The following is an 85883-nucleotide window of genomic DNA, read 5'->3' on the forward strand; positions in this document are numbered from 1 at the left end:
TCGTAGCCCTTGCGGTGATAGTTACTGCAGCTCTTACGGTGTATGGCGGCGTGGCGCTCTCGCACCGTGCCACAGTGCGGGGTGGCGAGCGCGCGCAGGCCGCCTTTTTGCTCGAAGAAGGGTACGAGGCGCTTTTGTATCTGCGGGATGTACACTTTGCTGATCGGTTGGGCGGCCTTACCGCTAATGGCAGCCAAATATACTGTCTAAATGATATATCTGCTGGCGGATCAATCGGGCTCATGGCTGTCCCTACAGTTGATTTGTGTACTCCGTTCGACGGTTTTACACGATCGGTGACATTTAAAAATGCTTGTCGTGATAATACTAGTCATAATATTATGGGGCAAACTACTACCGTCTCTTGTCCTGTCGGACAAAATTTGGATACTGATACCAAGTACGCACTCATAAAAGTCACTTGGGGTACCAAAAGCGAGCAGGTCGAGGCCTATATTGCAAACCTCTTTTTGAGATGATGGCCAAGCCAATGTACAAACGGGGTGTGGGTTTAGCCGAGCTTGTAATTTATGTCGCGGTGTTCTCTATTATTGTTACGGTTGTAGTCTCCGGCATGATTCAAGAGGCCAAACTTTTACGCCGGGCGCGCGCCGAGCGCGCAGTGGCCACCGCGGCCGAGACTATTTTGGAGCGCATCGTGCGGGAGCTCAGGCTCGCCTGCAGTACCCCGACCCCACTGACAACGCCGAGCAATACTATTTCGCTTGCCACTTTTGCGGATCTTTCTTCGCCGAGTGCCGCGGATTGTACTACAGCTTTATCAACGCGCACAATTAGTCTTTCTGGGCAGGATGTTTTATTGGGTAGCGCGCAGTTAGATCCTTCCGGTATTACAGTTAGCGGCCTTACATTTATAAAGGTGACGACTCCGGTTTCAACGGTTTCGGACGCAATTGCCGTCAAACTGACACTCTCATCTGGAGCCGCAGGCAGCTATCAAGTTACGCGCACATATCACACGACTGCTATAATGAGGGGAAGCTATGATGCCAAAAATCCTAACTAACCGAAAAGGCTTTGCCGCGCTGGCGGTATCCATATATATAGTGGTCATTACAGTAGTGGTGGCGGGCACATTCGGGGCGCTGGCAGTCTCCCAATTGCGTGCGGCCCGCGAGCTTATGCTTGGCAAAAAAAGTTTTGTGACTGCCCAATCGGGGCTCGAAGATATCATCCGCCGCATAAATACGGGAAAAAATTATACTACCGGTCTTGCGTTTCCCACTACCAATGGTGGTAGCGCTAGTTTTGATATACAAAATGCCACAACGCTTACCCCAAGTATCACAGCTAAGGCCAATATTTCCAATCACTTTCGCTCGGTGAAGGTAGTTTTTACCAAAGTGGTTAGCGAGGGCGTCTCTTTTAAGTCAGGCGTACAGGCGGGGTTTCTGGGGGTGTTGATAGAAGATACTAATTTTATTGGTCATACCAGTCCAAGCAAGAGCGGAGGGGATATTTTTTCAAACGGTTCTGTCAGAGATAAAATGGCATATGGCCCCAACGATTTTGTTACGGGTAGCACTACAGTGGCCAGGACTATTGCTCATGACGCCTCCGAACCCCCGCTCTATAGAAGTGAAAATAAGCTTCCCAGTGATTTACCAAACTGCCCAAATATAATACTAAATAACTCCAGTGCGCATCAAGACGCTGCACAAAGTTTTGTAGTGCCTAAAAATGTTACTGCCTATCCGCTTAGCGTAAAGCTTGCTGTAAGGAAGTTCGGCAGTCCCCCTGGAGATATGACCATCAGAGTGGTGCCAAACAACGACAATGGGACCCCCGATCCTGCAGACGATCGACCCAGAGACACGCCAGTTTTTGGGTCCAAGAGTTTTTCGAAAGAACTTTTTGGTACCACTTTTACGCCGCAGGAGTATGTTTTGAGCCCCGCGGCCTTTCCGGTCTACGAGGGAGAAAAGTATTGGATTATATTTGATAATAGTAACTTTTCGGCTTCTGCTTATTACGAACTATGCAAGGGGACCAATATAAATGGTACTGATTCGCAGTTCAAGTATGTTACAAATTATACCGTTGGTTCGGACTGGAGTGCAGATGCCACTAGTGACGCCGCCTTCACTGTATATTTTGGAGATAACGATACCGATGTCTTTGGCAATTTCACCACGATGATCGAAGGTGTGCATGCGGGCGGTAATCTTACGGCCATGACTATTATAAACTCCAAAGCTACCACAACTCTCATAGGGCCGCCTCCGAGCAATTTGCCACAAACACCAAGCAAAATATTTTACGAGAATCTAACCGCGCCCGTGACATCCAGAGGGACGGCCTGCGCCGATGATGTCATTCCCCCCGGCCATGAATGTGTAGATTACTATCCTACAATCCCATCCTTTCCGTATGCCCCCGCGCCAGAGCCCGCGGCCCTTATCACTATTAGCAACTGCGAGTGGCAGGAGTGTGTTAATATATGGAAGGAAACCGCAGCGGATCCAGTAAAATATGCGGGATTACCAATAGCGGACGACTATAATGTTAGCGGAGTCGACGCACTCGAGGGCCCACAGGTGATTAACGGAGCTTTAAATATAAATGGTTCCAATGGATGTGTTTTGACCCTGACTGCAGATGCGGGTTCTTCTCGCATATACCACATTAAAGGTATGAACGGCCTAGGCTTTGGGGGTAATTTTGGCAACAACTGCAAAGTTGTGGTTGACGGTGCAAATGCGGATGGTTCTGGGGCCAGCGCGTTTTTGATATTTGACCATAAAGTATCAGTGGAAAATCGATTCACCTTAGAGGCTACATGTACAGTTGGATGTGACGTCACTAAACCCAAAGGACATATTTATATAATCAGTCTTGAAAAAAAACCCGCGGATAGTTCGGAGCCCCTAGATACTATTAGAATCCAAGACCACGCGACTGGCGGTGTATATTTTGCCCCGTATGGCCAAATTACGATCCAGAATCAGGCCACAGGTGTCGCGGTGAGTGCGGCAGAGGTGCGGCTGCTCGACGGAGCTGAAGTGCACTATGATGATTCGGTGGCGATCGGGGCCTCGCCGGGGACGAGCTATGAGTATATCCCGCAATTTTCCTCATTTTACGAATCGCCGTAAAATTTCTCATCCTTCCAGTACAAAGGCAGCTTTTGTACTTGGGGTGGTTGTGGTAGAATAGAGTCATGGAAAGAAAAATCGTGTTTTCTGTCGGCGAGTACTATCATGTGTATAATCGTGGCGTTGATATCTTTGAGTTATTGTTGTAATATAAATCCATGGTTAATGTTTCAGTAAAAATAAAAAAACGCTCTGGCGAAGTAGCGTTGAAAGAAGTCTTAGAAGAAGTCCAGAAACTTCGTCGGGAGGTTTCCCTCTTTTTTCCGCAAGAGGATATCGGAGGATATGCCAACCAAAAACGCATTCGAGAATCTTTTCTGCGCGCGCAACATAAGTATCCTGTGCGATCTCGCCAATAAATGTTATTGAGACGCAAGATTTCGCAGTGTCTCTTGGCAAATTGCCGCCTAGCATAAGGCGGCTTTTTGCTAGGCAGAAAACACTTTTTCTGGATGATCCTCGCGATCAGCGGCTTCATGTAAAGCTTGTCAAAGGACTTTCATCAGTTTTTTCTTTTCGGGTGACGAGGCGGTATCGTACACTTTTTTATTTTCATGGCGTTCACACAGCAGTCTTTTTCGAAATTGATCACCGTAAGGATATCTATCGATAAATCATAGTACAAAGGCTGCCTTTGTACTTGGGGTGGTTGTGGTAGAATAGAGTCATGGAAAGAAAAATCGTGTTTTCTGTCGGCGAGTACTATCATGTGTATAATCGTGGCGTGGAAAAACGAAGAATTTTTCTCGACAGAAATGACAAAGAACGCTTTCTTCGCCTGCTCTATATAGCAAACAGCGATATACCCGTTGTCTTTCGCCTTAGCCAAAAGAAACCGCTTGCCGATATTCCTGTCGGCAAAAAAGCAGTAGCAATCGGTGCTTATACGCTGATGCCCAATCATATACATTTACTTATCAAAGAGGTTGTAGACGGTGGATTGTCTTTGTTTATGGAAAAACTGATGACAGCGTATGCCAAGTATTTCAACAAGAAATATGATCGCGTCGGATCTCTGTTCCAAAGTAGATTTAAGGCCGAGCATATTGATCGGGATGAATATCTAAAGTATATATATGCCTATATACATCTGAATCCCATAAAACTCATTGAGCCAACCTGGAAGGAAAAGGGTATTGGTGATATGAAGCGTGCAAAAAAATTTCTGGATACATATCGATATTCAAGCTATCAAGACTACGCTGGTCTACATCGGCCGGAGAAGATTATCCTTGCGCCAAAGGGATTTCCCGCGTATTTCGAAGACAGATATGCCTTTGCCGACGCGCATCAAGATTGGTTAGATTTCAAACCAACCACCTAAGGCTGCCTTTGTACTACTTATCTACTTCGAAGGACAGTAAGAGTGGTGTATACTAAAAGCAATGAAGCCGTTTTCCTTCCCGGCCATTGGCGTTGATATATCTGACGAATCGTTTAAATACATGCGATTTGGTATGGAGCAAGGTCGCCGTACGATCGCATTTTTTGGCGATCACGATTTGCCGAGCGGTTTGATTGAAGCAGGAGAGATTCAAGATGTGGCGGGTGTGGCCAAGGTGATTAAAGAGGTTTTGCATCCATATCATCACCACACACCGTACCTTACCTGCTCGTTACCAGAGGAAAAAGGGTTTTTGCGTCTTGTGCGTATGCAAAAATTGCCCGCATCCGAGGTGCGTCAAGCGCTCGAGTTTCAGCTCGAAGAGCATGTCCCGTATCCACCGGGGGATCTCTATTTTGATTACCAGGTTTTGCCGCAGGGGAGCATACCCAAAGCCGATATGCAGGTGGTGGTGACCGCGTATCCCAAGGCACTCATTGAGTCATACATCCAAGTATTTGAGCAGGCCGGATTTATCCCTGTAGTCTTTGAGCTCGAATCGCAGGCAGTCGCGCGCGCAGTATCGCCTCGCGGGAGCGCGGAGGCGATACTGGTGGGTGATATTGGCCGTACGCGCACGACTTTTTCCATCGTCTACCATGGCAATGTCCTTTTTACCTCTACCGTAAAGATGGGCGGACGCGATCTTGACGCGACACTTCGTGATTCGCTCCATGTCACCGAAGCGCAGGCGCGCGAGATCAAAATCGGCCGCGGTATCGATTTTTCTTCCGAAGAAATAATCAAATCAATGTCACCCGCGTTAGCAGTTCTCAAGGCGGAGGCAGAGCGACAGATTCATTTTTGGGAGCGAAGGCGTGAGGAGGGGGAGCCCGCGATCACGACTGCGTATTTGTGCGGAGGCGACGCGCATCTCAAGGGGTTGCCTGAGTTTCTTTCGCGCGATCTTGGTGTGGCAGTCACGCGCGCAAAGATTTGGGAAAATCTTTTTGATCTCACTCACTATGTGCCACCTATGCGCGCGCACGCTACCATGCGGTACGCAACCGCGTTTGGGCTTGCGATGCGCGGTGACGACGATTTATTTTCCGATATACATATATAGATATGAATTTATTGCCCCCGCATTATAAAGCAGGATTGAGGCTTGAGGCGTGGAGGCGATTTTTGGTATTTTTCGGCATCTATATGTCAGTTATCGGTGTGGCTGCAGTAGCCTTATTGCTACCCTCGTATTTCTTTTTACAGTTTCAGATAGATGAGCTCAAATCATTCGAAGAGACTACCAAGGGTTCTCCCGACTATAGAAACACAGAAGATGGCAAAAAAACTGTGAGCAGAGTCGGGCAGCTTCTTACCACTACCAACCAATTTTTTCAAAGTGACGCAAAAGCCACCCCGCTTATCGAAGATATTGTCTCACGCATGCCCATATCGGTATCATTATCAGACTTTTCGTATGCGCGCACAGAAGGAGAGCTCGGGACACTCAAACTCTCTGGTATCGCGGGGCATCGCGATGACTTAACACGATTTGCCGAGATACTTCAGAAAAGTCCCTATGTAAAGGAAAAAATATCAGTACCCGAATCGAGCTATCTACGCGAGCTCAATACTTCGTTTACTCTGTCCTTGGTTATTGGCCCTGCAAACTAATGAGTGGTTTTCGTAAAAACTTTTTTATAACAGTGGGAACGATTATCGTAGCATTCGGTGTGTTGTTTGGCGCATTTTTATACCTTTTCGCAGGTATCATCTCGCCGCTTTCATCTGAGTTTCGTTTGGTGCAGGAAAATATTAAAATCGCGGAAGAACGCATTGCGGATTTCAAGGGCCGCGTCGCGCCCTCACTCGAGCGTGAAGAGGCTGATATGATAAAGATTGAAAAATCATTTTTTGTCTACTCCCCCGATACCGCCAAGGAGTTCATCGTGTTTCTTGAAACCGCCGCCCGCCGCAATAATTTGATAGGTGAGATAGGCAGTCTCCCCCAGGCGATTTCTCCTACCGCATCTATGAATATTACTGGTAGCTTTGACGATATTATTGTTTTTCTACGCGAGATTGAAAATGGGCCGCTTTTACTGGCCATTGATAGCGTAGCACTCCGTGGTACGGGTAAGTCGATCTCGCTTGCCATACAAATGCGTTTACCCGTGCCGCCTCAAAGCTCGCAATAATATTTTTATGGCAATCAACTGGAATATGAATATAGAATCGCTCGGGGCTCTCTTCAAAAAAAGGAAGACATCTTCTCGTGTTTCGGGCGCATTGATACCGGCCACAAAAAAAGTATGGCGTTTTTCTATCATGTTTCTCGCTATTTTCGCAGTACTTGTTGTAGCTTGTGATGCTTATATTTTTTGGGAATATGTTATCAACCAACAGGATGTAGACATTGGCGAGCGAGGTACCGTTGTAGGGATCAACCGCGCGCTTTTTGATAATGTTTCAAACTTAATTGATGAGCGCGCGACGCGTTTTGGACAAGCGAAAACAGTAGAACCGATCAGGAATCCATTTGATAAATAGTTTGTGCCCCGGGAGGGAATCGAACCCCCATCAACGGCTTAGAAGTCCGCTGCACTATCCATTGTGCTACCGGGGCTTACCTCTAGTCTATCCTAGAGTGCTCTCAATTTTTTGTATACCTCGTACGCGGTACGCGCTCCGTTGATGGCGCGGTGTGGCATTGGTTCTTTTTCAATGGCAAGTCGTTTGCATATAGCGGTGAGCTTGATTGAAAAGTCCGGCTCGAGGCGCAATTTTTCATATGCGACGCTGGCGACATCAAGACTGTGATAATCGAGAGGGTTTTTGATACCGTTTTGACGATAGGCCTCCACCAGAAATGTCCAATCATATGGCGTATTCCATGCGGCGAAGAGTGCGCCGCGCGCGAGCGCGCTGTACTCTTCGAGTGCCTCGCGTATCGATATAGCGTCTTTCCATAGTTCGTCACGATATCCCAAAAATACGAGCGACTCGGGGTCGGCACTCTCGGGCCTTTCCATCCGTACTTTTTTATCCATCTCGCCTATAATCTCGAGGGTATCAGCATCAGCGACAACCACACCAAACTCAACGATCTCATGACGCAACGAATCAAGGCCTGACATTTCAAAATCTGTAAATGCTATGTTGCTCATATGCCGATGATTAGTCTGATGATATATTCGCTCACGGTGCTCACGACGGGAGATAAAAAGAAGATAAAGACCAAAAGAAGCACGAAGCCATATTGTTCAAGCAACGCCTCATACCGATGCCAATAGTAGGGAAAGAAGCTAAAGAGTACCTTGGAACCATCGAGCGGGGGGATCGGTACCATGTTGAATACCGCGAGGATCACATTGACCATCGTGATCATAAGGCAAATTTGTAAAAATGCCGACGGTAGCAGGTCGCCACCAAACCGAAAGATGAGCCCAAACGAAAGAGCGAGCAATATGTTTGAGAGTGGGCCCGCGACTCCTACGATAGCCGAGCCCCACTTTTGGTTGCGTAGGTTATACGGGTTATATGGTACGGGTTTGGCCCAGCCGATCATAAAAGGACTCCCCGTCACTACTAATAGAAGGGGAAGTGCGATAGAGCCGATAGGATCGAGGTGCGGCAGGGGGTTAAGTGTGAGGCGGCCGGCATATTGTGCCGTCTTGTCACCCTGCGCGTAGGCAGCAATCCCGTGAGAAACCTCGTGGATGACTACCGACATCACGAGAATGGCTATTTGAAAGAGAATATCTATTGCGTCCATAAGGAGAATATGATATACATAATATGTTTTCCGATGACTTATGGCAACTAAAACTTGTACAATCTGTGGCAAAGGATCAGTGATGGGCGGCAAGCGCAAGCTTCTTCGCGGTCACTACAATCCTGTAAAATGGGAGCGCAAACACCCAAATCTCCAATGGCTTCGCGTAGGTAAGACTCCGCGCGTTTTGGCGTGTACGACCTGCATTCGCAAACGCAAGAGCGCGTAACACGCTTTCCGGAGTGTAGTATACCGGCAGTACGCATGCATGGGGTGCATGTAGACCGGGTTCAATTCCCGGCACTCCGACCATGAAAAAGAAACTTTGGTTTCGGGCAAAAGACTATGGGTGGGGTTGGCAGCCGTCTTCGTGGGAGGGTTGGCTGGTTATCGTTGCATATATCGCTGGCATGTTTTTTATTTTTTCTCGCGTAGATGCGGATTCACATTCAGCGAGTGATACGCTCATCAATTTTATACCGCAGTCGATTATTTTGACTGCAATTCTCATTTGGATTGCCTCGGCATTTGGTGAGCGTCCCGAATGGCGTTGGGCAGGCAAGCGTATACCCGCACGCATAGTGCTTTTTAAATCTGTGATCTTGGTAGTAGTTTTTACCGTTCTCATAGTAGGCGTCATGCTGACGCTCAACTCACTGGGATTGGTAGTTTCAAAATAATATTTATCGAGCTAATTGCATAAAGATACGAGGTAGGGCATAGTATTTATGGAAAAGGAGGAAGGTCATGAGTACCATACCAAAGCCCTTTGAACTCAAGCCAGAGGACATCAGCTATGCGACGACGCCTGATGGTAAGCGCGTACGCGCGACACTCACGCTCATCCGTGATGGGTGTGCGGCTCAAGCATCGGCCGAGCAAGATGATTTAGTGTCTGCTGTGATTGCCGCCGTCAATCGTGCCCTCGAACGCTGGTTTGATGCGGGGCGCGTGAATGCCGCGCCAAATGGCAGTATACTCTCAACACCCGATGGTTGGCTGTGCTGCGCTTTCGCGTATTGCATGGGAGGCCGCCTCGAGAGGGGCGAAGCTACGCATGTGGATGTCGCCAAGGCCGCAGCATTGGCCTATGTCACGGCCGTCAATAAGCTCGTCGCCGTTCTCGGCATCGAGGCGCTTTTCACCTCAGACCCAAAAGCCACCCAATCCGCCTAGAGCAACCCTCTAGGCGATTTTCTTTTTCATTTATCAGTAATATGTTTTAATAGAGGTATGGATAAGATCTTTTTAAGACGGCAAATTATCTCGCTCGGTTTTCTGGTGTTTCCGTGGTTGGTGGTTTTATTTTTGTTTGGTATAAAACCAGGATTTCTCGCCGGCATGTTTTTTATCTCATTTAGTTTTTTTCTTAGTTTGGTTGCATTATTTCGTATTGCGAAAGATTGTTATGCACGACCAAGGCCGCTTTCTTTTGTGTTGCTTATTTTAGCTATCGGTAATGCCAGTTTATTTAGTCTTTGGATATTTGGTTTTTTTGCTTTTTTCGGGCTCAACCCTGCTTAGTTGACTAATTTATAATAACGGGTTATTCTTTCTTCGGAAGTTCGTTTCAATCTTTCACCAACCGAAGAAGGAGATGAAAAATGCACTCGAAGAAAAGTGGCCTCATCACCGTGGCGACGATTTTCGTCACCGTTCTACTTTCTGCAACAGCTGATGCGTATCAGACTATCGCGCACCGCTACATCACCTGCAAGGCGCTCGAGGGCTTGCGTGACCCTTTGCCCGAAGCTCATACGGAGTTTCGTCAGTACGCCCATTGCGACGACTGCACTATCTTCAAAGGGGACTACTGCATTGGTCTTTCTCTTTTACCCCCTGCCCCTTCTCAGTCGCTAATTCACGCCATTCGAACGCCAGAGTGGCAGGAGGTAGAGTTTTGCGGCGGTCTGAATGGACCAACCTATCAACCTCCTGGGCATATTACTATCGCAGAACTAGAGGTTCTATACGACGGCGATGATCTAGTTACGGGGTCGTCAGTTGAAGATGCTTTGAATGCAGTTGATCCACGAAGTAATCTTTTTACGCCAGCCTTCGCCAGTCACTTTTGGGATCCTGATATCTATCACTCTTCATTTGTAGGTGACTTTGATGGAGGGCTAGCTGTCGCCGTTCGACCAATAACCCGTTTTCTCTTCTGCGATTCTGGTATCTCAAATAAGTGTCGTGTTCGTCAGTCTTCGTATCATCGAGCTCAGGCACTTTGGGCGACTGCCGTCTCGCTTTATCGCGAAGGCAAGACCCGAGAGTCGTACTATGCTCTAGGTCGCGTCGCTCATCTACTTGAAGATCTCACGAGTCCTGCGCACGTGCATGGTGATAACCATAATGGGGATAAGAGATCTAGACCATTCTTGCATACTTGCTGTGGAGGCGGTCGTCACCCCGACTCTCGTCCAGACACCCTCGAAACCTACACGGCGAGCAAAGAGGTACTCCAGCGAATGAATCGCAAGAAGATCCGTCCATACAAAGACGAGCAACTTTTGAGTGATGACATTTGGGATTCGCTCGATGCTGACCAAAAAGGGCGTCTCTTCAAACTCTTTTGGTTTACCGCTCAGAAGACACAATACTGGGCGAGCAATGGTGATCAAAATCCAAACGGGCCGCTTCCCGGTGATCAGCAATGTAGCGAGGATATCCCTGATACTTCAACCATCTGCGACGAGTATGCGTTTGGTACGCTCGGCGAGCCGAACATTTACTTCGATAAAGATGGCAATACAGGATTTCTCCCGCTCGATCTCTGGTCAGCAAGCAACTCGCCGCTCACACTTCCGTGCAGAATCAATACTTCACTGCCGGGAGAGCAGAAGCGAATGGCGAAAGCTCTCTTGGGGCACAGCCTTTCCGCCGTCTCCGGTCTGTACCGCCTATTCTGGGATCAGACGCACGATCAAGACGGCGATGGATACGGCGTAGTCACTGACTGCGACGATGCCAATCAGTCGCGCTTTCCCGGCAACGCCGAGATCTGCACTGACCAGTTCGACAACAACTGCGACGGCACGGTCAACGAAAACTGCCCGTCGTTCACCATCACGCACAACCCGTGGAATGGTGACGGGCACCCGCACAACCTTGCCGATATTCAAGTTATTCGATCGGGACTCCTCTCTTCGTTGACAAGGCTTACTATAAATCCGGTGGGTGGATTCAATGAAGATGTGGAATTGCGTCTTGTGGGTGTTGCTCCCGACGAAGAACCGACAGGTCTTCCTGACGGTCTCGATGATGACTCTCTCCCTGATATTGGTGACGGCATACCTGATAGTGCGTATTCTCTCACCAGTCCTCCATGCTTGCCTCAATGTATAGGCGCGCGGTTCGGTGTCGGCGCAGGCATTCCCATCGACACAGTGAGCGCGAGCAACTACTCTATAGACTTCAGGGTAAAGACTCTCCCAGCGTTGCCGGTAGGGCGCTATATGGTCAAAGTTGAGGGCACAGCGGCTACCCCAGATGGCCCCGTGACTGGCTTTACTGAACTCGTGCTTGTGGTCGGTGACAGTACATCAGTACCCTCCTTTACCATCACGCACAATCCCCGACCCGATTCTCACCCGCACCATCTGGCAGACATGACGATGGGTAGCTCTCAGCTCTCCTCCGAAGTCATCATTGGTGTGCAAGGCGTCGACGGGTTCGATGGTATGGTGACATTGACCGTCGTCGGTATGTCTCTCGACTATGAGCCCGTCAGAGTGCCCGATGGCCCCGATAGTAATTCTTTGCCAGACGATCAGGGTGACGGTATTCCCGACGATTCAACCTATAGTACCGCAGTAGCTCAAAAGCTTACGCCCGTATTAGATGGCGTCAACCGCTACTCAATCAATGTTTTGGCGGGGAGTAGTGTCGCGTTCAAGATTAGGAGAGTCAATCTCCCTCCTAATCGATACATGATCAAAATCGTGGGTACCGCGACCGTCGGCAGTGATATCATCACAAATTCCAGTGAGATCTTGGTGGCAGTCGGCGAAGGTACATCCGGCTACATCGAGCAGTAGCTCAACCCGCCTAGAGCAACCCTCTAGGCGATTTTTTTTTGGTGTGGTAACAGCTACACTATATACATGAAATTAAATCTTTCTCGCGGTTCTTCGCCTCTCATTATTGTCGCTCTCACTATTGTCGTAATCATCGTCATCGGTGGGGGGTACTATTATTTTACTCAGTCTCCAAAAGGTGAGATGGCCTGCTCTGCCGAGGCAAAGCTTTGCCCTGACGGTAGTGCCGTGGGCCGCACGGGTCCCAACTGCGAATTTGCCCCGTGTCCCAATGCGGATATGCCAAAAGATGCGTTGCCGCCTCCGGCGAAAGAAACACAACCCATCACTTTCACTGGCACGGTGCTAGCAGGATCAAAGTCACCGCTCATTGATTACAACAAAGCTGATTATGACAAGGCGCTTGCGTCAGACAAATTGGTAGTGTTGTATTTCTATGCAAATTGGTGCCCTATTTGCCGTGTAGAATTCCCTGAAGCACAAAAAGCATTCAATGAACTTAACGATGATCGCGTGGTGGGCTTCCGTATCAACTACGAAGATAGTGATGTCACGCCTGATGAAAAAGTACTCGCGCGCGAGTTCAATATTACCTACCAGCACACCAAGGTGTTGATCAAAAATGGCAAGCGTATTCTTAAAGCGCCCGAGACTTGGAATAAAGATCGTTATCTTTCAAAGATTAAAGAGAATCTCTAAGGTATGAAACCAAAGCGCGATTGGAATATATTTTTCTCGGCAGTATTCTTTGTCCTTGGGTTTTCTCTCGTTTTCTCATTGTTGGGTGTGCTCTTGCAAACAGTTCTCTCAAATCTTGCATATGACGCGCAGATATGGGCACAGCGGATTGGCGGTGCCGTTGTCATTCTTTTCGGTCTGTATCTGACGGGTCTGGTCCGCATTCCGTTTCTTGAACGCGAATACAAAGTAAAAGTGCGCGGGCATTTTCGCTCGCACTTTATTACTTCGTTTTTGTTTGGCGCCGCGTTTGCTGCTGGCTGGACGCCGTGCGTGTCAGCGGCGCTCGGTGCTATCTTGGCGCTTGCGAGTACCAACCCATCGTCAGCATTTGTGTTGCTCTTTGCCTACACGCTCGGCATTGGCATTCCGTTTTTACTCGTCGGGCTTTTTACCACACAAGCGCAAGAGCTTATCGGTCGCGCAGGAAAAAAACTTTTGTATTTCCAATATTTTTTCGGCGCCATACTCATCGCCATCGGCGTTTTGATGTTTGTGGGCGATTTGAGCCGAGTCGCTAACCTCGAGATTTTGACGACCATTCTTCTCAAGTTTGGAGTTGGCACAAGCGCGGGCGATGGCATCATGGCGCTCAGCCCCATCACCTTTGGCATCGCGCTCTTTGCTGGGTTTGCGTCATTTCTGAGTCCGTGCATATTACCTATCGTGCCCGGATTTTTGACATATCTTGCGTCAACCGCAGCAAAAGAAAACGAAACTCATGGATAATACTTTACGCACGAGTATCCTTGTCGTTGTACTCGCACTCATCGGCGGCAGTATTTATTATTTTGAATCGCAAAAAGTAAAACCAAATATTTCGATGCCGGAAAGTACTCAGGCAGATATCGCCCCGCGCGTCGTTGATGCCGATATGTTGCCGCCAGCACCTGGTGAAGGAAAGCCAGCCACTGCACCTGCTGGCATAAAAAAATCGGAGATGTATGGGCTCGCCAAAGAAATCGCCTCACCGTCAGGGTTCGTCAACACCAAACCATTTCGCATTCAGGATTTGATTGGCAAAAAAGTTATCTTAGTAGATTTTTGGACATATTCGTGTATCAACTGTCAGCGTACTCAACCGTATCTCAACGCGTGGTATGACAAATATCACGACCAAGGTCTTGAGATTGTAGGTGTGCATACGCCCGAGTTTGGCTTCGAGAAAATATTGGCAAATGTGGAAAAGGCATCGCGCGATGCGAACATAAAGTATCCGGTAGTGCTCGATAATGATTATGCGACATGGAACGCGTACAAAAATCGTTTTTGGCCGCGCAAATATTTAATCGATATCGATGGCTATATCATCTACGATCATATCGGTGAGGGCGGGTACGCCGAGACCGAAAAGAAGATTCAAACGGCACTCAGCGAGCGCATGGTAGTTTTAAATGAACGAGGGAGTGTTGCTGGCGGTACGGTGACACCTAGCGCTGATACGCCGAGTTTCAATCAGCAAATGTCGCGAGAGACTTATTTTGGCGCGTGGCGCAATACCAACTTTGGCAATGGTACACCGAGCACAGAAGGTGAGAAAACATTTGCGGTACCCGATGCAAAAAATATTGATGCAGAAAAGTTTTATCTTGATGGTGCGTGGCAGATAGCGCGCGAGTATGCGAAAAACACTGAGAAGGGCGCGCGGCTCGTATTTCGATTTCGAGCCAAAGATGTCCATATGGTAGCGGGAGCGCCCAATGGCGCCAAAATCCGTATACTGCAAGATGGTAAGCCAGTCTCGGGAGGGGATGTCAAAAATGGCGAGCTCCAGATCCATGACTCAAAGCGCTACCATCTCATAGAAAATAGCTCATTTGGCGAGCATGTACTCGAGATATATATAGAAGACGCAGGACTTGAGGCCTTTACCTTCACCTTTGGGTAGAAGGAGGGTATTGACATTTTTTAAAAATACTGTAGTATTTACGGCTGTACCGTACCTTCCAAACTCGTCTCGCAGACAGGCCTTTTTTGTTTGGTACGGCGTTTCCCAACCCGCCCACAAAGGGCACAGCGAAAAGGAAAGAGGAATACATGAAGATCAAGCGACTTCTGACCGCAGCGACGCTCGTCGTTGCCATGGCTGTGTTGGCCATGATCGTGCCCGCCAGCGCGTTCGCGCAGGCTGCGGCGCCGTTCGATCACCTCAAGTGCTACAAGATCGGCTTCAAGAAGGGTGAGCTGCAAGTCTCGAATCACGCCTTCGACCCGCTCGTCTTGATCCCGTTCCAGGTGCCCCCGTTCGCCACCGAGGATGGCTGCCGGCTCCTGCCTGCCAAAGCTCCGCGTCCCGCGATGTTCTGCGTTCCCGTCGACAAGAAGCCGAGGCAGGCTCCCGTCGGCACGGACATCAAGAACGATTTCTTCGTGTACAAGATGAAGTGCCCCGAGCAGCCCAACTTCGTGCAGGGCGCGTCCGACCAGTTCGTGCGCGGCAACATGCAGGTCAACCGCAAGACGACCGTGCGCATGTTGCTCGTCCCGGCGTACAAGACCACGACGCCGCCCGATCCTTCATGTCAGCCCACCGCGCCTCACCAGTGCGGCGGCACCTGCCCCGACGCGACCGACATCTGTCGGCCCGATGCCGCGGACATCTGCAGGTGCATCCCGCAGATCTCGATGTCGTGCGGGCTCATCCCCGGCACGAACCAGTGCGGCGGCGATTGCGCCTCCGGACTCTCGTGCAAGCCATCAGCCACGGCGCCCTGCGCCTGCGGCTGACCTAACCTCATCTGCGAGACGAGACCAAGGCCGTGCCCCCAACCCGAATCGTCGGGAAGGGGGCCTTTTTCTTGACACTGCTTCATCTTTTTGTTATTCTCGAGGGTACATTTTTATATGCCAACTATTCAGCAATTGATTCGTCACGGTCGCAAGCGCATCGTCAAAAAAGCGAAGGCGCCCGCTTTGCGTTTTAGCTTTAATACCATCCACAACAAGCGCGTATGGCACAGCTCGCCGTTCAAACGCGGTGTATGTATAAAGGTAACCACCCAGACTCCAAAGAAGCCAAACTCCGCTATCCGTAAAGTAGCGCGAGTTCGTCTTTCGAATGGTATGGAAGTAACTGCGTATATCCCGGGTATCGGCCACAACTTGCAAGAGCACTCAGTGGTCATGGTGCGTGGCGGTCGCGTAAAAGACTTGCCAGGTGTGCGCTATCACATCGTTCGTGGTGTACTCGATGCGTCAGGTGTTGAGACGCGTCGCCAGGCTCGTTCAAAGTACGGATCAAAGCGGCCAAAGGCGAAGGCAAAGGCATAATTACTACTGAATATTTTTTATGCGTAGAAAACGAAATTACAAACGAGATATCATGCCAGATCCAAAATTTGGTGACGAGACACTCGCAAAGTTTATCAACCACCTCATGATTGGTGGCAAAAAATCAACCGCGCGTACATGCATGTACGACGCGCTTGATGAGATCGCAAAAATCCAAAAGACCGAAGATCCTATGGCGGTATTCAACGCAGCGCTTACCAATGTGGGCCCGCAGGTTGAAGTAAAATCTCGCCGCGTTGGTGGCGCAAACTATCAGGTACCCCGTGAAGTTCGCGGTGACCGCCGTATGACGCTCGCGATGCGTTGGATCATCGCCGCATCACGCGCCAAAAAAGGCAAGCCGATCTCAAAGCGTCTTGCTGATGAATTTATGCTTGCATCAAAAAACGAAGGTACCGCCATCAAGAAAAAACTCGACACCCATCGTATGGCAGAAGCCAACAAGGCCTTTGCACACTTCGCGTGGTAAGCTACTGATTGTATGGCACGCGACTATCCTCTCGATCGTATCCGTGATATCGGCATCATTGCTCATATCGACGCCGGCAAGACTACGGTCTCCGAGCGTGTTTTGTTTTACACCGGTGTATCGCACAAGATTGGTGAAGTACACGAAGGTGAAGCGGTCATGGATTGGATGGAGCAAGAACGAGAGCGTGGTATCACAATCACCTCAGCTGCAACTACCTGTTTTTGGCGCCCGACCTATCTTCCGGAAGCGCATAAAAATAAAGATCACGAATATCGTATCAATATCATCGATACTCCAGGCCATGTGGATTTTACCGTCGAGGTTGAGCGCTCACTACGCGTACTCGATGGCGGTGTGGTTGTCTTTGATGGTGTTGCCGGCGTAGAGCCGCAGTCAGAAACGGTGTGGCGTCAGGCAGACAAGTACAAAGTGCCGCGCATGTGTTTCATCAACAAGCTCGATCGCACGGGCGCGTCATTTGAGCGCAGTTTTAACTCGATCATTGAACGACTCACACCAAATGCAGTCGCCGTACAACTTCCTATTGGTTTGGAAGGGGACTTCGCGGGTGTCATCGATCTTTTGCGTATGAAGGCATTTCGTTTTGAGGGTGATCACGGTGACAAAATTGTCACCGAAGAAATCCCCGCGAATCTCAAAGCCGATGCTGATCGGTATCGCCATATCTTGCTCGAAAAGATCGTCGAGACGGATGATGTACTCACCGAACAATATCTCGAAGGCAAAGAAATTTCATTTGATAATTTACAAAAAGCTTTGCGCGCCGCAACCATCGGGTACAAAATCGTACCGGTATTTTGTGGCTCCGCACTCAAAAACAAAGGCGTACAGCTCATGCTTGACGGTGTGGTAGATTATTTGCCAAGCCCACTCGATCGGCCACCGGTAGTGGGCAAAGATCCCAACACCGATGCTGATATCATCCGCGAGACATCTGACGAAGCGCCCTTTTCAGCGCTTGCGTTTAAGTTGCAGACTGATCCCTTTGTAGGTCAGCTGACTTATTTTCGTATCTATTCGGGTGTTATCGAGGCGGGTTCGTATATTTACAACGCGACCAAAGATCAAAAAGAGCGCGTAGGCCGCATCTTGCGCATGCATGCAAACCACCGCGAAGAAGTAAAAGAAATGCACGCAGGCGAGATTGGCGCCATCGTAGGTCTCAAATCAACTACTACCGGTGATACGCTCACCGATCCTGAGCATCCAATAATCTTGGAGCGCATCATATTCCCCGAACCTGTTGTAGACCTCAAGATCGAACCAAAGACCAAAGTAGACCAAGAGCGCATGGGCTTCGCACTCAAGCGCCTTTCCGAAGAAGATCCGACATTCCGCATCAGTAGCAATGGCGAGACCGGCGAGACGATCATCTCGGGTATGGGTGAATTGCACCTCGAGATTCTTGTCGATCGTATGCGCCGCGAGTTTAAGGTTGAGGCCAATGTCGGCAAGCCGCAGGTAGCGTACAAAGAAACCATCCGCAAAAAGGCGGAGGCGGAGGGCAAGTACATCAAGCAATCAGGTGGTCGCGGTCAGTACGGCCATGTGCGCCTTCGCGTTGAACCAAACGAAACCGGCAAAGGTTTTGAATTTATCAACGAGATCAAGGGTGGCGCGATCCCCCAAGAGTTTATCCCCGCTGTACAAAAAGGTATCCGCGAATCACTCGATCGCGGTGTGGTTGCGGGCTTCCCGATTGTGGATGTCAAAGTGGCACTCTACGATGGCTCATACCACGATGTAGACTCAAACGAAGCGGCGTTTAAGATCGCGGGTTCTATGGGCTTCCAAGAGGCCGCCAAGCGCGCCGATCCCGTACTGCTCGAGCCAATCATGAAGGTAGAAGTTATCGTACCCGCAGACTTCATGGGTGAGGTGACGGGCGATATCAACTCAAAGCGCGGACGCATCGAGCGCATGGAAGACCGCCTCAACCTCAAAGTTATCGACGCCAAAGTGCCGCTCTCTGAGATGTTTGGTTATGTGACCAATTTACGATCACGCACCGAAGGACGCGGGTCATATACTATGGAATTCTCTTCATACGAAGAGGTACCAAAAAATGTGTCGGCAGATATTATTGCTGGTAAAAAGTAAATATATATCTGAACAAAAAATGCCTTTCGGGGCATTTGTTTGTTTTGCACAGGAGTCTTGTCAAAATGATTTGCTTTGAGTAGAGTAGAGGAGAAGCACCTCGTACATGGGGACTCACAAGAGTCCCAATGTCGTACGTGGAGACTCACAAAAGTCTCCCCAACATGAAGGAGGTTAGGATGAGGCAGAAGTTCGTCAACTGCCAGCGCAGAGCCGGCCCGATCTAGGCACGACCCCCTCCTCAACAGTCGCTACGGCGACACCCCCCGGCGGAGTCCCTCATGGACTCCGCCGATTTCTTTTTTATTTGATTTTGAGGTATATACTACATACATGGCACACGAACCTGAAGATGCTGGCGCACGCGAGGTAGATGGCGATTTCTTCTTTGCCGAAGAGGTGTTGGCCGAAGATCTCGAGAGGGTAGAGGCCACAGCCGACGACCTTCCATTATAGGGAAAGCCCCAAAGCTCCCTATTTGACAGGGGAGGATATTTTCACTATCATGGGCGTTATCTAATAATTACTCGTTTTAAACGCTTTTTCACTATGGCAACGGAAAAATTTGACCGTTCAAAGCCGCACCTCAATGTGGGAACCATTGGTCATGTCGACCACGGAAAGACCACACTGACGGCGGCAATCCTCCATTGCTTGGCACTCGCCGGAAACAAGGTGCGTGTTGAGGATGTGAGCCAGATTGACAACGCACCCGAGGAGCGGGCGCGTGGTATTACTATTGCACTCCACCACTCAGAGTATGAGTCGGCAAAGCGCCACTACGCGCACATTGATGCACCTGGTCACGCAGATTACATCAAAAACATGATCACCGGTGCCGCCCAGATGGACGGCGCAGTGCTTGTGGTAGCCGCCACTGACGGCCCTATGCCACAGACGCGTGAGCATATCTTGCTCGCAAAACAGGTTGGCGTACCTACGATCATCGTATTTCTCAACAAGTGCGATGCAGTAGACGATCCAGAGCTTATTGATCTCGTCGAACAAGAAATTCGCGAGCTTCTCACCAAGTATGATTACCCAGGTGAAACGACCCCGATCATTCGTGGGTCAGCGCTCAAGGCACTTGAGGGCAAGACTGTTGATGATCCTGCGGTCAAAGCAGTACTTGAGCTTGCAAACCAGCTTGATAACTATATTCCTGAGCCAGTTCGCGACCTCGAAAAGCCATTCTTGATGCCAGTAGAAGATGTGTTCTCTATTGAAGGACGCGGTACTGTCGTCACCGGTAAGATCGAGCGCGGTCAGGTAAAGGTGGGCGAGGAAATTGAAATCATCGGTATCCGCGACACCCAAAAGACGGTCGTCACTGGTATTGAAATGTTCAACAAATCTCTTGACGAAGGTCGGGCAGGCGACAACGCAGGTCTCCTCCTTCGTGGTCTCAAAAAAGAAGATGTTGAGCGCGGTCAGGTTTTGGCGAAGCCAGGATCAGTCACCCCTCACACCGAGTTTGAGGCAGAGGTATATATCCTCACCAAAGAAGAAGGCGGACGCCACACGCCATTTTTCGCGGGCTACAAGCCACAGTTTTACATTCGCACCACTGATGTGACCGGCGAGGTAACCCTTCCACAGGGCACCGAGATGGTTATGCCAGGTGATACGATGAAGTTCCAAGTAAAACTCGTACAGCCGGTAGCTTTAGAAGAAAAACAGCGCTTTGCTATCCGCGAGGGTGGTAAGACTGTCGGTGCTGGTGTTGTTACCAAAATCACCAAGTAATATAATCCTTTACTAGATATCAAATGGCACGAGCAGCAGAAAAAACTCCAACCGCGACCAAGCTCCGCATTCGCATCCGCGCGTATGACAACAAGGTCATCGACGCGTCGGTCAAGCAGATTGTAGAGACCGCGCGCAGGTATGGGGGCGAGATTGTAGGGCCGGTGCCGTTACCGACAGAAATCCGTAAGTACACGGTAAACCGCTCAACCTTCGTGCATAAAAATGCCCGTGAGCAGTTTGAGATGCGAGTGCATAAGCGCATCATCGATATCAAGAACCCAACGCCCAAGATCATCGATGCGCTTACCAACCTCAACCTTCCCGCCGGTGTTGATGTCGAAGTAAAGATGTAAAAAGGGTTCTGCCCTAAACCAAAAACCGCCCTCGGGCGGTTTTTGGTATACTGTAAACATGAGATATATTTTGTCGCCCCATGCAAAGTTGCGCATGAAGGAGCGATCGATACAGCAGAGTCTTCTTGAGGGAACTCTGGCGAATCCAACAAAAGTATTATATGATGCAAGAGGTAGATTAATGTTTAAAAAACTCTATAAAAAGCGGCATACAACGAGACTATTGATAGTTGTTGGTGAAAAAGTAAAAGACACACTGCGCGTTATTACGGTTATAGAAACATCTAAAATTAAGAAATATTTATGAATAAACAACAAGGAAAAATTTCGTACGATCGAGGAAGTAGAGTGCTTTCTCTCGCCGTAGGTAAAGGCAAAAGCGTTGATTCTGATATCAGGGGCAATGTGGTCATTGATGTTGATAAAAAAGGCAATCCGGTACGCGTAGATATCCATAGTTTTAGTTTTGATGCTTTTCGTGCAGGCAAGGGCAAACTAGAACATTTCCTCGGTTCCAAGGCCAGGGTTGTCCAGTTGAGGTAATCTAACTATATTGGCAAGGATTCTGTTCTATCAAAAACCGCCCTCGGGCGGTTTTTGGTTTGAGGTGGTATACTGACAAAAGCATGAATATCTATATAAGGATTATTTTGTGGGGGCTACTTGTTTTTTGGCTGGTCGGTTCTGCTGTCCTATTGCCTAAATTTTATTGCGGAGTTGGGAACGCAGGCAAAGCTGGGTCAGCTGTTTTTAATCAGAGTGATCCAAATTTTCGGCAACACAGTAAGGTGATTTTTGATGACTGCTCGTATCCAGCAGTTTTCAAAATCCTTCTTAAGAGGCGCTTGATTCTAGACTATATGCTCGGTGTTATTGGGTTACCATTAATTCTCATCTCACTTTTTTATGGCGGTCAATTTCTTTATAAGAAAATCTTTCGAAAACAATATGACCACAAATGAATTTACAAAGCCGGAGAATTTGGAAAAGTATTCTTTTCTCTGGTCAGAGGCGCGGCTTTTGGTAGCTGCCGTAGCGTTGTTCGCGGGCGGTATTCCAGCAGTGTATTTATTGCCGATTCCCTACCTATTTGTAGGTTTAGTAAGTACTCTCCTCACGCTCTCGTGGCTTGTTTCGGGCGCGGCATCAGCGTATCTTGGCTGGCGCTGGTATACGGGTGGGCAAAAAGTATTTGGCAAAAAAGATACGCGTGATACTGTCGCTTTTTTTGTCAGCGTAGTGTCAGGTATCAATCTCGGGCTCGTTCCAATTTTAGGCAACAATATTGGTATGAGTATCGCGTGGGGCGGATTTGTCTTTACCGTGACCGCTATTTTATATGTCGTTGCCGCAGTACATCTCTGGATGCGCTGGAACGCGCATGGCAAAAAAGTTTTTTAGAAATAAATCGCATACAAAGAAAATTCCCCAGTCACCGTGATGGTGACTGGGGTTTGCCGTTTGGCATGCTCCGTTATACGCAGAGCTAGTGGGGGAGAGCGTAGGCTCGCACGGTGTCGGTGAGCTCGTTGGGCACGCCCGATGACTTCGGTACGAACGCCATAGCTCCCAGCTTCACCGCCGCCTCGGCGATGCCAGTCATCGTCTCGCGTGAGTAGATGATGATGGGCATCTGGGGGTGTGTCTCGCGCATGCCCGAGACGAGCTGCATGCCGGGCCGAAACCCTCTGCCCGCCACAATCTCGATGACCATGATGTCAGGACGCTCTTCGTTTGCGATGACTCGCGCCTCCGCAAAGCTGTCTGTCTCGAGCAGTACTGCGTCCGGTTCGGCGTCTTTGAGCTTCTTGCGTACGCGTGCCCGATCCTCGGCACTTTCGTCCACGAGTAGTATCTTCATGGGTTGGTACATTCCTCCTTCTAATAATAAAAAATACCCCAAAACCTTTAAAGAGTCAATGTTTTGATGGGTAGACTCGTCCCACTCTGGACAGCTCTTTTTCGTTGTGCTACAAAGGGGTCATGTTTCTCTGGTGATTTCCCCCCAGATAGTGACGGTAAGGCCTAGCCCCGCCGTGCGGGGTGTTTTATTACCTGATGGGAACAGCTCCATAAGCGGGGTATATGAAAAAATTCATCCTCGGTAAAAAGCTCGAAATGAGCCAAATATTCAAAGACGACGGCACAGTAATCCCTGTGACCGTCATTCAAGCTGGCCCCGTCGAGATCTCTCAAGTAAAGGGCAAGGAAAAAGACGGTTATGAGGCAGTACAAGTCCTTTTCGGCAAAACTCGCAAAGAATTTCGTACGGAAGATTCATACGAAAAAGGCGGCAAAATCGATGTTTCGGTTTTTGCGGAAGGGGATTTTGTAAAAGTATCAGGCACCATGAAGGGTCGTGGTTTTCAAGGCGTGGTCAAGCGCCACGGCTTCAAGGGTGCTCCTAAGTCCCACGGTACCAAGCACGCCCACCGCGAGCCGGGTTCAATCGGTGCAGTATGGCCTCAGCGCGTACTCAAGGGTACTCGTATGGGTGGTCGTATGGGTGGTACTCGTATTACCGTAGAAAATCTGATGGTCGCCAAAGTCGATGCTGAGAAAAACTTACTGTATGTACGCGGCGCGGTTCCGGGCGCTCGTGGTACACTCTTGGAAATTTCTGCATAACCTATCATGGAAGCTCCACTCTACAACCAAAAAGGTGATACGGTCGGCAAGATTGCTCTTTCTGATGCTCTTTTCGCTGTTCGTTGGAGCCCAACACTCGTACACGAGACCGTTATCCAGATCCAGGCAAATCGCAGGAAGGCGATCGCTCATGTTAAAGATCGTGGTGAAGTGCGTGGTGGTGGCAAAAAGCCTTGGCGCCAAAAGGGTACGGGGCGAGCCCGACACGGTTCTACTCGCTCACCGTTGTGGGTTGGTGGTGGTGTGACTCACGGTCCATCAAAGGACAAAAATTTTACGACAAAAATAAATAAAAAAGCACGCAGAAAAGCTCTTGCGGCTGCCCTCTCACACAAATTCAAAGACGGCGAGATTATTTTTGTAGACGCGCTCGCAACCGAAAAACCAAAGACCAAAGAGGCAGCAGTATTTCTCAAGGCTTTTGGCAAAGCAATCGGCAAAGAGACTTTCGGTGTAAAAGGTGGCCGTACACTCATCTTGACCGCAAAGTCACAGCCCGAGACTGTTCGCGCGTTTCGCAACTTGCCATTTGTTGAGATCATGGAGGCGCGCAACATAAATGTCGAAGAGGCGCTCTTGCCAAAGTATTTGGTATTTACCAAAGACGCGGTAGCAACGATTGCTCGCTAATCAACTATTATGGCACTCCTCCCCTTTTTAAAGAAAAAAGAAAAAATAGAAAAACATGATCACGAAGGTCATGACCATGATCACGCCGAGCAAAAACCTATGACGCGTTTTGAGGGTGTTGAGCGCGCGGTACTTATCGCTCCGCATGTTACCGAGCGCGCACGCCAGCTCTCTGAAGTCGGTCAGTATGTATTTCGTATTGCTACGACAGCCAACAAACAAGCAGTTCGTAAGGCAGTCGAGCGCGCGTACAAAGTGCATGTTACCGGTGTCCGTATTGTGACTGCGCATGAAAAACCACGCCGCCGTGGGTTGACGGTGGGTGTTAAAAGAGGGTATAAAAAGGCGGTGGTGGCACTCCGCAAAGGCGAGGCCATCGATATTTTTTAATTACTTATGAAATCCTACGCACCTACAACTCCATCACGCAGGCACATGACTGGTATCAACTACCGGGAAGTTTTGACGCACGGTGCGAAGCCTGAAAAGAGTTTGACGCAGGGGCGTAAGCGCCATGTTGGCCGCAACAGCGCGGGCCGTATCACGGTGCGTCACAAGGGTGGTGGTCACAAGCGCGTCTATCGCATTGTTTCTTTTGCGTATGACAAGCGCGACATTCCAGGCCGCGTCGCTTCTATTGAGTATGATCCAAACCGTACCGCATTTATCGCGCTCGTTATCTACCCTGACGGTGAGAAGCGCTATGTACTCGCTGGCCGCGAGATGAAGCAAGGGTCAACTATTTTGTATTCTGAAAAAGCTCCCGTAAAGCCGGGCAACGCGACCGTGCTCTCACGCATGGTGCCGGGCACCTATGTGTACAATATCGAGTTCAAACCGGGTGGTGGCGGTCGCATGATTCGCTCAGCTGGATCGTCAGCCGAGGTTGTAGCGCAGGAAGGCCGTACCACGACTCTGAAAATGCCGTCAAAAGAAGTACGCAAGATATCTTCTGCGGTGTGGGGGACGGTTGGCGCGCTTTCAAATGAAGAGCATATGTTTATCACAATCGGCAAGGCAGGCCGCTCGCGCTGGCTTGGTATTCGCCCGACTGTTCGTGGATCAGCTATGAATCCTGTCGATCACCCGTACGGTGGTGGTGAAGGCGCACAACCGCAAGGTACGCGGCGTCCCAAGAACATGTGGGGTAAGGGTACGCGTGGTGTAAAAACTCGCAACAAGAAGAAGTACTCACAGCAGTTTATTATCAAGCGTCGTCCAACCAAGCAAAACGGTTAATCTGAAATTATGTCACGATCACTCAAAAAAGGACCCTATATCGACGCAAAACTTTTGGCCAAGGTCAAAAAACTTCCCGCGAACGCAAAGGCGACGGTTATTAAAACTTGGGCGCGTTCTTCTCAAATCTCTCCTGAGATGATTGGGAATACATTTGGCGTACATAACGGCAAAGATTTTATCAATGTCACGATTGCCGAAGAAATGGTCGGGCACCGCTTGGGTGAGTTTAGTCCTACACGCAAGTTTACCCGCCATGGCGGTAAGATGCAGAAAGAAATCGAAGCGGCAGCAAAGGTCAAAGAGCAAGATGCCGCAAAAGCTGTCAAAGCTGGTACCGCTACTAAATAATATATATGACCAAAGTTCACGCATATCTCAATTCGCTCCGCATCGCACCCCGCAAGGTGCGCTTGGTTACTGATATGGTCAAAGGTATGGATGTGCGTGTAGCCGAGGTACAACTCCGCTCGCTTCCAAAGCGCGGCGCCGAGCCGATTTTAAAATTGATCCGCAGTGCCGTTGCCAACGCTCGCCACAATGCCAAGGTTGCCGAGGCGATTCCGCTCGTCATCACTGATTTTCGTGTGGATGAAGGTCGTACGCTCAAGCGCTCGATGCCACGCGCGCGTGGACGAGCGTTTCCTATCCGCAAGCGCACGAGTCATATTTCATTAACTCTTGAAGCTCAAGAGCCAATGTCAGGAGGTAAAAAATAATATGGGACATTCAGTACATCCATACGCACATAGAGTTGGGATCCTTCGTGACTGGCGCTCACGCTGGTTTAACACGAAACAATACACTACTTTTTTGAAAGAAGATGTCACACTTCGCGAATGGTTGATGAAAAAACTTCGTGTGCAGATGATTTCTGGTATTGAGATCGAGCGCTCACGCAACGCCATGCAAGTGATTATCCGCACACCCCGCCCCGGTCTTTTGATCGGTCGTGGCGGTGAGGGGATTGAGCGTCTCAAAAAAGATATTCACAAAAAGTTTGCCATTAAAGATTTTCGCATCACGATTGAGGAAGTTCGTAATCCATTTGGTGACGCCGCATCGGTTGCGCGTCTGGTAGCACAAGACCTCGAAAAACGCCTACCGTTTCGTCGCACACTCAAGATAAACATCCAAAAGGTGATGACCTCGGGCGCGGCCAAGGGTATTCGTATCCAAGTCTCGGGCCGTCTTGATGGCTCAGAGATGGGTCGCGTCGAATGGCTTCGTGACGGATCGATTCCGTTGCAGACCATGCGTGCCGATGTAGAATTTGCCAGAGAGCGTGCCATATTGCCATATGGTACCGTCGGCATCAAAGTTTGGCTGTATAAAGGCGAGGTATTTGCCGATGATAAGAAAGGACGCAAGGAGAAATAATTATGTTAGTCCCAAAAAAGGTCAAGCATCGCAAATGGCAAAAGGGGCGCTCTCGCAAGCGCATTGTTGAGACGCGTGGCGTTAAAGTGTCTTTTGGTCAATACGGTCTCAAGGCTGACAGCGCTGCGTGGGTTAACTCGCGCCAGATCGAAGCAGCTCGCAAGGTCCTTACGCGTTGTATGCAAAAGACTGGCAAGCTCTGGATCCGCATTTTCCCTGACAAGCCAATCACGCGTCGCCCTCCGGAAGTAACTATGGGTGGCGGTAAGGGTGCGCCTGACCACTATGTGTTTCCTGTGCGTCCCGGTCGCGTACTCTTTGAGGTAGACGGCATGACCCAAGAGGCGGCACGCGAGGCGATGCGCAAGGCAGGCGCCAAATTACCCGTCAAAACCAAGTTTGTAATCCGCGGGTAAGGAGATATATATGAAAGCAAAAGAATTACGAACAAAGACTGATACTGAACTCCTCGATATTTTGAAGACAACCAATCAAAAGATCGCCGAGTCCACTTTTCACCACCTCCGCGCGCGTTCCAAGAATGTCAAAGAGGTGCGTGAATTAAAGCGAGAACGCGCACGCATTCTCACACTTATGGGAGAGAAAAAATCATGATTACCAAACACATCCAAAAATTAAAAGGTACGGTAGTCTCGGCCAAAATGCAAAAGACCGTGGTTGTTGAGGTTGCGCGTTTGAAAAAACACCCCAAATATCATAAGTTTATGCGTGTCTCAAAGCGCTATAAGGCGCATATTGAGGACAACTCTTTGAAAGAAGGGGACAAGGTCATCTTAATGCCGATTCCTCGTATGTCGCGCGACAAGCGCTGGACAGCGGTAAAGCAAACCACATAAGGAGATTCTATGGTACAACCACGATCACTATTGGTAGTAGCAGATAATACGGGTGCACGCATCATCCGTGTATTTAAGGTGCTCGGTGGTACTCGCAAGCGCTATGCGCGCATCGGCGACATTGTGGTTGCATCAGTACAGATAGCCGAACCCCGCAAACTTCTCAAGAAAAAAGAAATCGTTCGCGCGGTCATCGTGCGCCAACGCGCACCATTACGCCGCAAAGACGGCTCGTACATCCGTTTTGATGACAACGCGGCGGTGGTGATTGACGCAAAGGGCGAGCCACGAGGCGGTCGTATTTTTGGTCCTATCGCGCGCGAGTTGCGTGACCTCGGATACACCAAGATTATTTCACTTGCGGAGGAGGTACTCTAAACATATGAACACGCTCAAACTCAAAAAAGGCGATACTGTCGTCGTCATGAAAGGGAAGGACCATGGTAAAAAAGGCAAGATCCTTCGTACCTTTCCCGATCTCGAAAAAGTAGTTGTCGAAGGTGTCAACGAAAAGATGCGTCATACACGCGCCAAGCGTGGCGGGCAGAAAGGTCAGCGCGTAAAAGTCATCCATCCTGTGTGGGCGGCCAATGTACAAGTACTTTGTCCCGCATGTAGCAAGGTAACGCGCGTAGGTTTTGAATTACACGAAGGCGTAAAGTCGCGTGTATGCAAGAAATGTAAGGCAAGTCTTTCATAGGAGATTATATGAAACGAATTTCAGAAATATACAAAGAAAAAGCAATCGCGGCATTCCAAAAGGAACATGGCGTTAAGAGCGTATTTGCCGTTCCCCGTATTCTTAAAGTGATCGTAAATGCCGGTGTAGGGCGACTCAAAGATGACAAAGAGCGCGAAGACATGGCGCGTTTCTTGGAAATAGTGACCGGCCAGAAACCGCAAAAGCGTCCTGCACGCATTGCTATCGCATCATTCAAGACGCGCGTCGGCTCGCTGGTGGGCTATCGCGTGACACTGCGTGGCAAACGCATGAATGATTTTCTTGACCGTTTTGTAGGCTCAGCGATTCCTCGTATGCGCGACTTTCGCGGTATCCCGCTCTCATGTGTAGACGAGCATGGCAACTTGCATGTGGGTATTCGCGAGCACATCATTTTCCCTGAGATGATCGGTGAGGATGTGCGCCGTATCTACAGCATTCAGGTATCAGTGGTGACCAATGCAGGGTCGAAGCAAAAAGCTGAAACTCTCTTTCGTTTACTCGGGTTCCCGCTTGCTAAAAAGTAATTTTTTCAGTATACTAGAGCGACCTTATATGGCAAAAACATCAGTGCGCGTACGCGCAACACGCAAACCAAAGTTCTCGACGCGACTCGTTCGCCGATGCTTTCGTTGCGGCCGCAAGCGCGGCTATATGCGTGATTTCGATCTTTGCCGTATTTGTTTCCGCGAACTTGCCAACGAAGGCATGCTACCCGGTATTAAAAAATCATCATGGTAAGAGATCCACTTTCAGACTTTTTGGTACGCGTGGCAAACGCGCAAGCCGTTGGCAAAGAATCAACGCTTGTTCCGTATTCAAAATTTTTGTGGGAGGTCTCAAAAATTCTCGAGCAATCTTTCTATATTAAAAAGATCGACCGAAGAGGCAAGCGCGCAAAGCGTTTTATCGAAGTAACTTTGGCATACAATCCAGAAGGTGAGGGTCGCATTGATGGCATGCGCCGTATCTCAAAGCTCTCACGCCGTGTGTATCGTGGTGCCGGCGAGATCCATTCGATTAAACACGGGTATGGTGCACAAATTATCTCAACCTCAAAAGGGTTGATGACTGACAAAGAGGCGCGTAAGGCTCGTGTCGGTGGCGAAGTATTATTTGAAGTTTGGTAACTATTATGAGTCGTATCGGCAAACAACCCGTAGTACTTCCTGAAGGTGTGACCATCGCGGTCAGCGCTGGTTTTGTGGAAGTCAAAGGACCCAAGGGTGCGCTCGGGCGCGCACTTCCTTTTGATATTGGTGTCACCGAAGAAAACAAAATCGTGACGGTCTCGCCATTGCACCAAACGCGCGACGCGCTCAAGCTCTGGGGTACGATGCGCGCGCATATCGCCAATATGGTAAAAGGTGTGACGGTCGGTTACGATATCAAGCTTGAGATTGAAGGTGTAGGATATCGCGCGACGCAAAAAGGTAAAGATGTAGAATTAGCTCTCGGGTTTTCCCACCCCGTTCTTTTTCCGGCACCAGACGGCGTTGATCTCAAAGTTGAGAAAAACACCATTTTGGTGTCAGGTATTTCAAAGGACGCAGTAGGAAAGGCCGCAGCAGAGATTCGTGCGCTCAAGAAGCCGGAGCCTTATAAGGGCAAAGGCATTCGCTACGCGGGCGAAGTCGTGCGCAGAAAAGCGGGTAAGAAGGCATCGACAGGTGCATAATCTATGAAACAGACACCCAAACAACGCATTGCCAATCGCCACCGCCGCGTACGCGCGAAGGTATCAGGAACTGACGCTCGTCCGCGCCTTGCTCTTTCTCGTTCTTCTCGCTATCTTCAGGTGCAGATCATCGACGACAAAAAAGGTCAGACGCTCGTCGGTCTTTCTGACATGGCGATGAAGATCAAAGGCACCAAGCAGGATCGCGCAAAAGCTCTCGGTAAACTTATGGCAGAGAAGGCCAAGGTCAAGGGTATTTCCAAAGTAGTATTTGATCGCGGAGGTTATCAGTATCATGGGCGTGTTCGCGCGTTTGCCGAAGCGGCTCGCGCGGGAGGATTAGAATTTTAATTATATGTCACCACAACCACAACAACGGTCCGGAGGACGACCACCAAACCGACCACGCCGAGAGCGTCCCGTAGAAGAGGGGCATCATCGCCTTATCGATCTTCGTCGTGTAGCGCGTGTTATGAAAGGCGGTCGCCGCTTTAGTTTTCGCGCGACTGTTGTCTACGGTGATAAGCTCGGTCGCGTAGGCGTCGGTGTTGCCAAAGGCAACGATACGGCGAAATCAATCGAGAAGGCACTTCGCGTCGCTCGCGCATCGGTTATTGTCGTACCAATCACCAAATCAAAATCAATTCCATACGAGGTGGAGGCAAAGCTTGGTGCGACGCGGTTGCTTCTCAAACCTGCACGAGAGGGTCGCGGGTTGGTAGCAGGCGGCCCTATCCGGACGGTGCTTGATTTTGCCGGTATTGAGAATGCGAGCGCGAAACTGTTGTCGCGCACGACCAATAAGCTTAACAATGCGCGAGCTGCCATTTTGGCACTCAAACAATTACGACCATATGCAATTACACAGCGTAAAAACGGCTAACCCCCGTAAAAAAGCAGTACGCATCGGACGCGGCGGTAAGCGCGGTAGTTTTTCCGGCCGTGGTATCAAGGGTCAGAAAGCGCGCGCTGGTCGCCGCATTCGCCCTGAGATGCGCGATGTCATCATGAAGATTCCAAAGCGCCGAGGTCACGCCGTGTACTTTATCCCGCGCATGCGGATCTCTATCAAACTTTCAGCTATCGCAAAGAAGTTTGGCAAGGGCGAGACTATCACTCCCAAAGAGCTCTACAAAAGAGATCTTATCAAGCGCATAGGTGGCAAGATTCCCGCTATCAAAATCGTAGGCCCTGGTACTATTTCAGCGTTCACAATTAAAGGCTGCGAAATATCAGCTAATCTTCAAAAATAACTATGGCAAATATGTGGCAGGCACTCAAAGACAAGGATTTACGCAGACGCATCCTCGTCGTGCTCGGATTTTTGGCTTTCTTTCGCTTTCTCGCCATTATTCCTATACCAGCTTTTGATCCACGGATTCGACGCGACCTCTCTGATAGTAACTTTTTAGGTCTTCTCAATATTTTTTCCGGAGGCGCACTCGACAATGTCTCGATTGTGATGCTTGGCGTCGGGCCCTATATCACCGCGTCTATCATCATGCAGCTTTTCACTATGATCTTTCCTTCACTCAAAGAGATGTATCAAGAAGACGGGGAGGCAGGCCGCAAAAGGTTCAATCAGTATTCGCGCCTGCTTGCGGTTCCTCTCGCGTTTCTCCAAGGATACGCGCTTTTGGCGCTTTTGGTACAGCAAAATCAGATTGGTCAGCTGGGTGGTTTTGATTTGTTTACCAATTTGATAGTGGTTACCGGAGGCGCAATCTTTCTTATGTGGATTGGCGAGGTGGTATCCGAATATGGCATCGGCAACGGTATCTCACTTTTGATTTTTGCTGGTATCGTAGCAGGCGTCCCCTCGAGTATTGGGCAGACACTTTTTGCCTATGATGCTTCACAATTACCGACTATCCTCGCGTTTTTGATTGCAGCACCCCTCATCATCGCGGGCACTGTTATCATTACCGAGGCAGAACGACCGATCCCAATCTCGTATACCAAGCGTGTGCGCGGCATGAAGATGTATGGTGGTGTTTCGACCTATCTTCCACTTCGTGTAAACCAAGCTGGCGTAATTCCAATCATTTTCGCGATCTCGATTTTACTTTTCCCGTCACTCATCGGTCAGATGTTTGCATCGTCAAAATATCCGGCGATCGCGAGTGCGGGAGCCACAATCTTGAACATTGCAAGCAATCAATGGATTTATGGGGGCGTGTATTTCTTGCTGGTATTTTTGTTTACTTACTTCTATACATCGGTGACATTTGATCCTGACGCCATTTCTTCAAACTTGCAAAAACAAGGCGGGTTCATTCCCGGCATTCGTCCTGGTCCTTCAACCTCTGACTACCTTCGCAAACTCATTACACGCATCACGCTTGTCGGCGCACTTTTCTTGGGCGCTATCGCGGTTTTGCCGCTCGCCATGCAAACGATCACCGGTACGCAAGCGCTCGCTCTTGGTGGTACCGCGCTCCTCATCGTAGTCTCGGTGGTTATTGAAACCATCAAGCAAGTGCGCGCGCAGATGACTCTTCGAGAATACGACTAGATGCCGTTAAAAACGAGTTCCCATCATTAGTAGAATTCGTTTTTTAAGGGTACTATTGTGATATGAGTAAAGGTGCGGAGCGGGCAATCTTGTTAAGTATAGGCATTCTTGCAACCCTCAGCGTTTCTTTTTGGATGGGGTTGTTCGCTAGTATCATCCCGATTGGCACTTCTTTCGGAATATACTTTGCAAGTAAGGCGTCTCAGTCAAAAGAAAATCCTCAACGAATAAAATATATCGTGCTATTTATTCTTTCCTTGTTATTCATGGTATTGGGCGTAGTGTTCATTGATATGTATATTGATACTAATTTTTTAGGACGCAACTTCCCTTGACAAAAGATTATCTTAAGATAAACTTTGTGTATGAAAACAAATATTGTGGGGTTTAAGGAGTTACGAGAAGATGCTGATAAATACATCGCTCAAGTTCAAAAGGGGCGATCTTTTGTGGTAGTTCGCCGCTCAAAGCCTATTTTTAAAATGGTTCCTGTTGATGAATGGGGCGATGAAGGTGTGTGGGAGACAGTCGCTGATTTCCGCACGCTTCATCCAAAAGGCGTTCCCGCAACCGATGTATTGAGAGTGTTGAAGAAGCTTCGTGGATAAGATTGAAAAGTTTCTACGAAAACTTTCCCAAAAAGAGCGGGAAGTTGTCAATCATATCATCGAAAAAGTGTTATCAAACGATACTCGTGATCTTGATGTAAAGAAACTGAAAGATGAATACAAGCTTTTTCGTGTACGAAAGGGAAATATCCGTATAGTATTTTTTCAAGACGATTCCGTCACGCGCATCGTGTATATTAGGCGTCGTGGCGAGAAGACCTACAATTTGTGAAAATACGAGAGCATGCAATACTAGAGGCATGACCCCGCCCCGCCCTGCTGTTATCATCTTCATCGGCCCGCCGGGAGCTGGCAAAGGCACACAGGCGACACTTTTTTCTGAATCAAAACCCGGATATCGTCATTTTGACACGGGTCGCGCGATTGAGCGCGCGCTCTATGATCCAAGGCGAAAAGATGAACCCGAGATACAGCTCGAGCGTGAACGCTTTGAAAAAGGGCTTCTGACAGGTTCGCATTTCAAGATGCAGATCATTACTGACGGTATCCAAAAAATAGCACACGAAGGATTCGGTATCATTTTGTCAGGATCTCCGCGCACGAGAGACGAGGCGGAATTTATCATCCCATTTTTATCAAATCTCTACGGCGATGGGGCTCTGGTGATCGTGCATATCGATGTGCCGGCAGAAGTTTCCATCAATCGTAATTCACGCCGCCGTGTGTGCAAAAAATGTGGTCAGCCACTCATCTCAAATCCTGAAAATGACGCGATGGATTTTTGCCCCGTGTGCGGAGGCGAACTTATGAAGAGAGTGCTCGACAAAGAAGATATCATAGAAAAGCGTCTTATCGAGTATATGCGTCACACCAAGGAAATTATCCCCTATGCAGTAGCGCTTGGTGTACAGGTTCTTGATGTATCTGGCGAAGGGACGCCCGAAGAGATTTGCGAGCGTGTGCAGAAAAAGATTGCAAGTATCAATACATGAAAATAAAAAATGATGCACAACTCGCGAGTCTTCGAGAAGGTGGTAAGCGCCTTGCCGCGGTTCTTTTAGCCGTGCGTGATCGGGTAGCGCCCGGTGTTACTACTGGTGCGCTTGATTGTCTTGCTGAAGAGTTAATAAAAAAATCAGGAGGGACGCCATCGTTTAAAAACTATCAAACCGAAGGGACAAAGATGAAATACCCCGCGACGCTTTGCGTATCAGTAAACGATGAGGTGGTGCACGGGATTCCGGGCGAGCGGATTTTAGTAGAGGGTGATATTGTAGGTCTTGATATTGGTATGCAGTACGAGGGCATTTTTACTGACACGGCGATTACGGTACCCGTTGGCAATATCTCTGACGACAAAAAGAAATTGATCGAGGTTACTCGCCGCGCCCTCGAGCTTGGTATCGGTGTCGTGCATGATGGCGCGCATATCGGTGACATTGGTGAAGCAGTACAAACCTATGTAGAAGGTGAGGGATTTGGCGTGGTACATGAACTTGTAGGACATGGTGTGGGTGATAAGGTACACGAAGACCCTGAAATCCCCAATTGGGGTGAGCGTGGCACACGCGAAGTTTTATCAGAAGGCATGGTCATCGCGCTCGAACCCATGGTGACTTTGGGTTCGCCAAAAATCAAAGTGAGCAAAGACGGTTGGGTGTGGTCAACACGCGACAAAAAGCCCGCCGCACATTTTGAACACACTATTTTAGTAACCAAAAACGGCGCCGAGATTATCACTATTATTTAGGTGTTTGTGTTACGATTAGATCAATGAAAAGTAGAGTGAGGGGGTCACTTCTTTTTGGGTGCTTCGGTCTTCTGTCCGGGCTGATCTCGTCGGTTGGGCTGGTAGTTTTGAATCTGGATATATTTAAAAGCTTGGATTGGGCAGATCTATATCCTATTTATGTTCCAGGGTTTATATTCGGTATCGTAATGGCGATGCCATTTTTATTATATAAGAGACGATTCAATGCCCGCTCCATCATCCTTTGGATTATTGGTTCCGGGGGTGCATACATGATCGCTTATTGTTCTGTCATTTTGCTTTATTTTGCGGAAATTCCTCTTTCGTTGATTATGTTTTTTATTGCAGGTTGTGTTGGGGCAATGTTCATGTTGACCGCATTCTCATACTGTCTTGTAAAAATAAGACCGATCCCATTTTTATTACTCACTACTCTTGGCGGAGTTCTTGCGCTTTCTTTTTTGACTGATATTCATATTCTTTTCCTAAAAAGTGTCTTCTCCGAATACGGTGTACTTTACATTGTTTGGCAAACAGGGATGGCATCGGCAATTGGCTGGACTATTTGTCCTAGTGAAAATGCTCAAGTAAAAAATGGTTGATCATGACTCGTTTTCTCGGTATTGATTATGGTGGGAAGCGCGTAGGACTCGCGCTTTCTGATGATGCGGGCACGATGGCGTTTCCGCATAAAATCATTGAAAATACCAAGCGGCTCGTAGATGATATTGGTGATTTAGTAAAAAAAGAAGAGATTGCATGCATTGTAGTGGGCTTACCGCGTGCTCTCGGTGATATGCACGATACTGATATGACTGCCACGGTGCGCGCGTTTGCAAAAGATCTCGAATCGCTCGGTTTGCCTGTCGAGCTTGAAGATGAATTTTTGTCGTCGAGTGAGGTAACGCGGCAGGGGGGTACCAAGGGCGCGATTGACGCGTCAGCGGCCGCCATTATCCTCCAAAGCTACTTGGAGCGGCGAAAAAATATGCTACTATAAGGGACATGGAGCCCTATCTTTCAGTTATTATACCCGCATACAACGAAGAAAAACGCATTGGCATTACTCTTGCAGCTATAGAAAAGTGGCTCAAAGCGCAGTCATTTTCTTGGGAGGTTATTATTGCTATTGATGGCGCAAAAGACGGCACTGCTGGTGTGGCACAGACGTTCGCGTTGGGCAAAGACAATGTTCGCGTCATTGATCGTAAGCAAAATCGCGGCAAGGGGTATACGGTGCGCGAGGGGATGCTCGCCGCCCGCGGGCAAGTTCGTCTTTTTACCGACGCTGACAATTCGACCGACATCGGGCATTTTGCCAAGATGAAGCCACTCTTTGATGCCGGCAAAGATATCGTTATCTGCTCGCGTGATGCCAAAGACGCGCCAGGCGCGAGGCAAGCCGTACCCCAACCGTTTGCAAAACGCATGATGGGCGATTTGGGCAATCTCTTTATTCAGATTGTTGCTGTCTATGGCATTTGGGACACCCAGTGCGGGTTTAAGGCATTTAATAAAAAAGCAGCAGAGAAAATTTTTACCGTTTCTAAAATTGACAGGTGGGGGTTTGATATTGAGGCGCTCGCACTTGCGCGGCATTTTAGTTTTTCGATCGCTATTGTTGATGCGTATTGGGTCAATGACACGGCGAGCCATGTAAAACTTTCAGGATACATCGGCGTACTGTGGGAGACGGTCAAGATTCGGTGGGGGCTTATCACGAGACAGTACGACAAATAATCTTTATGAATCAGTCTTCAGAACTCCGGCAAAATCCTGTGAGCGGAGACTGGGTGCTCGTAGCTCCTGGTCGCGCGCATAGACCCAACCAATTCAATCTTGATATTGGCAAACCAACGCCAAAAAAAGATTGTCCCTTTGAAGATCCGCAAAAAGCAGACAATGGCGAACCACTTATATGGTATGGGCAGGACGGTGAGCGCGGGGAGGGATCAATAGCAAAAACATGGGCACTGCAGGTGATCCCCAATAAATATCCGTTGGTTACCAAACATCATGGTATCTGCCCTGTGCCGCCCGGTGAAGGACTTGTACGCAATATGTTAGCGGTCGGTTTTCATGAAGTAGTAATCCCACGCGATCACAATACTTTTTTGGCGGACATGAAACCAGAACAAGCAGAGCTCATGGTGCGCGCGTATCAAGATAGAATCTTGGCGCACAAAGATGAAGACTGTTTGAATTATGTTTTAGTGTTTCATAATCATGGGGCGGCATCGGGCGCATCCATTTGGCATCCGCATTCGCAGATTTTGGCGTTGCCGTTTGTACCACATGATGTGTTGCGGTCAATCGAAGGATCCCGCGCGTGGTTTGAGAAAAAAGCTACCTGCGTGCATTGCGAGATTATTGAAGCAGAAGAAGTTTCCGGCGAGCGCCTCGTGTATCGCAACAACGAGTTCGTGGTGATGACACCCTATGCGCCACACGCGTCTTTCGAGCTTCGCATTTTTCCTCGAGCGCACAATTCACATTTTGAAGAAATAACCGAAGAACAGCGGCTCTATCTTGCCGACGCGCTCACCGCGGCGCTTCGCCGTCTCAAAAAAGTCATCGGCGATGCGTCGTACAATTTTTTTATTCATACCGCTCCTGTCGACAGGCAAGATTATCGTTACTATCACTGGCATGTCGAAATATTTCCCAAGACATCTACACTCGGTGGGGTAGAACATGGCGCTGGCATCCGTGTAGTCGAGGTTTCACCCGAGGCGGCGGCGGAATATTTACGGGCGGCATAATAATATGAAAAAACTCATCGTAGCCAATTGGAAAATGAATCCCGTGGATAAGGGGAGTGTAGTAAGCTATTTTTCACAACTTGCGCGCGCTAAAGCAGCACTCAAGCATACTGATGTAGTGATAGTGCCTCCATTTCCGTATCTTGCACTTACCCCGCGCTCAAATTCTTTTGCGCTTGGCGCGCAGGATATTTTTTGGGAAAAGGACGGTGCGTATACTGGTGAAGTATCAGGTCCGATGCTCAAAAGTCTCGGAGTACAATATGTCATCATCGGTCATTCGGAGCGACGGGCGTTGGGCGAGACTGATGACATGATTGCCAAAAAAATACGCCGCGCGCTCGACACCAAACTTACTCCCATTCTATGTGTCGGTGAAGACGCACGCGATCCAGATGGCATTTTTTTCTCGGTTATTCGCGGGCAGCTTGAGCGAGCGCTCTTGCTTGTAAAGCAAGCGGAGGCGGGGCGTTTGGTGATTGCTTACGAACCTCTGTGGGCGGTGGGCGCGGGACACAAAGCGGCGACTCCTAAAGATGCCGCAGAGGCAGCGCTTTTTATTAAAAAAACGGTAGCCGCACGATTTGGCTCGGCACGCGCCAAATCGCTCCGCGTTTTATACGGCGGGTCTACCTCACCGCAAAATGCCGCGAGTTTTCTTGTCGAGCGTGATATCGCGGGGCTGTTGGTGGGTCGCGAAAGCCTTAACCCCAAATCATTTATAGCGATACTCCAATGCGCCAATACCAATTCGTAGATATACCAAAAAATCTTCGGGGCAAGACGGCACTTGTGCGTGTTGATTTCAACGAGCCGCTCAAGGGTGGCCGTATCAAAGATAGTTTTCGCATCAAGCACACCGTGCCTACTATCAAACTATTGCGGGCACGCGGTGCGCGCATCGTGCTTCTCGCGCACATTGAAGATGAGAAAAAGCATCAGCTTTCATTTAAACCGCTCACGCGTGAGATCGGGCAAATGCTCGGCGCGCCCGTTACTTTTGACGCTTCGTATGATGCAGAAAAGATCCGAATGCTCGCGGAAAAAAATATTGTACTGCTCGAAAATATCCGTTTTCATAAAGGTGAAGAAAAAAATGATCCACAGTTTGCCCGTCTGCTCGCATCATTTGGTGATCTCTATATAAACGAAGGATTCAGTGTCTCTCATCGTGATCATGCGTCAATCGTTGGTGTCCCAACATATCTCGCGTCGTATGCGGGCCCTCTTTTTCGGCGCGAGGTAGAAAAGCTCTCACATGTACTCAACCCCTCAAAACCTTTTTTGGTGATAGTGGGCGGGGCAAAATTTGATACCAAGTTTGCGCTTCTCAAAAAATTTGTACCGCGTGCAGACGCGGTATTTGTTGGCGGCGTGCTTGCCAATACTTTTTTGGCCGCACATGATTTGGAGGTAGGTAAATCTTTGTACGAGAAAAAAGCGTTGAGAGATATTCAAAAGCACTTTTTATTGTCTAAAAAAATCATATTGCCATTTGATGTGCGTTTGGGAGACAAGGGTAGGGTAGAGAGCGCGTTCGAGATCGGTAAAAATGATTGTATCTATGATATTGGCCCCCAGACCATCGCAGTACTTGGGGATATTGTGCGTACCGCCAAAACTATTTTGTGGAACGGCCCGCTAGGTTATTTGGAAGGCGGGCACGATCAGGGAACACGCGACTTGTTACGATTACTTGCGCGCGCAAAGGGCAAAGTTATTATTGGCGGCGGTGATACGCTCGAAGTACTCGACCAGATGCGTATTGGTAAAAGTTTTTTCCATGTTTCTACTGGAGGTGGTGCCATGCTCGACTTTTTGGCCGACGGCACCTTGCCAGGTATTGATGCGCTTCGCAAAAGCAAGGCGCGCGTGGGATAATACTAGTATGTTTCAGACCATTCACCCCAACCGTTGGTTTTTCTGGGCCGTAGTGCTACCTATCATGGTAGCACTCGGTCTTTTGTGGGCGATTACGGATTTTTCTATCAGCCAAGAATATGAGTTTACTGGCGATGAGCTTTTTTATTCACTTCGCGCAAAGCGCAAACACCCAGCACCACAGCAACAAGTTGGCACTGCGCGGACCGAACTCGAATGTACGGATCAGGGTGGTGATTGGGGATTTTTTGGTGATACGATTGTACGCAGGTGCAATGTAAAGACCGCTGATGCGGGAAAAGCGTGCAGCGATTCGGCCGAGTGTCAGGGCGATTGCGCGGCAAGTCTTTCGGTGCGTGACAAAGAGACACTCTCATCAGGGCAAGCTCTATTTATGGAGGGGCAATGCTCTACACAGACTTTAAGTTTGGGGTGCAATTATTTTGTGCGCCAAGGGCAGGTCAAAGGCCTTCTCTGCGTCGATTAATAGTGTAAAATGGATATATGATCTTGCTCAAAACCCTTCATCCCAATCGCTGGTTTCTTTATTTTATTCTTGTCGCATTTGCGATTTTACTCGTTGTCTACTATGCGGCGCAGACATATCTTATAGAAGAAGACACAAGATATTTCGACCAGCCAGTAGGAGTCACCGGTACCACGCCCGCCCACAACGCGGACGATGTTGTCAATACTGCAGGCTGGAAGACTTATCGTAACGAAGAGTATGGGTTTATGTTTAAGTACCCAGAAGCATATGAATTCGAACAAGAAGCCATTGATGATACAAAAGAAGGACTTCCAGTAAAAGGAGTATCAATATTTCTCCAGACTGATGAGAAAACAGTAGGGTATGATTTATCAATGGATATTATTCTTATAACAACGCCAGGGTTTAACCTATTTCAGAAAATAGTTGATGACGAGGTGAATCAAGCCGGTTTTTGGGATCATTGCGATTCAAAAATATTATTAGGCAAAACGGCTTATGATTGTAAGCCGGATTCAGGCCCATTTATTGGAGAACGAGAAGTGCTTTTTCGTCTCGAACAAAATAAAGTTCTTTCTGTCACAATAGATCCAGGCAATGATAGAAGTTCGGAGGTCATTCTCTCCTCCCTCACCTTTTTCGAGCCCAAGAAATAGTGCTATACTGCCCAAATGCGGCATATTGATGGCAACGATTTTAAAGAAAAAAACGGCTACGAGATAGGGGGGCGGTGGTATCCGCGCGTCACAAAAATCCTCGAAGTTAAGTCAAAGCCAGCACTCCAAAACTTTTTCCGCGAGATGGGTTCCTTTGAGGCCGCTGAAGCTGTCAAAGAAAAGTCAGCGCTTGAGGGAACACTCGTGCACGAGACAGTGCAAAAGTTGGCGGTAGGCGAGAAGGTGACTATCCCCAAATCAATAAAGCCAGCGGTCGATAAGTTTCAAGAGTTTTACGAAGAGCGGAAGATTTTTTTCCACCCCGCATATATTGAGCAGCAGGTTTGGTCAGGGCGTCAGCGCTACGCAGGGACTGTTGATGCTCTAGCAGAGATTGATGGCAAGTTTGGTGTACTCGATATCAAAACTTCTACAGGGTTTTATCCTGAATACAATTTGCAGACAGCAGCGTATGTGCAGGCGCTCCAAGAGTATGATGTAAAGCTTGCTCTCAAATTACCACGCCAAATTGAGACGCGATGGATCTTGCGTATCGATCAGCACAAAGTATGTACGCTGTGTGGGTCAAAACTGCGTGAGAAAGGTGGTCGGGCCAAGATTCGCCCCAATGGTAAAAAGACTTGTGAAGAAGATCGGCATGATTGGGGTAAGGTAGAGGGTGTTGTCGAGATGCGCGAGTTCCCATACTATTTCAATGATATGAAAGCGTTTAACGCCGCCAAAACTCTGTGGGAGTGGGAAAACAATTATTGGTTGCGCCAGGTAGGATATTTGTCATAATACAACAATGGAAAGAGTTGTCTATCTCTTACTAGAACTTGGCATTGTAGCGCTGGTGTTTTATTGGCCCCTTTTCTCTCGGCGTTTACGAGACAATATTAGAAGCTCTACAAAAGGTATTAAATCGTTTTATGTTTTTGCGTTGCTTCTTCCCATATTGTTTATTGGTGCCTTAGTATTTCTCCCGCCCGATGGTTACTCAGCCTGTTATCTAGCTCGATTGTCAGAGTGGCAAAAGTGGTCAAATATTTTACATCAGATTAAATATTATATTTACTTTTTACCAGTTATCACCCTTGTACTCGCAGTATTTTTGCTAATTTATACCACGCTGAGGGGTGGTAAAGATGGCAGGCGAGTAGTTGAACATATCATATATATAGTTGCTCTGCTAAGCATATTTTCTTTTTTGACATTTGTTGCCAATGCGAGTTGCGGCCATGATTGTCAGATAAAGAGAACTCTTTCTTCATTACGCACAACTATGGAGCTTTATTACGATAGTCATGGAGCAAAATACCCTATCGTACATGGTAATACTCCAGCAGAAAGATGGGCTGGACTTGAAATTGCCTTAGGTCAAGACTTGCCCGACCATATCTGTTATTCGCAGCATGGAGAACCGAAATTTCAGTATGATTACAAGGGGAGAGAAAATCCTTCACAGTGGGTTGCTTCGGGGTTTCTCAAGAATCCATTTGAAAGATCTAGTAGCGGTGAGCTACTTAACCAATGGTGTGTTGACTCCGAGGGTTTTTCGCGCCCTATTGTTGGCAAGGAGATAAAGGGTTTCAATTGTCCAAATTAGATATATGAGTAACAAAAAAATCGTTGTCTACACTGACGGGGGGTCGCGGGGCAATCCGGGGCCGGCGGCACTCGGGGTGGCGTTTGTCGACGAGCGGGGTCAGGTGACCAAGGCATACGGCGAGCCGCTCGGTGTACGGACCAATAACGAAGCTGAATACGAGGCGATTATTTTTGCCTTCAAAAAGGCAAAGCAACTTTTTGGTAAAGACAAAACAAAAACGATGCACATCGAGGTGCGCATGGACTCAGAGCTTGCGTGCCGCCAGCTCTGTCATGAATACAAAGTGGAAAATGAAAACATTATCCCACTCTTTCTCAAGGTATGGAATCTGATGATTGATTTTGGTGAGGTGACTTTCACACATGTGCCACGCGAGAAAAACAAGGACGCTGACCGCATGGTCAACGAAGCACTTGATAGCGGAGTACAAAAATCTTTACTCTAAAATCCTCAAAAGAAAATTTATACTATTTGGTGCGCTTGGTTGGAGAACGGATTTGAAATATATTAATGTACTCCAAAGATCGCTCAAATAGCACAAACATTTCTTTTGCACAATACCTCACATCTCGCGATGTGGCGTTGTGGAGCGCACTCGCGTTTGTGGTAGGTATCGCGTGCGGTTTGCAGGCGTGGGCGCTGCATGCGTTATTTGTACTATTGTCAGTTTTACTTGGCGCCAGTATCACGGGCGCCTTTTTCTCGCGCAAAGTTTTTATCACAGCCGTCGTGTTGGGGTTTTTTCTGTGCGGCGTGGTGCGTGCTGGTGGCAATGCGTATACTTTTTCTTTTTTTACTAGTATCGCGCCGCCACTCGAATACGCGCGTAAGTTATTTGCGAATGGACTCGAAGTAGCCCTGCCCGAACCCGAGGCATCGTACGCCAAAGGTATTTTGTTGGGTGATCGTAGCGACATGCCGTATGAGCTACGCCAAGTATTTCGTAGAACAGGCACTTCGCACCTGACCGCGCTCTCGGGTTATAATGTAACTGTTATCGCCCAGTACCTTGGTACACTTTCGCACGGCGTCGCCGTGCCCGTACTCGGCATTGTCTTTTTTGTTATCGCTACGGGAGCTGCAAGCTCACTCGTACGCGCCGCGATCATGGGTGTGTTGGTATTGATAGTACGCCGCGCGGGGTATCAATATATGGCAGGGCGAGCGCTTTTGTATGCAGTAGTTTTAATGCTTTGGTGGGAGCCCGCGATTTTATTTGGTGATATTGGGTTTCAGCTTTCAGTTGCCGCTACCGCGGGTATTATATTTTTAGTGCCGTACTTTGATACATTGTTTTCGCTTGTGCCAAAAAGATTTGGCGCGCGCGAAGCACTCGCAACCACTATCGCGGCACAAATCACTACATTGCCGCTGATCATTTTTTATTTTGGGTTGCCATCGATAGTCTCGATACCGGCAAATATACTCATCATTATCACGATGCCGCTCGCCATGGCGTTTGCGTTTGTCGGAGGATTGGTCGGCAGTTTTGCTGGTAGTATATCGGCGTTTGTTGGCCTGCCGGCAACTTTTGTGTTGAGGTATCAGCTTTTTATTGTTGAGTGGTTTAGTCAGTTATACTAATACTATGATCAAGCGCTGGAAGATTGTTGTTCTGATAAGTCTTAGTTTTGTGGCGATAGCTATTTGGTATGTTGTTCTTACAAGATCAGACGGTAAGCTCAAAATAGTATTTTTAAATATTGGGCAGGGCGATGCGATTTTTATTGAAACGCCAACAGGTGCGCAGATACTCATTGATGGAGGCGCCGGTTCGCGTGTGTTAGGAGAGCTTGCCGCGGTCATGCCCATCTATGATCGTTCGATCGATGTGGTGATTGCCACACATACTGATGCTGATCATATCGGCGGGCTTACTGAAGTATTGCGAAGATACGATGTCAGTATGGTAATAGAAAACGGCATGACTGCTGATACTAAGATATGGCGCGAGCTCGATGCGCTTATTAAAGACGAGGGCAGCGTGAGGCATATCGCTGTAGCGGGCCAGCGTTTGGTGCTCGGAGGTGGTGCGCATCTTGATATTTTGGGACCCGCTTTCGGCGAACGCGACGAGCCAACATCAAAAGCAAATGATGTCATGATTGTCACACGGCTTGTATATGGCCAGAGTGAAGTATTGCTGACCGGAGATATCGAGCGTGATGATGAGATTCGCCTACTTGCTTCGGGTGTTGATTTGCAAAGCGATGTTTTAAAAGTAGCGCACCACGGTTCAAAAAATTCTTCGACTGATTTATTTTTGCAACGCGTTGCCCCGGATGTTGCTGTCATATCAGTAGGGGAAAGTAATCGGTACGGGCATCCACATAAAGAAGCGCTCGACCGCCTCGCTAAGACAGGCGCTCGCCTACTCCGTACTGATATTAATGGGCGACTCTGTTTTGTTGCGGGTAGCTCCGGGTGGCAAGGATGTTAAGATTTTTTAGCGAGAGGGAAGGAGACGATAAATGTCGATCCTACTCCTTTCATTGATTCAAGTGCGATGCGGCCATCCATAGTCTCTACAATTTGCTTGGTGATCCAAAGGCCAAGGCCGGTACCACCAACGCTTCGTGTCTCCGCCGATTTGACGCGATAAAATTTTTGAAAAAGATTTTGCTGCTCATCAGCTGAAATACCAATACCCGTATCGCGTACGCGTATGACTACTTTTGATCCTTCTTGGGCGACAGTGACGATCACCGATCCCGCAAGAGTATATTTGATAGAATTGCCGACGATGTTAGTGATGACTTGGCGAAAGCGGTCAGGGTCCACCATGGCGCGTATTTTTTCAGGTTTGTCGTAGGTGAGGGTAAGATTCTTTTGTTTGGCACTTGCGCCAAGAGAGGTAACTGTTTGCTCGATGAGTGTCGTAATTTCATTTTCATGGATTTCAAATTTTGTCCGCCCTTGCTCGATGCGGGAGACATCCAAAATATCTTCGATAAGTCGGTTGAGCTGATCAATCGATGTTTGCAAACTTTCTTTGGTCACCGCTCCGTTGTTGTTGGGGTCAGTAAATAAATCAATTTGCCAGCGAAGCGCGGTGACAGGTGTGCGAAGCTCGTGAGAGGCGATTGAGATAAAGTCATCTTTCATCTGATCAAGTTCTTTAAGACGGCGATAGAGTACCGTGTAGTCGACGATGCGCGCGTGACGCGCGAGTAGCAATATGAGTGCAACGATGATGGCTACAAGGAGGAGATAGGCGCGTCTAATATTTTGCGCCGACAATATATCGATATGCTCCATCGAAGTGTTAGTCATAAGATGGCCGAGCACTTGTCCGTTGGTATCTACAATCGCTCGAAACGCGGGGCGGTGGCGAATGCTGTTTTGTAATTCTTCAAATACCAAAGTCTCACTCTGTGCTCCCGCAAGCTCATAGTAGCCCGTATATCGGTCATCAATAGATCCAACCTCACGGGCGTTGTTTGATGCGATGATAGTGTGATCGGGGTAGCGTGTCACGCGAGTTTCTATAAATGATTCGTTTTGGCGGGAAAATTCCGTGATGCGCGTATTGAGAAATTCTGTATCATCCATATGATTGCGCACGAATCCTACAAAGACATCATGCATCGTGCCGATACGATCTTCTTCAAGGCGTTCTTGATTGCGCGCGCTGACCTGGAGAAATTTTTCCGCGGTCCATAAAAACGCGAGGGGGATGACGATAACTAAAAAGAGTGTATAGACAATCTGTGGGTTGTCACGCACAAACGCAGCTCCACGCCCTACAAATCGTGAGAACGGATTGATCATTGCGGTGGTAGTATTGCCTGGGCGCGTCGTCGTCGCACAACGAGTCCAACGACGATAAGTGCTACGCCGATGGTAGCGGCAACAAGCGCCACGATAAATGAAGTTGGATGTTTGCCATAAATACTTGGTTTAGCGCGCGTTGTCTGGGCGACGGCGGGTGTCTTGGTGATGGCGTTTGCTGTTTTAATAAACGGCACCGGATCACTTTTTGCGAGCACTGATCCTTTGCTGTTGGTAATGGTGGCATAGACTTCGTGTTTGCCGTCGGCAAGTTCTTTATCAAAGGTATACGCCCACGCGCCCTCCGCGTTTGTTTTTACGGTAACGACAAAAGGCGTGCTGAAGATATAGAGGGTAACGAGACTATACGGGGGCGCCTGACCAGTTACTATTATTTTATCTATGGTTTGGGCAGGGGTGAGTATGGGTATAATATCGGCGACGACAAGAATCTCCGGTCGCGGCGTACCAGCGTTTTTTGGGCTCTCGTAGGAGATTGAGTTTGCTGTCGCGTTGTTCGGATCGTTGCTCGAGAAAATTTCTACGGCGTCATTGATGCCATCTTTATCCGTGTCTTTGGTATTTGGATTTGTTTGATAGATATTTTTCTCGTCATAGTCTGTAATGCCGTCGCCGTCCGAATCTGGTAGTCGCAAGGTCTCTTGAGGACGGTTATCAATCGCTTCTATGGTTTTTGTAAGTACACTGACATCATCGCGAATGCGGCGCTTGATGGCGTCTTTCTCGGTGTTGGTGAATGGTCGGATGTATTCTGCGGGCGGTTCTTGTTTAGTAGGTGGTACGGGTGTGTGTGTAGGTTGAGCGGGTATTGGTTGTGTTGTCGGAGGGGGTGGTGCTGTGTTTAATATCGTTATCTCGCCAATTTTTGCCCAAAAAGAACTTCCGGCTGATTGTATTTTTGCACCAACACCATACAGACCATTGTCATATTGTTTTGTATCAAGATGAAAACGCCACAGGCTTGGATTTGTAGGAGCTCGTTCTGCTCTTCCGATCATACGACCTTCTCCTTCTGATAGTTTGCCCATAAAAATTTCTACACTATCAATTTCTTCTATGGATAGTGAGATATAGAGTGCGTCGTGCACGACGCCAGTTTGAGAGAGCTCGACAAAAACAGGTCGCGAAGTCGTTGGAGGTGGTGGCAGTGCAATCGTTGGCGGAGGCGGTGTCGTATTGCCTGAAGTGGTTGTCGTTGGAGGTGGCGGTTGAGTGGTCGCATCAGATCCAGGGCCGCTTTGCGTAGCGTTATGTATGATAACGGGCCGTGACACCTCGGCGCCGGTTTGGGTTCGTGCGATGAGCTGGTAGGCGCCATCGGGAGTTTGGGTGGTATCCCATACATATTCCCACCGATTTGGATCGGTAGTAGAGCGAGTAAGCTCTCCGAGTAATATTTGCGGTGGAGCTAAAAAGAGTCTGACTGGTCCAGGTATTGTGGCGAGCGTGATGACGCGTACGGGAACCATGCCGGACAGTTCGCCACCAGATATTTCGAGCAAAGGCCCAGTTCCTGAAGTTTGGGCGAAGGCAAAAAACCATCCACCAAGTCCAATTCCGGTGACGGCAGTGACGATAAAAAATCTTGAAAAAGTGCGCATGTATGCTATGCTTGGACTTACTATATTATTATATACGAATCTATGAAACATCCGAAAGAAGAACGCACCTTTCTCTTGGTAAAACCCGATGGCGTAAAGCGCGGGCTTACCGGTGAGATTATTCGCCGTCTCGAGCAACGCAATCTAAAGATTATCGCCATGCAGATGACTGCTCCCGGTCGCGACAAATTTGATAATCACTATCCGAAGGATCCGGCATGGGTGACGCGTATCGGCGAGAAGACGCTTAATACTTATAAAAAATACGGCTACGATCCCATTAAAGAGCTTGGCACCGAAAAGCCCGAAGAGATTGGCCCTATGGTGCGCGGCTGGCTTCTCGATTTTATGGCATCGGGCCCTGTGGTAAAGATGATTGTTGAGGGTGTACACGCCATCGATATGGTTCGCAAAATCGCTGGCAATACCATGCCATCGAGCGCAGAGATGGGTACGATCCGTGGCGATTTTTCGGTAGACTCTCCAGCGTCTGCAAACCGCGAGAAGCGATCAGTACATAACCTTGTCCATGCATCAGAAACGCCTGAGGAGGCGGCACACGAGATGGCTCTCTGGTTTACACCCAAAGAAATCCACGGATATAAGCGCTCTGAAGAAGATCTTACTTTTTAACGCATGACGATGGCGTCTCGCCTCGGCGTACTCCTGCTATCACTCGTAGCGATTTTAGGATTGCACGCGGCGAGCATCATGCCTGAGTACGATTGGTACAATCAATTTTGGTGGCTTGATTGGATACTGCATTTTGCCGGTGGCGCATGGGTAGCGTCTCTATTTTTAGTAGTGAGGGCAAACACACAGTCACTCACTGTCATAGGTTTTGTTTTTTTTGTCGGCATCGGTTGGGAAGTACTTGAGTATATGTTTAGCGTGCCATTTTTTGGCGTAGGGGAGGCGAGTTTTTCTGATTCGCTCTGGATTCTCGATACACTCATGGATCTTTTCTTTGATGTGAGCGCCGCAGTGCTAGTCGTCATGCTTGCGAATCGGTATACTAAGAGTAATGTTTAAAATTACTTTTTGCGGAGGAGCTCAAGAGGTTACCGGCGCGAACTATCTGATCGAGACAGAAAAGACTCGCGTACTGGTTGATTGTGGTATGTTTCAATGCCCGCGCTTTTGCGCGGCACGCAATGCAAACGAATTTCCCTATGATCCGGCGACTATTGATGCGCTCTTTGTAACCCACGCGCATATCGATCATACCGGGCGCATCCCCAAACTTATTAAATACGGTTTCAAGGGAAAGATTTTTTCAACTCCACCTACAAAAGATTTTGCCAAGCTCATGCTCGAAGATAGTCTTGGCGTGCTTGAGAAAGAGGCGTCGCGCAACGGAGAGAAGACGATTTACGCCATGGAAGATGTTGAAGGCGCGCTCAAGCTCTGGGAGGCCGTGCCATACCACCAGCGTTTTATGGTGGGCGATATCGGCGTTACTTTTTATGAGGCGGGGCATATCTTAGGGTCTCTCATGGTGCTCTTTGAGATTGGTGATAAAAAAATATTATTCACGGGAGACTTGGGTAATACGCCGATGCCGCTTCTCAACCCACCCGAATCAATCGTAGGTGTGAACATGATGGTTATCGAATCTGCCTATGGTGACCGTGTGCACGAAGACAACAGCGAGCGCAAAGTAAAGCTTGAACGAGCGATTGAAGATATCGCAAAGCGCGGCGGCACGCTGATGATTCCTGCGTTCGCGCTTGAACGCACCCAAGAACTTCTCTATGAGTTCAATGATTTGATGGAGCACGGACGCGTGCCGCGCATCCCCGTGTATCTCGACAGCCCACTTGCCATTCGCGCGACTGATGTCTATCGCAAGCACATAAGCTATTTTAGTCCCGACGCCAAAGCGCTCATTAAGGCGGGTGATGATCTTTTTCAATTTCCAGGGCTCCATCGCACGCTTACCACTGATGAATCGAAAGCTATCAATGATGTTCGCGGTCCCAAGGTGATTTTAGCGGGCGCGGGTATGATGACGGGCGGACGCATACTACATCATGCGAAGCGCCACCTCCACGACAAAAATAGTATTATTTTATTTATTGGTTATCAGGGCGCGGGATCTGTCGGGCGGCGCATTATGGACGGTGAGCGGCAGGTGACTATCATGGGTGAGAAGGTTTCGGTACACGCTGAGGTCCGTTCGATCCATGGGTATTCGGCGCACGCTGATACTAATATGCTTTTGGATTTTGTTCAGCAAAATGTAGATACACTTGAGAAAGTATTTGTCGTACAAGGCGAGCCATCGGCCGCACTTTTTCTTTCACAGCGTATTCGTGACTATTTGGGTCTCCATTCGCATGCTCCACGCCTTGGAGAGGTCTTTGAGTTCTGATACCATTTGAGGCATGGATACATCCACACACAATCATCTGAAACTCAAATTTTGTGTGTCAGGAGCGGCAGAAACAGGTCACTGTTCGGAAGACGCTCTCGACAAAGCAAAAGCAATCGGCCGTGAGATAGCACAGAGAGGAGGTATCTTGGTAAACGGTGCCACCACAGGTTTTCCGTACTGGGCAGCCATTGGCGCCAAAGAAGCGGGCGGGGCAACTATCGGTATCTCACCGGCGGCAACCGAAAAAGAGCATCGTGAGGTTTTTGACTTACCGCTCGATTATCTCGATATGATTATCTATACCGGAGCCGGCATGTCGGGGCGCAATTTGCTACTTACGCGCTCGACCGATGCCGTTATCATTGGTTGCGGTCGTATGGGCACACTCAACGAATTTACCATTGCTTTTGAAGACAAAAAACCCATTGGCATCTTGACGGGTACCGGCGGTACAACTGAATTGATTGACGAGGTCATCGCCGAGTCTCACAGAGCAAAAGACAACCCGCTTATTGTGTATTCCGACGATCCTAAAGAACTTATAGACAAGCTTATAGCGCTTCTCAAGCGAGAAAAAGTAAGCACCGTATAGGATTTCTATGTTCCGTACGCTCAAAGCGATCGGACTGCTCGCGGGCATGATTATCGGTGCTGGTATGTTTGCCCTACCGTATACCATTGTGCGTGCGGGTATTGGTTGGTCGCTTGTTCATGCCAGTATTGTCCTGGTGCTGGTTACGCTCACGCACGCGCTGTACGCAGGTGTTATTTTAAAAGACCGCAGACACGCGCGTCTCCCTGGGTACGCGCGCGAGTATCTGGGCGAGAGTGGTTTTTGGATAGCGCTCATTTCACGGTTAGGGGCGTATTGGGGGTTTTTACTCGCGTACGGTATTATCATTGGCGATTTTTTTGCGCACATCATTCCGTTGTCTGAGACAACGCTCGCTATCACTTTTTTTATTCTTGTTTCGCCACTTATTCTTTTTCGCCTCTCGCGCATCGGTACGATCAATTTTGTGCTTACGCTTCCCGAAGTGTTTTTGCCACTCATTTTCTTTTTCATATGGTGGCCGCAGTTTGATTTTTCAGCAGTTTCATTTGGAGGTCATGGCGATTGGTTCCTACCCTACGGCATTTTTCTTTTCGCACTTTCTGGTGCATCAGTGATACCAGAGGTTATTGACACGCTCGGCACCTCGGCGCATAAAAAAATATTTCCCGTGATCATCGCTGGTAGTGTGATTGCGATATTAATTTATGCCGCGTTTAGTTTGACGATTATCGGGCTTGCGGGTGGCGTGCCTTCGCATGATTCACTCTCAGTCCTTGCCGTGAGCATTGGTCACCGTGCGTACATCGTAGGGACATTGCTCGGGCTTCTTGCTGTCATCACTTCATACATAGCACTCGGACTTGAGTTGAAGTATACCTTTGAATATGATCTCGGGCGTTCGTCGTATGTTGCGTGGGCGCTCACCGCATTTATGCCTCTCGCGATATATCTTGCGGGTGTCAGAAGTTTCATTTTACTCATCGATATTATTGGTGCAGTCGGAGTTGGCGTTGAGGGAGTTATTATTGCGCTTCTCGCGCGTCGCGTGCTTGGTACCCAATGGATTATCGCAGGCGGTATTGCACTCGCACTTGCGGCCGGTGCCGCCTTTGAATTGATACGCACTACAGGAGTGCTATGACCAAAAAAGAATTGCTCGCGGACCTCGAGCAAGAAATGATAAAAGATACTACACTCCCGCTACAGGAAGCTCGCTTGGTTTTTGGTGAGGGCAACGAGGACGCCGAGGTTTTATTTATCGGCGAGGCACCCGGTTTTCACGAAGATCGGCTCGGCCGCCCGTTTGTTGGCAGGGGAGGCGAGCTTCTTACTGAATGTATCGGGAGCATCGGTTGGTACCGAGAACAGGTATATATTACAAACATCGTAAAACGCAGACCACCAGAAAATAGAGATCCATTATCTGAAGAGATCGAGGCATACAAACCATATCTCGCGCGTCAGATTGAAATTATAGGCCCGCGCATTATTGTACCGCTCGGCAGGTTTGCTATGAATTATTTTTTGCCTGACGCGAAAATTTCTCGTGACCAAGGAAAAATATTTGTTGTCGGCAAGTACAAGGTGATGCCCATGTTTCATCCGGCGGCGGCGCTGCGCGGTACGACCGTGCTCAATCAATTTAAAGAAACATTTACAAAACTTCCTATGATCGTATCGGGCGAGGTTGAGGTAATAAAACCAGAAGTTACTCAAACAAAAAAATCTTCCGAAGAAGAATCGTCTCAAGTCTCTCTTTTCTAGCCAGCTCAAAAAAGCCTTAAAAATAGAGGGAAAGGGGGGACATTGACATATTAGTTTTTATATAGTATAATGCAGAAAGATCTTTAAATACTTACTTGCGAACTCTGCCACAGCAGAAAGCGCCTTATTCTTAGGACCTTTTCTGCTGTGGCAAAGCCGACAGGCGGTAATGCCAGCCCGTGTTGGGCAACAGCGTTAATCTAACTGGCGAAAACCGAAAAGGAGAAAACGCCATGGACCGTCAGACTGGAAAGCTTATCTCACGTATCGCGGAGAATCTCCCCGACATGTCGTCGGACATCATGCAGGGCTGGATTGAGAACCCGCGGGCACTTCAGAAGTTCCTCGCGAGCCTCAGCCCACCTGAGACATCACCCGAGTTCCAAACCTGGAAGACCATCAAGCTCGGCACGGGCCTTAAGACCGCGGACGATTTCCGTCGAGTACTCCGTGACAGCTGCCGCATCGGCGACGGGGCTTCGGACATTCTCGGCAAGCCCGCCTTCACGGTGTGCGACACCGAGATGGAGCTCGATCTCGTTCGCCCCTCGGTGGCCGAGCTCGGCTTCAAGGATGGCGCCACCTTCAAGGACATCTGCGAGCGGGGTCTCGAGTACGGACTCAAGCTCTGTCCCGCAGAAGTCGGCCCCCAGCTCCGTCTCCAGTACAGGGACCAGCCGTTGGGTGAGTGGCTCATCATCGCCATGAAGGCCATCCGCTACTCGGCCGGCGACCTCAGCGTGTTCAGCGTGGAACGCTATGACAACGGGCTGTGGCTCAGCGGCTACGATGGCAGCCCTGATTACTTTTGGTTCAGCCTCGACCGTTTCGTGTTCGTTCGTCCTCGCAAGTAGTCCTCGGCGCTGGGAGCCTTGGTCTCTGACCTTGGAGCCTTGGTCCTTGGAGAAAATCATCAACGTTGGGAGATAACGCTAAGCTCCAGCCCCATATCTATCGTAGATATGGGGCTCTATTTTTATGCTAAAATAATTCTTGGCAGTAGGTGAATATGCGAGAGACCAAGGTTTCTTGCTACCGAACCCAGTATCCTTGCGCCGAGTGTATCCACGACCATGGTTTTGGGTAGGGTGGTGCATGAGAACTCTCAAAAAATGAAGATACTTGGTATTGCGTGCTAGGGCATTGAAGATGTCGAATACGATACAGCCCCGAGAGTATTCAAGGGGCAGTGGCACAGATGGCGCGCTTTACGTCTCCGCAACTCGGCCGGCAACCTCAACGTGTTCAGCGTGGAACACAATGACAACGGGCTGTGGCTCAACAGCAACAATGGCAACCCTGACAACTTTTGGAACAGCAACAACCGTTTCGTGTTCGTTCGTCCTCGCAACTCTCTTCATTTCTCCCTCGCCTTTGGTAGGGAGTTTTGCTTGCCCTGAGGTTGCTCAAGAGATTTTGTAAGCTGCCCGTTCCATCCTCCGAGCATCTTGCCGATTTCATCTATTTTTACCGAAAGCGCGGTGTATTTTTTGTTATCAAGAGATTTCGTTTCCCACAAAATCATAAGCAGTATCTTGAGCGTATCTGTTTTGCGTATCGCAAGACGAACATAGGGTCTTTTTTCCTCTCGTGCAAGGAAGCTTGCACTTGCAATCGCTTCGATACTTTCTACAAAGAGATTATCGATCCTTTGGCCAAGAGAATGTCGGTGAAGTTTTGGTAACGCTTGGTAGTATTGATACCACAGCAAATATGTATTTTTTAGCTTCTGTAAAATTGGCAAAACCCGTTGGGGGGGGGCTTACCTGGTTAGTATTTTTATGAAAAGGCAGTTCACTCATACCTATAATGATATCATCTCTCTCGAAAATCTTCTTGAGGCGTGGAGGGAGTTTATCAATGGAAAACGCGGGCGCATTGATGTCCAGTTGTTTGAGCGCGATTTAATGAAAAACATTATCGCGCTTCATATAGATCTTGTAGGTAAGACTTACAAACATTCATCTTACTACGCATTTAACATCTCAGATCCCAAACCAAGAAATATACACAAAGCGAGTGTCCGAGATAGATTACTGCATCATGCGTTATACAGAAAACTATACCCATTTTTCGATAGGACTTTTATAGACGATTCATATTCGTGCAGACTGGGTAAGGGAACGCACAAAGCGATGAATAGATTCCGCTCTTTTGCGCAAAAAACATCAAAAAATTATACCAAAACAGTTTGGGTTCTGAAGTGTGATATACGGAAGTTCTTTGCCTCAATAGATCAAGAGGCTCTCATTAAGGTTATCGAGAGTTATGTGCCAGACAAAGATATTATTTTGCTTATCTCCGAAGTTGTTGGTAGCTTTCACTCAACGCAAACTGGTGTCGGGCTGCCTCTTGGTAATCTCACAAGCCAGCTTCTCGTAAATATTTATATGAACGAGTTTGACCAGTTTATGAAACATAAGCTTAAAGCAAAATATTATATTCGCTACGCCGATGATTTTGTTATTTTTTCTCAAGACAAAAAATTGCTTGAAAGTATGATGTTACAAATTCAAAGTTTTCTTTGGGAGCGGCTACGATTGCAACTCCACCCCGATAAGGTATCGATACGCACGGTGGCCTCCGGCGTTGATTTTCTTGGGTGGGTGTATTTTCCAGATCATCGAGTGTTACGAACGGTTACAAAAAAGAGGATGTTTCGCAACATTGGTATAAGCCAAGGCAAAAAAGAAACGGTACAGTCGTATCTAGGAACGATACGTCATGGCAATAGCCAGAAGCTTAAAGGCAAAATTGAAGGTTTGATAAATAAAATTTCAGTATAAAAAAGTTTGGGCCTGCACGCGTGATGCGGGCAGGCCATTGTGCGAGAGAGAATTGTGGAAGGTGCGGTGAGCAGGGGAACTGCAGGGAAGGGGGAGGTGTGTAGGTGACGCATGGGCGTCAGTGCCGGTGGTGGCCATTACGCTGACCTCGCTCTTCTCTGAATTTCGATGCTCTTAGGATCTGCCTTAAGTATAGAGTGTAAAAAGTTTTTATGATACCGTTCTCTGTGGAAAACTTTTTCCTGCGCTATACTATCCATATACGCTATGAACAATAAGGATATTTCAGATACACTGTTTGCTATCGCCGAGTATTTTACGATATTTAATGAGCCGTTTAAGGCGCGCGCGTATGAAAAAGTGGCAGAGACGCTTTCAAGCTTCGAGAGTGATATTCGCGAACTTTATAAAAATGGCGGATGCAAAGCGCTCGAAGAAATCCCAGGTATCGGCAAGGGAATTGCACAAACAATTGAAGAATATATCAAGACTAGTCGTGTGCGCGAGCTCGACGCTATGCGCAAAAAAATGCCGGTCAATATGGAAGAGCTGCGCAGTATTGAAGGTATCGGCCCCAAGGCAATAAAAACACTTTATGAGAAATTAAAAGTAAAAGATGTAGCAAGCTTAAAGAAGGCAGCGCTCGCAGGCAAGATTAGTAAGCTTGAAAAGTTTGGCCTCAAGTCTGAACAAAAGATTTTAAAAGGCATCGAGTTTTTTGAATCATCACATGGGAGGTTTTTGTTGGGCGAGGCGTTGCCTATCGCACGACGTATCGCGGGTGACTTACGCAAAGTGAAGGGCGTATCGCGCGTGGAGATTGCGGGATCGATCAGGCGATGGCGCGAGACATCAGGTGATATTGATATCTTGGTAGAGGCGACAAATGCTGACGCGGTGATGAGCATGTTTGTATCGCGCGAAGATATTGCGCATGTCATCGCACACGGCGAGACAAAAAGTTCAGCGCGCATAAAGGACGGTATTGATGTCGATGTGCGTGTACTACCCAAAAAATCTTTTGGTGCGGCACTTATTTATTTTACGGGTTCGAAAGATCATAATGTTTTGCTTAGGTCCTTGGCGCTGAAGAAAAAATTGAAACTCAACGAATACGGTTTATATCGTGGTACGAAAATAATCGCGGGAGCTACAGAAGAGGAAGTATACAAAGCGCTCGGTGTCTTTATGCCACCACCCGAACTACGCGAAGGAAAAGATGAGCTCGAAAAAAAATACGGCGGGGTTGTAGATTTTACAGATTTGTGCGGAGATTTTCAAACACAGACTGATTGGACCGATGGTGCCGATTCTTTAGAGGCGATGGTGCGAGAAGCAAAACGATTGGGTCATGAATACATCGCGATCACGGATCACACCAAGAGTCTCGCGATGACGGGCGGATCTGATGAAAAAAAATTGCGTAAACAAATACGAGAGATTGGCACGCTCAATAAAAAAATTTCCGGCATCACGATATTGAGTGGTGCAGAGGTAAATATTATGCGCGATGGCACGCTTGATATTTCTGACGAAGTTTTATCAGAGCTTGATATCGTGGGTGCTGCTGTTCACTCGCATTTTAATTTGTCAGCAGAGGAGCAGACCGAGCGCATCATGCGTGCGATGTCCAGCCCGCATGTCGATATTCTTTTTCATCCGACGGGACGCGTTCTCAAAAAAAGAGATCCATATGCAATTGATATTGATCGCATCATCGCGCATGCAGTCTCAACTGGCACGGTACTCGAGATTGATGCACATCCGTGGCGACTTGATTTGAAAGATGATCATATTAAACGCGCGGTAGATGCGGGCGCGATGTTTAGTATTGATACGGACGCACACTCTCTTGCAGAACTCTCATATTTGGAGTATGGTATAGGACAAGCGCGACGCGCGGGTCTTCCCAAAAATCGTGTTCTCAATACGCTTGCATTGCCAGCGTTACAAAAATTTTTGGCGACCCCAAAACAAAAGCGTCATCTCTTATGACTGAAAAAAAAATAATAGTAGAGCGATCTGCGGGAGCTATCATATTCCGGCGGCAGGGTGGGCGCGTTTGGTATGTGCTTCTTCAGTATGCGACGCGCAATCATTGGACCTTTCCGCGCGGGCGACTCGAAGAAGGTGAGCGACCCATTGATGCGGCGCGCCGAGAGATCGAAGAGGAGACAGGCATCTCGCGTGTAAAATTTATCCCCGGATACAAAGAAACGATTCACTTTCACTACCAGTGGCCACCCAAAACCGAAGGGGCCGAGCAACGGCTCAAGTTTATCACCTTCTATTTGGGTGAAGTATTTGGCCGCACTATCAAAATATCGGAAGAGCACAAGAGCTTTGTGTGGGCGCCGTTTGAAAAAGCTATGAAAATCATCAAACATAAGAATAGCAGGGAGCTGCTCAAGAAAGCTCATATGAAAATTATTCGCATGGACGTAAAAAAGCCACCTTTGGTATCATAAAACTATGCTTCTCTCTATCCTTGTAGCCAGTATTCTTGAGTCTTTAGTGTCATTTCTGGCTGGCGTAGCCGTTATTTATAACGAAAAGCGCATGAAGAGTCTTGTGCATGGCGTCATCAGTCTTGCGGTTGGTGTGATGCTCGGTACGGTCTTTTTCGATATTTTACCCGAGACATTTGAGCTCATAGAGCCGAAAGCGGCGTTACCGTGGGTACTCGGGGGTTTTCTGGTCTTTTTTGTGCTCGAAAAAATTCTTTTTTGGTATCATCGCCATGAAAATGAAGAGAGTATTCATGCATCGGCTTATCTTGTACTGTGGGGCGATGCCTTGCATAACTTTATTGATGGCGTATTTATAGCTTTTGCGTTTGCAGCGGGGTTTCCTACGGGTGTTATCGCCTCGTTTGCGGTTATTTTGCACGAGATCCCACAAGAAGCGAGTGATTTTACCGTTATGCTCCATGGGGGATTCACCAAGCAAAAGGCACTCTTTTGGAATACATTTGTCTCGATAACTACGGTTGTCGGTGCACTCGTGGGCTACTATGTGGCTCTTTCTCACGAATGGATTGGTTTTTTGCTCGCTGTTGTTGCGGGCAACTTTCTATATATAGCGGCCGCCGACCTCATACCCGAGCTTCATCATAAGCACGATTCGCGCTCGTCGGTCGCCCAAGTACTCTTGGTGTTTGTAGGGGTGTTCGTTATAGTCTTTGCTCTTACGGTAATTCCTGAATAATATATTTTAAACAAAAAATCCCCGTACGGGGATTTTTTGTTTGGTTTACCTTCAGTTTACTTTGCCTCCGCGAGGATTTTCTCAAATGCTTTGGGGTGATGCTCGGCGAGTGTCGAGAGGATCTTGCGATCGATCTTGATGTCAGCCTTTATGAGCGCTCCCATGAGTTTGCTATAAGAGGTGCCGGAAAGCTTCGCCGCAGCGCTAATCTTTACATTCCAACCTTTGCGCATGACGCGCTTTTTCTTGCGTCTGTCTTGGAATGAGTGGGTGTAGGCATGTAAGAGCGCCTCTTTGGCGGCGCGCTCTTTTTTACTCCGCTGCCAGCGGAATCCTTTGGTTTGTTTGAGGACGGATCGGCGTCGCTTGAGAGCGCCAACGCCTCGTTTTACGCGTGTCATGGTAGTGGTTTAGGTGTTTGGGAGATAACGATTTTTGATAATTTTACCAAAAGAAAACTCTTTTGTTTTTTTGTTTGCCATTTGCCGTGAACGGCTCTTTTTAGCGCTAAAGTGGTTTTGATGCGGTCGGCGCTTGAGCACCTTCCCGTTTTTGGTCACTCGCACTCGCCGCAATACTGCTTTGTTTGTTTTTGCCATGATGTTCGGGTTCTATAGTCATAAGGAGTCCACGGGGACCTTTTTTGGGCTGTTCTGCAATCTTGTGGGGGACCGTAATCGCCTCAAGAAGCTTGGTGAGCCTGTCGTGGACAAAATTTTTATCAATATATTTTTCTCGGCCTCGTAAGGTGAGCTGTATTTGAAGGCGGTGACCCGCTTTCAAAAACTTTTCTGCTTGTTTGGCTTTCATGACGAGGTCATGCGAACCGGTGCCGAGGCGCACGCGGATGCCTTTTATCTCAACTTCGTGCGACTTCTTTTTTGTTTTACGAGCCTCTTTTTCCTGCTGGTACTGGTATTTGCCCCAATCCATAATGCGTGCCACCGGCGGCTTTGCCGTAGGTGAAATCTCGATAAGGTCGAGGCCTGCCTCATGTGCAAGTGCGAGTGCCTCGTCTCTCGATTTGATGCCGACATTATCACCTGTAGCGCCGATGACTCGGAGCTCAGGGGCGGAAATCGCTTGATTGATGCGTATTCGTGGTACCAATGTTCCTATAGTGTAAGGATATTCAGCTCGAAAGTCAAGAGTAGAGACCGGCTATCAACAGGCCCAGTTGGCATGTGATTGTTTGCCTATTACTATTAGAAGATATGGATAGTATGATTCGCGACAGGTGGTTTTTCTGGGCTGTCTCGCTCATCGTTATCGTCGGGTTTAGTTTGTGGGGGTACATTCAGTACACCATTCTCGAGATTGATAATGAAATGAGTGAGGTGGCATTTGCCGAGGTCTCGCGCCCAAACCGCTAACTGAATATAAAGAAAAGAGCGCCGCCGAATGAGTTCGGCGGCGCTTTACGGCGTCTAGGCCGCAAGTAGTCTCTCGACGGCAGGAGCCACATAGTCCCACGGGATGTCAGTGCGCTTGTAGACGATCACCATGAACTGGTGGACTTCGATGGCGCCTACGCCATCAATCTCGAGGATCGAGGCGAGGAACTTTGCCCAGCGCTCTCCCGTGAATCGTGCGACGAGCGTGGAGTCGACCTTGCCGTTGTCACTGGAAAAGAGCATGCAGGGGCTTGCGGTGACGGGGATCCGCGCGGTTGTTGGAAATTCCCGATGGTCATAGTTGCATTCATGTTCGAGATCCATGAGCACCTCCGTAGCGTGTTTATATCTTTATAGCGCTCTAGGGGACAGTTTTCAAGACGATACTTGCGCTTTCTAGTCGTGGATGCTTTTGTAGTACATAGAGATTCAGCAACCACGCACGGTGCGTGTGGGAGGAATCATGAACCTACCGGAAGGATATATCAGTATCAAGACATTGCTCGATGCGATCGCGCACCACGAGCAGAAAGCGTATGAAGCTCGTCCTATACCTGGTGACGGGGAGCCCCCGACTTTCGTATGTAGGAATTGCAATGAGCCCGTGCGTCATGTGTCGTGATCGTTCCGCGTGCATGGCGATCGTCGCGTTGGATTTGTGTTGTTCAGGCGTCTCGAGCACTACGGTTACTACAAGGTGGTGCACATTCCGTACTGCCCTGCATGTGAAAGTGTGCCTACCGCCGCCGAGCTCGAGCTCCATGAGTAAAGCCGATCTACCATCAGATAGATCGGCTTTTTCTTTTCAAAAAGTTATCCAATGCTGACACGGAGGGTAGTTGTAGTGTAAGGTGGGCATTATGAAAAGTGCTCAAGAAATATTTAACCGCATCCAAGACATCAAGCGTGAACAGCGCGATTTAAAAGGTTCGTACAAAGACGCACTCGAAAATGCTACAGGGTATCGCGAGATTGTGCAGGAATACAACAAGATCCGCGACAAAAAAGTATCGATCGAACAAAAGATAAAGCGTGAATCAGCCGCAGAGTTCGCCAAGCTCGAGAGTATGAAAAATAATCTCAAGGGTGATCAAGAAATGCTGAGCGACATCACGCTCACTCATATGATGAAAGGGGAGCATGTCGAGATTACTGATGAGCACGCAAATCAATACGAGCCAGTATTTTCGGTGAAGTTTAAGAAGAAAGGGTAAGAGTTTATTGATAAAAAATGCCCCGCTCGAGCATGTGCTCGAACGGGGCTTGGGTCTTATCCGGCGGCAGGCGCCTCCTTAGGGCTGCCCGTTCCAGGGATGGGCGCGCCGCGGACCGGAATGTCCGAGGTCTCGGCGCGCGGGGCGATGCCCCGCGCGCCAGGAAGGCTTTGCGCGCGCGGGCGCGGTCACCCGGCTTCGGAGGGCAGAAGCCCTGTTTGTGCTCCCTGCCGGATGCTCCGCATTTACTGCATCGTGCCATCATCACCTCATGGTTGGTGAGAGGGTGATCGAAAGCCACTCTCACATGTGAACTCTGGGAAATACTTTATACTAAATATAATATTTTGTCAAACAAAAAGCCTGATCTACATCAGGCTTTTTATTTTTTTGTGGAAGTGGGCGGAATTGAACCGCCGTCCGAAAGTTCTTCTCAATAAAAATTTATACAGGCGTACTTAGGACGAACCCAAGAGTTTGCTCGATTAGTTTCGCGCGCGTGTATCGAGCATGATGCGCACTAGCTGAGGATTATAACACCGGCATTCCACGCACTCAGCGGTTGCGGACCGATGCTCTGGCGCATAGTGGCCAGAGAAACGCCTACGGCTTAGGCAAAAGCCATTGCCGGTTGGCGGTTAAATAAGTTTGCACTTATTGGCGTGTGGCATTTTTGGAAGAGGTGACCACACCTGCTCTTGCCTGATTTTCAAAGAGTCGAGACCCCGTCGAGGCCTGTCACTCCCAAAACATGCTGGGAGCACGTTTTGAATCGCGCTCATGGCGTTTTTTGGAAGCACCAAACTGCTTTAGTATTTTTTCAATTCTCGAGAAATTGATCGTTTGACCTCGCGTTTTTTGATTGTTTCGCGCTTGTCAAAGTTTCGTTTTCCGCGTGCCACACCAAATTCTAGCTTGATGGTACGGGCTTTATTATACAACTTAATTGGTACCAATGTCAAGCCCTTCTCGTGTTCTTTGCCGGCAAGGTACGAAAGCTCTTTTTTGTGAAGCAATAGCTTGCGCGTACGGTCAGGATCATATGACGGCGGGGTATTGGGCTGTTGGTAGGGGGGGATGCTGGCACCCACCAAAAATGCCTCACCTCCGCGGATGATGACGCGCGCGCCCTCCAGATGAGCGTTGCCCGCGCGTATTGATTTAACCTCAAAGCCAAAAAGCTCGATGCCTGCCTCATAGGTTTCGAGTATCTCGTAGTCAAAGTGTACTTTTTTGTTTTGCGTAGTCATCGCTTCTTCAATATAGAACAAATACGGTTTTTGCGTTAGAGTAGTGCTTACTGACATGGAACGCAATCTCCGTACCTATATAGAAGACATTTTGCATCGCGAGATCGGCTCGGACGTGCCTTTTTCGGTTGAGCGCCAAGAAATGGAGGGTCGGGGAGACTATTCGTCAAACATCGCACTCGTACGCGCCAAAGTTGAGAAGCGTTTGCCTATGGCGGTTGCCGAAGATATTGCCTCACGCATCAAAGAAAAACATTTGCCTGTTTTCAGTAAGATTGAGGCAGCTGCTCCCGGCTTTTTAAATTTTTATTTTGACAAACAATACTTGATCGAGATTTTGCGTGATTCTTTTGTGTCAGAACCAAAGCTCAAGCTCGGTACGGCATCGGTAGAATATATCTCTGCCAATCCTACGGGCCCCATGCATATTGGCAACGCGCGGTCAGGGCCCATCGGCGATGTGGTCGCAAACTTGTTGGCAGATCGCGGATACAAAGTAGTGCGTGAATATTTTCACAATGACGCAGGCGCGCAGATTGGCCGCTTTGCTGATTCACTGTGGCATTGGTATATGATCGCGTGTGGAGAGCAGTCGGTGCTGGCAGAAGATGGCTACCAGGGCGAGTACATCCAAGAGATGGGCAAAGCCGTGCACAAAAAATACGGCGCCAAGATTTTAAAAAAACCCGATCTGTACAAAGAGCGCATCACCAAGGTTGCACTCGCAAGCATGCTCAAAGACAATCTGGCATTGGCAAAGCGTATGGGTATTGTCTTTGACAAGGTTGTCGCGGAAAGTGACCTTGAGGCGAAGACCAAACGCGCGCTCGCCCTGCTCGATAAAAAAGGATTGCTGACCAAAAAAGAGGGTGCAGTGTGGTTTACACCTAAAGATGACAATCTGGGCGAGCGCGAATCGGTCGTGATCAAGAGTGATGGCACCTATGTATATTTTGCGGGTGATATTGCGTATCACGCAGAAAAATTTAAGCGTGCTGACTTGGTGGTAGACGAGCTCGGTGAGAATCACGAAGGTCATGTACCCAAGCTTCGCGCAATCGCTGACGCGTTTGATTTCCTGCAAAAAGATTTCAAGGTAGTGGTGCACGGGCAGGTGACGCTCAAAAAAGACGGGCAGGTGGTATCAATGGCCAAGCGCAAGGGCAACTTTGTTACGGCCGAAGAACTGCTCGATACGGTGGGCAAGGATGCCTTCCGGTTTTTTATGCTGCAGTACGCGCCGCGATCCGCCATGACCTTTGATATGGATTTGGCGCGGGCAAAGTCAAAAGACAATCCTGTCTACTATATACAGTATGCGCATGCGCGCGCCTCGAGTATCCTCAAAAAGGCGGGATACCACCAAAAACGCAAGATAAATTATAAAAAAGTAGCATGGCCGCTTCTTGATACTGAGGCCGAATGGGCGATCATTCGCATGATCTTGGCGTTACCTGATGTGATCAATCAAACTGCCGAAGATTTTCAATTGCAGCGCCTCTCGCGCTTTGCGCTCGATTTCGCGCGTGCCTTTACGCATTTCTATGAAACGACGCATGTAATAGGCGAGCGCGCTGATCTTGAATATGCGCGCCTCGCGCTCGTATCACTCTTTCGCGAGACCATGCAACGGCAGTGTAAACTCATGGGGATTTCTACTCCTGATACGATGTAAACAGTTGCGTCTCTAAAAAAAATCGTTTAGTATTTCTCTATGGATATGCAACAACCACGCAATGTTATTATCGGACTTCTCGCGCTCTTCGTTGTGTTCGGGGGAGTTGTTTGGCTTGGTACGAGCAAGCCTGCGACAAATGACGCAGGTACTGCCTCGCTGACTGATCAGGCCGCACCACCACCTCCAGAAGTATCAGTAGGGCCCGAGGTTATACAATTTCAAGGAAAAACTGTGAAAGCAACAATCAAAACACAAAAAGGTGATATCGAGCTCGAGCTTTACCCAGAGGTAGCACCGAAGACCGTATCAAATTTTGTCACTCTTTCAAAGAAAGGATTTTACAACGGTCTTATCTTTCACCGTGTAATCGCCGGCTTTATGGCACAGGGCGGTGATCCATCAGGCAATGGCACAGGCGGCCCTGGTTATGAGTTTGAAGATGAGATAAATCCCAAGATACTCGGTGTACCCGCAGAGATGATCGTGGGATTAGAAGGCGCTGGCTACAAATATAACTATGATCTCAAATCAATGAAAAATGATGTCGGCGCTATCTCGATGGCAAACCGTGGTCCCAATACCAACGGCAGTCAATTTTTCATCATCACCGAGAGCGCGCAACCACATCTTGATGGTCGTCACACGGTATTTGGTCGCGTGACCAAGGGCATGGAGGTAGTCTTGAAGCTCGCCGAGGGCGACGCGATGACTGAGGTCACGATAGCTGAATAGTCACAAAACAGAGTAAGTCAAAAACCCCGCGTGCGCGGGGTTTTGATATTGAAAAAGGCGTTAACTTCGATTAGAATAAAAAAATGCGAGATGAGCTTGGCGTCCTTGGATTCTGGACCCAGAAAAACATTTTTGAGAAAAGCATTAAGCAGCGCGCTCGGGCAAAGCGCTTTGTTTTTTTTGAGGGGCCACCCACGGCAAATGGCATGCCTGGCCTTCATCACGTGGAAGCGCGCGCGTTCAAAGATGTCGTCGCGCGGTACAAGACTATGCAGGGTTTTTTGGTTGAGCGGCGCGCAGGGTGGGATACCCACGGTCTTCCCGTCGAGATTGGCGTTGAGAAGGCGCTTGGTTTTAAATTAAAACAAGAGATTGATGCGTACGGCATCGAGCCGTTTAATCGCAAATGTAAAGAATCAGTTTGGCTCTATACCAATCAATGGGAGAAGGTGACCGAGCGTATGGGGTATTGGATTGATACCAAACATCCCTATATCACCTATAAAAATTCATATATCGAATCACTTTGGCATATCGTCAAAGAGTTTAACGCGGGTAAGCTCCTCTATCAGGATGACAAAGTGGTGCCGTGGTGCGCGCGTTGTGGCACGGCATTATCATCACATGAGCTCGCGCAAGGATATAAAAAAGTAAAAGATCAGTCAGTCTATGTACGCTTTCGTCTCAAGACGCGCAGAGCATCGCTCCTTGTATGGACCACCACGCCATGGACGCTGCCTGCCAATGTGGCAGCGGCTGTGCATCCTGAGCTCGAATATGTAACTATCGATGACCGGGGCGAGCAGCTTATCATGCTCGGATCTTTGGCATCAAAACTTTTCCCGGGTCTCGAACCGTTGTGGCGCGAACCGGGCTCGAAGCTCTTGGGTCTTGAATACGATCCGCCCTATCCGGCGCCCGACATTCCCTATCGTGTGGTTGGCGGTACTTTTATCACCGATCAAGAAGGTACGGGTATCGTGCATATCGCTCCTGCGTTTGGTGATGACGACCTCAAAGTAGGCAAACGTGAAGGATTGCCCACGTTTGTAACCGTTGATGATGCGGGCAAATTTACCAAGGCAGTACCGCAGTGGGAGGGGATGTTTGTCAAAGAAGCCGATCCGCTTGTCGTAAAAGATTTGATACAAAAGGGGCTTTTATTCAAAGAGGCACTCTACGAACATGATTATCCGTTTTGCTGGCGATGTGATACGCCGCTTATCTATCGTGTACGCAAGTCATGGTGGGTGAAGGTGAGCGCCGTGCGCCCCAAGATGGTAGAGGCAAATAAATCGATCAATTGGCATCCGGCACATTTGCGCGATGGGCGTTTTGGTCAATGGCTCAAAGAAGATAAAGATTGGGCATTTAGCCGCGAGCGCTATTGGGGCACGCCATTACCGGTATGGTCGTGCAAAGAGTGCGATCGCAAGGATGTGTTTGGCTCAATCGCGGAAATCTCTGAGCGCGCGCCCAAATCTACTAATACGTATTTCTTGATGCGCCATGGGTTTGCAAAAAATAACTTACTTGGTATCGCAACCGCCAAGCTCAATAACTCATACGGTCTTATGCCGCGCGGCAAGACCGAGGTAAAAAAAGCGGCAGCGGGTTTAAAGAAGGCGGGCATTCAGCTTATTATTTCATCAGACCTTACGCGCACGCGCGAGACTGCGGCTATTTTGGCGCGCGAACTTCGGGTACCAGTTTTGTACGATGCTGACTTGCGTGAACACAACCATGGTGATTATGAGGGTGATGCTATCGAAGACATCTGGAAAAAGCATACGGCCGAAGAAATCCTCAAACATCCCTTTCCAGGAGGCGAGTCATGGGCAGATGTAAAAAAACGCAGTTATCGTTTTTTTCAAAGACTCGAGACATTACATAAGAAGAAAAAGATTTTGGTGGTGGGCCACGGCGATCCGCTATGGTTTTTAGAGGCGATTATGCGCGGCACGCAACAGCCTGATGAATTTTCACCAGCAAAATATCTCAAAAATGCCGATGTACATCGTATCGTACCCGTGGCGGTGCCGCGCAATGAGTTTGGTGAGACGGATCTTCACAAACCGTTTATCGATGAGTTTCCGGTAATGTGTTCGGGGTGCCTGACGCGCATGGAACGTACACCTGAGGTTGCTGATGTGTGGTTTGATTCGGGTGCCATGCCATTTGCCGCACAGCACTATCCGTTTGAAAACAAAGCGCTTATCGATAAGGGCACGGCGTATCCTGCAGATTTTATCTCCGAGGCGATTGATCAGACGCGCGGGTGGTTTTATACGCTCCTTGCAGTCTCGACATTGCTTGGCAAAAAAGCTCCCTATAAAAATGTTATTTCACTCGGGCATTTGCTGGATAAAGAAGGAAAGAAGATGTCAAAGTCTCGCGGCAATGTGGTGGAGCCCATGGATCTTTTTGAAAAATATGGCGCTGATGCAGTGCGTTGGTATTTCTTTACTATCAATCAGCCTGGCGACTCAAAGCTCTTTGATGTTTCTGATCTTGAAAAATCAAAACGAACATTCATCGATCTCTTTCTCAATACGCTCAATTTCTACGAGATGTATAAACCGGTCGCCAAAAAAACATCACGCAAGAATGCTCTTGATGCGTGGATGGAGGCGAAGTCTGCCCAAGTAAGCGCCGAGGTCGCACGCCGCATGGATGCGTATGATGTGGTTGGCGCGGCGCGCCTCATCGAAGATTTTGTGGGCAATGATATTTCACGTTGGTATGTACGCCGGTCGCGCGAACGCATGCGCTCAGGCGAGGGTGTTGAGATTTTGCGCAAAACGCTTTTGCAGACCGCAGTGCTCGCAGCTCCTTTTGTGCCGTTTACCGCGGAGATCGTATACCGAGCTGCCGGCGGCAAGCGCGAGAGCGTGCATCTTGAGGATTGGCCAAAGAAACGCGCGCATAACAAGGCGCTCGTGAGCGGTATGGACGAAGTGCGTGCGCTTGCCGCACGCGGCCTTGAACTCCGTGCGCGCGCCGGTATCAAAGTGCGCCAGCCGCTTGCGTCCCTTATGGTTAAAGGCATTACCGTGCGTGATGCATCTCTTCTCGATATTTTAAAAGAAGAACTCAATGTCAAAGATGTGGTGGTCAATAAAAAATTAACAGAAGATGCGGCACTCGATACCGTAATATCACCCGAACTCAAAGAAGAAGGCGAGGTGCGTGAGCTTATCCGTTTTGCTCAAGACGCTCGTAAAAAGGCAGGTCTCCAGCCGCTCGATACGGTAACGCTCACTATTACGGGCAATTTTTCCGCAGCCGCACTCGCGGCCATCAAAAAGGGCACGCGCGCCAAGCGTCTGGAAGTTGCCGATACAAACAAAGGCCCCAGTGTTGTCTCGGTCGAAAAGGTGTAGTCATGACCGGGTACTACGGCACCGATGCCATTATACTTGCTTCGCGCGAGCGGGGGGAGGCTGACGCGTATCTTACTTTTTTTACTAAAGACTTGGGTCGCGTGAGCGCGATTGCTACGGGCGTGCGTCTTGCTAAGTCAAAGCTTCGTGGGCATTTGAGGCTCTTTATCCCGTTGCGCTTGATGCTCACGCGAGGCAGTACCGTATGGCGCGTGATAGACGCGGAAGCTTTAGGGTCAGGCGATGAGGGAGCGACCGCGTATCACAAGCGCTGCGCTGATTTTGTATTACGCATGACGGGCGATGAATCTCCCGATCTCGATTTGTGGGACGCGATACTCGATATAGCAGGCGTACGATATTTTTCCGGCGAGATGCGCTTTAAGTTGCGTGTACTCGAGATTAGCGGGTTTTTGCCGGACGCCCCCGAGCAGAGTAAATTTTTTACGGCAAAAGCGAGAGCATTTATAGCACATCGGGCGGATGATGCGCTCTTTGCAGATCACGATGAATGCACCGCGTTTGAAGAGGGCATCGAGGGGATACTACGCGCCAATCACATGCTATACTAGTGACATGGCGCTCGACGATCTACGGCGACGGCTTTTCAAAAAAGGCGAGGGGTTCGAAGACCGCGAGCATTCGTGGCGTCTTCGCAGGCACAATACACAAGCACCGGTGTCATGGAAAGCGGAGCCCGTAGTCGAGGAAGATTCTATGCAAAAATTTCTTCGTAAACTTTTATGGTGGGGTATCGGTGGGGGGATAGGGACCATTGCGGTTGTTATGTTTGGATATTTACTGATTTCAGGGAAATGGTCTGTTCTCGGCGTTGATACGCGTAAAAATATCAATCTTACTGTTGAAACTGCCGACGACCCTATCGCCGGCAAAAAACTCGTGTGGCGTGTTGTGTACGAAAACAAAAATGATATCGCGCTCGACAAAGCAGTACTTGTTTTCGCATATCCGCCCATGTCACAGCCGTTGGCAGGTGAGTACATGAAGGGCGGCTTGCGCCCCGAACGCAGAGAGCTCGGTACTATAAATCCCGGCGATAAAAAAGAAGAGTTGTTTTCAGCAATCGTGTTTGGCGCGCAAGATGAGGTTTTAAAGGGGCAGGCAAAAATCGAGTACCGACCACGCGATTCGTCGGTACTACTCGCCAAAGAAACGCCGTATTCATCTTCGGTCAAAGGATCACTCTTGGGTCTTGAGCTCCTACTACCTAAAGAGCTCAAAGCGGGTCAGCAGATCGAAGCACAACTGTCGCTCGTCTCGAGTGCTGAGACACCATTTCGTGGTATATCGATTGAGATGATGTATCCTGACGCATTTGAGTTTATCTCATCAAGCATCAAGCCAACAAAAGGTACTACGATTTGGACGATAGGAGATCTGGGTAAGGGGGATACCTTTAAGCTTTCTATTAAAGGACGCATCAAAGATTCCATAGCGCCCAAATCAATGAAGGCAAAAGTAGGTGTCTACGATCGTACCAAAAACGAGTTTGATGTTTTTACCTCATCGGAAAAAACATTTACAGTGACGCCACCGCTTTTAGTGACAAAACTTACTATTAATTCTGACGGCGATATTGATACGGGGGTATTGCTTGCCGGTGCGACGGTCAACGGTGTTCTCGAATGGCGGAACAATCTTCCCGTGGCCATTTCCAACGCTACGGTCGAAGTCGTGTTTGAGGGTGAGGCGTTTGATATCAAAACGCTCATGAGCGATCGTGGCGAGTTTGATCAGGGTCGCAATTCTTTGCGATGGGTGCCGGGGCGCATTCCCGAGCTTTTGGTGGTAGATCCGAGTGAGAGCGGTACTTTTGCATTTAGTATTACAAGTAAAAAAACGATTAGCGTGCGCAATCCTACGCTTGTGTTTCGTTCGACCATGCAGACGCGCGAACTTCCATCAGGATATGAGGGGGTAGATATTTCAGGTGAAGAACGGGTGACCTATAAACTTGCTACGCGCGCTTCGTTTTCTCAAAAAGGGTATTACTATGACTCGCGCATTCAAAACTCGGGTCCCTTCCCACCTCGCGTTGGGCAAGAGTCGACATACCTTATTGTTTGGTCAGTAACCAATGCGACCAACGATCTTACCGACGCCGTTGTACATGCGACTCTACCTTCCTTTGTGCGTTGGAAGGGTGTTGTCGATCCGCCGTCGGGTGCACTTATCACCTTTGATGAATCAACGCGCGAGATATCATGGTTGCCGGGAGCGATATCTGCAGGTACGGGTACTGCGGATCGCGCGCGTGAAGTAGCGTTTCAAGTAGCATTTACCCCATCACTCCCGCAGGCAGGGCGGCCCGCAGAGCTTGTATCTGCGGCAAAATTTGAAGCGCGCGATTCGTTTGCTAATATTACTATTACACAAGTAACAGATCGCGCCACTACCGCCCTGCGTGATGATCCGCGCGCATTTCGTGAGGGAGGAGAGGTAGAAGAATAGCGTTGGCATAATGCCACGCTCGTGCTAGGTTTTTGCTATGACTTCACTCGAAACTATTGTATCGCTCGCAAAACGCAGGGGCTTTGTCTTCCCCGGGTCTGATATCTATGGCGGTCTTGCAGGTACTTGGGACTACGGTCCGCTTGGCGTTCTTCTCAAAGAAAATATTAAACGTGCGTGGTGGCGCGCCATGCGCAAGCCCCATATTTTCCCCCTTGATTCAGCGATTATATCAAGCGCTAAAGTGTGGCAGTCGTCAGGGCACACTGATCACTTTACCGATCCACTCGTTGAGTGTCGCGTATGCAAACGCCGTTTTCGTACTGATCATATAGATGGTAGTAAATGTCCCGAATGCGGAGGGGTACTGGGCGAATCTCGCCAATTCAATATGATGTTCAAGACGCACGCGGGCGCCATCGAGGATGAATCAGCCGTGGCATATTTGCGCCCTGAGACCGCGCAGGGCATTTTTATCAATTTTAAGAATGTCGTTGACGCGTTTCATCCCAAGCTCGCGTTTGGTATCGCGCAGATTGGCAAAGCCTTTCGCAATGAGATCACGCCGCGCAACTTCGTGTTTCGTTCGCGAGAGTTCGAGCAGATGGAGCTTGAGTATTTCTGCGATCCTAAAGATGCTGATCAATACTTTGCAGACATTCGCGCGATGCGTATGCAATGGTTTTTGGATTTGGGCATCAAGGAAGAAAATTTGCGATTTCATGATTACGCGGCCGATGAGCTTGCGCACTATTCAAAAGCAACGACCGATATCGAATATCGCTTCGGTCTTTCGCAAGACGGTTTCTCGGAGCTCGAGGGCGTCGCTAACCGCACCGATTTTGATCTCAAAAATCATTTCCCAGGGTATCGCTGGGCGGGGGACGACTTTACCAAATCTGACGCAGGATTTGTGCCCAATGTCATTGAACCATCGGTTGGCGTGGATCGCGCGTTTCTCGCGTTCATGATTGATGCATATGATGAGGATGAGTTGGCGGGTGACAAGCGCGTGGTATTACGCCTTCATCCCAAGCTCGCGCCTATCACAGCCGCGATTTTCCCATTGGTATCGAACAAAGAGCATATCACCGCGAAGGCAAAAGAAGTTTTTGACATGCTTGGCCGCGAGTTTATGGTGCGTTGGGATGATATCGGCAATATCGGCAAGCGCTACCGCAGGCAAGATGAAATCGGCACCCCATGGTGCGTGACTATTGACTACCAAACACTTGAAGACGGTACGGTGACCGTGCGTGATCGCGATACCGCAAAACAAGAGCGTATGGCAATCACAGAGATAGCAGGCATGTTTCAAGAAAAGCTTTTATAAACATCTTTCCTCATGCTTTCGCCCCGCTTTCTTTTCGGGGTTTTTGTGATATGATGATGCTATGAAATTTACCGAAAAGAAGTTTAAAAATGGCTTGCGCGCGATCGTCGCCCCCATGGAATCGACCCAGACGATTACGATTTTGGTATTGGTAGGCACCGGTTCAAACTACGAGGCTAGAGACATCAGCGGCCTTTCGCACTTTCTCGAACATATGTTTTTTAAAGGTACTACCAAATATCCTAAGCCCGGTGAGCTCGACCGGCTACTCGACTCAGTAGGTGCTATCCACAATGCGTTTACTACACGCGAGGAGACGGGGTACTGGATCAAGGTAGACACCAAACAGTTTGATCTTGCTCTTTTGTTTGTTTCTGATATTTTGCAAAACGCGCTTCTCAAAGAAGAAGAGATCAATCGCGAGCGTGGCGTGATTTTAGAAGAGATGAAAATGTATTGGGACGACCCTCGTCGGCATGTGTGGTCGCTTTTTGAAGAGCTCGTGTACGGTGATAATGCGTACGGATGGGATGTGATCGGTACTGCCGAGAATATTCGCACCATCAAGCGTTCGGATTTTTTGAAGTACTGGAAAAGCCAATATGTCGCACACAACACGGTAGTGACGGTCGCGGGTAATATATCAGAAGGCGAGACGCTACGCAAAATTGAAAAAGCATTTGGCAAGCTGCGTGTTGGCACGCCCGTAAAGGCAGCTGCGTACAAAGATCCAAAGTCCGGTCCACGCATGCGTCTTTTTGAAAAAAATACTGATCAATCACATATCGTGGTAGGTACGCTGGGGTATCCGCTCGAGAGTAAAGATCGTGTGGTTGCTGATGTGCTCTCGACTATTTTGGGTGGCTATATGAGCTCGCGTTTGTGGGCGGATATTCGGGGCAGGCACGGTCTCGCCTATGCTATTCGCGCGGGGCATGATGCCTATCTCAAGACGGGTTATTTTGGTGCGTACGCGGGTGTACCGCATGAGCGCAGTATTGAAGTTGTCGAACGCATCGTAGGACACTTAGGAAAGATCAAGCAGGGAGGCGTGACTGCCGAAGAACTTAAGCGCGCGAAAGATAACATCAAAGGACATCTTGCTATCTCGCTTGAATCGACTGACGAGGTCGCATCATTTTTGGGTACGCAGGAGATCATGCTCGGTAAGATCAAAAAACCCGATGAGTTAATCAAAAAAGTTGACGCGGTTACGCGCCAAGATATTGCGCGCGTAGCAAAATCTTTGTTTCGCAAAGACAAACTATATCTCTCTATCATCGGTCCCAAACTTGAAAAAGGCCCGTATGAACAAATCCTCAAAAAAGCCCTATGAGCCGTCATCCCCACACATCGATTGATATCTCAACAAGTACTCTCATTCGCCTTGCCTTGGTGATACTCGGGGTTGTTTTTCTATGGGTCATTCGTGACATTCTGATGATTATTTTAGTGTCAATCGTGATTGCATCAGCGGTAGAACCCCTCGTACAGTGGTTTATGAAATGGCGCATGCCACGCGTACTCGCTACCTTGCTCATTTATCTTTCAGGGATGGCCTTTGTGATTGGCATCTTCTATCTGTTGGTGCCGCCGCTCGCGGGCGACTTTCAGCTCTTTTTCTCACAGTTACCCTCGCTTATCGAGACAGCGCTTGTGGGCTTTCAGCAAAAAGTTCCATTTTTCTCGTTTGATTTTGTCATCGATGCGATTCGCACCTCGACACTCAACGCTGACCAATATGTGCGTGACGCGGTAGGTGGTTTCTTTAGCTTTTCGTCTGCCTTCTTCTCAGGCGTATTTTCGTTTGGATTCATTGTCATCATTTCCTTTTATCTGACGGCACAGGAAGATGGTATCGCCGATGTTCTCCGTATCGTCACGCCCAAAGAATATGAAGAATACGCACTCAATCTGTGGGCGCGCTCACAGCGCAAGATTGGCAGGTGGCTCCAAGGCCAGCTTTTGCTCGGCCTTTTGGTGGGTGTGCTCGTATTTATTATGCTCACGGTATTGCGTGTTGAGCACGCGTTTTTGTTTGCGGTACTCTCGGCAGTCTTTGAGATTATTCCATACTTCGGACCCGTCATGGCAGCAATTCCCGCCATAGCAGTGACTGCCATCAAAGACCCGCTTTTGGGTCTCTTGGTCGCCGGTATTTATTTTTTGGTGCAACAAATGGAAAATCACCTGATCTATCCACAAGTAGTACGCAAGACGGTCGGTGTTCACCCGCTTTTGGCTATTATCGCGCTTCTTATTGGTGGGACGGTTGCGGGTGTTGTCGGTATTATCATTGCTATTCCTCTTGCAGTGATTCTTGTCGAGTATTTTAACGATGTCGTTGAGCATAAGCGGATGGTTTGATTCGGACCGACTCTATGGATAAAAAATTTTATATCACGACGCCTATTTTTTATGTAAATGCGGCACCTCATCTCGGTCACGCATATGCTGATGTGATCGCCGACACGCTTGCGCGCTGGCACAGAAATCAGGGCGAGCGAACCTTTTTTTTATCAGGTACTGACGAGCATGGAGCAAAGATTGTGCGTGCGGCAGAAAAGGTGGGCCTTTCTACCAAAGAGTTTGTAGAGAAGCATCGCGATGAGTTCAAGAAATTGCTCACAGCACTCGGCGCCCAGCAAGATGATTTTATTTATACATCAGATAGTGAGCGGCATTGGCCGGGTGCACAGGCATTTTGGAAAAAACTTGTAGATGCAGGCGATTTGTATAAGGCGACATATAAAGGGCTTTATTGTGTTGGACATGAGGCGTTTGTCACCGAGAAAGATTTAGTTGATGGCAAATGCGTTGATCATAATCAAGCGCCCGAAGAGATCGCAGAAGAAAATTATTTTTTTAGACTCTCCAAGTATAAAGATCGTATCCGCGAGGCAATTGCATCTGACCAAATGCAGATCCTGCCTGCGAGTCGTAAAAAAGAGATTCTCGCATTTTTGGGAGAGGGGGTAGAAGATATTAGTTTCTCACGGCCTTCAAAAGATATTTCATGGGGTATCCCCGTACCAGATGATCACGAACATACGATGTATGTGTGGGCTGACGCGCTGACAAACTATATTAGTGCGCTTGGATACGGGCGCAGTGACGATGCAAATTTTAAAATTTTTTGGCCAGCCGACGCGCATATCATAGGCAAAGATATTCTACGATTTCATGCGGCCATTTGGCCGGGCATGTTGCTCTCAGCGGGCCTTCCATTGCCACGCCGGCTTTTGGTGACTGGCATGATTCGTTCGGCAGGACAGAAGATGAGTAAAACGCTCGGCAATGTGATCGATCCGCATGAGTTTATCAGTGCCTACGGCAAAGATGCGTTTCGTTATTTTCTCCTGCGTGAGATACCGCTCGGTGAAGACGGCGATTTTACACGCGAACGATTTGCCAATGTCTACGAGGGTAATCTCGCGCACGGCATGGGCAATCTTGTTTCGCGCACGGCTGCCATGATCAATAAATATTTTGAAGGCGAACTCCATCGACCGTCAGCGGAGGCACTTGCTACTGTGCCTACGCGCCGCGTACTCAAGCATGAGGTGCTTGCATCTCGAGTATCACTCGACGGATCCGCGCTCGATGTGTATTTTGAACGAGATATCGCCGAAGAGTTCGGGCGTGCGATGTTTGAGTATCGTCTCACTGATGCTATCACCATGCTCTCCGGTTTTTTCTCGCTCCTCGACGGATATATTCAGGATTATGAGCCGTATCGTTTGGTAAAAACTGATCCTGATAAAACAAAGGCGGTTTTGTGGAATGTGGCAATACATATCATTCGCGCCGCGCGCCTCCTCGAAGCGTTCATGCCCGAGACCGCGGCAAAGATGACGCGTGCATTTGGCGTGACGATTGAGACGAAAGAAGATCCGGTCACTCTTCGTGTCGTGTCAGGCGAAGCACTCTTTCCTTCAAAAGTAGATGGACCGAAGGCTGATTGATATCCACGCGCATGTAAACTTCAACGCCTTTCGTGATGACGGCGATGAGGTGATGCGCCGTACGCTTGCAGGCGGTGTCGGCATGATTTTAGTCGGATCTCAATACGATACATCGGCGCGCGCTATTGAATATGCTGAACGATATCCTGAAGGTGTGTGGGCGGCGGTTGGCTTACATCCTATCCATGTGGGGGATGAGATTTATGTCGACGCGCAAGAAATATCAGCATCAGGCGTGCCAGGATTTAGCTCGCGTCACGAAGAGTTTGATTACACAAAATACAAAAAACTCGCCATACATCCAAAGACCGTGGCGATTGGCGAATGCGGCCTTGATTATTTTCGTTCAGGTGGCACAGAGGTAGGGCGCGAAAAACAGTTTGAAGTATTGCGCGCGCACATCAAACTTGCGCGCGAAGTTCGAAAACCGCTTATCATTCACTGTCGTAATGCGTACGATGATTTGGCGCGCATTTTAACCGAAGAGCATGCGGACGAGGTGGGTGGCACTATTCATTTTTTTGCGGGCACATGGGCTGACGCACAAAAGTTTTTAGATCTTGGCTTCGGTCTTTCGTTCACAGGCGTTATCACTTTTGCGCGCGATTATGATGAAACCGTAAAAAACATGCCACTCGATCGCATTATGGTTGAGACTGACGCACCCTATGTCTCTCCCGTACCCTATCGAGGACGACGTAATGAACCTTTGTATGTAGAGGAAATCGCTAAAAAAGTAGCCGAGCTCCGCGGCATCTCTTTTGATGAAGTAGCAAAAGCTACAACCGAAAACGCAAAAAGGATTTTTAAATTGATCTAAAAATAAAAAGAGCCCCAGAATCTGGGGCTATGCGGCGATTGTGGTGACCGAACGAATCTCGGTGAAGAGACGAGCCATTTTGAGCATTTGTGGCGTTGTCAGAGACCCTACAAAACGAAGCTTCCTCCTCGGTATGTTTGGTGCGAATATTCGCACTTGGGTATCGATGTAGAGCTGAAGTACGGATCGAGAGCGCACTGTGTGAGATCCGCTGCGAATTTTCTCCCATTCCTCCTTGCAGACAGCGCACATGCGGTGGCCGTCAGAATCTTCGAGTGGGCCGTTCAGATGGTTACAGGCGGCGCATGGATTTTTCAAGCTGCCTCCTTCCGCAAATACTGTACGGTATTGCGAGAGTGTCGTCAAATATGCTACCAATAATGCGAAGTCCTTTGCGAAAGGAGGGTTCCTCATGCAGGGCTTGCAACTCTTTTTCTGGCGATTGCGAGTTCTCGTACGCGCGGTGGCACTCACGACATATATTGCTTGGTTCCATCATCGGGGTAGAGGTGTGGTGCGCAATCTCACGCGTCATCCTCGGGGTTCCCGGTCATGGAGCGACAAGACCCGTGGTCGCTACATTTGGCGTGTAGCACGGCGTTTCTGGGCGCAACCCATCATTAATTTGGCTCGCGCGCGAATCGAGGTGATTGGCCGCGGGTATCTCGATGATACGGGCATATGCGTAGTTGCCGCGAATCACGAAAGCGCTTTTGATATACCGCTCGCGGTCGGTATCATCGAGGGTGGGCGATTCATCGTGAAGAAGGAGATTGCTCGTCTTCCGGTGTTTGGCAAGGCCGCGCTCCACGGTGGGCAAATTATCGTCGATCGCAGTAACAACGCGCAGGCGGTTGTCGCAATCAAGGCGGGGCTTGTCGTGTGGCCCAACGCACGCCTCGTCATCTTCGTGGAGGGGACGCGCACGCGAACAGGTGAGATGGGCCCCTTCAAAAAGGGCGCGTTTCATATCGCACTCGATACCAAATTGCCGATTGTACCAATGGCGATCTCAAATGCATTCCGCGTACTTCCTCCAAACTCGATTATGCGCGTCACGCCCGACGTACACGTCACGGTCGAATTCGGTAAGCCCATCATCGTTCACGCATCGGACACCGTTTTGTCACTCATGACCGAAACGCGTGCTCAGATCGAGCGTATGCGAGCAAGACATGCTGCGCGCGCCTCACCTTGATGGTGAGGCGCCTTTTTCTTTGCAGAGAAACACTTTTTGGCGTACGATAAGAAAACTAATGAAGAAATATAACCCGCAAGCGCTGGAGAAAAAATGGCAGTCCGTATGGCTCAAAGATCGTATCTACGAGCCTGATTTAGACGGTGCTAAAAAACCTTTTTTCAGTCTTATGATGTTTCCGTATCCGTCAGCGGAAGGCTTACATATTGGTAGTGTACGGACATTTACCGGCGTTGATATTTATAGTCGTTTTAAAAGAATGCAGGGGTACGATGTGTTTCAGCCAATCGGACTTGATGGATTTGGCATCAATGCTGAGAATTACGCGCTGAAAATAAATAAAAATCCCAAAGAACATTCCAAGGTCACTGAAGAGAATTTTTACCGTCAACTCAATGTTATTGGTAATAGCTTTGCGTGGGAAGAAAAGCTCGAGACCTATGGTCCTGAGTATTATCGTTGGACACAATGGCTTTTTATTCAGCTTTTTAAGGCGGGGCTTGCGTACCGCAAAAAAGCCGAGGTCAATTGGTGTCCCAAGTGCGCGACCGTACTTGCAAACGAACAGGTTATCGCGGGAGAGTGTGAACGATGCCAGACAAAAGTTATCAAAAAAGATCTTGAGCAATGGTTTTTTAAGATCACTGATTACGCAGATAGATTGCTCGCAGGCCTCGAAAGCATAGACTGGACAGAAAAAATAAAAATCGCGCAACGCAACTGGATCGGTAAGTCTAAGGGCGCTGAGATTGATTTTGCGCTCGCGGATATTCCCGAGCAGACAGATGGTAAACATAAACTCAAGATATTTACCACGCGGCCCGATACAATTTTTGGTGCGACTTTTTGCGTAGTTTCACCCGAGCTTGCACAAAGCTGGCTTGATGTCGGCTGGCAAGCATCTGACGATGTGCGTGCCTATATCAAAGACGCACTCGCACGGCGTGCCCTTACCGGTAATCGCGCTGGAGAAAAAGAAAAGACTGGTATTTTCTCGGGCATCAATGCGATAAATCCAGCAACCAAAAAAGAAGTTCCCGTGTGGGTTTCCGATTATGTACTCGCAGGATACGGTACGGGCGCGATTATGGCGGTGCCGGCGCATGACGAGCGTGATCGTGAGTTTGCAGGGAAATTTAAGCTTCCTATTAGTAATGCGCCACTTGTAACTTTTGAAGATGGTGTCCAGAGTGCAGGCGGTAACCGTAAGACAAATTTTCGTTTGCGTGATTGGCTTGTATCGCGCCAGCGGTATTGGGGCGCGCCGATTCCGATGATTTGGTGCGATGTGTGTGCCAAATGGATGCCCGAGAAGGATGAAAATTTGCCGGTACTTTTGCCTGATGTCAAAGAGTTTCGCCCGACTGGTACCGACAAATCACCGCTCGCGAACTTCCCCGAGTTTTACGAGACACAGTGTCCTGGGTGCGATGGACCCGCACGCCGCGAGACGGATGTGTGCGATACGTTTTTGGATTCGAGCTGGTATTACCTGCGTTATCTCGATCCAAAAAACGACAAAGAGCCGTGCTCACCCGAGCGCGCACGTCGCTGGTTGCCGGTCACTTCATATATAGGTGGGGCAGAGCATTCTGTATTACATCTTTTGTATGTGCGGTTTGTCTCGATGGCACTTCATGATTTGAAACTTGTTGATTTTGCTAAGGACAAAGGTGGCGAGCCGATGCCGCGTTTTCGCGCGCACGGACTGATTACCAAGGATGGTGCCAAGATGTCAAAATCACGCGGCAATGTGGTGAACCCCGATGAATATTTTTCTGTATACGGCGCAGACGCACTTCGTATGTATCTGGCGTTTATGTCGCCGCTCGAGGAGGGGGGAGATTTTCGTGATACTGGCATCAAAGGTATGATGCGCTTTTTGATTCGTGCATGGGATTACTACATCAATGGAAAACGCGATCCGAGTGCATCGAGCGAGGTGACCGGGCGTTTGGCGCATAAGACGATAAAAAAAGTTACCGAAGATATGGGGGAGTTGCAAAACAATACTGCCATCTCAGCGCTCATGGTTTTATTGACACAAATGGAGAGCGAACCTGATGCGTTTGCCGATTCAGTTTTCTTGTTGATGCTCGCACCGTTTGCACCATTTATCACCGAAGAGATTTTTGCGTTACGCGGATCCAAGGAAACTATTCACAAGGGTCCATGGCCACAATACGATCCGGCAAAAATTGTTGACGACACCTTTCAGCTTGTTATTCAGATAAATGGTAAGGTGCGCGATACGGTCAGTGTAGCGGCGGATATCACCGAGGCGGAGGCCCATGCACTTGCCCTCTCACGCGAAAAGATACAAAGAGCACTCGCGGATAAAGAACCCAAGAGAATAATCTTTGTACCAAAGAAGTTGATTAATTTGGTACAATAGACCTATGCAGATTAAGCGTATGGTTTACTTGCTCTCAGCTTCAGTGCTTGGGTTTTTATTGCAACTTATTACGCACGCGCTCATCGAGATGTGGTATATCAACCTTTTGCTCAATAATTTCGCGCGGTGGAATTTTGGTTTTTCTTGGGATCAACTTTGGCAGATTCACCACGCTCTCTCCACAATGCTTGTGGTCGTCGGTATTGCGGGTGGCTACATGCTCGGTGTTATATGGTGGAGGATTATTTATATCGAGAAGCGGTATTGGTGGCGCAAGCGATGAAAAAAGCATTTATCGACGATACAGATGCTGTAGAGAAAACTGTCGCGGTACTTCGCGAGGGAGGCGTGGTGATCATGCCGACTGACACGGTATACGGTATCGGTTGTGCGTATGATAAACCCTCAGCGCTCGAGCAAATCATCATACTCAAAGGCCGCGACGAGCAAAAACCCATTGCCCTTTTAGTCGCATCACTTGCGATGGCGGCAGAGTATGTTGTGATCGTGCCAAAAATAAAATCAGGTCTTATGGAGCTCTGGCCCGGACCGTTCACCGCCGTGTTTCAAAAGATAACAGGTGGTGGTACCGAGGGCGTGCGCGTACCCAACCATGCGTTTGTCCGCGCAGTCATTGATGCCTATGGCAAGCCGATGTCGGTGACATCAGCAAACAAGTCGGGCCAACCTGCGCAAACACATAGTGCCGCGGTTGCTCGTGATTTTGAAGATAGCGCCGATACAGGTATGCTGATGGTTGACGGGGGAGATTTGCCTGATAGTATAGCGTCAACTGTCGTTGATTTTACCATCACGCCGCCAAAGATTTTACGCACGGGGCCTATATCGCGCGAGCGTCTCCAAGAGATTTTTAAGACAACATTTCAATGAAAGACAAGCAAATAGAAAAACTTATTAAAAACGAGTCAGGGCGCCAAGGAGGCGTTATCAATTTGATCGCGTCTGAAAACGATACTTCAGCTGATGTGCGCGCAGCTCTCGGTAGTATATTCGTCAATAAGTACGCGGAAGGGTATTCTAAAGCTCGCTACTATGGTGGCAACACATATATCGATGCGCTCGAAGATTTGACGAAAGCGCGCGCGCTCAAACTTTTTGGTATCTCAAATAAAACATGGAGTGTAAATGTTCAACCTTATTCGGGGTCTCCCGCAAATCTTGCAGTATATTTTGCGTTGGCGCCGCTTGGTGCCAAGATCATGGGGCTTGAGCTCAATATGGGCGGGCACCTCTCACATGGACACAAGGTCAGTATGACGGGCAAGGTGTGGCAACAGGTTGCCTACGGCGTTGATAAAAAAACCGAAACGCTTGATTATGATGAAATCCGCCGTATTGCCCAACAAGAGAAACCAGTAATGATTGTCGCTGGGTTTACCGCGTATCCACGCGCGATAGATTTCAAAAAGTTTCGCGAGATCGCAGATAGCACGGGCGCGCTCTTGCTCGTCGATATGTCGCATTTTGCAGGGCTCGTTGCTGGTAAGGTATATCCATCGCCGTTTTTCTATGCGGATATTGTGATGACTACCACACACAAGACACTTCGCGGTCCGCGTTCGGCAATCATTTTCTCCAAAAAAGAATTTTCAGAAAAGATTGATAAAGCGGTATTTCCCGGCTTACAAGGTGGCCCGCATGCAAATCAGATTGCAGCTACAGCCGTAGCACTGCAAGAGGCATCAACCCCCGCGTTTAAAAAATACGCGACACAGATTATCAAGAATGCTAAAGCCCTTTCAGATGAGCTCGCAGCGCGAGGTTGGCGTGTTATATCAGGCGGTACTGATACGCATTTGATTCTTGTTGATACACAGAGTCACGGTATTTCAGGAGGGAAGGCGAGTGACATACTCGAACGCGCTGGTATTATCGTAAATAAAAATACGATCCCATTTGATACTCGTTCACCTCGCGATCCATCAGGGATTCGGCTTGGTACGCCTACCGTCACCACGCGTGGCATGCGTGAACCCCAGATGCGCATGATCGCAGGTCTCATTGATGAAGCGCTCAAAGGTGCGCTTGCGCACGCTATCCAAAAAGATGTTGCGCGCCTTGCCAAGCAATTCCCCCAACAGAAATGATTTTTTTAGAGGCAAAACCTATAGTCGAAAAAATAAAGAGCGATATTGTGGCGCGCGTATCGGGTATGTCACCGAAACCCCGCCTCGCTATTGTGATAGTAGGCGAGTCGGCGCCATCAAAAAAATTTGTCGAGTTCAAAGAAGCATTTGCCAAAAGTGTTGGTATCGAAACACAGAGATATGAATTGCCGGCAGATATTTCTACCAACAATTTACGAGAGCGCATGCGTGATATCGTGCACGAGTCACGCAATAGCGGCGTTATTGTACAGTTGCCACTCCCAAAGCACATAGATACGCAGGCGATTCTCAATGCCATTATCCCCGAAAAAGATGTCGATGTGCTCTCGGCACGCGCGGTTGGCAATGTGTCCGTTGGCAAGTCACGCATCATGCCGCCGGTAGCAGGGGCGGTAAAATTATTACTCGAGCACTATGGGGTTGAAGTGTTGGGTAAAAAAATAACTGTAGTGGGCAGAGGTCGCCTCGTAGGTCAGCCAGTAGCTATGTGGGCGATGCGGGCGGGGGCTGTCGTCACGGTGCTTCACGGAGCCGATCAGGTAAATCATGAGATGCTCGGTGATGCTGATATCGTTGTCTCAGGTCTCGGTAGTCCGCGCGTGATTACGGGTGACATAGTGAAAGATACTGTGGCGGTTATCGATGTGGGTACATCAGAAGATGGCGGCCTGCTGGTGGGCGATGTCGATCAAGAATCGGTATCAAAAAAAGCATCACACCTAACACCGCCCGTAGGCGGGGTAGGGCCTCTGACGGTGGCGCTCGTATTTCAAAATCTTCTCACGCTCACAGAATAAAAAAAAGAGGAGGCTTATGCCTCCTGCGAGTCGATCCGTTCGAGGTCAGTCATGAACAGCGCAAGCCGTTCGCTAGAGTCGAGTGTGGCCATGACGAGGGCGCGACCTTCGTTGTCTTGAATACGTCGTACCGTCACCTCGGTCCCACGCAGGTGAACTCTATCGCCGTGTGTGATCGCTCGGGTCAGCTTGCACCGACTACCAGCCTGTACATCACTCATGGCTTTCCCTTTCCCTCAAAAGGAGGTTCTCTCTTTCTACCCTAAATCCAGCTACAGAAAAGCGCAAGCGTTAGCGATAAAACTCCGCGACTAGGATTGCCGCGAGTACTACCAGGAACGCCACTGTTTTTTTCGGGTGGTGGCGCTCTTTTAAGATGATGAGTGAGGCGAAGTATACGATAAGCGGTTGGATTGAGAAAAGAAGTGTAGTGTGTACAACGCCAAGCTGTTGGTAGCTCAGGCCAAATAATATCCATCCACCGACACTCAATGCGCTTGAGAGTACCAGGAGCCCCAACAATTTTGGGGTAATTTTTTTAAATTCACGGCCGTAAAGATACAGAGCGCAAAAGGTCACCACACTGTCTTGTATAAGAAAAAGCGCTACCGGATGCCAAACGGCGAGGAGCACTTTTGCAATTGCAGCTGATACGGGCGCTGCCATAATGCCCCACAAAAGAAATGGCACCGTACGCTTTTGCATGGAGAAATGCCCGCGTTGCCAGTGTGACCAGATAATAGCGAGAGACGCGGCAAGTCCTGCTGCAAAAAGAATAGGATTGCGCTCGTCAGCAAAAAGAATGCTACTCACGACGATGATGGGTATACTGCGAAAGAGATCGACAATTTCAAGATCAGAGAGTTCGTCAGCATCAAGCGCACGGTAGTAAAAAATATTGGTGACGAGCGAAAGTACGATACCGATCGCCATGAGTCCCAAGTAATAGATATCAGTTGATGGGAAAAGTGGTGGGCGAAAGATAAAAAAAGCGCCCAGCATCATCAGCCAGAATATAGGAAACCCGATCCCAATATGCGTGCGGAAACTTACACGGCGCATCGAAAGAATTGTCTTATCAATCACAAACGAAGTGCCTTGCGAGATACTGCCTACAAGAGGAAAGAGAAAATGCATTCTTTTATTATACTGTGTCTGTATTGTACCAAACTCGCACCTATTTCCAAAACAAAGTGAGGTAATGAATTTCGTCACAGAATTCAAATGCGGACTCGGTTTTGCGAAAACTATTTTCTGGGGGAAGGATTTGGCAAAACCTCGGCTGACTTTTGTTTTTACATTTTTCCGCGCGAACTTCTTGCGTTTGCTGATTTGCGCCGGATCAATTGGTAAAATTCATCAAAATCTAATATAATGAGATTACTTATGGTGCGCAAATCAGCAAATAGACTGAGTCCGAAAAAACGCTACTTACAGGTGGCGTTGAATGGCACGCTTGAAGACGCCCACGAGATAATCAACAGTTTACCAAAAAGCGACAGAATTATTGTTGAAGCGGGAACACCGCTTATCAAAAGATATGGTGAGTACGGGATTCGCAAAATTCGTAATTGGTATGAAGCGCACTTGTCAGGGCAAATTTTAGTACCTGTGACTATGGCTAATGTATCGGCGAATTCCGTACTCTCGACATTGTTTCAATCAGCATTTATTGGAACAGCAACCGTTCAAAAATCGACTCCTCAAACCATACAAAAAGATGAAATTTTCCCTTACATAGTTGCCGATTTGAAAACAATGGATAGAGGCGAGACAGAAGTTGAAATAGCCGCACGAGGCGGAGCGAGCGCGGCTATTGCTTTAGGAAGTGCACCAATAGAAACTCTCAATTCATTTGTGGAAAAATGCGAGGAGCACGGACTGGACGCGATGATTGACATGATGAATGTCGAATTTCCTTTGTCAGTTTTGCGTGCGTTAAAAAAAGTTCCTCCCGTCGTTATTATCCACCGAGGTGTAGACGAGGAAAAGTTTAATCGGGAAAAACAAATTCCTTTACACGAAATCCGTCGTATAAAGGGCAACTACAATATTATGATCTCAATCGCGGGAGGTGATACGCTCCGCGAGGTCCAACGGTCATTTTTTAATGACGCAGATATTGTTGTGATTTGGAAATCAGTACTTCAAAAGACGGACGACACTGTCGCCCTCATCGAAGGATTTTTGAAAGAAATCAAATAACAACTGCTTTTATTTCTTGTCCAAATATTTCGAAAGACTTTTTATTCCTTCAAAAAATTCTATTGGCAAAGCAAAGATAACTGTTTTAGATGGATCGGGATTTATTTTCTCTATTGTTTGTAGAGTTCGCATTGAAATACCACCGGGCGTACTGCTTAAAACACCAGCCGCTTGAGCAAGCCGTTCTGACGCTGCGAATTCTCCTTCTGCCTTGATGATAACTGCTCGGCGTTCACGTTCTGCCTCCGCTTGCTTCGCCATTATACGCTTCATGTCCGCCGGAAGTTCTATATCTTGGATTTTAATATCAGTAACTAAAATACCCCAAGACCCTGTTGCCTGAGCAACAATCTTTTGAATTTCTTCAGCATTTTTTTCTCTTTCTGACAAGAGTGAGTCAAGCTCAATACTTCCGATAACATCTCGAAGTGCCGCTTGTGCATATTGGGAAACCGCAAGCGTGTAAT

Annotated in this window: 109 protein-coding genes, 2 tRNA genes and 1 other RNA gene (1 of these 112 only partly in view); 98 read left to right on the top strand and 14 right to left on the bottom strand. The window is 48.5% G+C overall.

What is annotated here, in order from left to right:
• The 9 genes from AAB417_00680 to AAB417_00720 form a co-directional block, all read left to right on the top strand.
• Nucleotides 1–479: the 3' portion of a prepilin-type N-terminal cleavage/methylation domain-containing protein gene (locus AAB417_00680; protein MEK7630533.1), read on the top strand. It extends 31 nt beyond the left edge of the window; the window shows 479 of its 510 coding nt (coding positions 32–510); its start codon lies off the left edge, out of view; it ends in the stop codon at nt 477–479.
• An 11-nt stretch (nt 480–490) separates the two neighbouring features.
• On the top strand, nt 491–1027 hold the full coding sequence (locus AAB417_00685) for a hypothetical protein (protein ID MEK7630534.1): 537 nt from the start codon (nt 491–493) through the stop codon (nt 1025–1027).
• Nucleotides 1005–3116 carry a hypothetical protein gene (locus AAB417_00690; GenBank protein MEK7630535.1) on the top strand — a complete coding sequence of 704 codons (2112 nt, stop codon included), beginning with the start codon at nt 1005–1007 and terminating at the stop codon, nt 3114–3116. The genes AAB417_00685 and AAB417_00690 overlap by 23 nt, the downstream gene beginning before the upstream one ends.
• Before the next feature lie 158 nt (nt 3117–3274).
• Nucleotides 3275–3475 carry a hypothetical protein gene (locus tag AAB417_00695; GenBank protein ID MEK7630536.1) on the top strand — a complete coding sequence of 67 codons (201 nt, stop codon included), beginning with the start codon at nt 3275–3277 and terminating at the stop codon, nt 3473–3475.
• Between the two features lie 308 nt (nt 3476–3783).
• Entirely contained in the window at nt 3784–4440 is a 657-nt protein-coding gene (locus AAB417_00700) for a transposase (GenBank protein MEK7630537.1), read from the top strand.
• A 61-nt stretch (nt 4441–4501) separates the two neighbouring features.
• Complete coding sequence (gene pilM / locus AAB417_00705; protein MEK7630538.1) at nt 4502–5566, top strand: type IV pilus assembly protein PilM; 1065 nt, start codon at nt 4502–4504, stop codon at nt 5564–5566.
• Nucleotides 5567–5568: 2 nt separating this feature from the next.
• Nucleotides 5569–6117: a hypothetical protein gene (locus tag AAB417_00710; protein MEK7630539.1), complete on the top strand. Its 549-nt coding sequence runs from the start codon at nt 5569–5571 to the stop codon at nt 6115–6117.
• A complete protein-coding gene (locus tag AAB417_00715; GenBank protein MEK7630540.1) occupies nt 6117–6641 on the top strand; it encodes a hypothetical protein in 525 nt (174 codons plus the stop codon). The genes AAB417_00710 and AAB417_00715 overlap by 1 nt, the downstream gene beginning before the upstream one ends.
• A 7-nt stretch (nt 6642–6648) precedes the next feature.
• Nucleotides 6649–6993, top strand: a complete 345-nt coding sequence (locus tag AAB417_00720) for a hypothetical protein (protein MEK7630541.1) — start codon at nt 6649–6651, stop codon at nt 6991–6993.
• A 4-nt stretch (nt 6994–6997) separates the two neighbouring features.
• Here AAB417_00720 and AAB417_00725 read toward each other — a convergent pair.
• The 3 genes from AAB417_00725 to AAB417_00735 form a co-directional block, all read right to left on the bottom strand.
• Nucleotides 6998–7069, bottom strand: a tRNA-Arg gene (locus AAB417_00725).
• Nucleotides 7070–7085: 16 nt separating this feature from the next.
• On the bottom strand, nt 7086–7610 hold the full coding sequence (locus tag AAB417_00730; protein ID MEK7630542.1) for a 3'-5' exonuclease: 525 nt from the start codon (nt 7608–7610) through the stop codon (nt 7086–7088).
• On the bottom strand, nt 7607–8218 hold the full coding sequence (locus AAB417_00735) for a site-2 protease family protein (protein MEK7630543.1): 612 nt from the start codon (nt 8216–8218) through the stop codon (nt 7607–7609). Before AAB417_00735 ends, AAB417_00730 begins: the two co-directional genes overlap by 4 nt.
• Nucleotides 8219–8258: 40 nt before the next feature.
• On the opposite strand from AAB417_00735, the gene AAB417_00740 reads away from it, so the two are divergent.
• The 20 genes from AAB417_00740 (at nt 8259) to AAB417_00835 (ending at nt 22380) form a co-directional block, all read left to right on the top strand.
• Nucleotides 8259–8447, top strand: a complete 189-nt coding sequence (locus AAB417_00740) for a 50S ribosomal protein L28 (GenBank protein ID MEK7630544.1) — start codon at nt 8259–8261, stop codon at nt 8445–8447.
• Nucleotides 8448–8456: 9 nt separating this feature from the next.
• Nucleotides 8457–8530: transfer RNA gene (locus AAB417_00745), tRNA-Pro, on the top strand.
• On the top strand, nt 8530–8898 hold the full coding sequence (locus AAB417_00750) for a hypothetical protein (GenBank protein ID MEK7630545.1): 369 nt from the start codon (nt 8530–8532) through the stop codon (nt 8896–8898). The genes AAB417_00745 and AAB417_00750 overlap by 1 nt, the downstream gene beginning before the upstream one ends.
• A gap of 67 nt (nt 8899–8965) precedes the next feature.
• On the top strand, nt 8966–9394 hold the full coding sequence (locus AAB417_00755; protein MEK7630546.1) for a hypothetical protein: 429 nt from the start codon (nt 8966–8968) through the stop codon (nt 9392–9394).
• Between the two features lie 57 nt (nt 9395–9451).
• Nucleotides 9452–9742, top strand: coding sequence for a hypothetical protein (locus tag AAB417_00760; GenBank protein ID MEK7630547.1), 291 nt, complete (start codon nt 9452–9454; stop codon nt 9740–9742).
• Between the two features lie 80 nt (nt 9743–9822).
• Entirely contained in the window at nt 9823–12255 is a 2433-nt protein-coding gene (locus AAB417_00765) for a MopE-related protein (GenBank protein MEK7630548.1), read from the top strand.
• Between the two features lie 66 nt (nt 12256–12321).
• Entirely contained in the window at nt 12322–12954 is a 633-nt protein-coding gene (locus AAB417_00770) for a thioredoxin family protein (GenBank protein MEK7630549.1), read from the top strand.
• A gap of 3 nt (nt 12955–12957) precedes the next feature.
• On the top strand, nt 12958–13722 hold the full coding sequence (locus tag AAB417_00775) for a cytochrome c biogenesis protein CcdA (protein MEK7630550.1): 765 nt from the start codon (nt 12958–12960) through the stop codon (nt 13720–13722).
• On the top strand, nt 13715–14881 hold the full coding sequence (locus AAB417_00780) for a redoxin family protein (GenBank protein MEK7630551.1): 1167 nt from the start codon (nt 13715–13717) through the stop codon (nt 14879–14881). Before AAB417_00775 ends, AAB417_00780 begins: the two co-directional genes overlap by 8 nt.
• A 149-nt stretch (nt 14882–15030) precedes the next feature.
• Nucleotides 15031–15720: a hypothetical protein gene (locus AAB417_00785; protein ID MEK7630552.1), complete on the top strand. Its 690-nt coding sequence runs from the start codon at nt 15031–15033 to the stop codon at nt 15718–15720.
• Nucleotides 15721–15837: 117 nt separating this feature from the next.
• Entirely contained in the window at nt 15838–16263 is a 426-nt protein-coding gene (gene rpsL, locus AAB417_00790; protein ID MEK7630553.1) for a 30S ribosomal protein S12, read from the top strand.
• Between the two features lie 19 nt (nt 16264–16282).
• On the top strand, nt 16283–16753 hold the full coding sequence (gene rpsG, locus AAB417_00795; protein MEK7630554.1) for a 30S ribosomal protein S7: 471 nt from the start codon (nt 16283–16285) through the stop codon (nt 16751–16753).
• 12 nt (nt 16754–16765) lie between these two features.
• On the top strand, nt 16766–18877 hold the full coding sequence (gene fusA / locus AAB417_00800; protein ID MEK7630555.1) for an elongation factor G: 2112 nt from the start codon (nt 16766–16768) through the stop codon (nt 18875–18877).
• Between the two features lie 333 nt (nt 18878–19210).
• Nucleotides 19211–19333 (top strand): hypothetical protein, encoded by a 123-nt coding sequence (locus tag AAB417_00805; GenBank protein ID MEK7630556.1) that lies wholly within the window; start codon nt 19211–19213, stop codon nt 19331–19333.
• 93 nt (nt 19334–19426) lie between these two features.
• Entirely contained in the window at nt 19427–20623 is a 1197-nt protein-coding gene (tuf, locus tag AAB417_00810; protein MEK7630557.1) for an elongation factor Tu, read from the top strand.
• Nucleotides 20624–20646: 23 nt separating this feature from the next.
• Entirely contained in the window at nt 20647–20979 is a 333-nt protein-coding gene (gene rpsJ, locus AAB417_00815) for a 30S ribosomal protein S10 (GenBank protein ID MEK7630558.1), read from the top strand.
• Between the two features lie 58 nt (nt 20980–21037).
• Nucleotides 21038–21286 (top strand): DUF4258 domain-containing protein, encoded by a 249-nt coding sequence (locus AAB417_00820; GenBank protein MEK7630559.1) that lies wholly within the window; start codon nt 21038–21040, stop codon nt 21284–21286.
• Complete coding sequence (locus tag AAB417_00825) at nt 21283–21522, top strand: DUF2283 domain-containing protein (GenBank protein MEK7630560.1); 240 nt, start codon at nt 21283–21285, stop codon at nt 21520–21522. Before AAB417_00820 ends, AAB417_00825 begins: the two co-directional genes overlap by 4 nt.
• A gap of 83 nt (nt 21523–21605) precedes the next feature.
• On the top strand, nt 21606–21941 hold the full coding sequence (locus AAB417_00830) for a hypothetical protein (protein ID MEK7630561.1): 336 nt from the start codon (nt 21606–21608) through the stop codon (nt 21939–21941).
• Nucleotides 21928–22380: a hypothetical protein gene (locus AAB417_00835; GenBank protein MEK7630562.1), complete on the top strand. Its 453-nt coding sequence runs from the start codon at nt 21928–21930 to the stop codon at nt 22378–22380. Before AAB417_00830 ends, AAB417_00835 begins: the two co-directional genes overlap by 14 nt.
• 85 nt (nt 22381–22465) lie before the next feature.
• Here AAB417_00835 and AAB417_00840 read toward each other — a convergent pair whose 3' ends face one another.
• Nucleotides 22466–22852, bottom strand: a complete 387-nt coding sequence (locus AAB417_00840; protein ID MEK7630563.1) for a response regulator — start codon at nt 22850–22852, stop codon at nt 22466–22468.
• Between the two features lie 212 nt (nt 22853–23064).
• On the opposite strand from AAB417_00840, the gene rplC reads away from it, so the two are divergent.
• The 38 genes from rplC (at nt 23065) to AAB417_01030 (ending at nt 44808) form a co-directional block, all read left to right on the top strand.
• A complete protein-coding gene (gene rplC / locus AAB417_00845) occupies nt 23065–23607 on the top strand; it encodes a 50S ribosomal protein L3 (GenBank protein ID MEK7630564.1) in 543 nt (180 codons plus the stop codon).
• 6 nt (nt 23608–23613) lie between these two features.
• A complete protein-coding gene (rplD, locus tag AAB417_00850; protein MEK7630565.1) occupies nt 23614–24258 on the top strand; it encodes a 50S ribosomal protein L4 in 645 nt (214 codons plus the stop codon).
• A 9-nt stretch (nt 24259–24267) separates the two neighbouring features.
• On the top strand, nt 24268–24648 hold the full coding sequence (gene rplW, locus AAB417_00855; protein ID MEK7630566.1) for a 50S ribosomal protein L23: 381 nt from the start codon (nt 24268–24270) through the stop codon (nt 24646–24648).
• A 6-nt stretch (nt 24649–24654) separates the two neighbouring features.
• Nucleotides 24655–25497, top strand: coding sequence for a 50S ribosomal protein L2 (rplB, locus tag AAB417_00860; GenBank protein MEK7630567.1), 843 nt, complete (start codon nt 24655–24657; stop codon nt 25495–25497).
• Nucleotides 25498–25506: 9 nt separating this feature from the next.
• Nucleotides 25507–25848: a 30S ribosomal protein S19 gene (gene rpsS / locus AAB417_00865; protein ID MEK7630568.1), complete on the top strand. Its 342-nt coding sequence runs from the start codon at nt 25507–25509 to the stop codon at nt 25846–25848.
• 5 nt (nt 25849–25853) lie between these two features.
• Complete coding sequence (rplV, locus tag AAB417_00870) at nt 25854–26216, top strand: 50S ribosomal protein L22 (GenBank protein ID MEK7630569.1); 363 nt, start codon at nt 25854–25856, stop codon at nt 26214–26216.
• Between the two features lies 1 nt (nt 26217).
• Nucleotides 26218–26877, top strand: a complete 660-nt coding sequence (rpsC, locus tag AAB417_00875) for a 30S ribosomal protein S3 (protein ID MEK7630570.1) — start codon at nt 26218–26220, stop codon at nt 26875–26877.
• A gap of 2 nt (nt 26878–26879) precedes the next feature.
• Nucleotides 26880–27293, top strand: coding sequence for a 50S ribosomal protein L16 (gene rplP / locus AAB417_00880; GenBank protein ID MEK7630571.1), 414 nt, complete (start codon nt 26880–26882; stop codon nt 27291–27293).
• A gap of 10 nt (nt 27294–27303) precedes the next feature.
• Nucleotides 27304–27492, top strand: a complete 189-nt coding sequence (gene rpmC, locus AAB417_00885) for a 50S ribosomal protein L29 (protein MEK7630572.1) — start codon at nt 27304–27306, stop codon at nt 27490–27492.
• A complete protein-coding gene (gene rpsQ / locus AAB417_00890; GenBank protein MEK7630573.1) occupies nt 27489–27734 on the top strand; it encodes a 30S ribosomal protein S17 in 246 nt (81 codons plus the stop codon). The genes rpmC and rpsQ overlap by 4 nt, the downstream gene beginning before the upstream one ends.
• A gap of 9 nt (nt 27735–27743) precedes the next feature.
• A complete protein-coding gene (gene rplN, locus AAB417_00895) occupies nt 27744–28112 on the top strand; it encodes a 50S ribosomal protein L14 (protein MEK7630574.1) in 369 nt (122 codons plus the stop codon).
• Nucleotides 28113–28116: 4 nt separating this feature from the next.
• Nucleotides 28117–28434 (top strand): 50S ribosomal protein L24, encoded by a 318-nt coding sequence (gene rplX / locus AAB417_00900; GenBank protein ID MEK7630575.1) that lies wholly within the window; start codon nt 28117–28119, stop codon nt 28432–28434.
• 8 nt (nt 28435–28442) lie between these two features.
• Nucleotides 28443–28982 carry a 50S ribosomal protein L5 gene (gene rplE / locus AAB417_00905; protein ID MEK7630576.1) on the top strand — a complete coding sequence of 180 codons (540 nt, stop codon included), beginning with the start codon at nt 28443–28445 and terminating at the stop codon, nt 28980–28982.
• A 28-nt stretch (nt 28983–29010) separates the two neighbouring features.
• Nucleotides 29011–29196, top strand: coding sequence for a type Z 30S ribosomal protein S14 (locus tag AAB417_00910; GenBank protein ID MEK7630577.1), 186 nt, complete (start codon nt 29011–29013; stop codon nt 29194–29196).
• A complete protein-coding gene (rpsH, locus tag AAB417_00915) occupies nt 29190–29585 on the top strand; it encodes a 30S ribosomal protein S8 (GenBank protein ID MEK7630578.1) in 396 nt (131 codons plus the stop codon). Before AAB417_00910 ends, rpsH begins: the two co-directional genes overlap by 7 nt.
• Nucleotides 29579–30133 (top strand): 50S ribosomal protein L6, encoded by a 555-nt coding sequence (rplF, locus tag AAB417_00920; protein MEK7630579.1) that lies wholly within the window; start codon nt 29579–29581, stop codon nt 30131–30133. The genes rpsH and rplF overlap by 7 nt, the downstream gene beginning before the upstream one ends.
• A gap of 3 nt (nt 30134–30136) precedes the next feature.
• On the top strand, nt 30137–30484 hold the full coding sequence (rplR, locus tag AAB417_00925) for a 50S ribosomal protein L18 (GenBank protein MEK7630580.1): 348 nt from the start codon (nt 30137–30139) through the stop codon (nt 30482–30484).
• Between the two features lie 4 nt (nt 30485–30488).
• A complete protein-coding gene (locus AAB417_00930; protein MEK7630581.1) occupies nt 30489–31016 on the top strand; it encodes a 30S ribosomal protein S5 in 528 nt (175 codons plus the stop codon).
• The gene (locus AAB417_00935; protein MEK7630582.1) at nt 30988–31386 is read left to right on the top strand and encodes an uL15 family ribosomal protein; all 399 of its coding nucleotides are present in this window, start codon (nt 30988–30990) and stop codon (nt 31384–31386) included. Before AAB417_00930 ends, AAB417_00935 begins: the two co-directional genes overlap by 29 nt.
• A 2-nt stretch (nt 31387–31388) precedes the next feature.
• Complete coding sequence (secY, locus tag AAB417_00940) at nt 31389–32648, top strand: preprotein translocase subunit SecY (protein ID MEK7630583.1); 1260 nt, start codon at nt 31389–31391, stop codon at nt 32646–32648.
• Between the two features lie 62 nt (nt 32649–32710).
• The gene (locus AAB417_00945; GenBank protein ID MEK7630584.1) at nt 32711–32983 is read left to right on the top strand and encodes a hypothetical protein; all 273 of its coding nucleotides are present in this window, start codon (nt 32711–32713) and stop codon (nt 32981–32983) included.
• A 30-nt stretch (nt 32984–33013) separates the two neighbouring features.
• Nucleotides 33014–33256, top strand: a complete 243-nt coding sequence (locus tag AAB417_00950) for a type II toxin-antitoxin system prevent-host-death family antitoxin (protein ID MEK7630585.1) — start codon at nt 33014–33016, stop codon at nt 33254–33256.
• Entirely contained in the window at nt 33249–33488 is a 240-nt protein-coding gene (locus AAB417_00955) for a hypothetical protein (protein ID MEK7630586.1), read from the top strand. The genes AAB417_00950 and AAB417_00955 overlap by 8 nt, the downstream gene beginning before the upstream one ends.
• A 28-nt stretch (nt 33489–33516) precedes the next feature.
• Entirely contained in the window at nt 33517–34209 is a 693-nt protein-coding gene (locus AAB417_00960) for a nucleoside monophosphate kinase (GenBank protein ID MEK7630587.1), read from the top strand.
• Nucleotides 34206–34967, top strand: a complete 762-nt coding sequence (gene map, locus AAB417_00965) for a type I methionyl aminopeptidase (GenBank protein ID MEK7630588.1) — start codon at nt 34206–34208, stop codon at nt 34965–34967. The genes AAB417_00960 and map overlap by 4 nt, the downstream gene beginning before the upstream one ends.
• 131 nt (nt 34968–35098) lie before the next feature.
• Nucleotides 35099–35569, top strand: a complete 471-nt coding sequence (locus AAB417_00970) for a hypothetical protein (protein ID MEK7630589.1) — start codon at nt 35099–35101, stop codon at nt 35567–35569.
• A 2-nt stretch (nt 35570–35571) separates the two neighbouring features.
• Nucleotides 35572–35967: a Holliday junction resolvase RuvX gene (ruvX, locus tag AAB417_00975; GenBank protein ID MEK7630590.1), complete on the top strand. Its 396-nt coding sequence runs from the start codon at nt 35572–35574 to the stop codon at nt 35965–35967.
• A gap of 5 nt (nt 35968–35972) precedes the next feature.
• Nucleotides 35973–36707: a dolichyl-phosphate beta-glucosyltransferase gene (locus tag AAB417_00980; protein MEK7630591.1), complete on the top strand. Its 735-nt coding sequence runs from the start codon at nt 35973–35975 to the stop codon at nt 36705–36707.
• Nucleotides 36708–36712: 5 nt separating this feature from the next.
• Nucleotides 36713–37729, top strand: a complete 1017-nt coding sequence (gene galT, locus AAB417_00985; protein ID MEK7630592.1) for a galactose-1-phosphate uridylyltransferase — start codon at nt 36713–36715, stop codon at nt 37727–37729.
• A 4-nt stretch (nt 37730–37733) separates the two neighbouring features.
• Nucleotides 37734–38486 carry a triose-phosphate isomerase gene (gene tpiA, locus AAB417_00990; GenBank protein ID MEK7630593.1) on the top strand — a complete coding sequence of 251 codons (753 nt, stop codon included), beginning with the start codon at nt 37734–37736 and terminating at the stop codon, nt 38484–38486.
• Nucleotides 38465–39610 (top strand): phosphoglycerate kinase, encoded by a 1146-nt coding sequence (gene pgk, locus AAB417_00995; GenBank protein ID MEK7630594.1) that lies wholly within the window; start codon nt 38465–38467, stop codon nt 39608–39610. The genes tpiA and pgk overlap by 22 nt, the downstream gene beginning before the upstream one ends.
• Before the next feature lie 7 nt (nt 39611–39617).
• On the top strand, nt 39618–40097 hold the full coding sequence (locus tag AAB417_01000; protein ID MEK7630595.1) for a hypothetical protein: 480 nt from the start codon (nt 39618–39620) through the stop codon (nt 40095–40097).
• Between the two features lie 17 nt (nt 40098–40114).
• On the top strand, nt 40115–40756 hold the full coding sequence (locus AAB417_01005) for a hypothetical protein (GenBank protein ID MEK7630596.1): 642 nt from the start codon (nt 40115–40117) through the stop codon (nt 40754–40756).
• Between the two features lie 15 nt (nt 40757–40771).
• Nucleotides 40772–41557, top strand: coding sequence for a hypothetical protein (locus AAB417_01010; protein ID MEK7630597.1), 786 nt, complete (start codon nt 40772–40774; stop codon nt 41555–41557).
• A gap of 7 nt (nt 41558–41564) precedes the next feature.
• Nucleotides 41565–42365, top strand: coding sequence for a hypothetical protein (locus AAB417_01015; GenBank protein ID MEK7630598.1), 801 nt, complete (start codon nt 41565–41567; stop codon nt 42363–42365).
• Nucleotides 42366–42369: 4 nt separating this feature from the next.
• The gene (locus AAB417_01020; GenBank protein ID MEK7630599.1) at nt 42370–42813 is read left to right on the top strand and encodes a ribonuclease HI family protein; all 444 of its coding nucleotides are present in this window, start codon (nt 42370–42372) and stop codon (nt 42811–42813) included.
• Nucleotides 42814–42878: 65 nt separating this feature from the next.
• Nucleotides 42879–43952, top strand: coding sequence for a ComEC/Rec2 family competence protein (locus AAB417_01025; GenBank protein ID MEK7630600.1), 1074 nt, complete (start codon nt 42879–42881; stop codon nt 43950–43952).
• 4 nt (nt 43953–43956) lie between these two features.
• Nucleotides 43957–44808: a ComEC/Rec2 family competence protein gene (locus tag AAB417_01030; GenBank protein ID MEK7630601.1), complete on the top strand. Its 852-nt coding sequence runs from the start codon at nt 43957–43959 to the stop codon at nt 44806–44808.
• Here the strand turns inward: AAB417_01030 and AAB417_01035 are convergent.
• Together AAB417_01035 and AAB417_01040 are read right to left on the bottom strand one after the other, a co-directional pair.
• On the bottom strand, nt 44805–46139 hold the full coding sequence (locus tag AAB417_01035; protein ID MEK7630602.1) for a HAMP domain-containing sensor histidine kinase: 1335 nt from the start codon (nt 46137–46139) through the stop codon (nt 44805–44807). The genes AAB417_01030 and AAB417_01035 overlap by 4 nt on opposite strands.
• On the bottom strand, nt 46136–47761 hold the full coding sequence (locus AAB417_01040; GenBank protein MEK7630603.1) for a hypothetical protein: 1626 nt from the start codon (nt 47759–47761) through the stop codon (nt 46136–46138). The genes AAB417_01035 and AAB417_01040 overlap by 4 nt, the downstream gene beginning before the upstream one ends.
• A 42-nt stretch (nt 47762–47803) precedes the next feature.
• On the opposite strand from AAB417_01040, the gene AAB417_01045 reads away from it, so the two are divergent.
• The 7 genes from AAB417_01045 (at nt 47804) to AAB417_01075 (ending at nt 53312) form a co-directional block, all read left to right on the top strand.
• Entirely contained in the window at nt 47804–48394 is a 591-nt protein-coding gene (locus AAB417_01045) for a nucleoside-diphosphate kinase (protein ID MEK7630604.1), read from the top strand.
• Between the two features lie 3 nt (nt 48395–48397).
• The gene (locus AAB417_01050) at nt 48398–48793 is read left to right on the top strand and encodes a hypothetical protein (GenBank protein ID MEK7630605.1); all 396 of its coding nucleotides are present in this window, start codon (nt 48398–48400) and stop codon (nt 48791–48793) included.
• Nucleotides 48786–50135 carry an MBL fold metallo-hydrolase gene (locus tag AAB417_01055; GenBank protein ID MEK7630606.1) on the top strand — a complete coding sequence of 450 codons (1350 nt, stop codon included), beginning with the start codon at nt 48786–48788 and terminating at the stop codon, nt 50133–50135. Before AAB417_01050 ends, AAB417_01055 begins: the two co-directional genes overlap by 8 nt.
• Nucleotides 50136–50148: 13 nt before the next feature.
• Nucleotides 50149–50730 carry a hypothetical protein gene (locus AAB417_01060; protein MEK7630607.1) on the top strand — a complete coding sequence of 194 codons (582 nt, stop codon included), beginning with the start codon at nt 50149–50151 and terminating at the stop codon, nt 50728–50730.
• A gap of 7 nt (nt 50731–50737) precedes the next feature.
• Nucleotides 50738–51835 carry an aromatic amino acid transport family protein gene (locus AAB417_01065; GenBank protein ID MEK7630608.1) on the top strand — a complete coding sequence of 366 codons (1098 nt, stop codon included), beginning with the start codon at nt 50738–50740 and terminating at the stop codon, nt 51833–51835.
• Entirely contained in the window at nt 51832–52458 is a 627-nt protein-coding gene (locus AAB417_01070; protein MEK7630609.1) for a uracil-DNA glycosylase, read from the top strand. The genes AAB417_01065 and AAB417_01070 overlap by 4 nt, the downstream gene beginning before the upstream one ends.
• Before the next feature lie 233 nt (nt 52459–52691).
• Nucleotides 52692–53312, top strand: coding sequence for a hypothetical protein (locus AAB417_01075; protein MEK7630610.1), 621 nt, complete (start codon nt 52692–52694; stop codon nt 53310–53312).
• A 503-nt stretch (nt 53313–53815) separates the two neighbouring features.
• On the opposite strand, the gene AAB417_01080 is transcribed toward AAB417_01075, so the two are convergent.
• A complete protein-coding gene (locus tag AAB417_01080) occupies nt 53816–54202 on the bottom strand; it encodes a four helix bundle protein (protein MEK7630611.1) in 387 nt (128 codons plus the stop codon).
• A gap of 37 nt (nt 54203–54239) precedes the next feature.
• Between AAB417_01080 and AAB417_01085 the strand changes: the two genes are divergently transcribed.
• From AAB417_01085 to AAB417_01100, 4 genes are all read left to right on the top strand, one after another.
• Complete coding sequence (locus AAB417_01085) at nt 54240–55244, top strand: reverse transcriptase domain-containing protein (GenBank protein ID MEK7630612.1); 1005 nt, start codon at nt 54240–54242, stop codon at nt 55242–55244.
• Between the two features lie 267 nt (nt 55245–55511).
• Entirely contained in the window at nt 55512–57239 is a 1728-nt protein-coding gene (polX, locus tag AAB417_01090) for a DNA polymerase/3'-5' exonuclease PolX (GenBank protein ID MEK7630613.1), read from the top strand.
• Nucleotides 57236–57712, top strand: coding sequence for an NUDIX domain-containing protein (locus AAB417_01095; protein MEK7630614.1), 477 nt, complete (start codon nt 57236–57238; stop codon nt 57710–57712). Before polX ends, AAB417_01095 begins: the two co-directional genes overlap by 4 nt.
• 4 nt (nt 57713–57716) lie before the next feature.
• The gene (locus AAB417_01100) at nt 57717–58451 is read left to right on the top strand and encodes a ZIP family metal transporter (GenBank protein ID MEK7630615.1); all 735 of its coding nucleotides are present in this window, start codon (nt 57717–57719) and stop codon (nt 58449–58451) included.
• A gap of 56 nt (nt 58452–58507) precedes the next feature.
• On the opposite strand, the gene rplT is transcribed toward AAB417_01100, so the two are convergent.
• Both rplT and infC read right to left on the bottom strand, forming a co-directional pair.
• Complete coding sequence (gene rplT, locus AAB417_01105) at nt 58508–58852, bottom strand: 50S ribosomal protein L20 (GenBank protein MEK7630616.1); 345 nt, start codon at nt 58850–58852, stop codon at nt 58508–58510.
• 106 nt (nt 58853–58958) lie between these two features.
• A complete protein-coding gene (gene infC, locus AAB417_01110) occupies nt 58959–59561 on the bottom strand; it encodes a translation initiation factor IF-3 (protein MEK7630617.1) in 603 nt (200 codons plus the stop codon).
• A 104-nt stretch (nt 59562–59665) separates the two neighbouring features.
• On the opposite strand from infC, the gene AAB417_01115 reads away from it, so the two are divergent.
• Complete coding sequence (locus tag AAB417_01115) at nt 59666–59824, top strand: hypothetical protein (protein ID MEK7630618.1); 159 nt, start codon at nt 59666–59668, stop codon at nt 59822–59824.
• Between the two features lie 54 nt (nt 59825–59878).
• On the opposite strand, the gene AAB417_01120 is transcribed toward AAB417_01115, so the two are convergent.
• The gene (locus AAB417_01120) at nt 59879–60169 is read right to left on the bottom strand and encodes a hypothetical protein (protein ID MEK7630619.1); all 291 of its coding nucleotides are present in this window, start codon (nt 60167–60169) and stop codon (nt 59879–59881) included.
• A gap of 307 nt (nt 60170–60476) precedes the next feature.
• Here AAB417_01120 and AAB417_01125 point away from each other — a divergent pair, with 307 nt between their 5' ends.
• The gene (locus AAB417_01125) at nt 60477–60614 is read left to right on the top strand and encodes a hypothetical protein (protein ID MEK7630620.1); all 138 of its coding nucleotides are present in this window, start codon (nt 60477–60479) and stop codon (nt 60612–60614) included.
• Nucleotides 60615–60705: 91 nt separating this feature from the next.
• Nucleotides 60706–61059 (top strand): hypothetical protein, encoded by a 354-nt coding sequence (locus tag AAB417_01130; GenBank protein ID MEK7630621.1) that lies wholly within the window; start codon nt 60706–60708, stop codon nt 61057–61059.
• Between the two features lie 390 nt (nt 61060–61449).
• Here the strand turns inward: AAB417_01130 and ssrA are convergent.
• Nucleotides 61450–61805, bottom strand: a transfer-messenger RNA (tmRNA) gene (gene ssrA / locus AAB417_01135).
• Between the two features lie 63 nt (nt 61806–61868).
• Complete coding sequence (gene smpB / locus AAB417_01140; GenBank protein ID MEK7630622.1) at nt 61869–62366, bottom strand: SsrA-binding protein SmpB; 498 nt, start codon at nt 62364–62366, stop codon at nt 61869–61871.
• On the opposite strand from smpB, the gene argS reads away from it, so the two are divergent.
• The 16 genes from argS to AAB417_01220 all read left to right on the top strand — a co-directional run bounded on the left by argS (nt 62365) and on the right by AAB417_01220 (nt 83211).
• Nucleotides 62365–63984 (top strand): arginine--tRNA ligase, encoded by a 1620-nt coding sequence (gene argS, locus AAB417_01145; GenBank protein ID MEK7630623.1) that lies wholly within the window; start codon nt 62365–62367, stop codon nt 63982–63984. The genes smpB and argS overlap by 2 nt on opposite strands.
• Before the next feature lie 39 nt (nt 63985–64023).
• Complete coding sequence (locus AAB417_01150) at nt 64024–64719, top strand: peptidylprolyl isomerase (protein MEK7630624.1); 696 nt, start codon at nt 64024–64026, stop codon at nt 64717–64719.
• 83 nt (nt 64720–64802) lie between these two features.
• Complete coding sequence (locus AAB417_01155) at nt 64803–68102, top strand: class I tRNA ligase family protein (GenBank protein ID MEK7630625.1); 3300 nt, start codon at nt 64803–64805, stop codon at nt 68100–68102.
• 2 nt (nt 68103–68104) lie between these two features.
• Nucleotides 68105–68674 (top strand): recombination protein O N-terminal domain-containing protein, encoded by a 570-nt coding sequence (locus AAB417_01160; protein MEK7630626.1) that lies wholly within the window; start codon nt 68105–68107, stop codon nt 68672–68674.
• Nucleotides 68675–68678: 4 nt separating this feature from the next.
• Nucleotides 68679–70574 (top strand): hypothetical protein, encoded by a 1896-nt coding sequence (locus tag AAB417_01165; protein MEK7630627.1) that lies wholly within the window; start codon nt 68679–68681, stop codon nt 70572–70574.
• Nucleotides 70575–70611: 37 nt separating this feature from the next.
• Nucleotides 70612–71907, top strand: a complete 1296-nt coding sequence (locus tag AAB417_01170; GenBank protein MEK7630628.1) for a glycine--tRNA ligase — start codon at nt 70612–70614, stop codon at nt 71905–71907.
• A 61-nt stretch (nt 71908–71968) separates the two neighbouring features.
• On the top strand, nt 71969–73243 hold the full coding sequence (locus AAB417_01175) for a pitrilysin family protein (protein MEK7630629.1): 1275 nt from the start codon (nt 71969–71971) through the stop codon (nt 73241–73243).
• Nucleotides 73240–74274: an AI-2E family transporter gene (locus AAB417_01180; GenBank protein MEK7630630.1), complete on the top strand. Its 1035-nt coding sequence runs from the start codon at nt 73240–73242 to the stop codon at nt 74272–74274. The genes AAB417_01175 and AAB417_01180 overlap by 4 nt, the downstream gene beginning before the upstream one ends.
• Before the next feature lie 14 nt (nt 74275–74288).
• Nucleotides 74289–75872 carry a methionine--tRNA ligase gene (gene metG / locus AAB417_01185; GenBank protein MEK7630631.1) on the top strand — a complete coding sequence of 528 codons (1584 nt, stop codon included), beginning with the start codon at nt 74289–74291 and terminating at the stop codon, nt 75870–75872.
• A complete protein-coding gene (locus AAB417_01190; protein ID MEK7630632.1) occupies nt 75853–76692 on the top strand; it encodes a TatD family hydrolase in 840 nt (279 codons plus the stop codon). Before metG ends, AAB417_01190 begins: the two co-directional genes overlap by 20 nt.
• 250 nt (nt 76693–76942) lie before the next feature.
• Nucleotides 76943–77890, top strand: coding sequence for a lysophospholipid acyltransferase family protein (locus AAB417_01195; protein MEK7630633.1), 948 nt, complete (start codon nt 76943–76945; stop codon nt 77888–77890).
• Between the two features lie 58 nt (nt 77891–77948).
• Nucleotides 77949–80285, top strand: coding sequence for a class I tRNA ligase family protein (locus AAB417_01200; protein MEK7630634.1), 2337 nt, complete (start codon nt 77949–77951; stop codon nt 80283–80285).
• A 4-nt stretch (nt 80286–80289) separates the two neighbouring features.
• Complete coding sequence (locus AAB417_01205) at nt 80290–80568, top strand: hypothetical protein (protein ID MEK7630635.1); 279 nt, start codon at nt 80290–80292, stop codon at nt 80566–80568.
• Nucleotides 80517–81176 carry an L-threonylcarbamoyladenylate synthase gene (locus AAB417_01210; GenBank protein MEK7630636.1) on the top strand — a complete coding sequence of 220 codons (660 nt, stop codon included), beginning with the start codon at nt 80517–80519 and terminating at the stop codon, nt 81174–81176. The genes AAB417_01205 and AAB417_01210 overlap by 52 nt, the downstream gene beginning before the upstream one ends.
• Nucleotides 81173–82393, top strand: a complete 1221-nt coding sequence (gene glyA / locus AAB417_01215; protein ID MEK7630637.1) for a serine hydroxymethyltransferase — start codon at nt 81173–81175, stop codon at nt 82391–82393. Before AAB417_01210 ends, glyA begins: the two co-directional genes overlap by 4 nt.
• Nucleotides 82390–83211 carry a bifunctional 5,10-methylenetetrahydrofolate dehydrogenase/5,10-methenyltetrahydrofolate cyclohydrolase gene (locus tag AAB417_01220; protein ID MEK7630638.1) on the top strand — a complete coding sequence of 274 codons (822 nt, stop codon included), beginning with the start codon at nt 82390–82392 and terminating at the stop codon, nt 83209–83211. The genes glyA and AAB417_01220 overlap by 4 nt, the downstream gene beginning before the upstream one ends.
• A gap of 291 nt (nt 83212–83502) precedes the next feature.
• Here the strand turns inward: AAB417_01220 and AAB417_01225 are convergent, their stop codons facing one another.
• Complete coding sequence (locus AAB417_01225; protein MEK7630639.1) at nt 83503–84348, bottom strand: DMT family transporter; 846 nt, start codon at nt 84346–84348, stop codon at nt 83503–83505.
• 249 nt (nt 84349–84597) lie between these two features.
• Here AAB417_01225 and AAB417_01230 point away from each other — a divergent pair, with 249 nt between their 5' ends.
• The gene (locus AAB417_01230; GenBank protein ID MEK7630640.1) at nt 84598–85416 is read left to right on the top strand and encodes an orotidine 5'-phosphate decarboxylase / HUMPS family protein; all 819 of its coding nucleotides are present in this window, start codon (nt 84598–84600) and stop codon (nt 85414–85416) included.
• Nucleotides 85417–85425: 9 nt separating this feature from the next.
• On the opposite strand, the gene AAB417_01235 is transcribed toward AAB417_01230, so the two are convergent.
• Nucleotides 85426–85883 (bottom strand): SPFH domain-containing protein (locus AAB417_01235; protein ID MEK7630641.1); only part of this gene is annotated, 458 nt, incomplete at its 5' end.

The sequence above is a fragment of the Patescibacteria group bacterium genome (assembly GCA_038064855.1).
GTDB lineage: Bacteria > Patescibacteriota > Minisyncoccia > Ryanbacterales > GWA2-47-10b > SICQ01.

Bases quoted from the DNA above. Each gene is read 5' to 3' on its own strand.
- AAB417_00685 (MEK7630534.1), top strand. From the start codon at position 491: ATGTACAAACGGGGTGTGGGTTTAGCCGAGCTTGTAATTTATGTCGCG.
- AAB417_00690 (MEK7630535.1), top strand. From the start codon at position 1,005: ATGATGCCAAAAATCCTAACTAACCGAAAAGGCTTTGCCGCGCTGGCG.
- AAB417_00695 (MEK7630536.1), top strand. From the start codon at position 3,275: ATGGTTAATGTTTCAGTAAAAATAAAAAAACGCTCTGGCGAAGTAGCG.
- AAB417_00700 (MEK7630537.1), top strand. From the start codon at position 3,784: ATGGAAAGAAAAATCGTGTTTTCTGTCGGCGAGTACTATCATGTGTAT.
- pilM (MEK7630538.1), top strand. From the start codon at position 4,502: ATGAAGCCGTTTTCCTTCCCGGCCATTGGCGTTGATATATCTGACGAA.
- AAB417_00710 (MEK7630539.1), top strand. From the start codon at position 5,569: ATGAATTTATTGCCCCCGCATTATAAAGCAGGATTGAGGCTTGAGGCG.
- AAB417_00715 (MEK7630540.1), top strand. From the start codon at position 6,117: ATGAGTGGTTTTCGTAAAAACTTTTTTATAACAGTGGGAACGATTATC.
- AAB417_00720 (MEK7630541.1), top strand. From the start codon at position 6,649: ATGGCAATCAACTGGAATATGAATATAGAATCGCTCGGGGCTCTCTTC.
- AAB417_00730 (MEK7630542.1), bottom strand. From the start codon at position 7,610: ATGAGCAACATAGCATTTACAGATTTTGAAATGTCAGGCCTTGATTCG.
- AAB417_00735 (MEK7630543.1), bottom strand. From the start codon at position 8,218: ATGGACGCAATAGATATTCTCTTTCAAATAGCCATTCTCGTGATGTCG.
- AAB417_00740 (MEK7630544.1), top strand. From the start codon at position 8,259: ATGGCAACTAAAACTTGTACAATCTGTGGCAAAGGATCAGTGATGGGC.
- AAB417_00750 (MEK7630545.1), top strand. From the start codon at position 8,530: ATGAAAAAGAAACTTTGGTTTCGGGCAAAAGACTATGGGTGGGGTTGG.
- AAB417_00755 (MEK7630546.1), top strand. From the start codon at position 8,966: ATGAGTACCATACCAAAGCCCTTTGAACTCAAGCCAGAGGACATCAGC.
- AAB417_00760 (MEK7630547.1), top strand. From the start codon at position 9,452: ATGGATAAGATCTTTTTAAGACGGCAAATTATCTCGCTCGGTTTTCTG.
- AAB417_00765 (MEK7630548.1), top strand. From the start codon at position 9,823: ATGCACTCGAAGAAAAGTGGCCTCATCACCGTGGCGACGATTTTCGTC.
- AAB417_00770 (MEK7630549.1), top strand. From the start codon at position 12,322: ATGAAATTAAATCTTTCTCGCGGTTCTTCGCCTCTCATTATTGTCGCT.
- AAB417_00775 (MEK7630550.1), top strand. From the start codon at position 12,958: ATGAAACCAAAGCGCGATTGGAATATATTTTTCTCGGCAGTATTCTTT.
- AAB417_00780 (MEK7630551.1), top strand. From the start codon at position 13,715: ATGGATAATACTTTACGCACGAGTATCCTTGTCGTTGTACTCGCACTC.
- AAB417_00785 (MEK7630552.1), top strand. From the start codon at position 15,031: ATGAAGATCAAGCGACTTCTGACCGCAGCGACGCTCGTCGTTGCCATG.
- rpsL (MEK7630553.1), top strand. From the start codon at position 15,838: ATGCCAACTATTCAGCAATTGATTCGTCACGGTCGCAAGCGCATCGTC.
- rpsG (MEK7630554.1), top strand. From the start codon at position 16,283: ATGCGTAGAAAACGAAATTACAAACGAGATATCATGCCAGATCCAAAA.
- fusA (MEK7630555.1), top strand. From the start codon at position 16,766: ATGGCACGCGACTATCCTCTCGATCGTATCCGTGATATCGGCATCATT.
- AAB417_00805 (MEK7630556.1), top strand. From the start codon at position 19,211: ATGGCACACGAACCTGAAGATGCTGGCGCACGCGAGGTAGATGGCGAT.
- tuf (MEK7630557.1), top strand. From the start codon at position 19,427: ATGGCAACGGAAAAATTTGACCGTTCAAAGCCGCACCTCAATGTGGGA.
- rpsJ (MEK7630558.1), top strand. From the start codon at position 20,647: ATGGCACGAGCAGCAGAAAAAACTCCAACCGCGACCAAGCTCCGCATT.
- AAB417_00820 (MEK7630559.1), top strand. From the start codon at position 21,038: ATGAGATATATTTTGTCGCCCCATGCAAAGTTGCGCATGAAGGAGCGA.
- AAB417_00825 (MEK7630560.1), top strand. From the start codon at position 21,283: ATGAATAAACAACAAGGAAAAATTTCGTACGATCGAGGAAGTAGAGTG.
- AAB417_00830 (MEK7630561.1), top strand. From the start codon at position 21,606: ATGAATATCTATATAAGGATTATTTTGTGGGGGCTACTTGTTTTTTGG.
- AAB417_00835 (MEK7630562.1), top strand. From the start codon at position 21,928: ATGACCACAAATGAATTTACAAAGCCGGAGAATTTGGAAAAGTATTCT.
- AAB417_00840 (MEK7630563.1), bottom strand. From the start codon at position 22,852: ATGTACCAACCCATGAAGATACTACTCGTGGACGAAAGTGCCGAGGAT.
- rplC (MEK7630564.1), top strand. From the start codon at position 23,065: ATGAAAAAATTCATCCTCGGTAAAAAGCTCGAAATGAGCCAAATATTC.
- rplD (MEK7630565.1), top strand. From the start codon at position 23,614: ATGGAAGCTCCACTCTACAACCAAAAAGGTGATACGGTCGGCAAGATT.
- rplW (MEK7630566.1), top strand. From the start codon at position 24,268: ATGGCACTCCTCCCCTTTTTAAAGAAAAAAGAAAAAATAGAAAAACAT.
- rplB (MEK7630567.1), top strand. From the start codon at position 24,655: ATGAAATCCTACGCACCTACAACTCCATCACGCAGGCACATGACTGGT.
- rpsS (MEK7630568.1), top strand. From the start codon at position 25,507: ATGTCACGATCACTCAAAAAAGGACCCTATATCGACGCAAAACTTTTG.
- rplV (MEK7630569.1), top strand. From the start codon at position 25,854: ATGACCAAAGTTCACGCATATCTCAATTCGCTCCGCATCGCACCCCGC.
- rpsC (MEK7630570.1), top strand. From the start codon at position 26,218: ATGGGACATTCAGTACATCCATACGCACATAGAGTTGGGATCCTTCGT.
- rplP (MEK7630571.1), top strand. From the start codon at position 26,880: ATGTTAGTCCCAAAAAAGGTCAAGCATCGCAAATGGCAAAAGGGGCGC.
- rpmC (MEK7630572.1), top strand. From the start codon at position 27,304: ATGAAAGCAAAAGAATTACGAACAAAGACTGATACTGAACTCCTCGAT.
- rpsQ (MEK7630573.1), top strand. From the start codon at position 27,489: ATGATTACCAAACACATCCAAAAATTAAAAGGTACGGTAGTCTCGGCC.
- rplN (MEK7630574.1), top strand. From the start codon at position 27,744: ATGGTACAACCACGATCACTATTGGTAGTAGCAGATAATACGGGTGCA.
- rplX (MEK7630575.1), top strand. From the start codon at position 28,117: ATGAACACGCTCAAACTCAAAAAAGGCGATACTGTCGTCGTCATGAAA.
- rplE (MEK7630576.1), top strand. From the start codon at position 28,443: ATGAAACGAATTTCAGAAATATACAAAGAAAAAGCAATCGCGGCATTC.
- AAB417_00910 (MEK7630577.1), top strand. From the start codon at position 29,011: ATGGCAAAAACATCAGTGCGCGTACGCGCAACACGCAAACCAAAGTTC.
- rpsH (MEK7630578.1), top strand. From the start codon at position 29,190: ATGGTAAGAGATCCACTTTCAGACTTTTTGGTACGCGTGGCAAACGCG.
- rplR (MEK7630580.1), top strand. From the start codon at position 30,137: ATGAAACAGACACCCAAACAACGCATTGCCAATCGCCACCGCCGCGTA.
- AAB417_00930 (MEK7630581.1), top strand. From the start codon at position 30,489: ATGTCACCACAACCACAACAACGGTCCGGAGGACGACCACCAAACCGA.
- AAB417_00935 (MEK7630582.1), top strand. From the start codon at position 30,988: ATGCAATTACACAGCGTAAAAACGGCTAACCCCCGTAAAAAAGCAGTA.
- secY (MEK7630583.1), top strand. From the start codon at position 31,389: ATGGCAAATATGTGGCAGGCACTCAAAGACAAGGATTTACGCAGACGC.
- AAB417_00945 (MEK7630584.1), top strand. From the start codon at position 32,711: ATGAGTAAAGGTGCGGAGCGGGCAATCTTGTTAAGTATAGGCATTCTT.
- AAB417_00950 (MEK7630585.1), top strand. From the start codon at position 33,014: ATGAAAACAAATATTGTGGGGTTTAAGGAGTTACGAGAAGATGCTGAT.
- AAB417_00960 (MEK7630587.1), top strand. From the start codon at position 33,517: ATGACCCCGCCCCGCCCTGCTGTTATCATCTTCATCGGCCCGCCGGGA.
- map (MEK7630588.1), top strand. From the start codon at position 34,206: ATGAAAATAAAAAATGATGCACAACTCGCGAGTCTTCGAGAAGGTGGT.
- ruvX (MEK7630590.1), top strand. From the start codon at position 35,572: ATGACTCGTTTTCTCGGTATTGATTATGGTGGGAAGCGCGTAGGACTC.
- AAB417_00980 (MEK7630591.1), top strand. From the start codon at position 35,973: ATGGAGCCCTATCTTTCAGTTATTATACCCGCATACAACGAAGAAAAA.
- galT (MEK7630592.1), top strand. From the start codon at position 36,713: ATGAATCAGTCTTCAGAACTCCGGCAAAATCCTGTGAGCGGAGACTGG.
- tpiA (MEK7630593.1), top strand. From the start codon at position 37,734: ATGAAAAAACTCATCGTAGCCAATTGGAAAATGAATCCCGTGGATAAG.
- pgk (MEK7630594.1), top strand. From the start codon at position 38,465: ATGCGCCAATACCAATTCGTAGATATACCAAAAAATCTTCGGGGCAAG.
- AAB417_01000 (MEK7630595.1), top strand. From the start codon at position 39,618: ATGTTTCAGACCATTCACCCCAACCGTTGGTTTTTCTGGGCCGTAGTG.
- AAB417_01005 (MEK7630596.1), top strand. From the start codon at position 40,115: ATGATCTTGCTCAAAACCCTTCATCCCAATCGCTGGTTTCTTTATTTT.
- AAB417_01010 (MEK7630597.1), top strand. From the start codon at position 40,772: ATGCGGCATATTGATGGCAACGATTTTAAAGAAAAAAACGGCTACGAG.
- AAB417_01015 (MEK7630598.1), top strand. From the start codon at position 41,565: ATGGAAAGAGTTGTCTATCTCTTACTAGAACTTGGCATTGTAGCGCTG.
- AAB417_01020 (MEK7630599.1), top strand. From the start codon at position 42,370: ATGAGTAACAAAAAAATCGTTGTCTACACTGACGGGGGGTCGCGGGGC.
- AAB417_01025 (MEK7630600.1), top strand. From the start codon at position 42,879: ATGTACTCCAAAGATCGCTCAAATAGCACAAACATTTCTTTTGCACAA.
- AAB417_01030 (MEK7630601.1), top strand. From the start codon at position 43,957: ATGATCAAGCGCTGGAAGATTGTTGTTCTGATAAGTCTTAGTTTTGTG.
- AAB417_01035 (MEK7630602.1), bottom strand. From the start codon at position 46,139: ATGATCAATCCGTTCTCACGATTTGTAGGGCGTGGAGCTGCGTTTGTG.
- AAB417_01040 (MEK7630603.1), bottom strand. From the start codon at position 47,761: ATGCGCACTTTTTCAAGATTTTTTATCGTCACTGCCGTCACCGGAATT.
- AAB417_01045 (MEK7630604.1), top strand. From the start codon at position 47,804: ATGAAACATCCGAAAGAAGAACGCACCTTTCTCTTGGTAAAACCCGAT.
- AAB417_01050 (MEK7630605.1), top strand. From the start codon at position 48,398: ATGACGATGGCGTCTCGCCTCGGCGTACTCCTGCTATCACTCGTAGCG.
- AAB417_01055 (MEK7630606.1), top strand. From the start codon at position 48,786: ATGTTTAAAATTACTTTTTGCGGAGGAGCTCAAGAGGTTACCGGCGCG.
- AAB417_01060 (MEK7630607.1), top strand. From the start codon at position 50,149: ATGGATACATCCACACACAATCATCTGAAACTCAAATTTTGTGTGTCA.
- AAB417_01065 (MEK7630608.1), top strand. From the start codon at position 50,738: ATGTTCCGTACGCTCAAAGCGATCGGACTGCTCGCGGGCATGATTATC.
- AAB417_01070 (MEK7630609.1), top strand. From the start codon at position 51,832: ATGACCAAAAAAGAATTGCTCGCGGACCTCGAGCAAGAAATGATAAAA.
- AAB417_01075 (MEK7630610.1), top strand. From the start codon at position 52,692: ATGGACCGTCAGACTGGAAAGCTTATCTCACGTATCGCGGAGAATCTC.
- AAB417_01085 (MEK7630612.1), top strand. From the start codon at position 54,240: ATGAAAAGGCAGTTCACTCATACCTATAATGATATCATCTCTCTCGAA.
- polX (MEK7630613.1), top strand. From the start codon at position 55,512: ATGAACAATAAGGATATTTCAGATACACTGTTTGCTATCGCCGAGTAT.
- AAB417_01095 (MEK7630614.1), top strand. From the start codon at position 57,236: ATGACTGAAAAAAAAATAATAGTAGAGCGATCTGCGGGAGCTATCATA.
- AAB417_01100 (MEK7630615.1), top strand. From the start codon at position 57,717: ATGCTTCTCTCTATCCTTGTAGCCAGTATTCTTGAGTCTTTAGTGTCA.
- rplT (MEK7630616.1), bottom strand. From the start codon at position 58,852: ATGACACGCGTAAAACGAGGCGTTGGCGCTCTCAAGCGACGCCGATCC.
- AAB417_01115 (MEK7630618.1), top strand. From the start codon at position 59,666: ATGGATAGTATGATTCGCGACAGGTGGTTTTTCTGGGCTGTCTCGCTC.
- AAB417_01120 (MEK7630619.1), bottom strand. From the start codon at position 60,169: ATGGATCTCGAACATGAATGCAACTATGACCATCGGGAATTTCCAACA.
- AAB417_01130 (MEK7630621.1), top strand. From the start codon at position 60,706: ATGAAAAGTGCTCAAGAAATATTTAACCGCATCCAAGACATCAAGCGT.
- argS (MEK7630623.1), top strand. From the start codon at position 62,365: ATGGAACGCAATCTCCGTACCTATATAGAAGACATTTTGCATCGCGAG.
- smpB (MEK7630622.1), bottom strand. From the start codon at position 62,366: ATGTCAGTAAGCACTACTCTAACGCAAAAACCGTATTTGTTCTATATT.
- AAB417_01150 (MEK7630624.1), top strand. From the start codon at position 64,024: ATGGATATGCAACAACCACGCAATGTTATTATCGGACTTCTCGCGCTC.
- AAB417_01155 (MEK7630625.1), top strand. From the start codon at position 64,803: ATGCGAGATGAGCTTGGCGTCCTTGGATTCTGGACCCAGAAAAACATT.
- AAB417_01160 (MEK7630626.1), top strand. From the start codon at position 68,105: ATGACCGGGTACTACGGCACCGATGCCATTATACTTGCTTCGCGCGAG.
- AAB417_01165 (MEK7630627.1), top strand. From the start codon at position 68,679: ATGGCGCTCGACGATCTACGGCGACGGCTTTTCAAAAAAGGCGAGGGG.
- AAB417_01170 (MEK7630628.1), top strand. From the start codon at position 70,612: ATGACTTCACTCGAAACTATTGTATCGCTCGCAAAACGCAGGGGCTTT.
- AAB417_01175 (MEK7630629.1), top strand. From the start codon at position 71,969: ATGAAATTTACCGAAAAGAAGTTTAAAAATGGCTTGCGCGCGATCGTC.
- AAB417_01180 (MEK7630630.1), top strand. From the start codon at position 73,240: ATGAGCCGTCATCCCCACACATCGATTGATATCTCAACAAGTACTCTC.
- metG (MEK7630631.1), top strand. From the start codon at position 74,289: ATGGATAAAAAATTTTATATCACGACGCCTATTTTTTATGTAAATGCG.
- AAB417_01190 (MEK7630632.1), top strand. From the start codon at position 75,853: ATGGACCGAAGGCTGATTGATATCCACGCGCATGTAAACTTCAACGCC.
- AAB417_01195 (MEK7630633.1), top strand. From the start codon at position 76,943: ATGCGGTGGCCGTCAGAATCTTCGAGTGGGCCGTTCAGATGGTTACAG.
- AAB417_01200 (MEK7630634.1), top strand. From the start codon at position 77,949: ATGAAGAAATATAACCCGCAAGCGCTGGAGAAAAAATGGCAGTCCGTA.
- AAB417_01205 (MEK7630635.1), top strand. From the start codon at position 80,290: ATGCAGATTAAGCGTATGGTTTACTTGCTCTCAGCTTCAGTGCTTGGG.
- AAB417_01210 (MEK7630636.1), top strand. From the start codon at position 80,517: ATGGTGGAGGATTATTTATATCGAGAAGCGGTATTGGTGGCGCAAGCG.
- glyA (MEK7630637.1), top strand. From the start codon at position 81,173: ATGAAAGACAAGCAAATAGAAAAACTTATTAAAAACGAGTCAGGGCGC.
- AAB417_01220 (MEK7630638.1), top strand. From the start codon at position 82,390: ATGATTTTTTTAGAGGCAAAACCTATAGTCGAAAAAATAAAGAGCGAT.
- AAB417_01225 (MEK7630639.1), bottom strand. From the start codon at position 84,348: ATGCATTTTCTCTTTCCTCTTGTAGGCAGTATCTCGCAAGGCACTTCG.
- AAB417_01230 (MEK7630640.1), top strand. From the start codon at position 84,598: ATGGTGCGCAAATCAGCAAATAGACTGAGTCCGAAAAAACGCTACTTA.